Raw genomic sequence first — 111,374 nt, forward strand, 5'->3', positions numbered from 1 at the left:
GGGCTACTGTTCAGGGGCATGACAGAGAGCTCGCGCCTGAGTGCCGTTCGGGCGTCGTACGACGCCGTCGCCGTCGACTACGCCCGGCTGCTGACGGGGGTCCTGGAGGCCGCGCCCCTGGACCGCGCCATGCTGGGCGCCTTCGCCGAGTGCGTACGCGGCGGGGGCGGCGGGGCCGTCGCGGACGTCGGCTGCGGGCCGGGCCGGATCACGGCGTACCTGAACGGTCTCGGCGTACGGGCCTTCGGCGTCGACCTGTCCCCCGCGATGGTGGCGGTGGCCCGGCGCAGCTATCCCGGGCTGCGGTTCGAGGTCGGCCGGATGGCCCCGCTGGACGTCGCGGACGGGGCCCTGGGCGGGGTGGTGGCCTGGCACTCGACCGCGCACACCCCGCCCGGGGAACTCCCCGCCGTCTTCGCGGAGTTCGCCCGGGTCCTGGCTCCGGGCGGGTACGCGCTGCTCGCGTTCGAGGCCGGGGGCGGGCGGCGGCGGCTGGACCACGCCTACGGCCATCCGGTCGACCTCGACGTGTACGCAACCCCGCCCGGCCTGGCCGCCGACCGGCTGGCGGAGGCGGGACTGGCGGAGGTGGCCCGCCTGGTGCGCGAACCGGACCCGGACGAAACCGGCCCCCGCGGCTTCCTCCTGACCCGCAAACCCCCGTCCGCCTGACCCCGCGGGGCACGGCCGGACCCCCGATCCGGCCCACCCGGCACGTCGGCGCCCCGCCCCCGCCGGGCGACCGGACCTACCCCTCCTGCACCTCGGCGCCGACCGCACCGAACCGGCGGCACCCCTCCGGGGCCGGGCCGGAGCGCCGCCGGGTACCTGGCCCAACCTGCCCGGGCCGGGGTTCGGGCCGCCGGGCCGGGGGCCCGGAGCGGAAGTCGGGCACAGGTGGGGGAACCCCGGGGTCCGCTGCCACGGAGCGGGGTCCGTGGGTCCGGGGCGCTGTGGTTCCTCGTCACGCACCCCCGGCAGGGGAGCGGCTCCGGGACGGGCGCTCGAAACGTAATCTGTTCGGCTGACAACACGATTCCGGCGGGCCCGCCTTCGCCCCGATCGGGCCGGGCAGTGGCAGGAAGGAGGAATGAGCCTCCCACGCCGCCGGGTCCTCGCGGGCACCGCCGCCGCCGTCCTCGCCTCCGTGGGCGCGGCCGCCCGGTCCCCGCGGGCCGCCCCCGACTTCGGGGCGCTCGCCCGCGCGCTGGACGGGCGGGTGGTGCTGCCCGGCTCCGCGGACTTCGCCGAGGCCCGGCAGCTGTTCCAGCCCCGCTACGACTCCGTCTCCCCCGCGGCCGTGGCCTACCCGGCGCACGCCGGGGACGTGGCCGTGTGCCTGGACTTCGCCCGCCGCTCGGGTGCCCCGGTCGTGCCGCGCGGCGGCGGCCACAGCTACGCGGGCTGGTCCACGGTGGCCGCCGGTCTGGTGGTCGACGTGGGGGCGATGGCCGGGGTGGCGGTCGAGGGGGACGAGGTACGGGTCGGCGCGGGCGCCCGGCTCGCCGGTCTGCACGCGGCCCTCGCCGCGGACGGCCTCGGCGTCCCGGCCGGACTGTGCCCCTCCGTCGGCATCGCGGGGCTCGCCCTCGGCGGTGGCCTGGGCCTTTCCTCGCGCGCCTACGGGGCCACCTGCGACCGGCTTTCCGGCGCCCGGGTGGTCACCCCGGACGGGGTGGTGCGGGAGGTCGGGCCGGGCCGGGACCCCGATCTGTACTGGGCGCTGCGCGGGGGCGGCGGCGGCAACTTCGGGGTGGTCACCGAGTTCCGGCTGCGCACCCATCCGGTCGCCGACGCCACCTTCGCCGAACTGCACTGGGCGGCCGCCGACTCCCCGGCGGTGCTGCGCGGCTGGCAGCGCTGGCTGGAGGGGCTGCCGGACCCGTTCTGGAGCCAGGTGGAGTTCACGGTGGAGGCGGGCGGCGGGGGCGCCGTGGTGCCCGCCGTCCGCGTCGTGTGCCTCGACGGGCGCGGGGAGCTGGAGCGGCAACTGACGCGGCTCACCGACCTGGTGGGGCCGGAGCCGAGGGACAGCTGGACCGTCGTACGGAGCTACGCGGACACCGTGCGGGCCATGGCGGGCTGCGCGGACCCGGCCCCCGACCGGTGCCGGCTCCCGGGCCGGCTGCCCGGCCGGGACCCGCAGGGGCGGCTGGGCCGGGACTCGTACGCCGCCCGCTCCGACTTCTGGGGGCCGTCAGGGCTCGCGGAGCCGGCGGTCTCGGCGGTGCTGGCGGCCGTCCGGCGGTACGCGGAGCGGGCGCCGCGCGGCGGGCTCGGGGTCGTCCAGTTCGACGGGGTGTGCGGCGGGGCCCTGAACCGGGTCGCCGCCGCCGACACCGCCTTCGTCCACCGCGGCAACGCCTTCCTGGCCCAGTACCTCGTCTACTGGCCGCAGTCCGCGCCGGCCGCCGAGGTGGCCCGCCACCAGGCCTGGCTGGACGGGCTCTGGCAGGACCTGCGCCCGTGGGCGGGCGGGGCCGCGTACCAGAACTACGCCGACCCGAAGCTCGCCGGCTGGCGCGGCGCCTACTACGGCTCCAACCTCCCCCGGCTGGAGGCGGTCCGGCGGGCCTACGACCCGGACCGGCTGTTCCGTTTTCCGCAGGCCGTCTAGCGCGGCGGCGTGCCGGGCGCCGTCACCCGGTGAACCCTTCCGGTCACGGTGCCAGTCCATCCGGGCCGTCCCGGCCCGCACCCCTCAGGAGCGAGACATGCGACGTACGTTGACGCTGGCGGCGGCCACGGCCGCGGCCGCACTGCTGTTGCCCGGCGGGCCACTGCCCGTCGTGGCGACGGGCAGCGCCCGGGCGACCCCGAGCCTCTGGACCGCGCGCGAGGCCGCCGCCTTCTGGACGCCGGAACGGATGGCCGCGGCCCTGCCGGTTCCGGACCCCGTCCCCGTACCCGTTCCCGACGGCGTCCCGGCGCCGGTCCCCGATACCGCGGCGGACGCGCCCACGACGGGCGCCGCCGCGTCCGACGGCGCCGCGACGGGCACCCCCGCCGCGGCCGCTCCCCCGCCGGGCGCCCCCACGGCGAACGGTCCGGCGGCCGACGGCCGGCCGACCCCGGCGGCCCCGACCCCGGCCCCGGCGGCGGTCGGCACCCCGGCCGCCGGTGCCGCCGCCGGCACCGGCCCCGCTCAGGGCGTCGCAGCCCCGCCGGCCCCCTCGGCGGCGCCCGGCTCCCCCGCGGCCCCCGCATCCCCGGCGACTCCGGTGACCCCGGTGGCCTCCCCCACCACCCCCGGCGACGCGGCGGCCGCCCCCGTGGCCCCCAGTGCCCCGGTACCGCCGGCGACGCCGACCGTGACGCCGGCGCCCGCGGGCACGCCCGGCCCCGCCGCCGATCCGCTCCCCTCCCCCACCGCCCCCACCCGGGCACCGGCCGGGCCCGTCGTCGCGCCCGCCACGGCCGGGGTCGGCCAGGACTTCGACGGGGTCCCGGCCGTCGGCCGGATGTACGTCATGAAGGGCGCCGGGGCCTACTTCTGCACCGCCAGCGTGGTCTCGTCCCCGGGCCGCAACCTGGTGCTGAGCGCGGGGCACTGCCTGCTCGGGTCGGACACCCGCCAGGTGGCCTTCGTACCGCACTACACGCGCGCGAAGCCCCGCCCGTACGGCTTGTTCCCGGTCCTGCGCGACTCCGCGGGTCGCTCCAAGGTGTGGATCGACCAGCGCTACAAGACCCAGGGGGCGGAGAAGGCGGCCACCCTGGACGTGGCGTTCGCCGCCGTCGGCCCGAACGCCGCCGGCAGCGAGCTGGAGAACGCCGTCGGCGGCAACCGCCTCCTCACCGGATCCACGTTCACCCACGCGAAGGTGACCCTGATCGGCCATCCCGCGTCGGCGGCCCGCCCCCGCGTGTGCGTCAACCGCACGACCAAGTTCACCAGCACCGACCCGAAGAGCCCGGGTTCGTTCCTGCGGATCGACTGCACCGGCTTCCCCGGCGGGACCAGCGGCGGCCCCTTCATCACCCGCTTCGACGACCGCACCCGGACCGGCGACGTGGTCGGGGTGATCGGCGGCTGGAAGACGGGCGGGCCGACCGCCGACACCTCGTACAGCCCCTACTTCGGCGCCGAGATCAGGAAGCTGTACCAGGCGGCGGTCGCCGGGGCGAAGGGGGCGTGAGCACCCGCACCCAACGGGTGCGGCGCGGGTTGCCGACCGTGCGCGGGACCACCGGGAGCCCCTCGGCACCCAGCAGGTCGGCCGGGGCCAGCGCGAGCTGGCGGCGCAGGTCGGCGAGGGCCGCGTGCACGGGCGCCAGGATGACCTCGGCACGCGGGTGGATGTGCGCGAGGGCGTGCGCGGTGGTCTCGATGGTCTCGGCGGCGTCCTCGGCGGCGGTCCGGCTCCACCCGCCGGGCTCGCCGCCGCTCCAGGGCACGACTGCGTCGTAGAGGTGGCAGGCGGCATCGGCCGCGGCGTCGGCCCGTTCACCGACGCCCGGCGCCGCGATGGTCGGCAACAGCTCCATGCCCGGTCAACGAGCGGAACCCGCCGGGGGAACGAACCCGGCGGCCACCGGATCCGCCGGGGCCGCGGCATGCGCGCCCGCCCTGCGCATAGGCTGTCCGGATCATGAGCCTCAAAGCCCGCATCCCGGCCCGTGTCCGCAACCGCAAGGCGCGCGAGCGCCGGGAGGGGCGGGGGACGGACCCGCTGGACCGGTTCGCGGTCGTGCTGCGGACGCCCGCCCGCCCCGGCGAGGCGCTGTTCGCGCGGGCCCCCAGGCGGTGGCAGCGGATGCTGCCCTTCACGGTCGTCGGCATCTTCGTGATCACGCTGCTGCCGGTGACCATCGCCGTGCTGACCAACGACTACGGGGCGAACGGCGGCTGGGCGGGGGCGCTGGGCGTGGCGCAGACCGTTCCGCTGCTGCTGGCGGTCACCCGGCCGATGTCCGCCTGGGGCATGGTGCTGTGCGCCGACGTCGCCGGGGCCGTCCTGCTGATGGGCGCGGACGGGGTGGGCGGACAGACCTGGCCGTGGCCTCCGATGGTGATCGTCGGCTACCAGGTGCTGATGGTGTGCCTGGGGCTGCGCGAGTCCGTCCGGACGCTGGTCCAGGTGTGGCTGGCCACCGGCGCGGCCGGGGTGGTGCTCGGCTTCTCCGAGCCCTCCGGGGTGACGAACACCGTGGCGCTGCAGTTCGTGCTCAGCGGGGCCGTGCTGGCGCTGACGGGTGCGCTGCGGCAGCTGGGGGACGCCCGGCAGCGGATCGCGGAGCAGGAGAACATCAGCGAGGTGGAGCGGGCCCGGCGCACCCTGCTGGAGGAGCGGGCGCGGATCGCCCGGGAGTTGCACGACGTGGTGGCCCACCACATGTCGGTGATCACCGTGCAGGCCGATTCGGCCCCGTACCGGCTGCCGGGCATGGCGGAGCCGGTGCGGGAGGAGTTCGCGGCGATCGCGGCGGGCGCGCGCGAGTCGCTGGGCGAGATGCGGCGGCTGCTGACGGTGCTGCGCGGCGACGGGACGAACGGCGCGGAGGGCGCGGGCGGCGAGCTCTTCCCGCAGCCGGGGATCGGCCGGATCCAGCAGCTCGTCGAGGCGACGGTACGGGCCGGGCAGCCGGTGGAGCTGTCCCTGGCGTCGGCCGCGGCCGAGGAGGTGCCGCCGGCCGTGGACCTGTCGGCGTACCGGATCGTGCAGGAGGCCCTCGCGAACGTGGTGCGGCACGCCCCGGGGGCGCCGACCCGGGTCTCGGTGACCCGCTCCGCCCCGGGGGGCGACGTGCTCGTGCTGGTGGTCAACGGGCCGGCCCGGGACGCCGTGGTGGAGGTGGAGAGTTCGGGCACCGGGCACGGTCTGGTGGGGATGCGCGAACGCGTACGGTTGACCGGAGGGACCCTGGACACGGGCCCACTGCCCGACGGCGGATTCCGGGTCGCCGCCCGGCTGCCCCTGAACGACGCCGAGAAGGAACCGAGTTGACCATCCGCGTGATCATCGTCGACGACCAGGCCATGGTGCGGGCGGGGTTCGCCGCACTGCTGGCGGCGCAGCCCGACATCGACGTGGTGGGCGAGGCGCCCGACGGCCGCGAGGGGGTGCGGGTGTCGCGCACGGTCCACCCCGACGTGGTGCTGATGGACGTACGGATGCCCGAGCTGGACGGGCTCTCCGCGGCCCGGGAGCTGCTCGATCCGCCGCCGGGGGTGGTGCACCGGCCGAAGGTGCTGATGCTGACCACGTTCGACATCGACGACTACGTGTACGAGGCGCTGCGCGCGGGCGCGTCGGGGTTCCTGCTCAAGGACGCCCCGCCGGCCGATCTGATCGCGGCGGTCCGGGTGGTCGCCTCCGGTGAGGCGCTGCTGGCACCCTCGGTGACCCGTCGGCTGATCGCGGACTTCGTGCGGCAGCGGCCGGCGCCGCGCAAGGATCCCGCGCTGCGGCTGAACGGGCTGACCCCACGGGAGACGGAGGTGCTGGAGCTGATCGCGCGCGGCCTGTCGAACCAGGAGATCGCCGCGCACCTGGTGCTGGCGGAGCAGACGGTCAAGACCCACATCGGCCGGGTCCTGGGCAAGCTGGACCTGCGCGACCGGGCCCAGGCGGTGATCTTCGCGTACGAGGCGGGCCTGGTCCGCCCGGGCGACACGGGCTGATCCCGCGGCCCCACCGTCCCGCGGCCCCACCGTCCGGGGCCGGTCTCCTCCACCCCCTACCGGGGTATGACATGCCGGTTGGCTCCCCGGTCCGACGTGCCGTCGGGTACCTCCTTCCTACCTTCCTCCTCGTCACGGGGCTCGTCACGTGGCTCGTCACGAGGAAGGGAGAAGGGGCATGCGCCGCTTCGGAAGGACGACGGCCGCGGCCGCGCTGGCGGTGGCCGTCGTGGCGGGGACCGCGGGGTGGGCTTCGGCCGACGGCCAGAGCGCGGTCACCGGGCCGCCTCCGGGCACCGCCGCCTGGCGGGCCGAAGCGGTGGGCGGGCGGCCGTTGCCCGATCCGGCGTCCGCGACGCCGCGGGAGGTGGCCCGCTTCTTCGCCGGGCTGGACGAGACCGGACGCCGCGAACTCCTGCGCTCCCACCCGCTGGTGGTGGGCAATCTGGACGGCGCTCCGCTCTCCCTGCGCTACGAGGCCAACCGGCTCGCCGTCCTCGCCACCGGTGAGGCCCGCTACGCCTCGCTGGCCTCTCCGGGCCGCCGGATCCTGGCCTTCGACCCGCGCGGCCGCGGGCAGGTCGCCGAGGTGTTCGGGGACCTGGAGCGCGCCGGGCACGTGGCGGTGGTCGTGCCGGGTTCGGACAACGACGCCACTTCCCACGACGCACCGCGCGCGGCCGCCACCGGCCCGGCCGGGATGGCCCGGGCGCTGCGGACGGCGGCGGGCGGGGACACCGCGGTCATCGCGTGGACGGGCTACACGACGCCGGTCGGGGTCGGACTCGACGCGGCGGAGGGCCGGCTCGCGGAGGCCGGCGCGGTGCGGCTGGCCCGGTTCACGGCCGGGCTCGACGCGGTCGGGGCGCCCGACCCGGCGCTGTTCTGCCACAGTTACGGCTCGGTGGTGTGCGGGCTCGCGGCCCGGCACACGGACGCCGCCGACATCGTGGTGTTCGGATCTCCGGGGATGCGCGCGGACGACGCCGCCGGACTGGGGACGGGTGCCCGCGTCTGGGCGGCCCGGGGGCCGTCGGACTGGATCGCCAACGTGCCCAACGTGGAGTTCGCGGGGCTCGGGCACGGCACCGACCCCACCTCCCCCGCCTTCGGTGCCCGCCGGGTGCCCGCCGGTGACGTGAAGGGCCACACCGGCTACTTCGCCCCGGGAACCCGGTCGCTGGCGGCCTTCGCCGCGATCGCGAAGGGAGAGGTCCGATGAGCGGGACGGGTACGCCGCGCACGCGGGCCCGGCTCTCGGAGGTCGCCGCGCGGATCGACCGCGGGACCCCCGCCCACCGGGACCGGGCGGTCGACGGTCTGCGCGCCCTGGCCCTGCTGGCCGTGCCGACGGGGCACTGGCTGCTCGGCGGGTTCACCCTCGGCCCGGAGGGCGGGCTGCACAACGCCAGTCCGCTGTCCGCCTTCGGCGCCCTGGCCCCGGCGAGCTGGGTGCTGCAGATGCTGGGCATCTTCTTCCTGGTCGGCGGGTACGCCTCGGTCCTGTCCTTCCACCGCCGCACCGGCTCCACGGGGGCCTGGCTGAAGGGGCGGATGGTCCGGCTGGGGCGGCCGGTGCTCGGTGTGACGGCGGTGTGGGCGCTCGCGGCGCCGGCCCTGTACGCGGCCGGAGTGCCGGAGGCCACCCTGCGCACGGGGGCCACGCTGGTGATCCAGCCGCTGTGGTTCGTCGGGGTGTACGCGGGGGTGACCGCGCTGACCCCGTACTGCGTGCGGGCCGCCCGGCGGCTCGGCGGCTGGGCGGCGGCTCCGCTGCTGGCCTCGGTCGCGGTGGTGGACTTCCTGCGGTACGGGCCGCTGTCCGAGGCGGTGCCGTCCTGGCTGTCCGTGCTGAACGTGCTGCCGGGCTGGATGTTCGCGTACCAGCTCGGCGTCTCCTGGGGCGAGCGGCGGATCGGGCGGCGCGGGGCGTGCCTGCTGCTGGTGGGCGGGGGCGTGCTGTTCGCGGCGCTGCTGACGGTGTTCCACTACCCGGCGTCGATGGTCGGCGTACCGGGTGAGGCGCGGACCAACTCGCACCCGCCGTCGCTGCTGGTGCTGGCGCTGGCCTCGGCCCAGTCGGGTGCGGCGATGCTGCTGCGGGACCGGCTGGCGCGGCTGCTGGCCCGGCCGGCGCTGTGGGCCCCGGTGGTGGTGGTCAACCTGTCGGCGATGACCGTCCTGTGCTGGCACCAGAGCGCCATGCTGGCGGCGGCCGTGCCCGCCTCGTTCGCGGGCGGGGCGGGCGGGGTGGCCGGGCTGACGACGGCGCCCGAGACCCTGGGGTGGATCCTGGCGCGGCTGGCGTGGATGCCGGTGTTCGCGGTGCTGCTGGTGGTCATCGCCCGCTACGCGCGCCGGTTCGAGGCTCCGCCGCAGGCGGGCGCGGGGGCGGGCGGCCGGCGGAGCCCGGTGCTGCGGCGGACCGTGGCGGGGCTGCTGGCGGCCGGGTTCGCGGTGTTCGCGCTGGGCCTGGCCTGACGCAGGCCGGGCGGCGGGGAACCGGCCGCGCACCGGGCCCCGCTGACGACAAGAGCGCCGCTCCCGAGGGGGAGCGGCGCTCTCTTCGTGCCGTACGGGCCGTCAGGCGATGGACGCCGCCACGATCGCGGCGACGGCGAGGTTGCAGCAGGCCGTGACCCAGACGGCCGGGTGCGGCTCCGGGTCGACGACGATGGCGCCGAGCTTGCCCGGGGTCACCAGGTCCAGCACCAGGAAGGCCACGGCCATCAGGACCAGGCCCAGCAGCCCGAAGGCCGCGGTGGACAGCAGTCCCTTGCCGAAGTCGTCGTACGTCGTCCAGATCGAGGTGAAGACGATGCCGCCGATGCCCAGGAGCGCGGAGCTGAGCAGGAGGGCGGCGTTGCGGTTGCGCTCCTCCCATATCTGCTTCGGGAGCTTCCCGGGCGTCAGCACGTCCACCAGGACGATGCCGAGGATCAGCAGGACCAGCCCGAGGGCGCCGTACGCGCTCGTGCGGCCGAGTCCGTTGACGATGTCGCTCATGGAGAAGCCTGTCTGGGCGTGGGTGGGATAGGGATGTGCCGAGCACGTGCCGTGGGGAGGCCGAATCTATCGCACGGCCCCGCCCCGGACCATGGGGAGGTCAGGAAATGGCAAAGGTCAGAGCAGCGCGGCGCGGGGAGGCGGCAGCGCTGACCGCACTGGTCATGCGGTCCAAGGCGTACTGGGGCTACGACGCGGGGTTCCTCGCCTCGTGCGCCCCGGAGCTGGCCGTCCGCGAGGGCGAACTCGCCCTCCGGCGCATCGCGGTGGCCGAAAACGGCCCCGGGAGCCTGCTGGGGGTCGCCTCGCTGGAGGTCCTGGAAGGGGAACCGGGAGGAGCTCCGGAAGGGGAGGTGGCGCGGCTCGGGCTGCTGTTCGTGGAGCCGTCGGCCATCGGCCGGGGCGTCGGGCGGCTGCTGTACCGGGACGTCCTCGGCCGGGCCGCCGCGCTGGGAGTGCGCCGCCTGCTGATCGACTCCGATCCGCACGCGGTGGGCTTCTACCGGGCGATGGGCGCGGTGGCCTCGGCCGGGGCGCCGCCGGGGCTGGTGCGCTTCGAGACGGCTCCGGCGGTCCTCGCCGGCTGGGCGCGGGCCTGGACGGGCGGGACCCCCGCGGTGCACCTGGGCAACGTGGCGGAGTTCAACGCCCAGTTCGCCGATGCCTCGGTGGGCGGGGAGCCGCGGGCCGCGCACGACTACGCCTGCCTCGCCGCGTTCTACAGCCCCTGCCCGGCCGCCCTGGTGCTGCCGCGGGCGGTGCCGCCGGGATGGGTCCGGTTGGTCGGACGGCAGTTGGGCTGGGGGCCCGGGGTGGAGGTCCTCGACGGGCTGGCCGAGCGGGACCCGGGCCTGTCGGAGGCCGTCCTGGCCCGGCCGGAGCTGGCCCGGCGGGTGACGGGGCGCGGGCTGCCCCTCGTACCGTGGGGGCGGACGGAGCCGTACGGGCGGCTCGCCGGGCTGCCGTGGCGGCCGCGGGACCTGCGCTACGAGTCGAAGTCGGCGGCGCACGCCCTGTTCGCCCGGATCCTGGCCGGCGGCGGGCACCCGGGGATCGCGCTCCCCGCGCAGTGGCGGGCCGCGCACCGGTGGGCGGCCGTACGGACGGTGCGGGCGCGGGCCCGGGCGGGGCTGGGCACGGTGCTCAAGTCGGAGCACGGCGTCGGGGGTTCGGGCACCAGGGTGGTGACCCCCGCCCGGATCCGGGCGGCGGGCGGGGCGCGGGCGGCGCTGCGCGGGCTGCCGCGCGGGCCGCTGCTGGTGGAGGAGTACGTGCCGGGCCCGTCGCGCGGGCCCCGGGACCTGACGTACGACGGGTTCGTGGACGGGGAGGGCCGCCCGCACGAGGTCGGGGCGGCGGTGATGGAGGTGGTCGACGGGGCGTACCGGGGCGCGACGGTGGGGCCCGGGGTGGTGCCCGCCGCGCTGGAGGGGCCGCTGCTGGCCTTCGGGGCGGCGGTCGGGCGGGAGCTGGCGGCTTCGGGCTACCGGGGCTGGTTCGACGTGGACTTCGTGGTCGACGCGACGGGGCGGCCGGCGCCGACCGAGACCAACCTGCGGCTCACCGGCCCTTCGGTGGCCTTCATGGTGGCGGCCCGGCTCGACGTGCTGCGGGGCGCGGGGCACCTCGTACGGATCGTGGACCGGGTGGAGCTGGGCGCGCGGCTGCCGGAAGGGCAGGTGGAGCTGCTGTGCGCGGACCTCGTGGAGGCCTGCGCCGGATCGGGGGCGGTGTTCGTGCCGGCCATCGTGACCGGGGCCTTCGATCCGGCGCCGTGGATCGGGGTGCTGCTCGCCGCGCGCGACGGCGGGACGCTGGACGCGGCCGAGGCGCTGGTGCGGGCGGGAGCGCTCGCGGTCGGGTCGGGTTTCGAGGGCTTCTCCGGCGCGGTGGACGGCTCCGACGCGGCGGACCGGGCCCGAGCCCGTCCCGGCCGCCGCCCGGCCGGTCAGTCGTCGAAGTCGAAGGGCGAGCGCGGCCTGCGGAGCAGGTAGCAGGCCACGATCAGGCCCGCGATCATCAGCGGGACGTTGAAGGTGTAGACGAGGGCGGCCTGGCGCGGCCAGTCGTGTTTGGCCGCCAGCCGGTAGAGGTTGTCCTGGGGCCACCAGGCGAGCAGCAGGTAGGACGCCGACAGGTGGGCGGCGGTGGTCAGGGCCCGTCCCCGGCCGTGGCGGAGCATCCTCCTGCGGCCGCCGAACAGGAACAGCACGCCGGCCGCGAAGGCGGCGCTCTCGCACACGTAGAGGACGAAGAAGAGGAACGACCACGGGAGCGGCACCCCCGTGAGGTCGGTGGATCCGGGCCACAGCGCCGAGGTGAGCGCCAGGGTCCCCACGGTCAGCGGCAGGGCGAGGCAGCCCGCGGCGCAGCCGGGAGACAAGGACTCCCCGGCGGAGCCCGTCTTGCCGCTGCGCGCGGGGACCAGCGCGGACCCGGCCACCGCCGGGCGGTCCCGGGCGGGCAGCGGCACGGCCGCCCGGTCCTCCTGGCCGGCCCGGGTACGGGGCAGGGCGCGCAGCCGGACCAGCCGGGTCGGGGTTTCGTCGGGGCCGGTCCCCGGCTTCAGGTGCGCGGTCAGGGTCTCCAGGCCGACCCGGTCCCCGTCGCGGAGCCACAGGGGGTCGCCGGGGGGCGGGGCCACGTAGGCGACGAGCCGTTCGCGGGTCCCCGAGGTCACGCGGGCCACGACTGCGGCGCCGAAGGCGGGGTGGGTGCGGATCCGGGACTCGACGGTGTGCGGGTCGAGGTGGGCGCCCCAGTCCAGGGTGATCCGGTCGCGCAGCCGCCCGCCGAACTCCAGGAGCCCGTCGGAGCGCAGGACGGCGAGGTCACCGGTCGCGACGGGGTCGCCGCCGGGCGGGGTGAGGAGGAGCTCCCCGTCGCGCAGGCCGGCGCGGAAGCCCGGGAAGGGCGTGCCGAGGAGGGCGATCCGTTCGGGGGTGTCCAGCGGGCCGGGCAGCTGCGGGAGTTCGAAGGAGGTCCCGGCGCCGGCGGTCTCGGTCGGGCCGTAGACGTTGAGGACGCGGGCGCCGGGGCGCAACCGGTCCTGGAGGGCCGCCTGTTCGTCGAGGTAGAGCCGGTCCCCCGTGATGGTGAGCAGCCGCACGTCGGCGAAGGCGGGGTCGGGTTCGCGGCGGGGCCGGGGGACGGAGAGCGGGGCGGGCCGGTCGTCGCGGACCATGAGCTCCACGGCGGTCGCCGGGTCGGTGTGCAGGACGCTGACGTGCCGGTCCCGGACGGCGTCGAGGAGGTCGTGGGCCCCGCGGCCGGCGCCCTCGGGCAGGACGAGGGCGCCGCCGGAGCACAGGGGGCGGGTCCAGCCGGCGGCGAAGGCGGTGATGTCGGGGCCGCCGCTGAACAGGTGGCGGTCGCGCGGGGTGAGCCGGGCGGCTTCGGTCCAGCCGTCGTGGGCGGCGAGCAGCAGTTCGTGGCCGACGCGGACCGGACGCGGCCGGGCCGCGCCGGTGAACAGGACGGCCGCGTCGCGGTCCTGGGCGGTGCGGTCGGGCGCGGTGGCGGGCCGCCCGGCGATCCGGCCGGCCTCCTCGTCGACGGCGACGGTCCGCTGCCCCTCGGGCAGGCCGAGGCCGGCCGCCCGGCGGCCGCTGTCGGTGAGCAGGAGGAACGGGGGCAGGGCGGCGAGCATGCCGCGGGCGGTGCGCGGGTCGTCCACGGCGACGAGGGTGTAGGTGGCGCCCGCCTTGAGGGTGGCGAGGAGGCAGACGGGGAGTGCGGGCCGGGCGCCCACGGCGATGGCGACGAGGCCGCCCGCGGGCAGGGCCCCGTCCAGCAGGTGGTGGGCCAACCGGTTTGCCCGGGCGTCGAGTTCGCCGTAGGAGAGTTCCTCGGGGCCGTGGAGGACGGCGGGGGCGTCGGGTGCGTCGCGGGCGAGTTCCTCGAAACGCCGCAGGACGGTGTCCGCGGTGGGTCGGTGCGGGCGGGCGGGCGGTGATGCCTGCGTCATCACCCGATGATGCCACCGACGGGCGACCGGGGGCGAGGGTTGTGAACATCCTTGGAAACCAGTTGAGTTGGCGGAGTCGGCACCCGTGCGGGGGGTCCGGACCGGTTCCTTGACCTGAAGTCCGGTTGAGGTCCTAGCGTGGCACCCATGGACATGGAAGTCACCGCCTGGCATTCGCTGCACAGCGCGATCAACGCCCAGCAGGACAAGCGTCCCCTCTCCCGGGCGAGCCTGCGCCGGATCGCCGCCTTCGCCCGCCCGCACCGGCGCGGGCTGGTCTCCTTCCTGCTGCTCAGCGTGGTGGGCGCGCTCCTGGCGGTGGCCACTCCGCTGCTGGCGAGCCGGATCGTGGACGCGATCGTGCGGGGCGGGGACAGTTCGGCCGTCACCCGGCTCGCCCTGCTCATCGCGCTGATCGCGGTCGCCGAGGCGGGGCTCGGCCTGCTGACCCGCAAGCTGTCGGCCACCCTCGGCGAGGGCCTGATCCTGGACCTGCGGACGGCGGTCTTCGACCACGTCCAGCGGATGCCGGTGGCCTTCTTCACCCGGACCCGGACGGGCGCACTGGTCAGCCGCCTCAACAACGATGTGATCGGGGCCCAGCGGGCGTTCAGCAACACCCTGTCCGGGGTGGTCTCCAACACGGTGACGCTGCTGCTGACGCTGGGGGTGATGCTCACCATCTCCTGGCAGATCACCCTGCTGGCCCTGGTGCTGCTCCCGGTGTTCGTGCTGCCGGCCCGGCGGATGGGTGCCCGGATGGCGGCGATGCAGCGCGAGGCCTCGGCGCTGAACGCCGCGATGGGCACGCAGATGACGGAACGCTTCTCCGCCCCGGGCGCCACCCTGGTCAAGCTGTTCGGGCGGCCCGCCGACGAGTCCGCCGAGTTCGCGGCGCGTGCGGCCCGGGTACGGGACATCGGGATCCGTACGGCGATGGCCCAGTCGGCGTTCATCACCGCGCTGACCCTGGTCTCCGCGCTCGCCCTCGCCCTGGTCTACGGCCTCGGCGGGCACTTCGCCCTGCGCGGCACCCTGGAGCCCGGTTCCGTCGTCGCGCTCGCCCTGCTGCTGACCCGGCTGTACGCGCCCCTGACCGCACTGGCGGGGGCCCGGGTGGAGGTGATGAGCGCCATGGTCAGCTTCGAGCGGGTCTTCGAGATCCTCGACCTGAAGCCGCTGATCGACCAGAAGCCCGACGCCCGCCGGGTGCCCGACGGGCCGGTGGCGGTGGAGTTCGAGCGCGTCTCCTTCGCCTACCCCTCCGCCGACAAGGTCTCCCTCGCCTCCCTGGAGGAGGTGGCCGCCCTGGACCGGCGGGGCGGCGGCCGGGTGCTGCACGAGGTGTCCTTCCGCGCCGAGCCCGGCCGGATGATCGCCCTCGTCGGCTCGTCCGGCGCCGGGAAGTCGACGATCGCCCAGCTGCTGCCGCGCCTGTACGACGCCGACGCGGGCACGGTCCGCCTCGGCGGGGTCGACGTACGGGACCTCACGGCCGACTCCATCCGCGAGACGCTCGGCATGGTCACCCAGGACGGGCACCTCTTCCACGAGTCGGTACGGGCCAACCTGCTGCTGGCCCGGCCCACGGCCACCGAGGAGGAGATCTGGGAGGCGCTGCGCCGCTCCCGCCTGGACGGGCTCGTCGCATCCCTCCCCGACGGCCTGGACACCGTCGTCGGGGAGCGCGGCTACCGGCTCTCGGGCGGCGAACGGCAGCGGCTGACCATCGCCCGGCTGCTGCTGGCCCGGCAGCGGGTGGTCATCCTCGACGAGGCCACCGCCCACCTGGACTCCACCTCCGAGGCGGCGGTCCAGGAGGCCCTCGCCGAGGCGCTGGCCGGCCGGACCGCCGTGGTGATCGCGCACCGGCTGTCGACGGTGCAGGCGGCCGATCTGATCCTCGTCGTCGAGGAGGGCCGGATCGTGGAACGCGGGACGCACGAGGAGCTGCTGGCGGCCCGCGGCCGGTACGAGGAGCTGTACCGCACGCAGTTCGCCGCGCGCGACACGCAAACCCGCCGCCCCCTGACGGACGGCACGGCGGCGGCCCCGGGCGCATGATGCCGAAGGGCCCGCGCGCCGCCTCGGCGCGCGGGCCGGTCCGCTACCGAGGGGAGCCCGTCATGGACGTCAAGCTCGAACTGGTCGCCGTCCCGGTCACCGATGTCGACCGGGCCAAGGCCTTCTACGAACGGATCGGCTTCCACGCCGACCACGACGTCACCGTCAGCGAGGAGATCCGCTTCGTCCAGCTGACCCCGCCCGGGTCGGCCTGCTCCATCGCCATCGGCAAGGGGCTCACCCGGATGATCCCGGGGTCGCTGGACAACATGCAGGTGGTCGTCGCCGACATCGAGGAGGCCTACGCGGACCTGCGCGGCCGGGGCGTGGAGGTGACGGAGATCCAGGACATGCCGTGGGGTTCCTTCGTGTACTTCTCCGATCCGGACGGCAACGGGTGGGCCGTCCAGCAGACCACCCCGCGGCCGGGGCCGCCGGAGCCCGCGGCCTGACCGTCGGATCCGCCCTCCGGGTTTGACCTTCGAGTGGGATGAGGGCCGATCATCGCTCCCATGGACGCCACTCCCGAACTGATGGGCATCAGTGCCTTCGGCCGCCGCGTGGGGCTCGCGCCGAGTGCCCTGCGCTTCTACGACGACTGTCGGGTGCTGCTCCCCGCGCACGTCGATCCGGCGACCGGGTACCGGTACTACGCCGAGTCCCAGCGCGCCCGCGCCACACTGCTGCGCGGGCTGCGCGAGGCGGGCCTGCCCCTGCCCGACGTGGCCACCGTGCTCGACGGGCCGCCCGGGCTGGCCCGTCAGGTGCTGGAGCGCCACCGGCGGGCGGTACGGGAGTCCGGGCGGGCCGCCGACGCGGCGGTCCGCGCCGTCCTGGACACCCTCCCGGCGGGGCCCGCCCGCACCGAGGTCACCCTCGGCGGTGCGGAGCTGGCGAGCGCGGTCCGGCAGGTGGCCCCGGCGGCCGGGCGGGATCCCGCGCACCCCGTACTGGGCTGCGTGCTGGTGGAGTTCGACGAGGACGAGGTCCGCTTCGTGGCCACCGACCGCTACCGGCTCTCGCTGCGCGTCCTGCGCCCCGCCGCCGTGACCGGACCGCCCGGGCGGGTCCTGGTCGAGGTCCCGGTCCTGGTCGGGCTGGGCGGATGGGCGGCCCGGGCGGCCGAGGTCACCCTGGTGGCGGGGCCGCCCGGCACTCCCCTGACCCTCCGCCACCCGGGCGGTGCGCGCGAGGTGCCGGTGACCGGCGGGACCTACCCCGCCTACCGGGACATGCTCGGCGCCCTGGAGGCCGTCCCCGTGCCGACCCGCCGGGTCGTCGTGGACCGGACCGCCCTGCTCGCGGCCCTCGCCGCGTGCGGGGAGAGCCCCGTCGCGGTCCTGGAGCTGGGTCCCGACCGGCTGCGGGTGACCGCCACCGGGCCGGACGGCGTGCGCGGGGAGTCCGGTACGGAGCTGCCCGCCCTGTGTGGGGAGGCCGCGCCGGTGCGGGTCGGTTTCGACCCGGCGGTGCTGGCGGGCGCGCTGGAGGCCGGCGTGGGGCCCGACGTCCTGCTGGAGATTCCGGCAGCGCCCCGGCCCGCCCTCGTGCGCTCCGCCGACCAGGGCAGCTTCACCACCCTGGTGATGCCGGTCGCCCTCCCGGACGCGGGGGCATGACCGGCCCGCGGGGGTCCGGTCCGCCGGGGGCCGGTCAGCCGGGGTGGGGGCGGCCGCGCAGGGCCTGTCCGTGGCGGACCCCCTCCGCGAAGGCGGCCTCGTACGCCGCGTCCCCGAGGGCCGCCCGGGCGGTGCGCTCGAACTCTTCCCGTACGGAGCGCAGTTCCGGCGTGCCGCGCTGCGGGTGGCCGACCGCCTGCCAGTAGGCGTGGCCGGCTCCGTAGGCATGCGCGCCGCCCGCCCCGTCGCCGTTCGCGGCCCGGGCCGCGGCCAGCAGGTCGAGGCCGAGGGCGGTGCCGAAGCTGTCGCCCAGTTCCCGCTTGCTCTCCAGCATCGCCCGCGCGTGTTCGGCGGACTCCGCGGGACGGCCCTCGAACAGGCGGATCAGCGCCAGCTGGTAGTCGGCGTAGGCCCGCGTCCAGTACTCCTGCCGCTCCACGCAACCCGCCCGCAGCCGCTCGGCCTCCTCCCGCGCGTCGGCGAAGAGCCCGGTGCCGGTGAGCGCGAACACCCTGACGAGGCTGCAGCGCAGTCGGGGGCCGGAGTCGAAGGGCGTGCCGGGAAAGGCCTCCAGGGCGTTGTCGGCCACGATCCGGGCGGCCAGCGGGCGGCCCGCCAGCAGGTGGCTGACGCCCAGCAGGTAGGCGGCGTCGAGGGCCGGGCCCGGTCCCGCGTCGGGCCGCGCGGCCAGGGCCTCGCAGGCCACCGCGAGCCGGTGCGCCTCCTCGTGCTCGCCCTGGAGGAGCAGGGTCACCCCGAGGGCCCACAGGGCGCGCACCCTGCCGGCGGTGTCCACGTCCTCGGGGCGGGCGGCGGAAAGGGCCCGTTCCAGGTACGAGCGGGCCACGTGGAGGCATCCGCAGCAGGCCCAGAAGAAGCCGACCCGGCCGGCCAGTTCGAGGGCGGCGGCGGGCTCGGTGGCCAGCAGGTGGTCGAGGGCCGCGCAGATGTCCCCGTACGCGGCGGCGACCCCGCGGTAGGCGCCGCGCTGCCCGGGGCCCGGCCAGTCCTCGTCGGCGGTGCGCACCAGTTCCAGGAAGTGGTGCGCGTGCCGGGTGCGCAGCGCGTCCCGTTCGCCGACGCCGTCGCACCACATGGCCCCGTACTCGCGGATCGTGTCGAGCATGCGGTGGCCGGCGCCGTCCGGGCTCCGGCGGACTACGGACTTGGCGACGAGCGAGGCGAGGAGCGGGGCCACGTCCGCGGCGGCGAGCGGGGGTGCGGAGCACACGGCGCGGGCCGCGGCCTCGTCGAAGGTGCCGCCGAAGACGGAGAGCCGCAGCCACAGGAGGCGTTCGGCGGGGGTGCACCACTCGTGGCTCCAGCCGATGGCGGTGCGCAGCGCCCGGTGGCGGGGCGGCCGGGCCGCTGCGCCGCCGGACAGCGGGCCGATCCGCCGGGAGAGCCGGTCGGCGAGCTCCTCCACGGTGTGGTCCGTCAACTGGGCGGCGGCGAGTTCCAGCGCGAGGGGGACCCCTTCGAGGCGGGCGCAGATCGCGCGGGCGGCGGCGAGCCGGGACGGGGTCCAGGCGCCCGCCCGCCCCGGGCGTACCGCGTCCGCCCGCGCGGTGAAGAGGGCGAGGGCCTCTCCGGCCGGCTCCTCGTGCGGCAGGGGCCCGACCTCCAGTACGTGTTCGCCGGCCAGGGCGAGGGGTTCGCGGCTGGTCAGCAGCACGACGAGGTGCGGGGCGGCGTCGAGCAGGTCCCGTCCGAGGAGGCGCAGGGGCCCGATGAGGTGTTCGCAGCAGTCCAGTACGAGGAGCAGCCGGCGCGGGCGGATCCACGCGCGCACCGCTTCGGCGAGGGCGCGCGGGGTGTGGTCGGCGAGGTCGAGCGCGTCCGCGACGGCGTCCAGGAGCAGCCGGTCACCGGGCAGCGGGGCGAGGTCGGCCCAGTGGATCCCGTCGGGGAAGCGCGGTCCGGGCGCACCGGGGCCCGCGGCTCCGGCGGCGTCGGGGTCCAGGGCCTGCCGGGCCAGCCGGGTCTTGCCGACGCCCGCGGGCCCGGTCAGGGTGATCAGTCGCCGTTCCGTCAAGGCCGCCCGCAGTGCGGCGAGTTCGGCGTCCCGCCCCACGAAGGAGGCGGGTCCGTCGTCGTTTACCCGGGCATGTCCGCGCACGCGCCCAGTGTGGCGTACGCGCGGGGCCGTGCGTACCGGTCGGCCGGGGGTCCTCCCGGGCGCACGGGAGCGTGTCACGAAAGTCGTTTGGTGCGCTTGTCGGACATCCCTACCCTCTGGTCATGACCCAGGCGAGGATTCACGAACTGCGCGGCTACGAGGTGGGACCGGTGCGCGCCGAGCTCCGCGCGCTCACGGTACGGGACGACCGGGAGGGCATGCTCGAAGGGACGCCGTACCTGCACCGCCGCATGAGCCTGCTGCGCATCGGGAAGGCGATGGCGGCCGACCCGCACCTGTACGTGCACGGTCTCGACGCGCTGCGGGCCGATGCGGAGAGCCGGCTCGACGAGTGGCTGCCGCGGGAGACGGTTCACGCGCGGCTGACGTCATGGTGGCTGCCCGAGGGCATCACGGAGCCGGGGCACACGGAACTCTCGGTGATGTGGTTCCAGACGGCCACGCAGGACCCTTTCGCCCGGCTGGCCGCGATCGTGCGCCCCCTCGACTGGACTTCACTCGCCGGATTCGCCCCCTTCGAGGACTGACGGTCCACCGGGGGTCGGGCACCTAGGGCGCGAGGACGTCCAGTTCCTCCAGGGCGCCGAGGGCGATCTGCCGCGTCAGGGCCTCGGCCGCGGCGGCGTCCCCTTCCCGTACGGCCTCGGCGACCCGGACGTGGAGGGTGACGGCGGCCGGGTCGGGGTCGGGGAACATCACGGAGTGCTCGGTGCGGCCGGTGAGCACCTCGGCGACGACGTCGCCCAGGCGGGCGAACATCTCGTTGCCGGAGGCGTTCAGCACGATGCGGTGGAAGGCGACGTCGTGGTGGAGGTAGCCCTCCAGCTGGTGGCCGCGCGAGGTGCGGACCATGCCGAGGGCCGCTTCGGTGAGACGGGCGCACTGCTCGGGGGTGGCGCGCAGGGCGGCGAGGCCGGCCGCGACGGGTTCGACCGCCGAACGCAGGACGGTCAGGGAGCGCAGCTGGCGGGGGCGGTCGCTGCCGGCGAGGCGCCAGCGGATGACGCGCGGGTCGTAGACGTTCCACTCCTCGGCGGGGCGGACGGTGACGCCGACGCGGCGGCGGGACTCGACGAGCTGCATCGACTCCAGGACCCGCACCACCTCGCGCACGACGGTGCGGGAGGCGTCGAAGCGCGTGGCGATCTCGTCGGTGCGCAACACGCTGCCGGGCGGGTACTCCCCCGCCGTGATCGCCAGGCCGAGGGTGTCCAGTACCTGGGTGTGGAGTCCTGGGACCGGACTGCCTTCGGTGGTCATGGCGTAAGCGTACGGTGACGCCGGAGCGGACCAAAGGTGTGATGTTTGCCGCCGAACCCTTGAATAAGTACTACTTAATAGGGTTCAGTGGTGCCCTCCCGGGCCTCCCCCCGCCCGGGGCCGATGTCAACGAGGACAGCGAGGTACGGCGTGGGTTCCCAGCGCGTCATTGTGGTGATGGGCGTGACCGGCACGGGCAAGACGACCGTGGGCCGGCTGCTCGCGGAGGCCCTCGGCCTCCCCTACGCGGAGGGCGACGCCTTCCATCCGGCGGCCAACGTGGCGAAGATGTCCGCCGGCATCCCGCTGGACGACGAGGACCGCGGGCCCTGGCTGGACGCCGTCGGCGAGTGGGTCCACGACCGGGCCGGGCACGGCGGCGGCGTGGTGGCCGCCTCCTGCCTCAAGCGGGCCTACCGCGACCGGCTGCGCGCCGCCACCCCCGGGGTCGTGTTCGTCCGCCTCACCGGGGAACGGGCGCTGATCGAGGAACGGATGCGCTCGCGCACGGGCCACTTCATGCCCGCCACGCTGCTCGACTCCCAGTTCGCCACGCTCGAACCGCTCCGGCCGGACGAGCCGGGGGTCGCCGTCGATGTCGACGGCACCCCCGAGGAGATCACCGCACGGGCGCTCACGGCCCTGCGCGGCCTCTGACACTCCCCTCCCACACACACCCCCACCCAGACCTCCACAGAGTGAGGAACCCCACCGTGACCGGTCTCAGCGTCGAGACACTGGCGGCGGCTGCCCCCGAGCCCATAACCTCGGCCGGAAACGGCCAGTTGGGCATCGCGGTCCTGCTGGGCAGCGCCGTCATCGTCCTGCTGATCACCCGCCTCAAGATGCACGCCTTCCTGGCCCTGACGGTCGGTTCGCTGGCTCTCGGCTCCTTCGCGGGCGCTCCGCTGAACAAGACGATCGCCAGCTTCACCGCCGGGCTCGGCGCCACGGTCGCGGGCGTCGGCGTGCTCATCGCGCTCGGCGCGATCCTCGGGAAGCTCCTCGCGGACTCCGGCGGCGCGGACGAGATCGTCGACACGATCCTGGCCCGCGCCAAGGGCCGGTCGATGCCCTGGGCCATGGTGCTGATCGCCTCGGTGATCGGCCTGCCGCTCTTCTTCGAGGTCGGCATCGTGCTGCTGATCCCGGTGGTGCTGCTGGTCGCCAAGCGCGGCAACCACTCCCTGATGCGCATCGGCGTCCCGGCGCTGGCCGGGCTGTCGGTCATGCACGGGCTGATACCGCCGCACCCCGGCCCGCTGGTCGCCGTCGACGCCCTGCACGCGAACCTGGGTGTCACCCTCGCCCTCGGCGTGCTCGTCGCCGTCCCGACGGTGATCATCGCGGGGCCGCTGTTCTCCCGGTACGCCGCCCGCTGGGTGGACATACCGGCGCCGGAGCACATGGTCCCCGCGCGTCCGTCGGAAGGGGCCGCGCACCGGCCCCGCTTCGGGGCCACCGTCTGCACCGTGCTGCTGCCGGTGGTGCTGATGCTGGTCAAGGCGCTGGTCGACATCGTTGTCAACGACCCTGCCAACGCGGTGCAGAAGGTCACCGACGTCGCCGGATCGCCGCTGATCGCCCTCCTGTCGGCCGTGCTCGTGGGGATGTTCACCCTCGGCCGGGCGGCCGGGTTCACCCGGGAACGGATCTCCTCGACGGTGGAGAAGTCCCTCGCGCCGATCGCCGGCATCCTGCTGATCGTGGGCGCCGGCGGCGGGTTCAAGCAGACCCTCATCGACGCCGGCGTGGGTCGGATGATCCTGGACCTGTCGAAGAGCTGGTCCATCCCGGCCCTGTTGCTGGCCTGGCTGATCGCGGTGGCGATCCGGCTGGCCACCGGGTCGGCCACGGTCGCCACCATCTCGGCGGCCGGTCTCGTGGCCCCCCTCGCGGCGGGCACGTCCACGACGGGGACCGCCCTGCTCGTCCTGGCCATCGGCTCCGGCTCGCTGTTCTTCAGCCATGTCAACGACGCCGGGTTCTGGCTGGTCAAGGAGTACTTCGGCATGAGCGTCGGGCAGACCCTCAAGACCTGGTCGGTGATGGAGACCGTCATCTCGGTGGTCGGCCTCGGCTCCGTCCTGCTGCTGTCCCTCGTACTGTGACCCCTCCGTGGGCCCCGCCCTGGACCCCGCCGTGGACCCCGTCGAGCTGGGCGGCGGCGAGCGCGAAGCCGTCCGCGGCCCGGGCGCAGCGGTCCGCGAGGGCGGCGACCTCGGCGCGGAAGGCGTCGGCCTGAGGGCCCCGCCATTCCAGCGCCGCCGCGCCCGTCCGCAGCCGGTGGGCGTGGGAGCGCAGGGCCGCGCAGTGGCCGCGCAGGCCGTCGGCCGGGGCGGGCGGGGGCAGCCGGGGCACGTCGGTCACGGGTTCCTCCGGGAGGTCGTCGTCCGAGGGCGGTCCGCGTCGCCGAGCGGGAGCAGCCTGCTCCCGGTGACCCGGCCGTCGGCGGCGGACCAGGTCCCGCCGACGGCACCCGCCGAGGCCAGCCGGTGGACGCGGGTGCGCGGATCGAGGGGGGTGCGGGCGTCGGCCGGGGAGCCGACGGCGTACAGGTGCGTGATGCGGTAGACGGCGGTGAGGTCGCGGTCCCGGGCCAGGTCCATGGCGGCGACGGCGCCCAGCCGGTGTCCGACCAGGACGAGTTCGGCGCCGGAGGGGATCAGCCCCCGTACGGCGCGGACCACGTCCCGTACCCGCCACGCGTCCCGGTCGGCCAGTTGGAGCACGTGGCGGTGCCGGCCGCCGACGCCGGTCACCCGCTGGACCAGCAGGGTGTCGGTCGCGCCGAGCAGGCCCGTGTTGCCGACGTACCCGGCGAGGGTGCCGGTGGTGTCGAGCGCCTCCAGCAGCCCGGCGCCTGGGCCGGGGCCGGGGGCGTCGTCAGAGCCGTCCCCGCGGGAGAAGAACGCGCGCAGTGCGGCGCCCAGTCCCAGGAGCGGTTCGGCGGTCACGGCCCGGCCGGTGGCCACCTGCCAGCCGGCGTGGTCGTTGAAGGGGTTCTCGTCGGTGAGCGCGTGCCAGGCCAGGACGTCCGCGAAGGTCGGGGCCAGCAGGGTGAAGGCCTCCCCGGCGCCCCGTTCGCGCAGCAGGGTCCGGAAGGCCCGGGCCGCCTCGTCCTGCCGGCCCTGCGCCACCGCCCCCAGGACCGCGGCGCAGTCCGGGTCCGCGAGCAGGTCGGGGCGGCCCACCCCGGCGACGTGGATCCGCGCCTTGAGCCCGCAGACGGCGGTGGTCACGGCCAGGTTCTCCCGGCGGGCCAGGATCCCGGCGAACCACCCGGCCCGCGCCACGCCCCGCCCGCGCGGGGCCCAGCCGAGGCCGGCCGGGTCGGTGAGGGTGCGCAGCAGGGTCCGCCAGGCGCGGCGCGGCCTGCCGCCGCCGCACCCGGCGAGGGCGGCGGCCGGGAGGCGGGCGCCGAGGGCGAGCCCGGAGGCGTACCGGGCGGCCTCGCCCACGGCGTCGGCGGCCTCGGCGAGGTCCCGGCACAAGGCGTCGAGGGCCTCGACGTCCGGGTCGGTGGCCTGCGCGGTCACGGCGTCGGACATGGGCTCCTCGCGGGGGTGCGGCTGGAACGGCGGCTGGGTGCTGCGCCTCCGTCCGCGGGCCTCGGCACGGGCCGGGCAGCCGCGGACGGCGGCTCCGGCATCACCGTACGTCGGCCCCTCCCGGCGCGCGCTCCGACTGCGCTACGGGAGTGGGTCCGGGCCGGCGAGCAGGAACGCGGCGTCCAGCCCGGTGTCGAGGTATGCGGTGAAGAGCCGGTTGTGCAGGGCCCAGGGGGAGCGCCTGCTCCGGATGAGGCCGACCGCTTCCTCGGCCGTGGCCCCCCGGCCGACCAGGCACTGGGCGACCACGATGCCGGAGCGGTTGTACCCGTAGTAGCAGCGCACCAGGGTCCGGCGCCCCGCGTCCAGGGCCCGCCCCGCCGTGTCGGCCAGGCGGCGGACGGTGTCGAGCTGGGCGGCGGTCAGGGGCGCGTCGGGCATCTCCCCGACCAGGTGCTCGGCGGCCGGGCCGGGGCCGTGGCCGGGCCGGGTGTAGAGGCTGATCACGAGGTCGAACTCGTCGGTGACGACGGCGGGGCACAGCTCGCCGTCGGCGTCGGCGTAGACGTGGCCGCCCATCCAGAGGCCGGGGGTGATCTCGTCCCAGGGGGTCGGGGGCCGGGGCGCGTCGGGGTTCTTCCAGTGGGTCTTCGTCATCGTGGCCGGATCGTACAACAGCCCTTCATCCTACGGGAGTTGTAGAAAAAACGGCCTCGCGGAACGCGGTGCGCAGCGCTGGGGCGGGAGGGGCCGCGGGGGCGGGTGCGGGCGCGGCGCCGGGCACCAGGGCGGCCCAGCGGTCGTGCCGCGGGGAGACCCACAGCGCCGGGCCGGTGGCGGCCTGCGGGTGGTGGGCCCACACCCCGGCGGGGGCGGGGTGCCAGAGCAGGCCGCGGGAGGGGGTGAGTTCGCCGGTGCGGATGCGCAGGGATTCCGCCGTCCAGGAGCGGCTGATGGGGTGGTCGGCGGTGGACAGCAGGTGGCGCGGGAAGCGGACGAGGTCGGCGAGCGGCGCGTACAGGGTGCCGTCGGCGAAGCGGGTGCGGTCCATGCCGAGCGGCCGCCAGATGCGGGCCGTGGCGCACTCGGCCAGCGGGGTGCCGGTGAGGTGTTCGGCGAGGCGGGTGAGGGCGGCCAGGGCGGGCGGTCCCTCGCCGTGGGTGAGCAGGTGGTGGGCGGTGGCGGCGCCGGGCAGTCCCGCCGCGGCCGCTTCCCCGTAGGCGGTCAGCGGGGTGTGCAGCGCAAGGTCCCCGGCGGCGACGAGGCTCCCGAGGACGGGCCACAGCGCGAGCACCGCCGCCAGTCCGCCGACGTCGAGGGGGGTGTCACCGTCACCGGGCGAGCCCGCGTGGACGGCGTCCGCCGACCCCGCCGCCCAGACGGCGTCCGGGTCGGCGGAGCGGACGAGGGCCTCGATGGGGCCCGCCTGCAAGCGGTGCGTCATCATGCCGGGCACGCTACGTGCCCCCGCCCGCCCTCCCGCGCAGGTCGCGCCCCTGTCGCCCCCCGCCACCCGAATGCGGGGACGGGAGACGGGGGGCGGCGGGCTGCTAGGCCTTGTCGGGGCGGTCGGTCACCCGGAGGGTGTTGACCAGGGGCTTGCCGTAGCCGTTGTGGGTGACGAAGCGCAGGTTGAGCGCTCCGTCGGTGACCTTGACCGTGTAGGTCCTGGTCAGGGCCGTGTACGAGCCCGCCTCCAGGGCGATGTCCAGGGAGGGCAGGACCTGGGTGCCCTCGGCGAGGACGTCGAAGACGCGCTTGTCGGGTCGGGTGGAGGAGAGTTCGGCGAAGCCGAGTTCCACCGTGTAGGTGCCGTTCGGCACGTTGTCGAAGCGGTATTCGTACATGCCCTCACGGGCGTTGCGGAAGAGCCGCTGGTCCGGGGTCCCGGCGATGGTGCGGCCGGTGGACCGGACGGTGGCGTCGCCCTGGTAGCCGTACGAGCCCGGGGTGTACTTGCGGTCCGGGGACCAGGTGTCGCCGGCCGCGTCGGTGGCCGCGTAGTCGGAGCCCGCGTCCAGGGCGGCCTGGTAGCGCGGGACCACGACCTTGACGGGGACGGTGAGGACGGGGGTCCGGCCGCTGGCCGAGGTGATCTTCAGATCGGTGGTCAGGACGCTGCCGGGGGTGAGTCCGGCCGTGTCCATGGCCAGCGAGAGCGTGGCCTTCCCGCCGGTCGGGAGGGTGCCGTCCGCCGGGGTCGCGGTCAGCCAGGGCGCGTCCTCGGAGACCGTGAAGGCGGTGCCGAGTCCGGGGTTGGTGAGGTCGAGGCCGCGGGTGCGGCTCTGGCCGGCGGGGAGGACCAGCTCCAGGGACGGCCGCTCGGCGCTCACCCTGCCGGTGCGCAGTGACCGGGTCACCGGGGTGACGTCCGCCGCCTTGACCTCGACTGAGCCCTGCGCGGACTCGTACGCCGGGGCGCTCACGGAGAGTTCGCGGGAGCCGGAGGGGCTCTGGACCACGTAGCCGCCGTCCGCCGCGGTGGTGGCCGAGACGGCCGTGTCGCCGCTGCCGACGGTGACCGTGGCGCCGCCGACGCCGTCGCCGTCGTTGGCGTCGAGCACCCGGCCCGTGACGACTCCGCTGCGGGTGGTCCGGAAGCCGATGGACAGCCCGTCGGTGAGGACCGGGGTGTTGAAGGAGTACCTGAACGCGTCGGTGCCGGCCGCGTTCTCCACCCCGATGGTGGCGGAGGAGCCGCCCTTGATGCCGGTGCCGCCGGTCCCCTTGTAGGAGTAGGTGACGTTGCCGTCCTCGCCGATGGCGGCGGAGAAGGAGAAGGTGTCGGCCTGCGCCGACCAGTGGGACACCTTCCGCCACTCGATCACGTAACTGCGGTGCGGCGCGGTGCCGGTGACGGCGGTGAAGACGCCCGAGCCGCTGCCGGCCGGGCCGACGACGAGGTCGTCCCAGAAGGGGTACAGGGCCGCGTTGGGAGTCGCGGTGCTGGGAAGGTCCCCGTTGACGTCGCCGGTGTGGTTGCCGCCGAAGCTGACCGTGCCGTTGGTGCCGATCCAGGCCTGCCCGTACGTCTTGCCGTACAGCGGGAGGGGGAAGGGCAGGTCGACCCGCTCGGTGGTGTTGTCACCGGTCAGCGCGAGCTGCCGGTCCCCGCCCGCGTACGGGCGGTCGCCCGCGGCGGCGCAGGCGTAGCCGTAGCCGTCGGTGCGTTCGGGGAGGGTGACCGTGACGGTGGTGTCCCCGGCGACGGCGACCTTGGCGGTGCCGCCGGTGAGGCAGCGCGAGGAGTGGGTGGCGTTCACGTCGTAGGTGCCGTGGGGCAGGGTGACCTCGAAGCGGCCCTGTGCGTCGGCGGTGGCGGTCACCGGGGTGTCCGCGATGGTGACGGAGGCGCCCGCGGCGGGCCCGGCGGCGGAGGAGACGGTGCCGGTGACCTTGCCGGTGGCCGCCTGGGTGAGGGTGAAGTCACCGGTGGCGGTGGCGTTCTCGGTGACCGTCGCGGCGGCTTCCCGCTGCCCGTAGCCGAACTTCGAGGCGGTGAGCGCGTACGCGCCGACCGAGAGGGCGGGGAAGCGGTAGCTGCCGTCGGCGGCCGTGGTGGCCGTCCGGTCGATCGGGCCGTGGGCGGTGACCCGGGCTCCCGCGACGGGCTCGCCGCCGTCGGTGCGGACCGTGCCGCCGAGGGCGCCGACGGCGCCGCGCGGGGCGGCGCTGACCGCGGCGAGGGCGTCGAGGCGGCCCTCGCCGAAGACGTTGTTGTCGGCGGTGGTGCCGCCGCACTGGGCGGCTTCGGTGTCCTGGGCCGTGCCGTCGAGCAGCGCCTCGGTCTGTGCGACGTCGCCTTCGAGGGCGGGGGCGGCCGACCAGAGCAGGGCCACCGTCGCGGCGGTGTGCGGGGAGGCCATGGAGGTGCCGGAGAAGGCCTCGTAGCCGCCGCCGGGGACGGAGGAGCGGACGTTGACGCCGGGTGCGGCGATGTTCGGCTTGACGATGCCGCCGGGGCCGGCGCCGCGCGAGGAGAAGGAGGCGATGGCGCCGTTCACGTCGAAGGCGCCGGAGCTGTAGGAGTTCGCGTAATCGCCGGGCGATCCGCTGGTGGCGCAGCCGGGGCCGGCGTTCCCGTTGGAGAAGGCGGGGAAGATGCCGGCGGCGCGCCAGGTGTCGACGACCTGCTGGTACCAGTCGTCGTGGGCGGAGCTGCCCCACGAGTTGTTGACCACGTGCGGGGCGAGGTCGGGCCGCGGGTTCTGGCCGTTCAGGTCGGTCGGGGCGACGATCCACTGGCCGGAGGCGAGCAGCGAGGCCTCGGAGCAGGAGTTGGTCTCGCAGCCCTTGGCGGCGATCCACCGGGCACCGGGGGCCACGCCGATCCTGTTCGCGCCGCCGTCGTCGCCGACCATGGTGCCCATGGTGTGGGTGCCGTGGTCGTTGTTGTCGCAGGGCGCCGCGCCCGCGCAGACGCCCGCCGGGTCGAACCAGTTGTAGTTGTGGTCGTAGGTCCCGTCCGCCTTCCTGCCGCGGTACTGGCCGTTCACGGCGGGGTGCGTGTAGTCGACGCCGCTGTCGATGTTGGCGACGACGATGCCCTCGCCGCGCACCCCGAGCCCGTCCCAGACCTGCGGGGCCTTGACCCGGTCGACGTTCCACTCGACGGCGTCGGCGGCGGTCTTCTCGCGGGTGCCCTCCGCGGGCTTGGGGAGGGCGAGCCTGTCGTCGGCGTCGATGCGGGAGACCTCGGGGCGCTGGGCGAGGACCCCGGCCAGCTTCTGGGTGCCGACGACGCGGACCGCGTTGACGATCCAGTACGAGGTGTACTCGGCCTTCGCCCCGTCCAGGGCCCTGAGCACCTCGGCCTGGGTGCGCGCGGCGTGGTCCCGCTTGGTACGCAGAACCGTTTCTGCCTTGGCGGCCCTGGTCGGGGCCTTCCGCGCGGCGCTCAGGTCGGCGGCGCTGTCGAGGTAGACCCAGAAGACGGCCTTTTCGGAACCGTCGAGCCGGTCGCGCAGGGCGGGCTCGATCTTCCGCTCGGCGGCGCCCGGCGCGGGTCCCGGTTCCGGGGCGGCCGCGGCGACCCCCGCGCCGAGGGGGAGGAGCAGGACGGACGTGAGGGCGGCGAGCGCCGCGCGTAAGGATCGTCGTCGGTTGCGTGGGGCCACGTGTGATCTCCTCGTACGCCGGGTGCTGGTTGTGCGGGAGCCGGGTGCTGGTTGTGCGGGAAGGGTGCGCGTGACGTGCGCGGATCATGCTGAGTGTGTTGTCATGCCCTTCACAAGAGGGCCTATCCGGCCGACTTCGCGCCGGTCCGGGCCCGGCGCACGCCCGCCGGGTGGCCCTTCCGGGCGGGGCGCGCCAGCCTGGGGGCATGACCGAACCCGCGCCCGGTGTTCCGCTGAGGTCCGCCCAGGGGCGGTGGATCCTGCTCGCCACCGTGCTCGGGTCGACCATGGCGATGCTGGACTCGACCGTCGTCAACGTGGCGCTCCCGACCATCGGGGCCGATCTCGGCGCCGACCTGGCGGTGCTCCAGTGGACCGTGAACGCCTACCTGCTCACCCTGGCCGGGCTGATCCTGGTGGGCGGGGCGCTCGGCGACCGGTTCGGGCGGCGCCGGATCTTCGTGCTCGGGGTGGTCTGGTTCGCGGCGGGCTCACTGGTGTGCGGGCTCGCGCCAGGCGCCGGGGTGCTGATCGCCGCCCGCGCCTTCCAGGGCGTCGGCGGCGCGCTGCTCACGCCCGGTTCGCTGGCGCTGATCCAGGGTTCGATCCACCCCGACGACCGGGCCCGCGCCGTCGGCCTGTGGTCGGGGTTCGGCGGGGTGGGCGCCGCGGTGGGGCCGTTCCTGGGCGGGTGGCTGGTGGACGGGCCGGGCTGGCGGTGGGTGTTCCTGCTGAACGTGCCCGTCGCCGCGCTGTGCGTGCCGGTGGCGCTGAGACACGTACCGGAATCGCGGGACCCGGCGGCGCACGGACGCTTCGACGTGGCCGGGGCCGTGCTGGGCGCGGGATCCCTGGCCCTGATCACCTACGCCCTGATCGAGGCCACGAGCGGGTCGGCGCCGGTCGTGGCCGCGGGGGTGGGCGGGGTGCTGCTGGGCGCCGCGTTCGTGCACGTGGAGCGGCGGCGGCCGGATCCGATGGTTCCGCCGGACATCTTCGCCTCCCGGCTGTTCACCGCCGTCAACCTGGTCACCCTCTGCGTCTACGCGGCCTTCGGCGGGTTCTTCTTCCTCATCGTGCTCCAGCTCCAGGTGGTGGCCGGGTACTCGGCCCTGGCCTCCGGGGCCGCGCTGCTGCCGACCACCCTGCTGATGCTGCTGCTGTCGGCCCGCTCGGCCGCGCTCGGGGAGCGCATCGGCCCGCGGATCCCGCTCACGGTGGGACCGCTGCTGTGCGCGGCGGGCATGCTGCTGACCCTGCGGGTGGGCCCGGACGCCTCCTACGTGCGGGACGTGCTGCCGGCCATGGTGGTGATGGGATCCGGGATGGTCACCCTGGTGGCTCCGCTGACGGCGACCGTCCTGGCCTCGGTGGACCCGGGCCGGGCGGGCCTGGCCAGCGGCATCAACAACGCCGCCGCACGGGCCGCCGGGCTCCTCGCGGTGGCGGCGCTGCCGTTGCTCGCGGGGATGGGCCCGGACGCCTACCGGTCGGCGGAGGCCTTCGACGCCGCCTTCGACCGGGCCATGCCCTGGTGCGCGGGGGCCCTGCTGGTGGGGGCGGCCGTGGCGTGGACGACCGTACGCTCCCCGGCGGCCGGGGAGCCCCACCCTCACCCGCAGTGCCGTATGCAGTGCCCGGTGGGCGCGCCGCCGCTGGAGCCCCCGGCGGTGGCCGGGGATGCGGGGTCGGGTGCGGGGTCCGGGGGTGTGGGGTCCGGGGGTGTGGGGTGACGGCCGTTCGCCCGGGGCCCGTCCGGGCGTGCGGGTGAACCCGACCGGCGGGAGCCCGCCATGTGCTGGAGCACTGCCGCGGACCTGACGGCGGGCACCGTGGTGGCCGCCGTCGGGGTGGTGTGCGTCGCCCGGGTGCGGCGGGCGCGCGACCTGCCCGTCGCGGCCCTGCCGCTGCTGCTCGGCGCGCATCAGCTGATCGAGGCCGCCGTCCGGGACGCGGGCGGCGACTGCGGTCCGGCCACCACGGCCTGGGCGGTGATCGCCCTGCCCGTGCTGCCCGTGTGGGTGCCGCTCGGGGTGCTGCTCGCCGCCGGGCCCGGGGCCCGGCGGCGGCTGTGGGTACCGGTGGCCGTCGGGACGGCCACCGCCGCGGTGCTGGCGTACTGCCTCGCGACGGGGCCGGTGACCGCCGAGGTCCGGGGCCGCCTGGTCGGGTACGGGGTGGACGTGCCGTACGCGCCGCTGGTCCTGGCGGGCTACCTCGGCGCCACCCTCGGGGCCCTGCTGCTCACCGGGGACCGCCGACTGCGGGTGCTGGGCGCCGTTCTGGCCGCGGGGGCGCTGGTCTGCGCGGCGCTGTGGCGGCTGGAGTTCGCCTCCACCTGGTGCGCCTTCGCCGCGGTGGCCTCACTGCTGGTGCTGGGCTGGGTGCGCCGCCCGGTGGGGCCCGGCGGGAGCCCGGCGGGGCGCGGCTACTGGTTCTGGCCGCCCAGTACGAAGAGGAGGTAGACGAAGAAGGCGAAGAGATGGCCGACGAAGAGGTATGCGATCAGCCGGATGACCAGGCCGCGCGGGAACCTCGACTCGATGCGGCCCAGCAGGCCGGCCGGCTGGGCCGCGGCATCCGTACCGGCGGGCGTCCCGGCAGTGGTCCCGGTCTCCTGGGACGTGGCACCGGCCGCCTCGAACGGGGTGCCGGCCGCCTCGGACGTGGCCTCGGTCTTCTCGGACGTGGTGGGCATGTTCTCCCCCTTGGTCATGGGTACGGCTCCTCGGCTAGCGGTGCTGCGTGGTGGCGGCGGCGCCGAGGCACAGCCCGGCGAGGCTGCTCTGCAGCAGGGTGTGGACGAACAGTAGTTCGGCTCCGCCGTGGCCCGGCGCGGCGATCCGGTGCGGGGTGAGCGAGTCGAAGTGCGCGCTGTCCCCCGGCTCCAGCAGGTACTCGGTCTCCCCCAGGTGCAGCCGCAGCTGTCCGGAGAGCACGTACAGCCACTCCTCCCCCGGGTGCACGCGGACCAGCTCGCCCTGGCTGCGCCCCTGGGGCACGTGCACGCGCAGCGCCTGCATCCCCCGTCCGGAGCCCCCGGCCTGCCAGTACGTCCACCCGTCGGCCTCGCGAGCCCCGGGACCGCCGGCCCGTACGATGGGATCCGCGACGGCCGGGGTCTCGCCGAGCAGCTCCGAGACCGTCGTACCGTAGGTGCGGGCGAGTCCGAGCAGCAGCGGCAGCGAGGGCTGGCGCCGTCCGGTCTCCAGGCGGGAGAGGTGCGCGGGCGAGAGGCGGGCCCTGGCGGCTGCGGCCTCCAGCGTCAGACCCGCGCGTCGGCGCAGCTCACGCAGCTGCGGGGCGACCGCGGGCAGCTCTTCGGCCAGGCCGTCGTCGTGGCGGTCCGGGCCCTCGGCTCGGGGGTTCATACCTCCGATTGAGTCAGATTCTTGCCCTGCTGGCAATTTTCTTGCCTCTGAGGCAAATCCCGCCTTCCGGCCCGCTCACGTGCCGCGGCCGCCTTGTTCCAGGACGGTCTCCACCGTGTCCGCCTGCTCCGCGCTCTTGTCCGGCCGGTGGCGCAGGACCCGGGCGAAGCGCAGGGCGACACCGGCCGGGTAGCGGGGGGAGCGCTGGAGTCCGTCGTAGGCGATCTCCACCACCAGCTCCGGCCGGACCCGGACGGTGAAGCCGTCGTCCTCCTGCGCCAGCTCGCCCAGCCGCCCGGTCTGCCAGCGCAGCATCTCGTCCGTCAGTCCCTTGAAGGTCTTGCCCAGCATCGCGTACGTGCCGTCCGCGGTCCGCGCGCCCAGGTGCAGGTTCGACAGCAGGCCGGTGCGCCGGCCGTGGCCCCACTCGGCGGCGAGCACGACCAGGTCGAGGGTGTGCACGGGTTTGACCTTCAGCCAGCGCTTGCCGCGCCGGCCGGCCGCGTAGACCGAGTCGAGGGCCTTGACGACGACCCCCTCGTGGCCTCGGTCCAGTGCCCCGGACAGGAACGCCTCGGCCTCGGCCGCCCGTGCGGCCGGATCGTCCACCACCAGCCGGCGCACCCGCGAGGCCTCGGGGACCAGGGCCGCGAGGGCCGCGTGGCGGTCGCGGACGGGCAGGTCGAGCAGCACCCGGTCGCCGAGGGCCAGCAGGTCGAAGAAGTACGCGCGCACCGGGAGGGCGCGCCGCGCCGCCGCCACGTCCACCCGGGAGCCCACCCGGGCCGCGATCTCCTGGAAGGGCACCGGGCGTCCGTCGGCGTCCTGACCGATGACCTCGCCGTCGAGGACGAACCTCTCCCCCGGCAGGCTCCGCGCCAGTTCGGCCACCTCCGGCAGCCGGTCGGTGATCTCGTCCAAGGAGCGGGTGTGGATCCGCACCTCGTCGCCCGAGCGGTGGACCTGGACGCGGATCCCGTCGAGCTTCTCCTCCACGGCGCAGGGCCCCAGCGCCACGAGGGCGTCGGCCACCGACCGCGCGGTCCCGGCGAGCATCGGCCGCACGGGCTGCCCGACGCGCAGGGTCACCCCGCGCAGCGCCGCGGCCCCTTCGGCCAGTACCGCCGCGGCCACCCGGGGCAGCGCGCCCTCCAGCATCACGGCCCGGCGCAGGTCCGCGGCCGGTACCCCGGCGGCCTTGGCCACGCCTTCCAGGGCCACCGCCTCCAGGGACCCCTGGCGCACCTCCCCGGACAGCAGGCCGCGCAGGAACGCCTGTTCCTCGGCGGTGGCGGCGCCCAGCAGGCCGTCCACGATCCGCCGGCGCTCCGCCTGCGCGCCGGGGCCCGCGACCGCGGCCAGCTCGGACACGGCCGCGTCCACGGCCCGTACGGTCAGGGAGGGCAGCGGCGCGGGGGCCGTGTCCCGGCCGAGGGTGCGCCACCCGATGCCCGGGCGGCCCTGCGGGAGGCGGCCGGAGAGGTAGGAGACGACCAGGCCCGCCTCCTCGGCGGGGGCGGCCGCGAACACTTCCGCGAGCAGGGCGGTCTTGCGGGAACGGGCGGCGGTCCCGGCGACCTCCCGGGACACGCGCGCCACCTCGGCCAGCAGCATGCGGCCCATCCTCCCGCCGCCCGGGCGGGCGCGCAGGTCGGCGCGCGGCGCCGCGCACGGCCGGGGGTCGGGGGTCGGCGGTCGCCGCTCGGCGGTCGCCGCTCGCCGGTCGCCGGTCGCCGGTCGGGCGGCGCGTACCGCAGGCGCGGTAGGCCGGCCCGGGGCGCGTACTCCTGGAGAAGGGGCGGGGCTCCCCCTGAGGGAGCCCGCGTACGGCGATCTCTGGCTTTAGTGTTCCCGTATGAAGCCACGACTGCCCCGTCGGCGCCGCGACCGCCTGCTCGCCGGCGCCGCCGCCCTCGCGGTCCTGGCCGGCGCCGGTACCTGGACGGCGGCCGCCGCCTCCGGGGACGCGCCGGCCGTGCACCGCCAGGACCAGATGCTGAACGTACCGGGCCTGGAACCGCCGGGCGCCGGGATCGACACCTCCTACTTCACGGCCGGGGCGGGCGGGGAACGGCGCCCCGCGGTGCTCCTCGGGCACGGTTTCGGCGGCAGCAAGGACGACGTACGGGCCCAGGCGGAGCGGCTGGCCCGCGACGGCTACGCCGTCATGACCTGGTCGGCGCGCGGCTTCGGCCGCTCCGGCGGGAAGATCGGGCTGAACGATCCCGAGCACGAGGTCAAGGACGTCTCCGCGCTGATCGACTGGCTGGCCCGCAGGCCCGAGGTGCGCCTGGACGCGGACGGCGATCCCCGCGTGGGCGTGGCCGGGGCCTCCTACGGCGGGGCCGTCGCGCTGCTGGCCGCCGGGTACGACCGGCGGGTGGACGCCATCGCCCCGCAGATCACGTACTGGAACCTCGCGGACGCCCTGTTCCCCCAGGGCGTCTTCAAGAAGCTGTGGGCCGGGATCTTCTTCACCACCGGTGCCGCGGGCGGCCTCCAGCCGGCGGCCGCGAACGCCGGTCCGCCCGGCGCGGCGTCCGCCTCCGGCTGCGGCCGGTTCGAGCCGCAGCTGTGCGCCATGTACGAGCGCGTGGCGGTGGCCGGGAAGCCGGACGCCGAGGCGCGCGAGCTGCTGGAGCGGCGCAGCCCCTCGGCGGTGGGCGCCCGGATCAAGGTGCCCACCCTGATCGTGCAGGGTCAGGACGACTCCCTCTTCCCGCTGGACCAGGCCGACGCCATGGCCCGGGCCATCACGGCGAACGGCGCTCCCGTCTCCGTGGACTGGGCGGCGGGCGGACACGACGGCGGCATGCGCGAATCGGGCCGCGTCGAGGCCCGGGTGAAGGCCTGGTTCGACCGCCACCTCAAGGGGGACCACGCCGCGGACACCGGCCCGGTCTTCCGGGTCTCGCGCTCCGGCGGCGTCGACTCCACGGACGGGCTGGTCAAACTGCGGGGCGCGAGCTCCGACCGCTACCCCGGCCTGACCTCGGCCCCGCGCCCCTTCGCGCTGTCCGGCCGGGAGCAGACCTTCGCGAACCCGGCGGGCGGCGCCCCGCCCGCGCTCTCCTCGCTGCCCGGCATCGGGGGGCAGTTCGCCGCCCTCGGCGCCGGGCTGTCGCTGGACTTCCCGGGGCAGAACGCCCGCTTCGAGTCGGAGCCGCTGACCGAGGAACTCCGGGTCACCGGGACCCCGACCCTCACCCTGAACGTGAGGTCGACGGCTGCGGACGGCGCCGCGGTCCTGTTCGGCAAGGTGTACGACGTCGGGCCCGACGGCCGTCAGCAGGTGCTGCCCGGTCAGCTGGTCGCCCCCGTACGGGTGGAGGACGCCGGTCAGGGCCGGAGCGTCGCGCTGCGGCTCCCGGCGATCGACCACTCCGTCCAGCCCGGGCACCGGCTGCGGGTGGTGGTCGCCGCCACCGACCTCGGGTACGCCTCCCCCGCCGCGCCTGCCGTCTACACGGTCTCGGCGCAGGGGCCGCTGGCGGTCCCCGTCGCCGACGGGGTCCGCACGGCGGCGGCCGGCCTGCCCGCCTGGACCTGGTGGCTGCCGCTCGGCGCGCTGGCGGTGGCCGCGGGGCTGCTCGGGATCCGGCGCACCGGCGGGGGCCGCGCGGCGGTGCGGGCGGGCGCAGCGCAGCCCGAACCCGCGCCGGCCGACGTACCACTGGACATCACCGGGCTGACGAAGCGGTACGCGAAGGCCCAGGACCGGTACGCGGTGCGGGACCTGTCCTTCCGGGTGGAGAAGGGCCAGGTGCTCGGTCTGCTCGGGCCGAACGGGGCCGGGAAGACCACCACCCTGCGCATGCTGATGGGGCTGATCACGCCGGACGCCGGGGAGATCCGGGTGTTCGGGCAGCCGATCCGGCCCGGCGCGCCGGTGCTCTCGCGGGTCGGCGCCTTCGTGGAGGGTGCCGGTTTCCTGCCGCACCTGACGGGCCGGGCCAATCTGGAGCTGTACTGGCAGGCCACCGGCCGGCCGGCCGGGGACGCGCACATGGCGGAGGCTCTGGAGATCGCCGGGCTGGGCGACGCCCTGGAGCGGGCCGTGCGCACCTACTCGCAGGGCATGCGTCAGCGGCTCGCGATCGCGCAGGCCATGCTGGGCATGCCGGACCTGCTGATCCTCGACGAGCCGACCAACGGTCTGGACCCGCCGCAGATCCGCGAGATGCGCGACGTGATGATCCGTTACGCGGCGGCCGGACGGACGGTCATCGTCTCCAGCCACCTGTTGTCGGAGGTGGAGCAGTCCTGCACGCACCTGGTGGTCATGGACCGCGGCCGGCTGGTGCGGGCGGGCGAGGTCGCCGAGATCACCGGCGGCGGGGACACGCTGCTCGTCGCCGTGGAGGGACCGGTGGAGGAGACCGTGGTCGGGAAGGTCGCGGCCCTGGAGGGCGTGGCCTCGGCGGTGGCCGGGGACGGCGGGATCCTCGTACGGCTCGACGGCGCGACGCCCGCAGCCCTGATCGCCGAACTCGTACGGCTGGACGTGCCGGTCTCGGCGGTGGGACCCCACCGCCGGCTGGAGGACGCCTTCCTCACCCTGATCGGAGGTACGGCATGAGTGTCGTCCAGGAGACCGCTCCCGGCTACGATCCGGCGCGGACGCTGCCGCTGCGCGTGGAGGCGCTGCGGCAGTGGCGCAGGCGGCGGACGCTGGTGATGGGCGGGGTGCTGGCCGCGCTGCCCTTCGTCATGATCATCGCCTTCGCGGTGGGCGGCGGGCCGGACGACGGTCCCGGCGGCGGAAACGGCCGGATCAGCCTGATCGACACGGCGACGGCGTCGGGCGCGAACTTCGCGGCGACCTGCCTGTTCGTGTCGGCCGGCTTCCTGCTGGTGGTGCCGGTGGCGCTGTTCTGCGGGGACACGGTGGCCTCGGAGGCCGGCTGGTCCTCGCTGCGCTACCTGCTGGCCTCGCCGGTGCCCCGGGCGCGGCTGCTGTGGAGCAAGCTGGTGGTGGCGCTGGCGTTCAGCCTCGGCGCGATCGTGCTGCTGCCGGTGGTGGCGCTGGCGGCGGGGACGGCCGCGTACGGGTGGGGGCCGCTGAAGCTCCCGACGGGCGGGGCCCTGCCCGCCGCGGACACCCTGCCGCGGCTCGCGCTGGTCGTCGCCTTCGTCTTCGTGTCGCAGTTGGTGACGGCGGGGCTGGCGTTCTGGCTGTCGACCCGGACGGACGCGCCGCTGGGCGCGGTCGGCGGCGCGGTGGGGCTGACCATCGTGGGGAACGTGCTCGACGCGGTGACGGCCCTGGGGTCGTGGCGCGAGTTCCTGCCGGCGCACTGGCAGTTCGCGTGGGCGGACGCGTTGCAGCCGCAGCTGGAATGGGGCGGGATGATCAAGGGGACGGCGGTGTCGGTGTCGTACGCGCTGGTGCTGTTCGCCCTCGCGTTCCGCGGGTTCTCGCGCAAGGACATCGTGTCGTGAAGGGGGCCGGCCCGGTCAGTCCGGGGTCTCGCCCTCATCGGTGAGGAAGTCGCGGAGGTCGGTGATCGCGTAGCCGGCCGCCTGCGCCGCGTCGATGATCCGGGGCAGGGCCCGGGCGTCGAGGACGACCCCGTCGCCAGTGCTGCCGACGTGCATCTGCAGGACGGCGCCGGGGGCGAGGGCGTCCACGGCCCGCCGGACCACCCGGTCCACGGTCATCCCGCCCTCGGGGCCGAGGTATCCGTTGGTGTCGGTGGTGAACTCGACCACCGCGTAGCCGAGGTCGTTGACGTCGGCTACGGACTCGTCCGTGGTCGCGCTGTAGGGGAACCGGAAGAACGGCAGCGGCTCGGCGCCGGACGCCTCCCGAATCGCGGCGTCGGCGCGGCGGACCTCGTCCTGCCGCTCCGAGGTGTCGAGGTCGTCGAAGTACGGATGGCTGTACGAGTGGTTGCCGAGGCCGTGCGCGGCGGCCATGGCCCGCACGGCGGCGGGGTGGGCCCGCGCGAAGGCGCCGGTGGGGAAGAACGTGGCGGGCAGCTTCCGCCGGCGCAGCTCGGCCAGGACGACGTCGATGCCGCTCTCGTCCCAGGCGGCGTTGAAGGTGAGCGCCACGACCTTGCGGGTGGTGGGGATCCGGCGGAGCTCGGCTCCGAACCACGCCGCGGGCGGCCGCGGCCCCGCCCGACGCCGGGCCGGGGGCGCCGCGTCCGGCGCGGCCGCCGCCGTGCTCGCGCCGTGAGCCAGGGCCGGCGCGCCCGCGCCGCGAGCGGGGGCCGCTCCCGTGGCCGCGAGCACCGTCGTCGTCCCCGCCGCACCGAGGACCGCCAGGGCCGCCCGTCGTCCGGTGTCCGTCACCTCGGCCCGGTCCACCTTTCCCCTGTCCACCTTGGCTCCGCTCCGTTCGCTCCGGTTCTGTCCGGCACTGTGCAGGAGGGGGCGGGCGGGAGCCCGCAGCGCGCGCCGGGCACCCGGGTGATCCGGGGCCGGCGCACGGAGCGGCCGTCAGGCCGGGAGGCCCGCGACGGCGTCGATCTCGGCCAGCAGCTCGTCCTCCAGCGGACGGTCGGCCACCGCCGCGTTGGCGCGTACCTGGTCGGCGGAGGTGGCCCCGGCGATGACCGAGGCGCAGCCGGGCTGGGCGGAGAGCCAGCCGATGGCGAGCTCCAGAACGGTGCGCCCGTACTTCTCGGCGATCGCCACCAGGGCCTCCACCGTGTCGAGGCGCTCCTCGGTGATGTAGGAGTCGCGCCCTTCCAGGCGGGAGCCGGCCGGGACGGGGGCGCCCCGGCGGATCTTGCCGGTGAGCAGGCCGTTGGCCAGCGGGAAGTAGGGCAGGACCCCGAGGCCGTAGTGCACGGCCGCCGGGACCAGCTCCCGCTCGGCGGAGCGCTGGAGCAGGGACCACTCGTTCTGCGCCGACACGAAGGGCACCGCGCCGGTCTCGCGGGCCACGTGGGCGGCCTCGGCGAGCTGCCACCCGCTGAGGTTGGAGTGCCCGATGTAGCGGATCTTCCCCTCGGTGACGAGCTCGGTGAGCGCGGCGAGGGTTTCCGCGACGGGGGTGGCCGGGTCGGGGCTGTGCAGCTGGTAGAGGTCGATGTGGTCGGTGTCCAGGCGGCGCAGGGACTCCTCGACGGCGCGCCGGATGTAGCCGCGGCCGCCCCGGGATCCGGCGGCGGGCCCGTAACCCATGTCGACACCGTCGTAGCCGAACTTGGTGGCCAGGACCACCTGGTCCCGGCGGCCCTTGAGGGCCTGCCCGAGGTGGGTCTCGGAGCCGCCGGCGCCCCCGTAGATGTCGGCGGTGTCGAGGAGGGTGATGCCCGCGTCGAGGGCGGCGTCGACGACGGAGCGGGTGGCCTGGGCGTCGAGACGGCCACCGAAGTTGTTGCAGCCGAGGCCGACCGCGGAGACCTTCAGTCCGGAACTGCCCAGGGGGAGATAACGCATGCGGGTTCTTCCTCCACGCTCATCCGATACATGATCAATGAATCGTTTCGCAGTCTAGGCACAAGAGGCCCTGTCGGCACCGGCGTTCGAGCCCGGCGGGCGTGAACACCTCGTGACGGCGGGTCCTTCAGCGCCCGCTCGGCTGCCGTGCCGGTGGCCGGGTGCCGCTACGCGGACATCGTGCGGGGAGCGTTGCCGGCCATACGGCTGACGCCCTGCCGGCCGGGCACGCCGATGGGCCCGGTAGGAGGTGGGAGCGCGGGTGGCGGCCCTGCTGCCGGACCGGCCGACCAGGGGTGAGGGGCCGCGCCGGCACCCGGACCCGCTCCCCCGCCCGAACGTCCGGGCATGACCGCCACGAGGCGACCGTGTCGATCGGATCGCGTGTTCCCTCTTGACCGTGCTGCGGCTCGTGCAAAGGATGGGCTGCGTTCTCCCACCCGTCGCCGCACGCGGTCACCCGTAGGAGCCGCTCCGTGTCGCGCAGCTTCCGCATCCCCGCCCCTCCCACCCGCTCAAGGGCCGCGCCGCACCCGACAGTGCGGCCCGATGGACGACCCGGAGGCCGGCGCGGGTGAACTCCTGCTCCCCACGGACGTGTCGCTCCCCGAGCACTGCCCGGGCTTTGTGACGATCTCCCTGTTCACCCGCCCGGCCATCCGGCACAACCTCCACGACGAGCGGCTCCGTCCCGTGTCGCCGTCGTCCCGCTCGCGCCGGCCTTCCCGGCCACCGGCGCTTCCGGCGCTTCCAGCGCCCGGGTCTCACCGCAGGAGCCGTCACGTGACCCGTCCCGCCCCCTCCTCCCGGCCCACCACGGTGCTCGCCATGAGCCCCGCCACCCGCGAGGCGGTGCTGACCCGCCGGATCCTGCCGGAGCTGCTGCGCGTAGCCGATGTCGACCCCGACCTGCTGGTCAGCGACTTCGCCCGGGACGACGACCCGGGACTCCGCGGCCGGCTGGCCCGCGCCGAGGTGCTGTTCACCGGCTGGGGCTGCCCGCCGCTCGACGAGGAGGCGCTGCGCCGGATGCCGCGGCTGCGAGCCGTCGTCCACTCGGCCGGGAGCGTCAAACACCATGTGACCGCGGCCTGCTGGGAACGGGGACTGCTGGTCTCCAGCGCGGCCGCCGCCAACGCGGTACCGGTCGCGGAGTACACGCTCGCCGCGATCCTGTTCGCCAACAAACGGGTGCTGGAGTCCGCGCACTCCTACCGCTCCCGGCGCGGACCGGTGGATCTGCTGCGCCACTACCCGGAGGCCGGCAACTACCGGCGCACCGTGGGGCTCGTGGGCGCCTCCCTGATCGGGCGGCGGGTGATGGAGCTGCTGCGCCCCTTCGACCTGCGGGTCCTCGTGCACGATCCGTACGCCGACCCCGCCGAGGTCGCCGCTCTCGGCGGGGAGCTCTGTCCGCTGGAAGAACTCCTTCGCCGCAGTGACGTGGTGAGCCTGCACGCCCCGGCGCTCCCGGAGACCCGCCATCTGCTCGACGCGTCCCGGCTGGCCCTGATGCCGGACGGCGCGACCCTCGTCAACACGGCGCGGGGCTCGCTCGTCGACACGGCCGCCCTGACCGAGGAGCTCGTCGCCGGGAGGCTGCACGCCGTGCTCGACCACACCGAACCCGAGGTACTTCCCGCCACCTCCCCGCTCTTCGACCTGCCGAACGTACTGCTCACCCCGCACGTCGCCGGATCGCTCGGCGGTGAGCTGGACCGGCTGGCGACGAGCGCGGTCGAGGAGCTGGAGCGGTATGCGCGCGGCCTCGGCTTCCGCTACCCCGTGGACCCGGGCCGTCTGGCCCGCTCCGCCTGACCGGCCGCGGCCACCAGTCGCACCAGGTGCTCCCGTCCTGCCGCGAGCCCTCCGGCCAGTTCCGCGGCCTCGGGGTACCAGCGCTTCTCGTACTCCCAGCACAGCCATCCCCCGGCCGGCGCCCGGGCCACCGCCTCGGCGAGCGGCAGTACCCCGGCGCCGAGTCCGAGCGGGGTGAGCTCCCGCGCGGACGCCACGTCCTTCACCTGGAGGTAGCCGAGGTGGCCGCCCAGCAACCGGCACGACTCGGCCGGTGCCTCGCCGCCCAGCCAGGTGTGGAGCACGTCCCACAGTGCGCCCGCGCCGGGATGTCCGACGGAGTCGAGCACCCTGGCGGTGGCGGCCGCGGTGCGGTGCGAATCGTGGGTCTCCAGCAGGATCCGCACTCCGTGCCGGGCCGCGAAGGGGGCCGCCGCGCACAGCCGCCGGGCGGCGTGGGCATCCGCTTCGGCCTCGGGCAGGTCGCCTCCGCCGGGAAAGACCCGGACGTACGGGGCTTCGAGATCGGCCGCGAGCCGGACGAGGTCCCGCAGCTCGGCGAGGACGGGAGCGTCCTCCCCGGCCGCCGCCACCCTGGCGTATCCGGCCACGGCGAGGACGCTCACCCCGGCTCCGGTGACGGCCCGCAGCCCGGCCGCCCGGTCCGCGTGAGGACTCCCGGGATGCAGCGGTTCCTCGGAGTGGGCCCGCAGTTCGAGGCCGTCGTAGCCGTGCTCGGCCGCGAGCCGGGCGCTCCGGGCGAGGGAGGTCCCCGGCACGCCCAGTGTGGAGAAGGCGTACCTCACGGTCTCCTCCGTCCGGCCGTCGGCGGGGCGGTGGAGCCCCGCACCATGAGTTCGGTCGGCAGGGTGGTGATGCCCCCCGGCGGAAGGGCCCGGCGGCCGGTCACCAGCTGCGCGGCGAGCAGGCCCGCCTCACGCAGCGGCACCCGGACGGTGGTGAGGGCGGGAGCGGTGTCCACGGCGAACGGCAGGTCGTCGAAGCCGGCGACGGAGACGTCCTCGGGGATCCGCAGGCCCGCTTCGCGCAGGGCGGCGGCGGCGCCGGTGGCGACGGTGTCGTTGGCGGCGGCCACAGCGGTGAAGGGTCTTCCCCGGCGCAGCAGTTCACGGGTGGCGTCATAGCCGGCGGAGCGCTCGAAGCCGGCGTGGACGGTGAGCGCGGCGCAGGCGTCGGACCCGGCCGGATCGTGCCGCGCCAGGGCTGCCCGGTGCCCGGCGAGCCGCTCCCGGGTGGTGCTCAGTCCCGGCGGGCCCGCCAGGTAGGCGATGTGCCGGTGGCCGAGCGTCATCAGGTGCTCGGCGAGGCGGAAGGCACCTCCCCGGTCGTCGAACGTGATGGTGGCGACGGGCAGGGCGGCGGGCAGGGGCAGCGGCGGGCGACCGCACAGGACCACGCGCGTCCCGGCGGCCGCCATCCGGGAGACGCGGACGGCGAGTGCGGCAGTGTGGTCCGGATTCTCGGCGGCCCCGCCCGTGAGGACGACTCCGCCGGCCCGCTGGCCCTCCAGCAACCCGAGGTAGGCGGTCTCGGCGGCCGGATCGCCCGCCGTGTTGCAGACCACGGCCAGTCTCCGCGCCTCCCCCGGCCCGGTGGGATCGAGCGCGCTCTGCAGGGAGCCCGCGAGGATGCCGAAGAAACTGTCGGCGACGTCGTGGACGAGCACGCCGACCAGGTCGGAGGTGGCGGCCGCGAGCGCCCGGGCGGGGGCGTTGGCGATGTAGCCCAGTTCCTCCACGGCCTGCTCCACGCGGGTGCGGGTGCCGCCTGCCACCGGGTATCCGCCGTTGAGCACGCGGGAGACCGTGGCGGACGACACCCCCGCTCGCGCCGCGACCTCGGCAAGAGTCACCGCCATCTCGAACCCCTCCTCCTCGGCCCGGCCGTTCGTCCGGGCCATCGTCTCGTCCGCCGTGTGGACCTCCATTCTGAGCGATCGGGCAAGCGCTTTCCATCACTCGAACGTGTGTTGTGCCAAGGAGGCCGACAGCCCTAGCCTGAAAGGACAGAAAGCGCTTTCTATCGAGAAGGAACGACCGGCACGGAAGGACGCGGACACCATGGAGCGCAGGACGATCAGGATCGCGATGAACGGCGTGACCGGGCGGATGGGGTACCGCCAGCATCTGGTCCGCTCCCTGCTGGCCCTGCGGGAGCAGGGCGGGCTGGACCTCGGGGACGGGACGGTGCTGTGGCCGGAGCCCGTCCTGATGGGACGCAGGGAGGCGGCCCTCCGGGCCATCGCCGACCGGCACGGCCTGGAACACGTCTCCACCGATCTGACGGCCGTACTGGCCGACCCGGAGGTGGAGGTCTACTTCGACGCCCAGGTGACCGCCGCCCGGGAGACGGCGGTCCGTCAGGCCATCGCCGCCGGGAAGCACGTGTACTGCGAGAAACCCACGGCCCTGACCTTCGAGTCCTCGATGGAGCTGGCCAGACTCGCCGCGGCCGCGGGGGTCAAGCACGGAGTGGTGCAGGACAAGCTGTTCCTGCCGGGTCTGCTGAAGCTGAGGCGGCTCATCGAGGGCGGCTTCTTCGGCGAGGTCCTGTCCGTGCGCGGCGAGTTCGGCTACTGGGTCTTCGAAGGAGACTGGCAGCCGGCCCAACGCCCCTCGTGGAACTACCGGGAGCAGGACGGCGGGGGCATCGTCGCCGACATGTTCCCGCACTGGGAGTACCTGCTGCACGAGCTGTTCGGCCGGATCCGCACGGTGCAGGCACTCACCCGCACCCACATCGGCCGCCGCTGGGACGAGGACGGCAAACCGTACGAGGCCACGGCGGACGACGCCGCGTACGGCATCTTCGAGCTGGAGGGCGGGGCCGTCGCCCAGATCAACTCCTCCTGGGCCGTGCGGGTCCACCGCGACGAGCTGGTGGAGTTCCAGGTGGACGGGACGCACGGATCGGCGGTGGCGGGGCTGCGCGGCTGCCGGATCCAGCACCGGGCCTCGACCCCGAAACCGGTGTGGAATCCGGATCTTGCGCACACCGAGCCGTTCAGGGCCCAGTGGCAGGAAGTGCCGGACAACAGCCCGGCCGACAACGCCTTCAAGGCCCAGTGGGAGCTCTTCCTGCGCCACGTCGTACGGGACGAACCGTGGCGGTGGGACCTGCTGGCAGGAGCGCGGGGGGTACAGCTGGCCCGCCTCGGGCTGCGCTCCAGCGCCGAGGGCCGCAGGCTGCCGGTGCCGGAGGTGGTGCTGTGAACGGGATCCTGCTCCCCTCGGCGGACGGCGGGTTGCGTCTGCACCGGCCGTCACGGGTTCCGCTCGGGCCGTTCGCCTGCGGCCCGGCCCGCAGCCGCGTCCTCTACTCCGCCGCGCACGTGGCCGCCTCCCCGGCACCGGACGCCGGTGGCCCGGTGGTCGACTGGGAGGCCACGCTCGCCTTCCGCCACCGGCTGTGGGCCCTGGGCCTCGGGGTCGCCGAGGCGATGGACACCGCCCAGCGGGGCATGGGCCTGGACTGGCCGGCCGCGGCGGAGCTGATCCGCCGTTCGACGGCCGAGGCCCGGAGCGTGGGCGGCCGCATCGTCTGCGGCGCCGGGACCGACCAGCTCCCCGCGGGGCGCCCGCACCCCCTGGCGGCGATCACCGCGGCGTACGAGGAGCAGCTCGCGTACGTGGAGTCCTGTGGTGCGGGGGCCGTACTGATGGCCTCCCGCGCCCTGGCCGCCGCGGCCCGCTGCCCCGAGGACTATCTGGAGGTCTACGGCGGACTCCTGCGGCAGAGCACCCGCCCGGTCGTCCTGCACTGGCTGGGGCCGGTGTTCGACCCCGACCTGAAGGGCTACTGGGGCCACGAGGACCTCGACGGGGCGACGGACGTCGTACTGAAGATCGTTTCCGAGTACCCGGACAAGGTGGAAGGGATCAAGGTCTCGCTGCTGGACGCGGAGCGGGAGGGCGACCTCAGACGGCGGCTCCCGGCGGGCGTGCGCTGCTACACCGGTGACGACCACCACTACCCGCAGCTGATCGCCGGGGACGGGGAGCTGGCCAGCGACGCCCTGCTGGGGATCTTCGACCCGATCGCACCGATCGCCGCCCGCGCGGCCCGGGCCCTCGACCTGGAGGACCCCGCCGGGTTCCGGGCGCTGCTGGACCCGACGGTGGCCCTGGCCCGGCACCTCTTCGCACCGCCGACCCGCCACTACAAAACGGGGATCGTCCTGCTGGCCTGGCTCGCGGGGTACCAGGAGCACTTCACCCTCCTGGGCGGGCACCGGTCGGCCCGTTCCCTCCCGCACCTGGCGGGCGCGTACGAACGGGCGGACCTGCTGGGCCTGTTCCCCGATCCGGAGCTGGCCGCCGACAGGATGCGCGGGCTCCTCGCGGCGCACGGAGCGGGCGCGTGAGCCGGGCCGGGGCACCGGACCGGCTGAGCCTCAACCAGGAGACGGTCCGGCAGTGGTCGCTGCCCGAGCTGGTGGCCGGCTGCGCCGAGGCCGGGGTGGGCACCGTGGGGCTGTGGCGGGACCCCGTCCGCCGTTTCGGCGTGCGGGAGACGGCGAAGCTGGTGGCGGGCTCCGGACTGCGGGTCAGCTCCCTGTGCCGCGGCGGTTTCTTCACGGCCGCCGACCGGGCCGGCCGGGCCGTCGCGCTCGATGACAACCGGCGCGCGGTCGAGGAGGCGGCCGAGCTGGGGGCGGACGCGCTGGTGCTGGTCTCGGGCGGGCTGGCAGAGGGCGAGCGGGATCTGGCGGAAGCGCGGCGCAGGATCACCGGCGTCCTGGACGAGCTGGTGCCCTGGGCAGCGGGGCACGGGGTACGTCTGGGGATCGAGCCGCTGCACCCGATGTTCGCGGCCGACCGTTGCGTGGTCTCCACCCTGGGCCAGGCCCTCGACATCGCCGAACGGTATCCGGCGCGCCAGGTGGGTGTGGTCGCCGACGCCTACCACGTGTGGTGGGACGAGCGGCTGGAGGCGGACCTGCGGCGGGCCGGTGGGGCCGGGCGGATCGTGTCCGTGCAAGTGGCCGACTGGGTGACCCCGCTCCCCGAGGGGGTGCTGCTCGGCCGGGGACAGCTGGGCGACGGCTGCGTGGACCTGCGGGGGTTCCGCGAGACGGCGGACGCGGCCGGCTACCGGGGGCCGGTGGAGGTGGAGATCTTCCATCCGGGGCTGTGGGCCCGGGACGGTGCCGAGGTGCTGCGGGAGGTGATCGACCGCTACCGCGAGCACGTCGAGTGACGGAGCAGGACCGGGCCGACGGGGCCGGCGGCGATCGGAAGAGGAGCATGCGATGACGGATGTGTGGAGTCGGCGGTCCTTCCTCTGCGCGGCGGGCGGGGGCGCCCTGCTGCTGGGGGCACCCGCCGTACGGGCGGGGGCCGCACCCGTGGCGGAGGACTGGGCCGCCCTGCGCGCGGCCTGGCGGCATCTGGTGCTGGGCGGTGGGTTCCCGGCGAGTGCCGAGCCGTTCCGTTCACGGCTGACCGAGCTCGGGGAGACGGCTCGGGGCTGGGCCGCCGCGATGGCCCCGGCAGCCGGTTCGCTCTGGCCCGACCTGGGGTTCACCACGGATCCCGAGAAGATGATGCAGAGCTACTACCGGCTGCGGACGATGGCGGAGGCCTATGTCCGCCCGGGCACCGGGGTCACCGGGGACACGGCGCTGCTGTCGGCCCTGCTCGGTGGCCTCGACCAGATGCACGCGCAGGTGTACCACGCGGGCCGGGCGCGGTACGGCAATTGGTACTGCTGGCAGATCGGGGCGCCGCAGGCACTGCTGGACGTGTGCGTGCTGCTGTACGGGGAGTTGACGGCGGACCGCCTCGCCGCGTTCTGCGCGGCGGTGGACCACTTCGTGCCGGACTCCGCCGTGGCGGCCTACGGCGGGACGAGTACGGGGGCCAACCGGGTCGACCTGTGCCGGGTCCTGGCCGTGCGCGGGGTGGTGGGCGCGGATCCGGCGAAGATCTCCCTGGCCGCCGACGCGCTCGCGCCGGTCTTCCCGTACGTCACCGGCGGGGACGGGCTCTACCGCGACGGGTCGTTCGTCCAGCACACCTGGGTGCCGTACACGGGGACGTACGGCGCGGTGCTCCTGGGCGGTCTGGGGCTGCTGTTCGCGCTGCTCAAGGGCACCCCTTGGGAGGTCACGGATCCGGGTGCGCGGATCGTCTTCGACGCGGTGGAGCGGGCCTGGGCACCCTTCCTGTTCAACGGGCTGGCCATGGACTGCGTGTCCGGTCGGGCGGTCAGCCGGGGGCTCACCGCCCTGGACGCACGGCAGGTGCAGCAGGACGACCACACCCGGGGGCACGCGCTGCTGGCCGGGATCCTGTTGCTTGCCGAAGGGGCGGGTCCGGCCGAGCGCACCCGTTGGCGGGGGCTGGTGAAGGGGTGGACGGCGCGGTCCCATTACAGTCCCCCGGCCGCCGACCGCAGTCTCGGTCTGGCCCCGCTCGCGGCGCTGGCGGAGCTCGAAGCCGATGCCTCGGTGACGGCGCTGCCCGAGCCGGTCGGGCACCGCCTGTTCCCCTCGATGGACCGCGCCACGCACCGGCGGCCCGGCTGGGCGGCCTCGCTCTCCCTGGCCTCCCGGCGCATCGCCCACTACGAGACGGGGAACGGGGAGAACCTCCGCGGCTGGCACACCGGCAGCGGGATGCTCGCCTGGTGGGGTTCCTCGTACGGCAACGGCCAGTACTCGGACGCCTTCTGGCCCACCGTCGACCCGTACCGGCTGCCCGGCATCACGGTGGCGCGCAAGGCACTGGCCGACGGCGCGGGCGGCGACTGGGGTGCCCCGCGGCCCGACGCGGCCTGGGTGGGCGGGAGCACCGACGGGGAGTTCGCGTCGGTGGGTCAGCACCTGCGCGGCCTCGGCAGCACCCTGGAGGCCCGCAAGTCGTGGTTCTTCCTGGCCGACACGGTGGTCTGTCTGGGGGCGGGGATCCGTGCCTCGGACGGGGTCGTGGTCGAGTCCGTCGTCGACAACCGCAACCTGGGGGCGGCCGGCAGCCACGCCCTGACGGTGAACGGGGCCGTTCAGCCTTCGGGGCCGGGCTGGTCGGGGGTGTACCGCGCCCCGGGGTGGGTGCATCTGGCGGGCTTCGGCGGGTACGTTCTGCACGGTCCGGGAACCTTCAGGGCCCTGCGGGAGGCGCGCACCGGCCGCTGGAGCGAGGTGAACCGGGGCGGTTCCGCCACCGCGCTGACCCGGCGCTACCTCACCCTCTGGTACGACCACGGCACGGACCCGGCGGGCGCCGGGTACGCCTACCAGCTGCTCCCCGGGGCCGATGCGGACCGGACCGGGGCGCGGGCCTCCGCGTCGGGGTGGATGGCCGTCCTCGCCAACGACGAGGTGGCCCAGGGGGTGGCGGTGGGCTCGCTCGGCTTCACCGGCGTCAATTTCTGGCGGCCCGGGGTCGCGGGGCCGCTGGAGGCGAGCGCACCGTGCTCGGTCACGGTGCGGGAGAGGGGGGACGGCACGGCTACGGTCTGCGTCGCCGATCCGGGCCGGGTGGTGGAGGCGCTGGACGTGGTGTGGGACCGGCCCGTCGCGGCGGTGCTGTCGGGGCCGCCGAGCCTGCTCTCGGTCGTGACGGGCCCACGGCTGCGGCTCCGGTTCGGGAACCTCACGACGGCCGCCGGAGCGAGCCAGGAGGTGGTGGTACGACTGGGGGGCAGCGCCCTCCGGATGTCGTGAGGGGCGGGTCCCGACCGGAGGAGGATCATGAGTGGCGAAACGCACCCGACGGGGCAGCGGGGAGCAGACGGGGCGGCGCGTCCGCTCGCCCTGGTGACGGGGGCGGGGCGTTCGGCGGGAATCGCCGCGTCCGTGGTCCTGGATCTGGTCCGGGCGGGCTGGGACGCGGCCTTCACCCACTGGACTCCGTATGACGAGCGGATGCCGTGGGGCGTGGATCCGGGGGCTCCCGAGGAGTTGCGGAAACAGGTGGAGTCCCTCGGCGGGAGGGCACGTGCGATCGAGGCGGATCTGAGTGATCCGACGGTGCCGGCTCGGCTCTTCGACAGGGTCGAGCGCGAACTGGGGAACGTCACCGCGCTGGTGCTCTGTCACTGCGAGTCGGTCGACTCGGGCCTGCTGGACACCACCGTGGAGAGCTTCGACCTGCATTTCGCGGTCAATGCGCGGGCCACCTGGCTGCTGATCCGCGAGTACGGGCTGCGGTTCCGCGGCCGGCACGGCAGCGGCCGGATCGTCAGCCTGACCAGCGACCACACCGCCGGCAACCTGCCGTACGGGGCGAGCAAGGGGGCCATGGACCGGGTCACCTTGGCCGCCGCCCGGGAGCTCGCCCACCTGGGGGTGACCTGCAACGCGATCAATCCGGGGCCGACGGACACCGGGTGGATGTCGGAGGAACAGAAGGCGGACACGGCCCGCGTCACGTCCCTGGGACGCGTCGGCATGCCGCAGGACTGCGCGAACCTGGTCACGTTCCTCTGCTCGGCAGAGGGCGGATGGATCAACGGCCAGCTCCTGCGGAGCAACGGCGGGCTCGGATAGGCAAGCGCACCATCGCAGGCGGAAACGGAGGAACCCCGGGTTCGGTACACCAGCGGGACGATGAGCAGACGACGGATTCGACGGGGCCTCCTGCCAGAAGCGGTCCATGCGCGCGACATCCAGCGCGTCGATCACGATCCCCGTCGGCATCCCGTTTCCCCCGTGACGCGGGGCAGGACGGATGGTCTGCGGCTGCGGTTCGAGCGACGTCACGCGGTGACTCCCGACCGGCCCTCGTCCGGGGCCCGTTCCGACTCCTCGCTCCGTCCTGACGGGGTGATCCCCGACGCGGTGCCGGGGAGGCGGTGGGCGTGACATAACGTGCCCGCATGGATCAGGAGCACATAGCCGACGGCGCCGAGGGTGCGGGCCGGCGACGTTTTCTCGCCATGGCGACGGGTGCGGCCACGGTCGCCGGGATCGGCGCGGTGGCCGGCTGCGGGACGGGTGGCGGTGGCGCGCCGGGCGGAGACGCATCGGGCGGTGCCGGGGCGGACGGGGCGCCGAAGCCGGGCGGTTCCGCCTCGGCGCCCGCGCCGGGGGCCGGGTTCGACGTGAAGGCCGAGAACGCCCGGCCCGGCAACGCCGACTGGCACGTGACGAAGGCCGGTCCGGCCCGCGCCATCGAGGGCTTCGCGGACCGGGTGTCCGTCCTGCCCGGCGAGTCCTTCGGACTGCACGTGTCCACCACCGCGCCGCGTTTCACCGTCTCCGCCTACCGGATGGGCTGGTACGGCGGGGCCCGGGCCCGCCTGGTGTGGCGTTCGGAGGCACTGCCGGGGGTCCGCCAGCCGGAGCACACGGTGGAGCCCGGGACCCGCATGGTCCGCACGCGGTGGCCGCGTACCGCTTCGGTCGACACCAAGGGCTGGCCCGAGGGCTGTTATCTGCTGCGGCTCGACGCGCAGGGCGGCGAGGGCCAGCGGTTCGTGCCGGTCACCGTCCGCTCGGCGGCGACGGCCGGCCGGACGGTGATCGTCAACGCGGTGGCGACCTGGCAGGCGTACAACCGGTGGGGCGGATACGGCAGCTACGACGGTCCGAGCGGCGGCTACGCCTCGCGTTCGCTCGCCGTGACCTTCGACCGGCCGTACGAGTACGACGACGGCGCGGGACTGTTCCTCGTCTACGAAGCGCCCCTGGTCGCGCTGGCGGAGCGGCTCGGGATACCCCTCGCGTACGCGACGACCACCGATGTGGCGCGGGAGAAGCGGCTGCTGGAAGGGGCGTCGGCGGTGCTCTCGCTCGGCCACGACGAGTACTGGTCGCCCGAGCAGCGTGCGCACTTCACCGCGGCCCGCGACGCGGGCACCAACATCGCGGTCCTCGGTGCGAACTGCTGCTTCCGCCGGATCCGGCTGGAGGCCTCGGACCTGGGCCCGGACCGTACGGTGGTCTGCTACAAGTCCTCCTACGACCAGGACCCCGGCTTCAAGCGGGGTCATCCGGCCACGGTCGACTTCCGCTCGCCGCCCGCGGCGGACCCCGAGAGCTCCCTGCTCGGCGTGATCTACGACGGGTATCCGGTGGACGCCCCGTACGTGGTCACGAACCCGGGCCACTGGCTGTTCGAGGGGACGGGGGCGAAGGCCGGGGACAGCTTCGCGCACCTGGTCGGGGTGGAGTACGACAAGGTCAACACCGGTTTCCCGACGCCCCGCCCGATCGAGATCCTGGCCCATTCCCCGGTGGTGTGCGAGGGACGGCCCAGCCACCAGGACTCGGCCTACTACACCGTGCCCGGCGGGGCGGGGGTGTTCGCGACCGGCACGATGCGCTGGGTCGAGGCCCTCGACGCGTCGGGCGACGGCCGCAGCGGCGCCGATCACGGCCTGGACGCGCGCGCCGGCGCGCTGACCACGCGGGTGACGGAGAACCTCCTGCGGGCCTTCGCCGCGGGACCGGCCGGGCGGAGCCGCCCCGCACGGGACAGCGTCAAGGAGGTCTACGGCACACCGTGAGGCTGCCACCACGCATGCGGCGATATCGGTGGACTTCGCCCGCACGGGCTGCTTAGGATCACGAACACGGCATCGCGTGTCGGTCACCGACCGGGTGAGGCATGGAGGTGCCGTGACGTGCCTTGCGGAGGCATTCACCCATGTCGGTCCAGCTGAACCACACGATCATCTACTCCCGTGACAACCGGGAGTCCGCCGAATTCCTGGCGCACATCCTCGACCTCGAAGTCGGTCCCGAGTGGGGTCCCTTCGTCCCGGTGTCCACCGCCAACGGGGTCACCCTGGACTTCGCCACCATCCCGGCCGAGTCCATCGCCGTGCAGCACTACGCGTTCCTCATCTCGGAGGCGGAGTTCGACGCGGCGTTCGAGAAGATCCAGGCGGCGGGCATCCCGTACTTCGCCGACCCGCACGGAAAGCACCCGGGCGAGATCAACCACAACGACGGCGGCCGCGGGGTCTACTTCCCGGACCCGAACGGTCACGGCATGGAGATCATCACCCGCCCTTACGGCGGCTAGCGGGAACATCGCAGCACCTGGAGGGGCCCGTGGCGCGGTATGCGCCGCGGGCCCCTCCGCTCGCGCGGGTCTGACGAGGTCCTCGGGGGCACCCATGGACAGGTAGTCTGCGCAGAGATAGTCTGTGGGCAGAACATCAGCTGCCGAGGGAGACCGCACCATGTGGACGTACGAGCACAGCGTCGAGACCACCGCCACCGCCCCCTCCGTCTGGCGCCTCTGGTCCGACGTCGCGCGCTGGGCTGACTGGAACGCCGAGATCGAGAAGATCGAGATCGACGGACCGTTCGCGCCGGGCACCCGCATCACCATGACCCCGCCCGGCGAGGACCCGATCCCGCTGATCGTCGCCGAGGCCGTGGAGAACGAACTCTTCGTCGACGAGGCCCGGTTCGGGGGCCTGCTGCTGCGCACCCTGCACCGCGTCGACACGGCCGGGCCGGGCCGGATCCGGGTCACCTACCGGATGGAGATCACCGGAACGGGCGCGGACGAAGCCGGGCCCGAGATCGGACCGGGCATCACCGCCGACTGGCCGGACACCATGGCCGCGCTGACCCGGCTGGCCGAGGCGGCGGAGGCAGCCGAGGCGAAGCCGGCCGACGGGGCGGCGGCCCGCTGATGGCGCTGCGGCCCGCCGACAGCCCCGGCTTCCTCCTCTGGCACGCGACGCTGCGCTGGCAGCGCGACATGGCCGCGGCACTGGCCCCGATCGGCCTCACCCATGTGCAGTTCGTGCTGCTCGCCTGCGCCTGGTGGCTCAACGGTCGGGGCGAACACCCCAACCAGCTGGCCCTGGCCCGCCAGGCCGGCACGGACGTCAAGATGACCTCCCAGGTGCTGCGGGCCCTGGAGCAGAAGGGGCTCGTGGAGCGGGAGGTCGACCCGGCCGACACCCGGGCCAAACGGCTCCGGGTCACGGAGGCGGGCGCCGCGCTGGCGCCCCGGGCGATCGCCGCCGTCGAGGCCGCCGACGCGGAGTTCTTCCGCGCGGTCCCCCTCGACGAGGCCCTCCCCCTCCTCCGCCGCCTGGCCCTCCCCGAGGAATGACCCCCTCCCCGACCTCCGCGGGCTGGACCCGGCCCCCGGCCGCTCCGCCTCAGGGCGCCGCCGTTCCCCCCGCCGCGTGCCGCAGTCGTGCGGTGGGCGGCTCCGGCGGGAGGTAGACGACGTTGGGGGCGGCCGTGGTCGGGTGGATGCCGATGCGCGTGCGGACGCCGTAGACCTCGGCCAGCAGGTCCTCCGTCAGCACCTCGCCCGGCGGGCCCGCCGCGACCACCCGGCCGGCTGCCAGGACGTACAGCCGGTCGCAGAAGGATGCCGCCAGGTTGAGGTCGTGCAGGACCAGCAGACTCGTCGTGGGCAGGCCGCGCACCAGGTCCAGGACCTCCAGCTGGTAGCGGATGTCGAGGTGGTTGGTCGGCTCGTCCAGGGCGAGGAGGCCCGTCCCCTGGACGAGGGCGCGGGCGACGAGCGCGCGCTGGCGCTCACCGCCGGACAACTCCTCGAAGCGTCGCTCCGCGAAGGCGGTCGCACCGACCGTCTCCAGGGCCCTGTCGACGTGCAGGGCGTCCCCCGGGCCGTCCTGTTCCCAGAACCGCTTGTGCGGGCTGCGCCCCATGGCGACGACCTCCCGGACCGTCAGGCCCGGGACGCCGGAGCCGTCCTGGGGAACGGCGGCCACCTTCCGGGCCCGTTCCTTGACGCTCAGCAGACCCGCGTCCCTCCCGTCGAGCAGCACGCGGCCGGCGGTGGGCCGCAGCGTGCCGTAGACGCAGCGCAGCAGGGTGGTCTTGCCGCTGCCGTTCGGCCCGACCACGGCGACCGTCTCCCCGGGCCGGGCGGTCAGGTCCACCCCGCGCAGCAGTGGCTGCCCGTCGATCTCGTAACGCACGGCCTCGACGGTGAGTTCCACCGGACTCCCCGTCATCCGGTCACCCCCTCACCGCGGCCGGACCTGCGCAGCATCCACAGGAAGAACGGCCCTCCCACCAGTGCGGTGACCACGCCGACGGGTATCTCCTCGGGTGCCGCCGCCGTACGGGCGAGCAGGTCGGCCAGGGTCAGGAACACGGCCCCGCCCAGCGCGGCGACGGGCAGCAGGGCGCGGTGCCCGGCGCCCACGACCATCCGGGCGGCGTGCGGAACCATCAGCCCGACGAAGCCGATCGCCCCGCTGGAGGCCACCAGCACCCCGATGACGAGGGAGGTCAGCACGAACGCGGCGGCCCGGAACCGGCCGGTGTCCAGACCCAGGGTGTGCGCCCCCTCCTCCCCCGCGAGGAGCAGGTCGAGGGGCCGGGCCAGGGTGACGAGGACACCGGTTCCGACGAACAGCGCGGCCGCGGGAAGGGCCAGTTCGCTCCAGCGGGCCCCGCCCAGGCCGCCCAGTGTCCAGAACAGTACGGAGCGCATCTGGTCGGGGCTCGCGGACAGCACGAGCACCAGGCTGGTCAGGGCGGAGAGCACGTACTGCACGGCGACTCCGGCCAGGATCAGCCGGCCGGTGGTCATGGTGGCGCCGCGCCGGGCCAGGGCGTAGACGGTGACGAGCGCGGCCATCGACCCGGCGAAGGCGGCGAGCGGCACCCCGGCCCCGCCCAGCGCGCCGACGGCGCCCGCACCGGCGGCCGTGCCGAAGACGATGACGAGCACGGCACCCGCCGAGGCGCCCGAGGAGGCGCCGAGCAGGAACGGGTCGGCGAGCTGGTTGCGCACGAGGGCCTGGAGCACCGTGCCGGTGACCGCGAGTCCGGCGCCGACGACCGCACCGAGCAGCACGCGCGGCATGCGGACGTCCCACACGATGGAGGCGAAAGCGCCGCCCCGTGCGCCCGGTCCGGCGAGGAGCAGGTCGAGGACCCGGCCGGGGGCGATCCGTACGGGTCCCAGGGCGAGCCCCGCCACCGCCGACGCCGCCAGCGCGGCGGCGAGGAGCAGGAGGACGGTGGCGGTCCGGCCGCGCTTCACGCGGCGTCGGGGTGCAGTTGGCGGCCCAGGGACTCGACGGCGTCGGCGACGCGCACGCCGAGCACGGCGGAGGAGAGCGGCAGTACGACGAACCGCCGGTTCTTGACCGCGGGAACCTCCGCCAGCGCCGGGTCGTTCAACAGGCGCTGCTTCTTGGACTCGACGGTGGTGCCGCCGTAGTCGTAGATGAGGACGACCTCGGGCTTGCGCTCGATGACCTTCTCCCACGACACGTCGCCGAAGGTGTCGTCAAGGTCGGCGAAGACGTTCGTGCCCCCGGCGAGGGAGACGATCTCGTTGCCGATGCCGTTGCCGCCCGAGGTGAAGGCGGAGCCCTCGCCCGAGTCGTAGACGAAGACGGGCGGCTTCGGCCGGTCCTTCAGCCGTGCCGTGACGGTGTCGACGCGGCGCTGCTCGTCCTCGACGAGGGCCGCTCCGCGTTCGGGTACGCCGAAGGTCCGGGCGACCTCGGTGATCTCGGTCTTCAGTTGGGCGAGGCCGACCGGGCCCCGGGTGCAGTACTCCACGCTCAGCCGGGAGCCGATGCCGGACCGGGCGAGCCCTTCACGGTCCCGGCCCTGGCCCTTGTCGAAGGCGCTGGCGTAACCGCCGTACACGAAGTCGGGGTCGGCTCCGAGGAGCACCTCCTTGGAGGGGTATTCCCCGGCCAGCACCTTGATCTTGTCGTAGGCGGGCCGGTAGGCGGGCAGCACGGAGTCGTCCAGGTAGGCCGTGCCGACCATCCGGTCCTGCAGTCCGAGGGCCAGCATGATCTCGGTGGCGTGCTGGTTCATGGTGACGGCCCGCTCGGGCGGGGCCTGGTAGGTGCTGGTGACACCGCAGTTGGTGACGGTGTACGGGAACCCGGGCGCGGGCGGGACCGCACCGGCGGGTCCATCGGCCGGTCCGCCGCAGGCGGCGAGCGGAACCAGGGCCGCGAGGGCGGCGATTGAGCGCAGGGCTGCGCGGGAACGCGACATGGCGAGGCCTCTCCGGGGGATCCTCGTCCCCGGTCGAAGTGAAGAGGCGGCGCGTCAGTGTCTGACTCCCGGGGCCCCGCGGGTCGGCGGAACTCCGGTCACAGTGGCGGGACCGCACCGGATTCGCACCGGTTTCCTGTCCTGCGCCGCCTGGAACAACCCGCACAAGTCTGCCAGATGCCGCCTTTGCCCCGAACGGGGGCCATGGGGAAGCAGCGGCCACGGGGGAGCAGTACCGGCGCCCGCTCCCGCGTTCGGCGGTGGCGGGCGTTCCACTTTTCGGAATCTCCCCCGTCATATGCCTACCGCCGCCCCACCTGCGGGTCTACGGTGCTGCCACCGGACCATCCCGGGCCGGCGCCCCTCCCGGCTCCCCACGGGAGGGGCGCCGCGCGCCCGGGTCCGGGCTCGTTGTCAGTGGTGGCGGATAGCGTGGACGCATCATCCGCGAGCAGTTCCTGACTTGCGGGGACGCTGCGGGCTGCAGCTGCACGGCGCCGCCCCGCCGGGCCCTTCAGGGCACGAGAGACCGGCGGGGCGGAGCACTGTCAGGCCTGGGGCGACCGTAGCCGCTCGCGCAGGCGCCGCCCGTCGGCGCGCGCCTCACTTCGATGCGCCGGGGCCGGACCTCAGGCTGCGGGTACGAGAGTCGCCCGCAGCCACTCACGCAGCAGAGCCTGGTACTCGTCGGAGCCCGCCTGCCCGACCGCGACGAGCGCACGGATCCGCTCGTTCAGTTCAGCCGCACGGTCTTCGGCAGGGGTCGGGATCATGTCGCACAGGATATCGGTCCCCAACCGCCTTCCGATCCGCGCTCCCCCGGGCCGGCCCGCATGATCCGTACAGTCGCGCTCGACGTCGGCGAGACCCTCACCCACGACGACCGCTAATGGGCCGACTGTCCATCGACTCCCTGCTCGACCTTCCCGGTCTCGTCGATCCCGGCGGGCGAGGCGGCAGCCAAGGTTGACCGCCCGCAGTGGCGTGCGACCTGGAACAGGCTCCCGAAACACAGCGAACGCCCAGCAGGGAGAAGGCTCCCGCCCGGGCGTTCGTCGTGTGCGTGCCGGTGGTTCTTGCAGGGGCGGCAGGATTCGAACCTGCGGCCTACGGTTTTGGAGACCGTTGCTCTGACCAGCTGAGCTACACCCCTTCGGTGGGACCAACCATGACACGACAGGTCCCGAAGATCCACTGAATTCGGGTGTCAACCCGGGGAAAGTTCGCGGCGGCCCGGCGGGCGCCCCTCCGGGCTTCGGCGGACCCAACAGGCGCAGCAGGCGGAATCCGCCACAAGTCACCTCGACGCGTGTAGTGACTTAGCAGGCGTTCAACAGTAGAACTTGTTCTCACTCCGTCGAGAGTGAGGAAGGTCGCATGAGTGACAAAAGCCTGCACAGCAAGGTTTCCAAAGGTGTGTCACGCCGCGGATTCATGGCTGGAACCGGTTCCATTCTTGGAGCCCTGGCCCTGGCGGTCAACACCGTTCCGGCCCGGGCGGAAGGCGTCACCGGGGCCGCCGTTGCGAGCGCGCCCATCGACTCCGGGGCCCACGTACCGGCCCTCGTCATCGGGACCGGCTACGGCGGGTCCGTCGCCGCGCTGCGGCTCGCGCAAGCCGGGGTCGACGTGCACATGATCGAGATGGGCATGGCCTGGGACACCCCCGGCAGTGACGGCAAGATCTTCGCCAACACCACGAAGCCCGACTACCGTTCCTACTGGCTGCGCACCAGGACCAAGGCCCCGCTCAGCAACTTCCTCGGCTTCCCCATCGACAAGGACGTCCCCCGGTACACGGGCATCCTCGACGCCGAGGAGATGGGCGGGATCATCGTCTACCAGGGCCGCGGCGTAGGCGGCGGTTCGCTGGTCAACGGCGGGATGGCGGTGACGCCCAAGCGGCAGAACTTCGCCGCGATCCTGCCCTCGGTGGACGCGGAGGAGATGTACTCCACCTACTATCCGCGCGCCAACGCCGGTCTCGGCGTGGGCCTGGTCGACCCCGACTGGTTCGAGACGGTGGACTGCTACCAGTTCGCCCGCGTCGGCCGCAAGCACGCCCAGCGCTCCGGCTTCCCCTTCGTCTTCGTCCCGGACGTCTACGACTGGGACTACATGAAGCAGGAGGTCGCCGGCACCGTCCCCAAGTCGGCGGTCGACGGCGAGATCCTCTACGGCAACAACGCCGGCAAGAAGTCCCTCCAGAAGACCTACATCGCGGCCGCCCGGGCGACCGGCAGGGTCGCCATCTCTCCGCTGCACCGGGTCACCACCGTCTCCCCCTCGGCCGGTGGCGGCTACACGGTCGGCATGGAACAGCTCGACACCACCGGGGCGGTGGTCGCCACCAAGACCGTCACCGCCGACCGGGTGTTCTTCGCGGCGGGCAGCGTCGGCACCAGCAAGCTCCTGGTCAGGCTGAAGGCCACCGGAGCGCTGGCCGACCTGAACGACGAGATCGGCAAGGGCTGGGGCGACAACGGCAACGTCATGTGCGGCCGGGCCAACCACATGTGGGACCCCACCGGCAAGGTGCAGGCCTCCATCCCCTGCGGCGGCATCGACAACTGGGACGCGGGCGGCGCCTTCGCCGAGGTGGCCCCGCTGCCCACGGGGATCGAGACGTACGCCTCGTTCTACCTCTCGATCACCAAGAACCCCAACCGGGCCGAGTTCACCTGGAACGCCGCAGCCGGCAAGGTCGACCTGAACTGGCAGACCGCCTGGAAACAGCCCTCCATCGACATGGCGAAGACCATCTTCGACAAGATCAACGCGAAGGAGGGGACGATCTACCGGACCGACCTCTTCGGCACCAACAAGATCTGGGGCGACCACCTCACGTACCACCCGCTCGGCGGCGCCGTGCTGAACAGGGCCACCGACAACTACGGCCGCCTGCGCGGCTACACCGGCCTGTACGTGATCGACGGAGCGCTGATCCCCGGCAACACCAGCGTCAACCCGTTCGTGACGATCACGGCCCTCGCCGAGCGGAACATAGAGAAGATCATCGCCACGGACCTGTGAGGCCGGCGATCCGGGCCCGGGGCCGTGCGGAACCGCCTCCGCACGGCCCCGGGCCGCTTCAGCCGCCCGGCAGCACACAGACGCTGTCGAGGCCCAGCACGTGGTTGAGCCGGCCGAAGGCGAGCCAGGAGCCGATGCTCATGCTCAGCTCCACGATCTCCACCTGGCTGTAGTGCGCGGTCATCCGCGCCCAGAACTCCTCGTCGAGGTTGTGGTGGTCCAGGGCGTAGCGCTCCGCGTACTCGGCCGCCAGCCGGGTGCGGTCGTCGAAGGCCCCGGTGGTGCGCCACTCGGTCACCGCGTCGGCGAACCCCTCCTCGACCTTCTCCCCGTCCCGGTCGGTGCGCCAGTCGAGGCAGAAGACGCAGCCGTTGATCTGCGCGATCCGCAGCCGGGCGGCCTCGAACTCGCGCAGGCCCAGGGTGGTGTGGGCGTAGACGGACAGGGAGAAGTTGGCCGCGGCCATGCCGATGCCGGGCACCAGGTCGCCCCACACGTACTCGATCGGGTGCTGTCCTTCGGGAACGTCGATCCTCATGGCTGCTTCCTTCCGAGTTTGCCGACTGCGGGTCGCAGCGGGACGTCGAGCGCGTCGTAGAGCCCCGGTTCGGCCTCGACCAGCCAGTCGATGGCACCGACGAGCCGGCCGACGGCGGTGGCGTTGCCCCCGGCGGAGCGGTTGTCGTCCTCGTCGGTGCACTCGACGGTGACCTCGATGCGCGGGCGGCCCTCGATGACGACCCGGTGGGCCCCGCTCCCGTCGGGCGGGGTGGGCCAGTCGGGGGCGCAGGACGGGTGGATACGGGTGACGTGTTCGATGACGATGCGGGGCTCGCCCTCGACGATGCCCTGCACCTCGAAGCGGATGGCGCCCTGGGTGCCGGCCTCGAACTCGCCCATGGTGCGGGTGGTCACGGTGGCGTCGAGGGCGCGCCGCTCCGAGGTCTCGCGGATCTCGTCGAGTTCCACGCCGAGGGCGCGGGCCATCATCCGGACCTGTCCGCCCCACACCGTGGTCGGGACGGAGGGCATGAGCATCATCGGCTCCTGGTCCATGGGCTGCCCCATGCCGACGAGGTGGCGGACCGAGTCCGGCTGGTCGTACGTGGAGTAGTCGAAGATCTCCTGGCAGCGGATCGCGTCCACCGTGCTGCCGAGGCCGCTGAGCAGCAGCGGGAGCACGTCGTTGCCCCAGCCGGGGTCGACGCCGGAGGCGAAGAGGGAGCCGCCGCCCTCCGCGACGGCCGCCAGGACCGGGTCCCGGAACTCGGGCGGGGCGCCGCGGTGGTCGTAGAGGGGGTAGAGGGCGGGGCTGACGACGACCGCTCCGGCCGCGATCGCCCGGGTGATGTCGGTGAGGGCGTCGTCGGGACGGACGTCGCCGGACGCCGCGTAGACGACGGCGGCGGGGCGGGCGGCGAGCACCGCCGTGGCGTCGTCGGTCGCCGCCACCCCCAGCCGCCGGTCGAGTCCGGCGAGTTCGCCCGCGTCGCGGCCGACCTTGCCGGGGTTGTGGACGATCACTGCAGTGAGGACGAGCGCCGGGTGGGCCTCGACGGCGCGGATCGCCGCGCGGCCGACGTTGCCGGTGCCCCAGACCACCGTGGGAATCATGCGCGGAGGGTAGCGAGGGGGCGCGAAGGTGCCCAGGGCCGTGGAGGAGGTTTTTCGGACGGCCGGGCGGTTCCGCGGAACCCGAGGGGGACGCCCCCTTGACCCGGCTGGTCCAGACCAATAGTTTCCGGCTCACGGGCACCACTCACCGCATCCGCAAAGGAAGCCCATGCGCCGCAGCATGCTCGGAAGACTGGCCGTCGCCGCCTGCTCGCTCTCCCTGCTGACCGCCTTCGCCCCCGCCGCCGGCTCCTCCCCGCAGAACGGGGAGGGCCGTCACGACCGGGCGTTGCGCAGGGTCGGGTACTTCACCCAATGGGGCTTCTACGGGCGCGACTTCCAGGTCCGGGACCTGGAGACGAGTGGCGCCGCGGGCAGGCTCACCCACATCGACTACGCCTTCGGCAACGTCGGCGCCGACGGCAGGTGCTTCACCGGGAACGTGCCCGGCGAGGCCGACGCGTGGGCCGACTACGTGCGCCCGCTCGACGCGGCCGACTCCGTCGACGGGGTGGCCGACACGGCGGAGCAGCCCCTGGCCGGCAACTTCAACCAGCTGCGGGAGCTGAAGGCGAAGCATCCCGGGCTCAAGGTGATGATCTCGCTGGGCGGTTGGAGCTGGTCCCCCCACTTCTCGGACGCCGCCCTCACCCCCGCCTCCCGCACGGCCTTCGTCCGGTCCTGCATCGACCTCTACATCAAGGGGAATCTCCCGCAGGACGGGTCACGGGGTGGCGCGGGTGCGGCGGCCGGCCTCTTCGACGGCATCGACCTGGACTGGGAGTGGCCCGGCTCGGCGGGTGACACCGACACGACGTACCGGCCGGAGGACCGGCGCAACTTCGCGGCGCTGGTCGAGGAGTTCCGCCGCCAGCTCGACGCGTACGGCCGCGAGCGGCGCCGGGGTTACGAGCTGTCGGCCTTCGTCCCCACCGCGCCTGCCAAGATCGACGCGGGCTTCGACGTCCGCCGGATCATGCGCGGCCTCGACTTCGTCAACCTCCAGGGCTACGACTTCCACGTGTCCGGCGAGAAGACCACCGCCCAGCAGTCCGCGCTCCGCGCCCGGGACGACTTCAGCGTCGAGGGCACGGTGGAGGCCTGGCGCCGCCGCGGGGCGCCCGCGGGCAAGCTGGTGGTCGGCATGCCGTTCTACGGGCAGGGCTGGACCGGGGTCGGCGGCGGCGGTGACGGCATGGGGCAGCCCGCGACGGGCCCGGCGCCCGCCACCTGGGCGGCCGGGTACGAGGACTACAAGGAGCTGAAGAAGCTGGCCGCCTCCGGCACCTACCGGGTGTACCGCGACCGGCGCGGCGGCCACGCCTGGCTCTTCGACGGCAGCACTCTGTGGACGTACGACGACCCGCAGGTGCTGAACGCGAAGGCCCGCCACGTCCGCGAACAGGGCCTCGGCGGGGCGATGTTCTGGTCCCTGGACGGGGACACCGCCGACGCGGAGCTGACCGCGGCCGTCGACCGGGGGCTGCGGGGCCGCTGACCGGCTCCCCCGGACCGGCCTCCCGGCCGGTCCCCCGACCGGCGCCGCCGGGCCGAGGAAAACCGTTCCGGCCCGGCGGCGCCCCCCACGTACCCTCGCGCCCATGAGGAACTCGACGGTACGCGCGGTCAACCGGCTCACGGAACGCTGGGCGGCCGCCGCCCCGGCCGCGGAGGCGGCCACCGTCTTCACCGCGGCCGGGCTCTGGCCGCTGCTCGCCCTCCTCGCGGACGGCGCCGGCGGCCCGGCCCGGACGGAGCTGGCCGAGGCGCTCGGCATACCCGCCGGGGACGCGGCGCGGGCCGCGCGGGAACTGCTGGCCGGGCTGGGAGCCGTACGGGGGCTGCGGTCGGCGACCGGGCTGTGGACCCGCGAGGACCTGGCCCTGGAACCCGGCTGGTCGGCGGGGCTCCCGCCCGGCACGCGGGGCACGCTGAGCGGGGACCCGGACCGCGACCGTGAGGCGCTGGACGGCTGGACCCGCGAACGCACCGACGGCGAGATCGAGCGGATGCCGGTCGCGCTGCCCGAGGGGCCGGACCGGGTGCGGCTGCTGCTGGCCTCGGCGCTCGCGCTGCGGCTGAGGTGGATCCAGCCGTTCCGCGAGGGGTACGGAGAGCCGCACGAGGGCCCGTGGACCGGACGGCCCCTGCGCGTGCTGCGCCGCGACACGACCCTGCTGGACCGGGTGGGGGTGGCCCGGGGGCCCGGCGGGGCGGTCACCCTGCTGGAGGTGGTGGGGGACGCCGGGGTCGACGTCCACCTCGTGCTGGGCGAGCCGCGGGCCACCCCCGGGGAGGTGCTCACCACCGGCATCGGGGCGGTCACCCACGCCCTCCCCGCCACCGGCGTGAGCCTGCTCCCGAACGGCGCTCCCGGCCCCGGCCTGCGCGTCGGCACGGCGGTCTGCGCGTCCCCCGAGCCCCGGCTCTTCATCGAGACGGCCGCCTTCGAGGTGCGCGCGGAGCACGACCTCCTGGAGCGGGCCGGGGTGTTCGGCCTGGAGACGGCCTCGGACAGCGGCCGCGGCCACTTCCCCGGAATCGGCCCGGAGCCGCTCGCGGTGGGCTCGGCCCGGCAGGCCGCGGTGGCCCGCTTCCACGCGCTCGGGTTCGAGGCCGCCGCGGTGACGGCGATCGCCGCCGCGCCGGGCTCCGCGGCGCCGGGCCGGCGCTACCGGACCCGCGGGGCGAAGGTGGCCTTCGACCGGCCCTTCGGATTCCTGGCCGTCCACCGCACCTCGCGCCTGGTCCTCGCGGCGGGCTGGATCACGGACCCGGTTCCGTACCCGGACGGACCGTAGCCGCCAGCGCGGCCGTGTCCGCGAAGGCCGGTACGCAGCCGGTGCCCCCGCGCCCCGAGACCGAGAGGGAGGCGGCCGCCACCCCGTGGGCAACCGCCCGCGCCAGGGTGTCTCCCAGGACGATCCGGGCCGTGGCCGTGCCGGTGAAACAGTCCCCGGCGCCGGTCGCGTCGATGGGCGCCGGGTTGGGCGGCACCGGGAAGCGGGCCACGCGGGCGCCGTCGTCCAGCAACAGCCGCCCGGAGCCGCAGGTGACGGCCACGGCGCGGGCCCCCAGCGCCCGGTAGCGAGCCGCCGCGGCCCTCGGGTCGGCGGTGTCCACCAGCGCGACCGCGTCGGCCGGGCAGGAGGTCTTGAGCAGCCCGGTCATCGGCGCGATCCGGGCCAGCAGCTCCCGGGCCCCGTCGCGCCCGGTCAGCCGGGGGCGGTGGTTGGGGTCGTACGTGAGGTGCCCGCCGGCCGCGTGCACGGTGCGGGCGGCGTCCAGTACGGCCTCCCGGGCGCTCGGTGAGAGCGCGCCGGTGATCCCGCTGGTGATGAGCGCCCCGGCGCCGGACAGCAGTTCCCGCCAGGCCCCGGTGTGGGCCGGGGAGAGAGTGGAACCGGCGCTGCGGGTGCGCCAGTAGACGAACTCCCGCTCCCCCTCGGTGTCGGCGCCGACCAGGTAGGCGCCGTTGGGGCGGGGGGCGCGGTGGACGTGGGAGACGTCGATCCCGAGTTCGGCGGCGCGGCGCAGCAGCGGGCCGCCGAGTTCGTCGTCGCCGACGACCGCGAGGAGGGCGGTGCGCGCCCCGGCCGCCGCCGCGGCGGCCGCGGCGTTGAGGGCGTCGCCGGAGAAGGAGATGCGGGCGTCGGTTCCGTCGGCGGTCGCGCGCAGGGCGGTGCCGGCCTGGATCTCGACCAGGACCTCGCCCAGCACCAGGACGTCGTACGGGCGGGATGCGGCGGCCATCGTCAGCGCACCCCGCCGCCGGGCCCGCCGGGGTCCTCCCCGCACGCCTCGCAGCACGGTCCCGCCAGTTCTGCGAAGAGTGCCGCCAGCCGGGCCGGTTCGGCGGGCAGGCCGCTGCCGATGCCGACGGCGCCCGCGCCCGCCGCGAGCCAGGTGCGGACCTCGTCGGGCCGGATGCCGCCGGTCGGTATGAGCAGGGCGTCGGGGAGGACCGCCTTGAGGGAGCGAAGGAAGTCCGGGCCGCCCACGTGCGCGGGGAAGACCTTCGCGGCGCCGGCGGACCGGGCGGCGGTGGCGATCTCGCCGGGGGTGAACCCGCCCTCGACGAACACCGCCGCGCGCCGCCGGGCGACCTCGCGGACCGCGGGGGCCGGGTAGGGGGAGACCAGGAATCCGGCGCCGGCGTCGAGCGCCTCCTCGGCCTGCGCGCCGGTGGTGACGGTGCCCACGCCGATCAGCGCGCGCCGCCCGCGGGCGTCGGTGAGCGCGGCGGTGCGGGCGACGGCCGAGGCCCAGCCGGGGGTGGAGGTGGTGAGCTCCACGGCGCGGCAGCCGGCGGCGAGCAGGTCCGTGGCGGCCCGGACGGCCTCGTCCGCGCCGGTGTTGCGCAGTACCGGCAGCAGGCGCTGGGCGGCCATCACCGCGTACGGATGACAGGACAAAGCACCCTCCGATGTGTTCCACGTAGTGGAACGAGGTATCGTGTGGCGGAACTTGGTGGTCCAGACCTTACCCATGCGGGGAGATGACGTGTCAACGGAGCAAGTGCCCGGCCGTGGATCCGAGGACGTGACGGGGGCCGCCGCCGAGGCGCCCGGGCCGGTGCGCGCAGGCCGTACCTCGGCCGCGGGGTCCGCCCTGGAGAAGTCCCTGCGGATCCTGGAGGCCGTGGCCGCGCCGGGCGGCCCGCACCGCCTCACCGACGTCATGACGGCGGCGGCGGTACCGAAGTCGAGCACCTTCCGGATCCTGGCCGCCCTGGCCGAGCAGGGCTTCGTCCGCGCGGAGGGCGACGGGCGCTACGGAACCGGCCCCCGGCTGCACGGGCTGTCGGCCCTGGTCCGCGCCGCGGAGCCGGCCGGCGTCGACGAGGTGCTGCGCGAACTGCGCCGGGAGACCGGCCAGACGGTGCACCTGGCCCTGCACACCGGGGAGACCATCACCTACGTCCGCAAGCTGGAGGCAGACCAGCCCTTCCGGACGGCCTCGCGCGTCGGCACGCGGATGCCCCTGCACACCACGGCGATCGGCAAGAGCGTCCTGGCCCTGCTGCCGCCGGAGGAGGTCCGGGCCCTGGTCGCCTCGGCCGGCCTGCCGCGCCGCACCCCGAGGACGCTGACCACGGCGGCGGAACTGGAGGCGGAACTCGCGGCGGTGCGCGCGCGGGGGTTCGCCGTGGACGACGAGGAGAACGAGCCGTCGATCCGCTGCGCCGGGGTGGCCGTCCCCGGACCGGACGGCCGGCCGCTCGGCGGGGTCTCCGTCACCACCGTCACCTTCCTGGTCTCCCGTCAGGAGGCCGAGGGGTACGCGCCCGCCCTGCGGGCGGCCGCGAAGGCGCTGGCCCCGCTGCTCTGAGCCGTCCGGCCGCGCGCGCGGAGCGGCTCCGGGAACTTTCCCGGAAACTTCTTCCGGATAAGTGTTATCGGGGCCCCACTCGACGGTCTCCCAGTTATTGGGCATCATCGACCGCCGGTACGGACAGGGACTTTTCACATGAGTACACAGCACACGGCAGCGCTGGTGGCAGCGGCCCGCGCGGGCGACCCCCGCGCCCAGGACGAGCTCGTCAGCACCCACCTGCCGCTCGTCTACAACATCGTCGGACGCGCCCTGAACGGGTCGTGCGACGTGGACGACGTCGTACAGGACACGATGCTGCGCGCGCTCGACGGGCTGGGCGACCTGCGTGCGGACGAGAGCTTCCGGTCCTGGTTGGTGGCGATCACGATGAACCGGGTGCGGGCGCACTGGCAGTCCCGCCAGAACGGCCCCGGGCAGAGCGGCCTGGAGGAGGCCGGGGACCTCGCCGACCCCGGCGCCGACTTCGCCGACCTGACCGTCACCCGGCTCCACCTGTCGGGGCAGCGGCGCGAGACCGCCCGCGCCACGCGCTGGCTGGAGCCCGACGACCGGGCGCTGCTGTCGCTGTGGTGGCTGGAGTGCGCCGGGGAGGTCACCCGGGCCGAGATGGCCGCGGCGCTGGAGCTGACCCCGCAGCACGCGGCGGTGCGGGTCCAGCGGATGAAGGCGCAGCTGGAGTCGGCCCGGGTGGTGGAGCGGGCGCTGGAGGCGCAGCCGCCCTGCGAGGGGCTGCGGGCGATGACGGGCACCTGGGACGGGCGGCCCTCCGCCCTGTGGCGCAAGCGGATAGCCCGGCACGCCCGGGAGTGCCTGCGCTGCTCGGGGCTGTGGAACGGTCTGGTCCCGGCGGAGGGGCTGCTGGCCGGTCTGGCGCTGGTCCCGGTGACGGCGGCGCTCCTGGCGGGCGTACGGTCGGCCGTCGCCGGCGCGGCGGCGTTCACCCCGGCGGGCGCGGCCTTCGCGGGGGCGGAGACCCAGCTCGCCCCGGTGGTGTCCGGACCGGGCCGGGCGGCGCGCCGCAAGGGCGGCGACACGGGCGACGCGGGCTCCGGTGCGGACGCCGGCCGCGGGGCGCAGCGCAGGAAGCGGCAGAACCGGCGCCGGGCGATCGGCGGGGCGGTGGTCGCCGCGTGCGTGGCGGGCGGTGGCCTGGTCTACCTCGGCTCGCTGCCCGGCAAGCGGGGCGTGGAGGCGGGCGGCGGCGCGTCCGCGTCCCCGCTGGCCGCGCTGTCGGCCCCCGACGCGAACGCGGGGGCACCCTCCGCGTCGGCCTCGCCCTCGCCCTCCGCTTCGGCGTCTCCCTCGCCTTCGGCGTCCGCTTCCGCTTCGGCCTCGCCCTCGCCTTCCACCAGCTCGTCGAAGGCCCCCGCGCCCACGCAGCCGAAGACCAGTGCCCCGCGCCCGCCCGCCCCGGCTCCGGCGCCCGCCCCCGCGGGGGTGGCGGGGCAGGTCATCGCCCTGGTCAACTCCGAGCGGGCGGCGGCGGGCTGCGGGCCGCTCAAGGAGGACGCGCAGCTGCGTTCCGCGGCGCAGGGGCATTCGGACGACATGGCGCAGCGGAACTACTTCTCGCACACCGACCCCGACGGGGGTGACCCGGGAACGCGGACGACGGCGGCCGGGTACCGCTGGTCGACGTACGGGGAGAACATCGCGATGGGCCAGCAGACGGCGCAGGACGTGATGGACTCCTGGATGAAGAGCCCGGGTCACCGGGCCAACATCCTGAACTGCTCCTTCAAGGACATAGGTGTCGGCATGCGCCCGGGTGCGGGCGGCCCCTGGTGGACGCAGAACTTCGGCGCCCGCATGTGACCGGCCGCCCCGGGTGACCACCCGGTCCGCGTGCCGGGCCCGACCCGTCCGGACCTCCCCCCATCCCCTGTTTGTCTCAGAATCCGGGCAAGATAGGGCCTGGAACAGAACGGGCAGATCACAGGGGGCGGGGTGACGATTCGGATGGCGAAGCCGCAGTTGCGGGCGCATCAGCGCGAGGCGGTCGACGCCGTCGTGCGCGCCCTGGAGCCCCCGGCGGACGGCCGGCTCCCCGGGCGGGGTCTGCGCACCCAGGTGATCATGGCGACCGGGTCGGGCAAGTCCCTGGTCGCCGTGCGCTCCGCCGAGGAGTTGCGGGCGGGGCGGGTGCTCGTCCTGGTGCCCTCGCTCGACCTGCTGGTGCAGACCGTGTCCGCCTGGCGGGCGGGCGGCCGGACCGGCCGCGCCCTGGCGGTGTGCTCGCTGCGCGGCGAGGACGCGGGGCTGCCGACCACCACCGATCCGGGCCGACTGGCACGCTGGGGCGCCGGGCCGGTGGAGCGGATGACCGTGTTCGCCACGTACGCCTCACTGGGCCAGGGCACCGTGGAGCGGGCGCACCTGGCGGGTCTGCCGCCCTGGGACCTGATCGTGGTCGACGAGGCGCACCGCACGTCGGGGCGGATCGGCAAGCCCTGGGCGGTGGTCCACGACAACGCGCGCATCCCCTCGGCCCGTCGGCTGTACATGACGGCCACCCCCCGCGTGTGGCGGGACGGGGAGGAGCCGGAAGCCGAGGGGGCCGAGGGCGAGTACGGGGAGGAGGGGCCGCGCGCCCGGGGGGCCGGCGGGCCCCGCGGCCGGGGCGAGCTGGTGGCCTCGATGGAGGACGATCCGGAGGGGCCGTTCGGCGCCCGCTGCTACACGCTGTCCCTGTCGGAGGCCATCGACCGGGGCATCTGCGCCCCGTACCGGGTGGTGTGCGTGGACGTCAGCGACCCGGGTTTCCGCTCGGCGGTGCTGCTGGGCGCGGACGGCCGTTCGGACCGGGTGCGCGGGATCCGGCTGGCGGCGCTCCAGGCGGCGCTGGTGAAGGCCGCGGCCGACCAGGGGTTCCGGCGGACGCTGGTGTTCCACCATCTGACCAAGGAGGCCGAGGCCTTCGCGGCGGGGCTGCCTGCGGTCGCGGCGCGGATGCGGGCCGCGAGCCGGTCGGCGCTGCCGGCGTACCCGCGCACGGTGTGGGCGGACTGGCTGTGCGGGCAGCACACGGCGGCCCACCGGCGGCGCGTGCTGGAGGCGTTCGCCGCGGACCGGGTCGCGGAGAAGGCCTTCCTGGGCAGCGTCCGGGTGCTGGGCGAGGGTGTCGACACCAAGGAGTGCGACTCCGTGTTCTGGGCCGACGTACGGGGTTCCATGCCGGACCTGGTGCAGGCCGTGGGCCGGGCGCTGCGGATCCGGCCCGGCGAGGGGAAGGTCGCCTCGCTGGTGGTGCCGGTGCTGCTGGCCCCCGGGGAGTCCCCCGAGACGATGCTGACCTCACGGGCCTACGGGGACCTCGCGCGGCTCCTGGAGGCGCTGAGGGCGCACGATTCACGCCTGGTGGAGGCCCTGGCCCAGCCCCAGGCACCGGGCCGCCCCGCGTCGGCGGCCGGTGCGGCCGGGAGCACCGGGGGGCCCGGGCCGGGCGCCGCGGCGCTGCTGAGCTTCTCCACGCCCCGGGATCCGGCGCTGCTGGCGGCCTTCATCCGGCTGCGGGTGCTCAACCCGGAGCACACGCGGTGGCGGCGCGGGGCGGAGGCGGCGCGGATCTACGCGGCGACGGCCGGGGACCTGCGGGTGCCGTTCGCCTACCGGGTGCCGGAGTCCGGCGGACAGTGGCCGCCGGCCCTGGCGGGGTTCCCGCTGGGGCAGTGGGTCGCGGACGCGCGGCGCACCTACCGCCGGGGCGCGCTGGGCCGCGAGCGGATGCGGGAGCTGGACGAACTCGGCATGGTGTGGAGCCATTTCGACGTGGCCTTCGAGGAGGGGCTGGCGGCGGCGCGGGCCTGGGCCGCCGAGCACGGGCACCTGCTGCCGCCGGTGGACGCCACCTGGCACGGGGCGCCCGTCGGGGTGTGGATGAAGAACAACCGGGCCGCCGCGCGCCGGGAGGGGCCGGGGGCGCTGCCGGAGGAGCGCCGTGAGGCCCTGGACCGGATCGACCCCTCGTGGTGTCCCGTCTGGGACATCGGCTGGCAGCGGGCCTTCCACCTGACCCGGACGCACCTGGACGCGGGCGGGCAGGTTCCGCCGGTTCCCGGCCGGGTGCTGGTGCAGGGCGAGGACCTCGGCGCATGGGTGCGCGCCCAGCGGCTGGGGTGGGAGCGGCTGGCGTGGTCGCAGCGCTGGCTGCTGGAGCACGCCCTGGGGCTGGCGCCCGCGCCGGAGGCGGAGCGTCCGCCCCCGCGCCGCAGCCATGCGTCCGCCTGGTCCGGGTACCTGGAGGCGGCCCGGCGGTTCCACGCCCGCGAGGGGCACCTGGTGGTCCCCCGCCCGCACGTGGAGCGGTGGGGGGACCAGGAGCTGAGGCTCGGGGTGTGGATCGCCAACCAGCGCTCCCGGGCGGCGAAGCTGCCGCCGGAGCGGGCCGCCGCGCTGACGGCCCTGGGGATGCGCTGGTCCCGTACCGGTGGGTGACCGGGGGCGGTCAGTGGTGGAAGCCCGACCGGGGTTCGGTGGCGGGGACCGGCTGCGGGTGGGCGGCGAGGTGTTCGACGGCCGCCCGCAGGTCGCTGACGAGCAGGGCGATCTGGTCGCGGGTCACCCCGTGCCGGATCAGGACGCGCTGCATGACGGTGTCCTGACGGTCCGCCGGGAGCGGGTACGTGGGCACCTGCCAGCCGCGCATCCGCAGCCGGTCGGAGAGGTCGTAGAGGGTGAACCCGGCGCCGGCCGGGTCGGCGAGCGTGTACGAGACGGCGGGCAGCCCGCCCTGGCCGTCGTAGAGCAGGGTGAAGGGGCCCATGCCGGCGATCTCGCCGGCCAGGTACTGGGCGGTGTCGGCGCAGGCCTGCTGGACGCGCCGGTAGCCGCCGCGGCCCAGCCGCAGGAAGAGGTAGTACTGGGCGATGACCTCTCCGCCGGGGCGGGAGAAGTTGAGGGCGAAGGTCGGCATGTCGCCGCCGAGGTAGTCCACGTCGAAGACGAGGTCGGCGGGGAGCAGCTCGGCGGTGCGCCAGACGATCCAGCCGACGCCGAGCGGGGCGAGCCCGTACTTGTGCCCGGAGGTGTTGACCGAGGCCACGCGCGGCAGCCGGAAGTCCCACACCACGTCGGGGTGGAGGAAGGGGGCGACGAAGCCGCCGCTCGCGGCGTCCACGTGGACGGGGATGTCCCAGCCGTGCTCCTCCTGGATCCGGTCGAGCTCGGCGGCGATCTCGGCGACGGGTTCGTAGTCGCAGGTGTAGGTGACGCCGAGGATGGCGACGACCCCGATGGTGTTCTCGTCGACGTGGGCGGCGAGCTGGTGGGGGACCAGGCCGGTCGCGCCGGGCTCCAGGGGGACCTGCCGGAGCTCGACGTCGAAGTAGCGGGCGAACTTCTCCCAGCAGATCTGTACCGGGCCGCAGACCAGGTTGGGCCGGTCGGCCGGTTTGCCCTCCGCCCGGCGGCGGGCCCGCCAGCGCCATTTGAGGGCGAGGCCGCCGAGCATGGCGGCCTCGCTGGAGCCGGTGGTGGAGCAGCCGGTGCCGGAGGTGCCCTTCGGGGCGTTCCAGAGGTCGGCCAGGATGTTGACGCAGCGGGCCTCGATCTCGGCCGTCTGCGGGTACTCGTCCTTGTCGATCATGTTCTTGTCGAGGCACTCGTTCATCAGGCGGTGCACGCCGTCGTCCGACCAGGTGGTGCAGAAGGTGGCCAGGTTCTGGGCGGCGTTGCCGTCGAGGAGCAGCTCGTTGTGGAGCAGCGAGTAGACCACCTCGGAGGGCGAGTGGTCCTCGGGCATCCGGTACTTCGGGAGGATCTGGCCGCTGAGGGCGGACGTGAACACGTCCGTATCGGCGTCCCGGGCACGCGCGTCCTTCGTCTCATGAAGAGCCATATCGGGACTATAAGGGGCAGATCTTGACGAAGTCGGCTTCGGCGCTCCTGGGGAGACGCTTGAGGAAAATGCGGCGCGACCCGCAGCTTCCGGCCGACTCCGGAGTGTGATCCCCTCCATAGTCACCCCGCAGGACCGAAAAAATTACCGTCCGGTAGCATTTCTTCCACAGATCTTCCCGTCCCGACCATCGGAGCCGGGCCGGACGGGAAGATCATTTCATTTGTTCTACATACAACTTATCCGCCGATGTCCGGATAGCGGCCAACTGCCCCCCTGGCCCTGGTAGTTCTTCGGCCATGAACAAGATCACCCGTCGGCAGGCCTTGGGCACCACTGCCGGCGCACTCACCGTCCTCGGCATCGCAGGCGCCACCGCGCACGCCGCCGCCACCGACTCCCGTGCGGCCACCACCCCGGCCGGCACCGTCGACGAGGTGTACCAGGGCCGCCGGATCCAGATAGCCCCCGGCACGGGGGGCGGCCACCACGGCGGCCACCACTCCCCCGGTCTGCCGACCGTGAAGATAGACGGCCGCGAACTGCACGTGATGCAGAACGCGGACGGCACCTGGATCAGCGTCGTCAACCACTACGAGACCTTCGCCGACCCCACCTCGCTGGCCCGTGCCGCGGTGCGCGAGCTCCAGGGCTCGCAGCTCGCCCCGATGCAGATGGGGGGCATGGCATGACCGTCCGCAAGAACCAGGCCGCGCTCACGCCCGAGGAGAAGCGCGCCTTCACCAACGCGCTGCTCGAACTGAAGCGAACGGGCCGCTACGACCGGTTCGTCACCACCCACAACGGCTTCATCATGAGCGACACCGACTCGGGCGACCGCGTCGGCCACCGCTCCCCCTCCTTCCTCCCCTGGCACCGCCGCTTTCTCCTGGAGTTCGAGGCGGCTCTTCAGGCGGTGGACGCGAGCGTGTCGATCCCCTACTGGGACTGGACCGCCGACCGCACCACCCGCTCCTCCCTCTGGGCGGCCGACTTCCTCGGCGGCACCGGCCGGGCCCGCGACGGCCAGGTCATGGACGGACCCTTCGCGTACGCGACGGGCAAGTGGGAGGTAGCCGTACGCGTCGACGGGCGCAACTACCTGCGGCGCGCGCTCGGCGAGGGCGTCGCCCAGCTGCCGACCAAGGCCGAGGTGGACGCCGTCCTGGCGATGCCGGTCTACGACATGGCGCCCTGGAACAGCTCCTCCAACGGCTTCCGCAACAACCTGGAGGGCTGGCGCGGCGCCAACCTGCACAACAGGGTGCACGTGTGGGTCGGCGGCCAGATGGCCACCGGGGTCTCGCCCAACGACCCGGTGTTCTGGATGCACCACGCCTTCATCGACAAGCTGTGGGCCGACTGGCAGGCGAAGCACCCGACGTCCACCTACCTGCCGGCCGCAGGCACCGCCAACGTGGTCGACCTGCGCGACACCATGCGGCCGTGGAACGACGTGACCCCGGCCGACATGCTGGACCACCGCAAGTTCTACACGTTCGACACGGAGCCGGCCGCCGCCGCCAGCCAGCGGTAGTGCAGTTCGGGGCGGCCGACCTGACCGTACCGGGGGGTGCGGTCCGCCCGGCCGGTGTCCACCAGGTGCTCCAGGTACCGGCGGGCGGTGATCCGCGAGATCCCGGCCGCCTCGGCCGCCCCCGCGGCGGTCAGCCCGTCGGGCGCCGCCCGCAGCAGCGCCGCGACCCGGTCCAGGGTCGGGGCGCTGAGCCCTTTGGGCAGTTCGGCCGGACCGGGCGCGCGCAGTGCGGCGAGCGCCCGGTCCACGTCGTCCTGCCCGGCGGCCTCGCCCGCCGACGCGCGGAACTCCGCGTAGCGCAGCAGGCGTTCGCGCAGCGTCGGGAAGGCGAAGGGCTTCAGTACGTACTGCACCACGCCCAGGGAGACGCTCTCGCGGACCACCGCCAGGTCCCGGGCCGAGGTCACCGCGATCACGTCGACGGGATGCCCGGCGGCCCGCAGCCCGCGCGCGAAGCGGAGCCCGTGGCCGTCCGGCAGGGTGAGGTCGAGGAGCAGCAGGTCGACCTGGGTGCGCTCCAGCACCCGGGTGGCCTCGGCGAGGGAGTGGACGGCGGCCACGGCCGTGAAGCCGGGCACCCGGCCGACGTAGAGGGCGTGCGCCGCGGCGGCGACGGGGTCGTCCTCGACCACCAGCACCCGCACCTCGGGCGCACTCACGCCGCACCGCCCGCACGCCGCTGCCGGGGAATCCGGGGCCACGCCCCACCACCGCCCCCGTCCCCGTCCCCGTCCTGCCCGGGGCCGGGGCCCGCGTCCGACCCGGGGCCGGGGCCCGCGTCCGACCCGGGGCCGGGCCCGGCGCCCCGCCCGGAATGGGGGCCCTCGGCCTGCCCGGGTCCATGCTCCGCGTCCCGCCCGGAACCGGGGCCCTCGCCCCGGCCGGAACCGGGCCCGGCGCCCCGGCCGGAAACGTGCCCCGTCCCTGGCGCGGCTCCGCATCCCGGCTCCCCCGCGGCTTCCGGCCCCGCCCCGGGTACGGCTCCGGATGCCGACTCCCCGGCCCCCGCCGGTTCCGCGGAGTCGGTGCGGTCGGGGTGCAGCGGCAGGGTGATGGTGAACTCCGCGCCGCCGGACGGGCCGGAGGCCGCGTCGACGGTACCGCCGTGCCGGTGGGCCACCTGGCGGACCAGCGCCAGTCCCAGGCCCCGCCCCTCCCCCTTGCCGGACCAGCCGCGCCGGAACACGTCCACCCCCTCGGGCAGTCCGGGACCGTTGTCGGCGACCCGCAGCAGCAGGCCGTCCGCGTCCTGGCGCACGGTGACGGCGATCCGCGCTCCGGGCACCCCCGCGAGGGCGTCCACGGCGTTGTCGATCAGGTTGCCGAGCAGGGTGACGAGGTCGCGGGCGGGCGGCAGCCCGGGGACCCCGTCCATCCCCTCCACGGCCCGGCTCGCACCGCTGTCCGGGGTGACGACCAGCTCTATGCCCCGCTCGTGGGCCTGTGCCGCCTTGCCGAGCAGCAGCGCGACCAGCACCGGCTCGCCGACGGCGGTGACGACCTCGTCGGTCAGGGCCTGGGCCAGCTCCAGTTCCGCGGTGGCGAACTCCACCGCCTCCTCGCTGCGGCCCAGTTCGATGAGGGAGACCACGGTGTGGAGCCGGTTGGCCGCCTCGTGGGCCTGGGAGCTCAGCGCCTGGGTGAAGCCCCTCTCGTGGTCCAGCTCCCCGGTGAGCGCCTGGAGTTCGGTGTGGTCGCGCAGGGTGACCACGGTGCCGCGACGGCCACCGCCGGCCACCGGTGAGCTGTTGACCACCAGGACCCGGTCGGCGGTGAGGTGGACCTCGTCGACCCGCGGCCGGTCGGCGAGCAGCGCTCCGGTGAGCGGGGCGGGCAGGCCGAGGCCGGCGACGTCGGCGCCGGTGATCTCCCCGCGCAGGCCGAGGAGTTCGCGGCCGGCGTCGTTGACGAGAGTGATCCTGCGGTGGCCGTCGAGCATCAGCAGCCCCTCCCGGACCCCGTGCAGGGCCGCCTGGTGGTAGTCGTACATCCGGCTCAGTTCGGCGGCGTTCATCCCGTGCGTGTGGCGGCGCAGCCGCGCGTTGACCACGTACGTGCCCGCGCCGCCCAGGGCCAGCGCCCCGGCCGCCACACAAGCGAGGGCGAAGAGCTGCCGGGCCAGCCGGTCGCTGACGGCGCGCACGGTGATGCCCGCGCTGACCAGGCCGACGATCCGGCCGTCCTCGTCGGCGAGGGGGGTGACCACCCGGATGGAGGGGCCGAGCGTGCCGGTGTAGGTCTCGCTGAAGGTCTCGCCGCGCAGGGCGGGGGCGGTGTTGCCGAGGAAGCGTTCGCCGATTTGGCGCGGGTCGGGGTGGGTCCAGCGCCGCCCGTCCGGGGCCATGATCGTAACGAAGTCCACGCCCGAGTCGGCGCGCACCCGCTCGGCGTAGGGCTGGAGGGCGGCCGAGGGGCCGCCGTCACCCGCTCCGGCGCGGACGGCCTCGCGCACCGACGGGGAGTCGGCGACGGACCGCGCCACGGCCCCGGCCTGGCGCCGGGCGGCGTCCTCGGCCTGGCCCCGGGCGGTCGCGTACGCGAAGACCGCGCATCCGGCGACGACCACGGCGACCAGCAGCACCTGCATGGCGAAGAGCTGGCCGGCGAGGCTGCGGGGCGGTCGAGGGAAGCGGAGCATGGCGCTCAGTGTGCACCGGGCCATGAACTCAATGAACGCAAGAGTGACCGGGGTCACAGGGTGGGCCATGGTCTCCCGGAACACATTCACCACCAGGAGGCGACGTGGCCGCCAGGCGCGACAAGACCCACTATCTCTACATCGCGGTGATCGCCGCGGTGCTGCTCGGCATCACCGTGGGCTTCGCCGCTCCCGGCGTGGCCGTCGAGCTCAAACCGCTGGGCACGGGCTTCGTCAACCTCATCAAGATGATGATCTCGCCCGTGATCTTCTGCACGATCGTGCTGGGGATCGGCTCGGTCCGCAAGGCCGCCAAGGTGGGGGCGGTCGGCGGACTCGCCCTCGGCTACTTCATGGTCATGTCGACGGTGGCCCTCGCCATCGGGCTGGTCGTGGGGAACCTCCTGGAGCCCGGCAGCGGGCTCCACCTGACCGAGGCGGTCCGGCACGCCGGGGAGGCCCAGGCCAAGGCGGGCGGCGCCGAGAGCACGCCCGAGTTCCTGCTCGGGATCATCCCGACGACGCTGGTGTCCGCCTTCACCGGGGGCGAGGTGCTCCAGACCCTGCTGGTGGCGCTGCTGTGCGGGTTCGCGCTCCAGGCGATGGGCACGGCGGGCGAGCCGGTGCTGCGCGGGATCGGACACGTGCAGAAGCTGGTGTTCCGGGTACTGGCGATGATCATGTGGGCGGCGCCCGTCGGCGCCTTCGGGGCGATCGCGGCGGTGGTCGGGGCGACGGGCGTCGACGCGCTGAAGTCCCTTGCCGTGATCATGATCGGCTTCTACACCACCTGCCTGCTCTTCGTCATCGTCGTGCTCGGCACCCTGCTGCGGGTGTGCACGGGCGTCAGCATCTTCGCCCTCCTGCGGTACCTGGGGCGGGAGTTCCTGCTGATCCTGTCGACCTCCTCCTCGGAGTCGGCGCTGCCGCGACTCATCGCGAAGATGGAACACCTCGGCGTCTCCCGGCCGGTGACCGGCATCACCGTGCCCACCGGTTACTCCTTCAACCTGGACGGGACCGCGATCTACCTGACGATGTCCTCGCTGTTCGTGGCGGAGGCCATGGGCAAGCCGCTGGCGCTCGGCGAGCAGATCTCGCTGCTGCTCTTCATGATCGTGGCCTCGAAGGGCGCCGCGGGGGTCACCGGGGCGGGTCTGGCCACGCTGGCCGGCGGGCTCCAGTCGCACCGGCCCGAACTGGTCGACGGCGTCGGCCTGATCGTGGGCATCGACCGCTTCATGAGCGAGGCCCGGGCCCTGACGAACTTCGCGGGCAACGCGGTCGCCACCGTGCTGATCGGAACGTGGACGAAGGAGTTCGACCGGGAGCGGGCCACCGAGGTCCTCGCGGGCCGGCTGCCCTTCGACGAGACCACGCTGATCGACGACGGACACGGAACCCACCCCGACGGGGCGCCCGCAGCGGTGCCCGCGCCCTCGGCGGACTCCTCCGCAACCCCCTCCGCCGGCCCGTCGGCCGGGGCCGAGGACGGCGTGCCGGTCTGACCGGCGCACCCGCGGGATCCGGCCGGGCAGGGCTCGCCCCCACGGTGCCCAGCCCGGCGGGTCTCCCCTTCGCCGGGAGGCGAGGGTGCGACGAACCCCCACCAAGCATCATTTTCAGCCAACCGGCCGGTAACTCTGCTGCGCTAAAAGGTACTTCCCTCCGGGGCGGCCCGTCTGACATCTTGCGTCCACCACTTGTTTCGGACGGCCCGGTAGGTGCCATCAGCACCGCTGTGCCATCGGAGGACGCATTGATACCCCACATATCCAGCCGACCCCGACGTAGCCTGGTGATGGCGGCCGCCCTCGGCGCCGCCCTCGCCTTCGGAGCCCCCGCCGCGATCGCCGGCACCGCTCCCGTCAACCCGAACGGCTCCGCCCCGGCTTCCGCTCCGGCGGCCGCCCCCAAGGCTGCGGCCCCGGCTTCCCAGAGTGCGACCTGGGCCGCCGGCACCCGTGCCTACCTCGTGATCAGCGCCCCCGGCGACAGCACGGCGATCCGCTCGGCCGTCACGGCCAACGGCGGCACGGTCTTCTCGTCGTTCGACGCGATCGGCGTGATCGTCGCCCACTCCACCTCCGCCACCTTCGCCTCCACCATGCGCGGCGTCAGCGGGGTGCAGCAGGTGGGCGCCACCCGTACCTCGGACGTCCCCGCCGACGCCTACAACCCGGCCCTGCCCGCCAACCCGGCGCAGTCCTCCACCGCGGCCGGCGAGCCCGTCCGCGCGGACATGAGCCAGATCAAGGCCGACCAGGCCTGGGCCGTCACCACCGGCTCCCCGTCGGTCAAGGTCGGCATCCTGGACACCGGTGTCGACGACCAGCACCAGGACCTGGCCCCGAACTTCAACGCGGCCGACTCGGTCTCCTGCGCCTACGGCAAGCCCGACACCCGTACCGGCGCCTGGCGTGACGTGGACACCCACGGCACCCACGTGGCGGGCACCGTGGCCGCTGCCAAGAACGGCAAGGGCGTCGTCGGCGTGGCCCCGGGCGTGAAGATCTCCGCGGTCCGCGTCGCCGAGCCGGGCAACTCGTTCTTCTTCGCCGAGAACACCATCTGCGGGTTCGTCTGGGCCGGTGACCACGGCTTCAAGGTCACCAACAACAGCTACTACACGGACCCGTGGCAGTTCAACTGCCCGGACAACATCGACCAGGCCGCCATCATCGAGGGCGTCAAGCGCGCCCAGGAGTACGCCGAGAGCAAGGGCTCGCTCCAGATCGCGGCGGCGGGCAACGAGGACTACGACCTCGCGCACAAGACGACCGACACCGCGAGCCCGAACGACTCGACCCCGGTCACCCGCACCATCACCAACGCCTGCATGGACATCCCGACCGAACTCCCGGGCGTGGTCACCGTCGCGGCGAACGGCACGGGCGTCACCAAGGCCTCGTTCTCCAACTTCGGCCAGGGCGTCATCGACGTCGCGGCCCCGGGCCAGGACGTCTACTCCACGCTGCCGGGCGGCAAGTACGGCACCAAGAGCGGCACCTCGATGGCCACCCCGCACGTGGTGGGCGTCGCGGCACTGATCGCCAGCGCCAACCCGGGCATCACCCCGGCGCAGATCCGCGACAAGCTGGCCACCCAGGCCAACGACATCGCCTGCCCCGCCGACGGCCGCTGCACCGGTACGACCGCGAACAACTCCTTCTTCGGCGAGGGTCAGGTCGACGCGCTGAAGGCGGTCGGCGCCACCCCGCCCGCGGGCAAGTACTTCGAGAACACCGCGGACTTCGCCATCGGCGACAACACCACCGTGGAGAGCCCGATCACCGTCTCCGGAGTGACCGGCAACGCGCCGGCCACCCTCAAGGTGGGCGTGAACATCGTGCACACCTACATCGGTGACCTGAAGGTCGACCTGGTCGCCCCCGACGGCTCCGTCTACACGGTCCACAACCGTGCGGGCGGCAGCACCGACAACATCAACCAGGTCTTCACCGTCAACGCCTCCTCCGAGGTCGCGAACGGCACCTGGAAGCTGCGGGTGAACGACAACGCCGGCGGCGACACCGGCAGGATCGACTCCTGGAACCTCACCTTCTAGGAGCGGTCCGGGCGGAGCGTCCCGTCCAGCCAGTCGAAGACGACGTCGCAGTGCTGCTGCGGGGCCATCGGGGAACAGTGCAACTGTGCCCCGGTGGCCTCCGTCATCTTCACGTACTCGCGCGGCGAGCGCAGCAGGTCGTACATCTGCCGCGGCTGGCCCGGGTAGAACTGCTCGAAGTCGTAGTCCAGGACGAGCGTCGGCGCCTTGATCCGGGCGACCAGCTTCGTGATGTCGAGGCCGATGGCCACCTGGGCGGGCGTCCACAGGTCCGTCAGCACCTTGCCCGCACGGGCCTGGCGCAGGGCCTGCCGGTCGAAGATCTCGAACCGCTTCTTGACGGTGAACGCGAGCTGCGGGGGCAGCTCGGGGAGCACCTCCTCGTTCCAGACCCGGTTGGTCTGCGCCTTGTCCGGCGTGACGATGTCGCGCAGCTCCTTGTCGAAGCCCAGCCAGGGACTGACGCAGCCCGGCTCGCACACCACGGCGGCCAGGCGGTGCTCGAAGGCGGCGGCGCGGGCGACCAGGTTGCCGCCCATGCTGAGGCCCGTGAGGGCGATCCGGGCGGCGTCCACGTCCCCCCGGGGCACCAGCCAGTCGACGAGCGGTGCGACCACCTCCTCCCAGCGGGTGGTGAAGGGGATCTCCTCGACGAAGAGCAGCTGCCCCTGGCCGGGGCCGTCGTAGACGAGGGCGTTCCAGCCCCGGTCGAGAGCGGCGGACACCCCGTAGGTCCACATGTCCACGTTCTGCCCGTCACTGCCGTTGGTCAGGATCACGGTGGGGCGCCGCCGGGCCGGGCCGTCGGGGCGGAAGAACCAGACCGGCAGGTGCGTCCCCCCGTACGGGACCTTCGCCCGGACGACGGCCGGGGAGCACAGCCGGGTGAAGGCGTCCCAGGCGGCGCGGCCGGCGAGGTAGACCGCCTTCTCGTCGGCGGGTGAGGTGGTGCCCAGGACGTAGAACAGGGCCTGGGCGTAGTACTGCGCGGCGCGCAGCGAGCGGAAGCGGCCGGTCTGCGGGGGGACGTCCCCGCCGTGCCGTCCCCCGGCCGGGGGTGCGGCGAGCCGGTCGCCCCAGGCGCGGAAGGTGTCGGTGTAGCTCTGCTCGGACAGGCCGGCGGCGTTGACCGCGTTGACGGCGGTCAGCACCTCGCCCACCTCGGAGGCGCGCATCCCGGCCGCGCCGAGGGCGAGGAGCCCGGCGAAGTTGAAGCCCGGGTCGGCGAAGAGCTCCATCGCCCCGGGTGCGGGTTCGGCGGCGGTCGCGGACGGGGAGGGCGCGGCGGGTGCGGCGTGGGCCGTGCCCGTGCCCGGGAGGGCGAGGGAGCCGGCGCCCGCGGCCAGGCCGGTGAGCGCGGTGCGGCGGGACACCCCGCCCGGGGGCCGCGATGTGGGGGCGTTCATGCAGCGGACGCTAGGCGAAGCTACGGCGGGCCGCGCGGCCGCGACACCTGCGGCTGCTCCGAACGGCCCCCGGCGCCTGGCGGCTACCTGGTGCGCAGTACGCAGTCCCCGCAGAGCCCGCCGCCGGGCACCCGGTAGTAGAGACAGCAGCTGCGCCGTACGAAGGCCACCCCGAGCCCCTCCTCGTGGACGAAGGTGCCGGTGCCGGCGAGGGGCCCGCCGTCGGCGAGCAGGGCGCCGGCCGGCTCGACGGCCGGTTCCCCCGGGACCCGGTCGAGCAGCACGCGCAGCGCGCCGACGAGTCCGGAGGCGGCGTTGCCGCGCAGCACCTTCGCCGAGACCCCGTAACGCTCGCGCAGCGCGGCGTCCAGCACGGCCAGGTTCCCGAGCACGATCTCGCCGAGGTCCCCGGCCGGGCGGGCCGCCGGCTCGGGGAGCCAGAGTTCGAGCGAGCCGGCCGGGGGCAGGCGCCACCACAGGCGGGCGGGGTCCAGGTCGGGGACGGGGCCGCCGAGCGCGGCGCAGCCCAGGCCCAGCGACCACAGCCGCGAGGCGATCCCGAACTGCGCGGTCGAGGCCGCCACCCGGCCCGGACCGCTGCCGATCCGCCGTCCGACCTCGGCCACGTAGGGCGCGAGGTGCTCCCCGTACAGCTCGCCGAGCGGCCGGAAGCCGGGGCCGGGCGGCCGCTCGCCGTGCGCGACGGTGAAGAAGGGGCCCACGGCGGCCAGTCTCCGCAGTACGTCGTCCATGGACGGATGATCGCAGCCGACGGCCGGGCCCCCCGCGGCCGGGTCGGCGGCCGGGGGGCCGGGAAGGGCCGGGAGGGGCCAGGAGGAGCCGGGAGCCGGGAGCCGGGCGTCCTACGCGGACACGCCCTCGGCCGACGCGCCTTCGGCCCGCGCGGCCGACCGGGCCCGGCGCACGGCGGGACCCATTGCGTACGAGGCGGCCAGCAGCAGGGCCCCGAGCAGCAGCCAGCCGGGGATCCCCCACAGCAGGAGCAGCGAGGTCAGCAGCAGCGGCCCCAGGGTGCGGGCGACCGGGACCCCGGTGCCGAAGAAGCCCTGGTACTGGCCCATGTGCTCGGCGGGGGCCAGTGAGAAGCCGATCTGCCAGGACCCGGCCGACTGCCGCATCTCCCCGTCGGCCTGCAGTGCGGCGCCCGCCACGAGCAGGGCCGCGGCGGCCCATCCGGCCCCCGGCAGCGCGGAGGCGGCGAACACGGCGCACGACAGGGCCATCACCAGCCCGGAGACCCGCAGCGCGCGCGTGGCGCTGTCGAGGTCGGTCACGGGCCGGGCCACCCGCACCTGGAACAGCATCACGGCCACGGTGTTGAGCACGAACAGCGCGGACACCAGCCAGCCGGGGGCCTGGGTGCGCTCCACGATCCACAGCGGGATGGCCAGGCTGAGCAGCGGCATCCGCAGCAGCAGCACGGCGTTGAGCAGGGTGACCAGCGCGTACGGCCGGTCGCGCAGCACCGCCAGCCGGGGCGCCCCCGGGGCGCGGTCCGGGACGGGCGGCACGGCGGGCAGGGTCGCCAGCAGGGCCGCGCAGCCGAGGAAGCTCAGCGCGTCGAGGGCGAGGACGACGAGGTAGGCCCGTTCGGTGCCGGCGCCGAGCGCCAGTCCGCCCAGGGCCGCCCCGAGGGCCAGTCCCGCGTTGAGCGTGGACTGGAGGTGGGCCAGTACGCCCGTGCGCTCCCCCGGGGCGACGAGCCCGGCGAGCAGTGCCTGCCGGGCGGCCGCGAGACCGCACTGGGAGACGGCGTAGAGGACCACGGCGCACAGGAAGGCCCCGAACGACCGGATGAACAGGAAGGAGGCCACCGAGGCGGCGGTGGCCAGGGCCAGGAGCACCGAGGTGCCGCGGGGACCCCGCCGGTCGGCGAGGGCGCCCAGCGGGACCCCGGCGACCGACCCGATCGCCCAGGCCAGGGTCAGTCCCAGGCCGATCTGGGCGGGTGAGAGGCCCACCACCCGGGTGAAGTAGAGGGCCGAGCACACGTAGTAGGCGCCGTCGCCGACCGAGTTGCTGAGCTGGGCGGCGGCCAGGCGGCGCGGGGCGCCGGGGGCGGGCAGGAAGCGTATCGTCACCGGTCCATTTGATCAGCGGAATGGCCCATTCAGCTGGTCCAATGGTGGGTTGGTTCGATGGGCCACCAGGGACCCCCTACCGGCACCTGCCGGCCCCCGGCCGGCCCGCCGGACAGGCGGCGGAGGCCCGTCACAGGGCGGCGAGGAACTCCAGCAGCGCCCGGTTGAACTCCTCGGGCCGCTCGACGCCCGGCAGGTGGCCCGCCCCCTCGATCACGGCGAGCCGGGCGTGCGGGGCGAGGGCGCACATGCCCTCGGCCTCCGCGACCGGGGTGTACACGTCGTCGGCGCCGACCAGCACCAGGCAGGGCACGGTCTCGGGCAGCGCCGCGAGCACGGGCCGGTAGTCGGGCCGCTCGGCCCTTCCGCGCAGGGCCGCGGCCGCCCCCCTGGGGTCGGTGGCGCGCATCATCGCGCTCACCCGGGCGGCGGCCCCGGGCTGCGCGATGAGGTTGTAGGGGGCCAGCATCTTGTCCATGACCTCATCCGCGTACGGGGCCATGCCCTCCTCCAGGAGCCGTTCTGCGAGCTCCCTGCGGAACTTCACCCCCTCCGGCGTCTCCGGCGCCGGGGAGGTGTCGCTGAGCACGAGCGCCCGTACCAGACCCGGGTGGCGCAACCTGACCTCCAGAGCGATCTGCCCGCCCATGGACACTCCGCCGACGACCGCTTGTTCGATTCCCAGATCCGCCAGCAGCACGGCCAGGTCGTCGGCGAAGCGGGCGAGCGGCGTCCTCTCCTCCGAAGCCGGGCTCTCCCCGTATCCTCGCAGGTCAGGGGCGATAACCCGGTACCCTTCAGCCGCCAGGGCAGTCGCCTGGGGCGCCCACATCGAGCGGTTGAACGGGTGTCCGTGGAGCAGGATCACGGGCTCTCCGTCACGCGGACCAAAGTCATCGAAAAACGATGTCGCGCCATTGCCAAATTGGGGGTTCATGAGAGGACATTAAGGGGCTACATTGAGCCACTCGCGTTCACCTGACAGCCCGTTGCCTTTCACCCGCGTTTTGCGCGGGGGGTGACGTCAGGAGCGCAGACTGTGCAACCACCCCACCGCCCAGAAGGACCGAAGGCTCCGTGCCCGTACCCGTACTCCTCGTCGGCCGCTCCGTGCGGCTTGAGCCCCTCGCCCCCCACCACACCGAGGCCCTGGCCGTGGCCGGTGCCGAGGATCGTACGACTTACGCCTTCACTCCCGTGCCGCACGGGTTGCAGGCGTCCCACGAGTACATCGACCGCGCCCTCGCAGATCAGGCAGCGGGTCGATCGCTTGCGTTCGCCGTGGTCAGATCCACTGACGGGCGGGTCGTCGGTTCGACCCGGTTCCTGGAACTCGACTACTGGCAGGGTCCGCTGGTGTGGCCCGCGGTCCCGGGGGTCCCCTTCGGGGATCCGGCGACCGCGATCCCCGACGCCGCCGAGATCGGGAACACCTGGCTGTCGCCGGGTGCCCAGGGCACGGGGATCAACACCGAGGCCAAGCTGCTCATGCTCCGCCACGCCTTCGAGACCTGGGGCGTGCGCCGCATCTCGCTGCGCGCGGACGCCCGCAACGGGCGCTCGCGGGCCGCGATGGAACGTCTCGGCTTCACCTGCGAAGGGGTCCGCCGGGCCCATTCGCGGGGGCTGGACGGCGCGGTGCGCAGTACGGCGTTCTACTCCGTGCTCGACGAGGAGTGGCCCACCGTCCGCGCCCTCATCGAGCTGCGGATGTCCGGTGCCCAGCCCCGCAAGCGCCGGCGCAAGACCCTGATCCCGGCGTAACGGTCCTGCGACCCGCTCCCGGCCCGCCCCCGCGACGGCCTTCCCGTCCCGGCCCTCCTCCGCGCTTCAGCCGAGGAAGGCCGGGGCGAGGGCCGAGGGCATCAGCCGGGCGGGGGCTCCGCTGCCGTCGGCCGGCAGGGAGTAGAGGTCGGCGCCGAAGTCGCCGGGCAGGGAGTAGACGACGGTCCGGTCGTCGCTCCACACCACCTGGTCGTCCACGCTGCGCTCCTCGGCGAGCGGGGTCTCCTTCATCGAGGCCAGGTCGAGCAGGTAGAGCCGCCACGGGGCGTCGGCCGACAGGCCGGGCACCCGCTTCTTGAACACCAGCCGGGTCCCGTCCGGGGACAGCGACGGGCATTCGAGGTTCTCCCGCAGGGTGGTCACCGTGCGCTCGGCGAGGTCTCCCCGGACCAGGTAGGTGTGTCCGCCGGTGGCCAGCGTCGCGTAGAAGGTCTTCTCGTCGGCCGCGAAGGTCACCCCCCAGAAGTTCACGTCGGCGGTGCGGTACGTCTCGCCGTCCTTGCGGATCGTGAAGTCCTCCAGGGAGGCGTCGTACTTCCCGGTGCGCAGGTCCAGCAGCGAGGTGCGGGTGGAGAAGTCGGTGCCGGCGTACGAGTCCCCTCCGACGAACACGGTCCAGGCGACGAGGTGACCGCCGGGCGAGACCCGGGCGCGAGTGGGGATGCCCGCCAGGGGGCGGTCGGCGATCTTTTTGAGGTGCGAGTCGAGCACCACGGCCCGGTAGCTCTCCTGCACGGCGCCCGCTTCCGCCTGGAGGCAGATCCCGGTGCCCCCGGCGGAGTGGAAGCGCAGGCACTTCACCCCGGAGGCGGTGCGCGGGCCGTCGGGCGCGTCCGCCGGGACGGTGGCGAGCTCGTCGCGGAAGGGACCCCAGGCCATGTTGCGGAAGACGAGCCGCCGCCCGCCGCCGTCCGGGGCCAGGGTGACCTCGCCGTGGGAGACGGCCGGGCCGCCCGCCCGTGCGTGGTTCTTCTCGTCGGCCCGCGACGAGGCACGGACGAAGGCGAGCGCCCCCACGACCGCGAGCAGGACGACCGCGCTCACCAGGATCAGCATCCGGCGCCGCGGGGTCAGCGGGGACGGGTCCGCCGGGGAGGGGGCCTCGGGGGGCGTGGTCGTGGGGGGTGTGGCGGTCATCGGGGCCTTTCGGGGACGTGACGGGGCGGGGTCAGGCGTCGGCGGGCCGGAGCCGGACGCAGCAGGCGACGGCCGCGGCGAGGAGCACGGCGGCCACCGCGAGGGCGGGGCGGGCCCCCCACAGGGTCCAGGCCGCGCCGAAGCCGAGGGAGGCGGCGAACCGGGCGAGGGCCTGTCCGGTCTGGACGAGCGCCAGCCCGCCGCCCCGGTGCTCCTCGGGGACGGCTCCGGCGGCCTCGGCCATGAGCACGCCGTCGGTGGCGGCGTAGAAGCCGCCGTGCAGCAGGAGCACCGCGTACGGCAGGGCCGGGTGTCCGCCGCCGGCCAGGAGCAGTCCGTAGACGAGCAGCAGCGCGAGGTGACCGCCGAGGAAGACGCGGCGGCGGCCGACGCGGTCGGCGAGCCGGCCGAGCGGCAGGGCCAGCAGGAAGAAGGCGGCCGCGGTGCCGAGCGGGAGCAGGGCGAACCAGCGGTCGGCGATTCCGGTGGCGCGCTGGAGCAGCAGGAAGACGAAGGCGTCGCTGACGGTGCACAGGCCCAGCAGGAGGGCGCCGAGGCTGATCCGGCGCAGGTCGCGGCGGCGCAGCAGGCCGAGGGAGGCCCGCAGGGAGACGGGCTCGGCACCGGGGGCGGGCACGGCGCGGCGGCCCGGTACGAACAGCACCAGCACCAGGACGCCCAGGGCGGCCACGCAGGCACTGACGGTGAAGACGGCGTCGTAGCCGCCGGCGGCGCCCCGCAGGATGAGGAAGGCGAGGATCGGCCCGATCAGCGCGCCGGCGGTGTCCATGGCCCGGTGCACGCCGAAGGCCCGGCCGCGGTCCTCGGGGGCGGCGGCCAGCGAGATCAGGGCGTCCCGCGGGGCGGTGCGCAGCCCCTTGCCGGTGCGGTCCAGGGCGAGCACGGCGCCGATCGCGGGCAGGGTGTGCGCGAGCAGCAGGAGCGGCTTGCACAGGGCGGAGAGGCCGTAGCCGATCCCGGCGAGTGCCTTGTGGCGGCCGAAGCGGTCGCCGAGGTGGCCTCCGGTGAGCCGGACCAGGGCGCTGACGCCGTTGTAGACGCCGTCGAGCAGGCCGAAGCCGAGCGGGGAGAGCCCGAGCCCGGCGACGAGGTAGAGCGGGAGCACGGCCGTGACCATCTCGGAGGAGACGTCGGTGATCAGGCTGACCGTGCCGAGGGCGAGCACCGTGGGGGCGAGGGCGGCGCGCCGCCCCGGGCGGATGCCCGGGGCGACGGCCTGCGACTCGGGGAGCACGGCGGGCGCGTTGTTCGCGCGCGAGTCCGCGACGTACATGGTCAGGAGGTCCAGATCCCCGTGATGTCGGTGGCGGTGGCGGCGTTCCCGGCGTGGGTGGTCAGCCCGGCCAGGTCCTCCAGCGTCCGCAGCATGTCGTAGTGGTTGTAGGTGGTGCTCGACGTGGAGCCGGGGGCGACGGGCTGGCCGTAGAGCACGGTCGGGATCTTGTTCCCGGCGAGCCGGTTGTCCTCGTCGAAGGTGACGACCAGGAGGCTGTTGTGGGTCTTGGCCCAGTCGGCGTAGGCCTTGAGGTTGTTCTTGAGCCAGGTGTCGCCGGTGCCGACGGAGCAGTCGTGCATGTCGCTGCAGAGGTTCGGGACGACGAAGGACACCTTGGGCAGGGTGGTGTAGTCCGTGGGGAACTGCGTCATCGTCTTCGCCGTGCTGGTGGGCACGTTGGAGAAGGCGAACCAGGGGTTGTGCTTGCGGGCGTAGTTGCCGCTGGAGCAGGTGGTGGAGCCCTGGCTGGGGAGGGTCTCGTTGTAGCTGGCCCAGCTCTTGCCGGCGGCTATCAGCTCGGAGGCCAGGTTGGGCGCGGAGCTGAACCCGGGCGTGTAACAGCTGTCGCCCGTGACGCCCTGGTTCGAGCCCGAGAAGAGCTGGAGGTAGTTGGGCTGGCTGGGGTGGGTGATCCCGAAGGAGTTGGTGAGGTTCGCCCCGCCCGCCTTCAAGGAGTTGATGTACGGGGCACTGGAGCTGCCGATGACCTGGCTGTAGGCGTGGTTCTCGAACACCACCACGACGACGTGGTCGGGGGCGGGCAGGGCCGCGGCGTGGGCGGGCTGTGCGGCTCCGATGCCCGCCCAGAGCGCGGTACCGGCGGCGGTGACGGCGAAGGCGGTGGCCAGGGCGGCCTTGCGACGGGACCATGAAATGGTCATGCCAAACACGGAACGTACCTCCGGGCATGAGGGGGTCTGGGGGTGGCGGCGCGGACGCACCATACCCAGGGGCGTGTGCATGAGCCAGGGACGGTGGGCCAACAGCACGGGAACAGCACGGGCCCACCAGGCGACGGGTAACGGCCTACCCCGGGAAATCTCAAGAGAAGTAAAAATGAGGAACCCGGACGGACTATCGTTCATCATTCGAACGGAAGCAGTCCAACCCCAGACGGGGCAGCAACAGCCGGAGACCACCGCAGATGTCGCACGATTCCGACGGGCAGTACCAGCCGCCGTACCGGCCGGAAGGGCAGTACCCGCAGCAGCCCCCGTACGGTCAGCAACAGGGCCGACAGCAGGGCCAGCCGCAGTACGCGCCCCAGGGCCGTCCCCAGTCCCCCTACGGGCAGCAGCCCCCGCAGGGCCGCCCCGCGCAGGGCCAGCAGCCCTACGGCCGGCCCGGGTACGGGCAGCCGCAGCAGGGCGGGGGCCCCTACGGCCAGAACGGGTACGGGCAGCAGGACCCGGGCTACGAGGCCCCCACGATGCAGCAGCCCCGCTACGAGCAGCCGCCCTACCAGCAGCAGCACCAGCAGGAGCAGCAGTACGACCGGTACGAGCCCCCCTACGAGGAGGAGCCCCCGCGCCGGAAGTCCAAGGCCAAGAAGTGGATCATCGCCGGAGTCTCGGTCCTGGCCCTCGCGGGGATCGCCGCCGGCGCCATGAGCTACTTCGAGATACCGCCGTTCACCGACAAGGGCGAGGCCGTGTCCTTCGGCAAGCCCGCGGGCGACAAGGGCGGGGCGGCCAAGCCGGCGGCCAACTCGAAGATGTCGATGCCCACGAACCCGACGGCCGTGTTCAAGAACGCGTCGACCCTTTCGGACGGCACCCACGTGGCGGTCACCGAGCTGGACGGCAAGAAGTCCGGCTTCAAGGGGAAGGTGTGGGTCTGGGCTCCGAAGGAGTACAACGACCCCAAGTTCGCCAAGAGCGGCTTCCCGGTCATGATCGCCCTGCCCGGCGGCGCCGGCTACCCGGTCAACTACTGGATGGGCACCGACCTCAAGCTCCAGTCGAGCATCAGCCAGTGGTACTCCGAGGGGAAGAGCAAGCCCTTCATCCTGGCGATGCCGGTGCTCAACCCGCAGCCGGACGAGCCCAAGGCCATCTACTGGGACGGTTCCGACATCCCGGGCCAGCCCAAGATGGGGACCTGGCTGACCGACGACGTCCCGGACCTGATGCGGGAGAACTTCCGCACCGTCAAGTCGCGTGACGGCTGGGCCTTCATGGGCTCCTCCACCGGCGGCTTCTCCAGCCTCAAGGCCGTGCTCAAGTACCCGGAGAAGTTCAAGGCCGCGATCTGCTCCGGCCCGGACATCGTCCCGGACTCCCCCCTGTGGGTGGGCCACGACAAGGAGAAGGCCGAGAACAACCCGGAGCTGCTCGCCAAGCAGCTCATCGACAAGAAGGGCCCGGACGTCTACCTGGCCTTCCAGGTCGGCGACAACGAGAGCAACAAGAAAACGCTCCCGGACGTGCAGAAATTCGTCGCCACCTATACCAAGGGCCCCATCCACACCAGCCTGAGAGTGATCCCGGGCGGCCAGCACAACGCCAAGACCTACGTGCCCAACATGGGTCTGGGACCGATCGAGTTCATCAGCAAGGTCATGGAAGGACCAGTGGAGTAACAGCCTCCACGCGCACTGCCTCCGGCTCCGGCCCGCCGAACACCTTCGGCGGGCCGTCGCCGTTCCAGGGCGCCCAGCCGGGGTCCCCGGTGGTGGCGTAGCGGACCCAGGCCCCGTGCATCTCGTCGGCGAGGGCCTGCGGCGCGTCCGGCCCGGCCAGCCAGGCGGACTCCGCCAGAGCGAGGGTGTCGAAGACGAAACCCAGCTCCAGCGCGTGGCAGGCCCCCAGCCCCGGTACGCCGCTGGGCCAGCCGAACTCGTACAGATGGCTCGGGGCCGCCCGCCGGGCCCCGGCGATCCGCCGCAGGGGGTCGCGCAGCAGCCGGTCGGTGACCAGGTGCCCGGCCAGGTCGGCCGGGGAGGCCTGCGGCAGCGCGGCGCGCAGCGCCCGTACGGCGGCCCGGTCCTTGCCGCCGCGCAGCCGGCCGTACGCCACGGCCAGCGGGCCGAGCCGGTCCAGCAGCCGCATCCCGCCCGTGGGTGCCAGCCACAGCCGGTGCTCCTGGGCGGTCCAGCCCATGAGCAGCGGTACCTCCGAGGCCATGGCGGCCTCCAGCGGGTCGGCGGGCAGCGTGTCCGGGTCGGTGACCAGCCCGAAGGCCGGTCCGCCCAGCACCGGGGAGGAGCGGCGCAGCACCGCCGCCTGGGCGGAGAGCAGGGCGGGCAGGCCCACCGCCCCGAAGGCCCGGGCGGTGGCCGGCACCCCGAGCCGGGCGGCCATCCGCCGGACCATCGTGCGGACCCGGTCGCGCGGCAGCACCTCGGGGGCCCCGCTCTGCAGGACGGCCCGCCGGAACAGGCCCTCGGCCCGGGGTGCCGCGAGCAGGGCGCCCACGCTGATCGCCCCGGCCGACTCGCCGAAGACGGTGACGCGGCCGGGGTCGCCGCCGAAGGCCGCGATGTTCTCCCGGACCCATGCGAGGGCGGCGAGCTGGTCGAGGAGGCCGCGGTTGGCGGGGGCGTCGGGGAAGAGCCCGTAACCGAGCACGCCGAGGCGGAAGTTGACCGAGACGAGCACGATCCCGTCACGGGCGAAGGCGGAGCCGTCGTAGACGGGGACGGCGGAGGAGCCCCGGGTGTGGGCGCCGCCGTGCAGCCACACCATGACGGGCAGCCGGGCCGCGGGCGCCGGGTCGGGGGTCCACACGTTGACGGTGAGGCAGTCCTCGCCGGGGATCTCCGGGTCGGACAGCAGCGCGGCGAAGAGCGGCGGGTAGGGCACCTTGGGGGCGGTCGGGCCGAACGCCCCCGCGTCGCGTACGCCGTCCCAGGCCCGCGGGGGTGCGGGCGCCGCGAAGGCGAGGGGGCCGACGGGCGGGGCCGCGTAGGGGACGCCCCGGAAGACGGCGGTCCCGCCCGGGCCCCACCGGCCCTCCACCGTGCCGTGTGCGGTACCGGCCCGGGGCCGTCCGCCGCCGCTCACTGCGCTCATCCGTGCTCTCCGTGCTCTCCTCGGGACCCACCCGCGCTCCGGGCACGGTCGCACAGGCGTGCCGGGGGTGACAAGGCGTGACCCGGGCCGGGGCCCTCCGGGTTGGACCGGCATGCGAACCGTTCGGAACCCCCGCGCCCCGCGCGTCCTGTCCGCCCTGCTGCTGGCCGCGGCCGGCCTCTCGGGGGCCGTCGGCCCCGCCGTGGCCGCCGGGCCCGACTTCCAGTACGTCGGCCAGGACGACCGGGTCCACGGCCTGGCCTCCCCGAAGGGCTGTGTCGAGGCGGAGGGCGGCGGCACCCGGGCGGTCACCAACCGGACCCGGGCCACCGCGACCCTCTACCGCGAACCCCGCTGCGCGGGGCCGGCCGTGGCGGTCCTGCGGCCCGGAACCGTGACCCAGGTGCGGCCCTACTTCGCCTCCGTCCGGTTCTCGTTCACCGGGTAGCCGAACGGACCGTGACCACTCGGCCCCCGCCGCGTTGTATGCCATGTCAAATGCCGCAGCCACTGCGGCGCCCCACATCTCACGAGGAGATCTTGATGTCGCGTATCGCGAAGGCGTTCGTCATCACCGCTGCTGCCGGTAGCGCCCTGGCCGCCGGTGCGGGTCTGGCGGCTGCCGATGCCGGAGCGCACGGTGCGGCGGTCGGCTCCCCCGGTGTCCTGTCGGGCAACCTTCTCCAGGTTCCGGTCCACGTCCCGGTCAACGTCTGCGGCAACACCGTGAACGTGGTCGGCCTGCTGAACCCGGCCTTCGGCAACACCTGCATCAACGCGTCGGGCGGCGAGCACGCCGACCACCACACCCAGGGCGGCTACGGCGGCTGACCACCGGCCTGACCTGACGAGAAGGGCCCCCGCCGGGCGGCGGGGGCCCTTTCCGCGCGCCCTCGGGCCCGGACCGGAGGCCCGGACCGGGGGCGGGGAGCTCACGCGTAGCGGTAGACGCCCTGGTGCCCGTACATCTCGCGCGGCGTGACGTCCCACGGCGGCATCGGTTCGTCGAGGGCGATCACCCGGCCCCGCTGGAGGTCTCCGGGGGCGAGAGGGGCGGCCGGCAGGTAGCCGGAGTCGGGGTGCCGCTGCTGCCAGCGGTCCCACAGCAGGTCCACGAAGGCGTGGTGCAGCCAGAAGGCGGGGTCGTTGGGGGCCGTGCCGCCCGTCATGTGGCCGCCGATCCACTGGTGGACCTTGTTGTGGTTGCGCCAGCGCTCGCTCTTCGGCGCGGCCCAGCCCTCCAGCTTGTTGCGGAAACCGCCGCCCGCGGCGGTGGAGTCCCACGGCGAGCTGTCGTAGAGGGGGTCGTCGAGCGCCCACTGGAGTTCGGCCGGGGTGGGCAGGGAGATCGGGTTGCCGGGACGGCCGAGGTTGCGGGTGAGGAACCGCGCCTCGGTGACCCCCACGGTGATCGCCCAGTTGCCGCGTTCGTAGGCGAACGGGCCGGTCATCACCTGCCGGTCGCCCTCGCGGCCGGTGCCGCCGAGGAAGTCGTCGGCCCAGAGGGAGGAGACGGGGCTGCTGTCGGTCGTCCAGTCCCAGTACGGGAGGGACACCCCCGGGTCGAGGGCCCGCAGCTCCTTCTCGAACTCCAGCAGGTAGCGCCGGTGCCAGGGGAAGAAGGACGGGGACATGTGCCCGACGCGCAGTTTGCGGTCCCGGTCGGGCACGAAGTACCGGTCGTGGGTCCGCACGAAGGCGTCGTACGTGCCATTGCGCTTGAGCTCCAGCACGGCCGCCGTGAACCGCTTCTTCTGCGCGCCGGTCAGGTCCTTCTGGTTCTGTCGCGTGTACAAGGCGGGGCTCCTCCCGGGATGTCCGTCAGCCGTGGTGCGGGGCCGCGAGGGCCAGCTGGTTGGTGCCGAGTTCGTCGACGGCGGCCCGGGCCAGCTCCAGCGGGGTCGCGAAGGACTCGAAGTGGTTGACCCCGCTGAGGTAACTGCCGTCGGCACGCCGCATGACGTGCAGGGGGCGGCCGTCGATGCGCACCGCGGCCCCCGCGAGGTCGACGCTGATGTGGCGGCCGCGGTACGTCTCCTCGGTGAGCGGAGCGGGGGTGAGGGTCTGGCGCGGGCGCCGGGCCCCGAGGACGGGGGCCAGGGCCGCGGCCGCTCCGGCGAGCACGGCCGCGGTGAAGGCCGTACGCAGGACCGCGCGGCGGCTCGGTCGGGCTGCTGCTGCTGCTGCTGCTGCGTACATACGGTCTCCCTCGCTCGGCGTTCCGCGCTACGGGGTCTAACGCGGCGTGGCGGGGGAGGTCACCTCCGGGCGGCGGCCCGCTCGGGGTGCTTGTAGTAGAGGGTCGTGGGGCGCAGCCGCCCGGCCGGGTCGGTGGCGTAGTCGGGGATGGTTCCGGCCTCGGTCCAGCCGGCCGCGCGGTAGACCCGTTCGGCAGGACTGCCGGTCTCGGTGTCGAGGAACAGCAGGACGACCCCGGCGACGGCGGCCTGGTGCTCGGCCTCCGCGAGCAGGGCGCGGGCGGTGCCGCGGCCCCGGGCGGACGGGTGCACCATCAGCTTGCGCAGTTCGGCCCTGTGGCGGCCGTTGGGCTTGGTCTCCCGCTGCCAGCCGACGGTGCCGTCGAGCCGGCCGTCGGGGCCCCGGGAGATCCAGAGGGCGAGGGAGCCTTCCTCGACGGCGGGCAGCAGGGACTCCCACCAGGCGGCGGCCTCCTCGCGGCCGAGGCCGGCGAGGAAACCGAGGGAGGCTCCGTCCGCCACGACGTCGTGGAGGAGGGCGGCGAGTTCGTCGCGGTGGGCGCGCAGTGCGGGCGCGGTGAGGCGGATGGGGGTGACCGTCATGGGCCGAGGATAGGGACCGCTCCCCGGCGCGGCGCGCGCGGGGGCGGTGCGGGCCCGGGGCCGGCTCGGGCCCACGGGGCCTCGGCGGGCCAACAGGGCCGCGGCGGACCGCGGGACGAACCGGGCGCCGGTGTCCGCATCCTCAAGTCACTTGCTGTGTAAGCTGATTCCCGAAGATCATTTCTTGTGCCGCATGAGACTTCCGGGGGAACCACGCATGAATCCGACCGCCCGTAACGCCGCCGTCGTCGCAGCCGCTGTCGCCGCCCTCACCGGAGCGGCCACCGCCGGTTCCGCGAGCCCGGCCGACCCGGCCGACCGGGACGGCATCAGCGTCGTCGCGCACATGGCGATGCTGTCCACTCCCACCCCGGCCGAGGACACCCTGGCGACCGTCCAGCACGGGTACCTGTCGTAGCGGCGGGCCCGACCGTGGTGGAGAGGCTGGTCGAGCTCTCCACCCGGTTGCAGGAGATGTGGGAGTCCACGCCGACGGTGGCGCTCCCGGGCTGGGGGCACCCGTTCCGGTCGCTCGCGGAGCTGCTCCCCGAGCGGGACCTGCTGCTCGCCGACCGGAACCCGCAGATGGTGCCGCTGCTGTGGTACCCGGCCCTGCGCGCGCACGGACCCGCCGGCCCGGTGGTCGAGGTCTTCGACCACCTGCCGGGCGACCGGCCCGCGTCCCCGCTGATGCTGCGCCGCCAGGACCTCGCGGGCCTCTACAGCTGGGCGGTGTGCACCGCCTCCGCGGTGGAGTGGATCGGGGCGGTCACAGCCGGCGCGCCCCTGGTGGAGGTGGGCGCCGGATCCGGCTACTGGGCACGGCAGTTGTCCCTCGCCGGGGTCGGGGTCGTGGCCACCGACCTGCATCCCGTGGAGGGGAACGGCTTCACCCACGGCTTCCGGTACGCCGAGGTCGAAACGTTCGCGGCGGCCGACGCCGTGCGCCGCCACCCCGGGCACACGCTGCTGCTGGTGTGGCCCCCGCCCGCGGACCCGATGGCCGTACGGGCCCTGCGCGCGTACCGCGGGGAGCTGTTCCTGTACGTCGGCGAGGGCCCCGGCGGGATGTGCGCCGACGCCGCCTTCTTCGCGGAGCTGGACCGCCACTGGACCGCCGAGGCCGTCTGTCCGCTGACGGTCCGCTGGCTGGGCCACGCGGACGGGATCACGCTCTACCGCAGGCGCCGTCCGGTGCTGCCCTGACGCCCCGGACGGCCGGGTCATCGAGCCGACCGGGGCTTCAGGCCGGTGCGGGGAGTTCCGCGAAGTCCGCCACGAGGCCCAGGTGGTGGCCCGTGGTGCCCAGGGCGAGGGAGTCGGACTTGGCCCGCTTGAGGTAGAGGTGGGCGGGGTGTTCCCAGGTCATGCCGATGCCCCCGTGCAGCTGGACGCATTCCTCGGCGGCTCGGACCGCGACGCCCGAGCAGTAGGCCTGGGCGACCGCGACCGTGAGCGGGGCGTCGGGCGACGCCGTCGCGAGGGCGTCGGCGGCGGCGCGGGCCGCCGCGCGGGCGGAGGCCACGTCGAGCCAGAGCCGGGCGAGGCGGTGCTTGAGGGCCTGGAAGGAGCCGATGGGGCGGTTGAACTGGTGGCGGCCCCGCACGTGGGCGACGGTCTCGGTGAGGCACCACTCGGCCAGGCCGAGCTGTTCGGAGGCCAGCAGTCCGGCTCCGGACAGCAGTGCTCCGGCGACGGCGGCCCGCGCGGTCGCGGGGTCCGCGAGGCGGGTGCCGGGGGTCCCGTCGAGGGTGACGGTGGCGAGCGGCCGGGTGAGGTCCAGCGGGACGGCCCCGGTCAGCCGGGCGCCGGCCGCGGGGACGGCGTACAGCCCGGTGTCGGCCAGGACCAGCAGGACGTCGGCCGCCGTCGCGTCGGCGACGGAGGTGGCGGTGCCGGTCAGCGCGCCCCCGCCGGTGTCGCGAAGCGGCTGGGGCAGCGGGGCGCCGGGGGCCTGGGTGAGGGGGAGGGCGGGGACGCAGACCTGCTGTCCGGCCGCGAGTGCGCGCAGCAGGTCGGCGGCCTCGGGGGTGTCGCACCCGAGCAGGATCTCGGTGGCCAGGACGCAGCCGGTCAGGTACGGAACGGGGGCGACGGCCCGGCCCAGCTCCTCCAGGACCACGGCGGCCTCGCGGTGGCTCGCCCCCGCTCCCCCGAGCTTCTCGGGGACGAGGAGCCCGGCGGCGCCGATCCCGGAGGCAAGGGTGCGCCACAGGGCGGGGTCGTGCGGGCGACCGCTCTCCGCGCGGGCCAGCACGGTCGCGGGAGCGCAGTGGTCGGCGAGCAACGCCCTGACGGCGAAGCGGAGTTCCTCCTCGGTGTCGGAGTAGAGCAGGTCGAGGGAGGCGCGCGAGGCGGTCATCGGGCGAGGTCCTTCCAGGCGATGTCCTTGTCGTCGCGCGGTTCGGCGGGCAGTCCGAGGACGCGTTCGGCGACGATGTTGAGGAGGATTTCGCTGGTGCCGCCCTCGATGCTGTTGCCCTTGGCGCGCAGGTAGCGGTAGCCGGCGTCGCGGCCGGTGAAGTCGACGGTCTCGGGGCGGCGCAGGGTCCAGTCCCCGTAGAGGAGTCCCTCCTCGCCGAGGAGTTCCACCTCCAGGCCGCTGATCTCCTGGTTGAGGCGGGCGAAGGTGAGCTTCATCCCGCTGCCCTCGGGACCGGGCTGGCCGGCGACGAGCTGCTGGCGCAGCCGCTCCCCGGTGAGACGGGCCACCTCGGCCTCGACCCACAGGCCGAGCAGCCGCTGGTGCAGGGCGTGGGTGCGCAGTTGGGGGCGTTCGCGCCAGACCGCGGCGACGGGGCCGATCATGCCGCCCTCGCGGGGGATGCGCATGCCGCCGATCGAGACGCGTTCGTTCATCAGGGTGGTGCGGGCGACGGCCCAGCCCTGGCCGACGGCTCCCAGGCGGTGCGCGTCGGGGATCCGGACGCCGGTGAGGAAGACCTCGTTGAACTCGGCCTCGCCGGTGATCTGGCGCAGGGGACGGACCTCGACGCCCGGGGCGTGCATGTCGCAGAGGAAGTAGGTGATGCCCCGGTGCTTGGGCAGGGTGGGGTCGGTACGGGCGATGAGGATGGCCCAGCGGGCGGTGTGGGCGCTGGAGGTCCAGACCTTCTGGCCGTCGACGACCCACTCGCCGGTGGTGTCGTCGAGGACGGCACGGGTGCCGAGGGCGGCGAGGTCGGAGCCGGCGCCGGGTTCGCTGAAGAGCTGGCACCAGACCTCCTCCCCCAGCCACAGGGGGCGCAGGAAGCGCCGCTTCTGCTCCTCGGTCCCGTAGGCGAGGATCGTGGGGGCCGCCATGCCGAGGCCGATGCCGATGCGGCGCGGGTCGTTGTCGGGGGCCCCGGCGGCCTCCAGTTCGGCGTCCACGACGGCCTGCAGGGAGCGGGGCGCGCCGAGGCCGCCGAGGCCTTCGGGGTAGTGCACCCAGGCGAGTCCGGCGTCGAAGCGGGCGGCCAGGAAGTCGGGGCGGGAGGTGGTGGCGGGCGGGTGCGCGGCGAGCAGGGCCCGGGTGCGGGCGGCGAGGTCCTCGGCGGTGGGCGTCATCGGCCGGCTCCGTCCGCGGCGGGCGCGGCGGGCGCGGACGGTACGACGACCAGCCGGCCGGTGGTGGTGCCGTCGGCGAGGCGCTGGACGGCGTCGGCCGCGGCGGCGAGCGGGACGCGTTCGCTGACCAGCGGCTTGACGAGGCCCTCGGCGGCGAGCCGGGTGAGTTCGGTGTGGCAGGCGAGGACGGCGGCGGGGTCCTTGGCGGCGTACAGGCCCCAGTGCAGGCCGAGGATGGAGTAGTTCTTCACCAGGGCGTGGTTGAGGGCGGGCGTGGGGACGGTGCCGCCGGCGAAGCCGACGACCACGATCCGGCCCTCGAAGGCCACGCACTTGGCGGAGGCGGTGTAGGCGTCGCCGCCGACCGGGTCGTAGACGACGTCGGCCCCGCGTCCGGCGGTGAACTCCTTGACGCGGGCGACCAGGTCCTCGGCGGTGCGGTCGATGACGAGGTCGCAGCCCAGTTCCTCGGCGGTGCGCGCCTTGGCCTTGCCCCCGACGACCCCGATGACGGTGGCTCCGGCGGCCTTGCCGAGCTGGACGGCGGCGCTGCCGACGCCGCCCGCCGCGGCGTGCACGAGCAGGGTCTCCCCGCGCTGCAGGCGGGCGCGGCGGTGCAGGCCGAACCAGCCTGTCTGGTAGCCGATGTGCAGGGCGGCTGCCTCGGCGTCGTCGAGGGTGCCGGGGGCGGGCAGGAGGGCGCGCGCGGGGGCGGTCACGTACTCGGCGAACCCACCGTGGGGCAGGCTGGGGTTGGCGATGACGCGGCGGCCGTCCTCGGTCTCCCCGCAGATCTCGACGCCCGGGGTGAAGGGCAGGGGCGGCTTGATCTGGTACTGGCCGCGGACGAGGAGGGCGTCGGGGAAGTTGACGTTCGCCGCGAGCACCCTGAGCCGTACCTCGCCCTCGCCGGGTACGGGTTCGGGTACCTCTTCGAGACGCATGGCCTCGCGGGGTTCGCCGGTCGTGTGTACTCGCCATGCCTGCATCCGGGGCCTCCAGCCGCCGTCGAGGAACCACGCTCGGCGGCATACTAAGCGGTCGCTTGCATCCTTGGGAACCCTTGACCGGCCCTTGCCCCCGTCAGGTGCCACCGGTGGCCGGGGCGGCCGGTTCCGAAATCAGACACACGAACGACGGGTTAACACCAGCGTCTGGAGATACCATCAACCCGCCGGTTTCACACGGCATATGACGCAATGGGGGATCACGCGCGGCCGCCGCCGGCACCGCTCCGGCCGGACGGCCGCGCCACCACCGCACACCACAGGGGGAATCCGATGAACCGCACACCCATGAGACGGGGCGCCTCCGCGGCCGCCGCCGCGATCGTCCTCGCCGGAATCGTCACCGCCGCGGGCCCCGCCTCGGCCGCCACCACCTGCACGCCCAGGATCCAGGTACTGGGCTCCATCGGGTCGTCCCTCCACAACCCGGGCAACCGGCAGGCGGAGGGGGTCAACGACCTCGGCAAGGGCAACCTGTCCGTCGGCGTCTCCGGCGGCCTGCCCGTCTACTGGACCGGGACCACCCTGCACAAGGTCCCGCTGCCCGCGGCGGGCCTCGACGGCGAGCTGCTCGCCGTGAACAAGGACGGTCTGATGGTCGGCCGGATCTTCACCGGCGGCGGCTACGTGTTCACCTACCGGGCGGGCGACGCGGCGATCGCCCCGCTGCCCGGGAGCGACGACCCGTACGGCGAGGCCGACGTGAACGACGCCGGGTACGTCGTCTCGCGCAACCGGGCGGGCGTGGGCCTCGTCTGGAAGGACGGCCGGAAGGTCCGCGAGCTCGCGCCGCCGGCGAACTCCGACCCGCACACCCGCGTCGACCTGGTCACGGGCATCAACAACCGGGGCGACATCCTCGGCACGGCCAAGGTGGACTACACCGACGACGGCGACAATCAGCACTGGGACGTCACCCCGGTGCTCTGGCCCGCCGACGGCGGCCCGGCCGTCCCCCTCGCCCCCAGCGGCGGCGGCAAGTACCAGGAGAGCTTCGTCCAGGGCCTCGACGAGAGCGGCCGCGTCGTCGGCTACGACTGGTACGGGCCCGGGTACGCGTATAAGCCGTGGACCTGGACGCCCCCGTACACCGCGCCCGGCACATCCCCCGGCCTGCTGAACCCGTTCCCGTACGGCACCTTCGAGGCGATCAGCCCCACGACGAACGTCAGCGTCGGCACCGCCAAGTTCCACCCCGACGAGCCGACCCAGGCCGACCAGGCGCAGCTCTGGCCGGGCTCGGGTCCGCTGCTGGCGCTGCCGCGGCTCGCCGCGGACAAGGCGAGCATGGCCGAGTCGGTCTCCGACGACGGCCGGGTCGGCGGGGCCGCCGTGAACGCGAAGGGCAAGCTGAAGCCGGTGATCTGGACCTGCGCCACCAAGCAGGCGTACCTGCCGAAGCCGTAGGCCCGGCCCGTCACGGGCATGGTGATCTGAGCGCCCGCGCGCTATCGATGCCCCATGACGGACAACGCTCGGCGCGGCCTGCCCGCGCCCCCGCCGCTCGGCGCCGCCGCCCTGCCCCCCGGGACCTTCGCGGGGCAGGTGGTCCTCGTGACCGGCGGCGGCACCGGTCTGGGCAAGGCCATCGCCGCCGAGTTCGCGCGGCTCGGCGCGGGCCTGGTGATCGCCGGCCGCCGCGCGGAGCCGCTCGGAGCGGCGCGCGCGGAACTGGCGGCCGTCCCCGGCGCGGGCCGGGTGGCGGCCGCCGTCTGCGACATCCGCGACCCCGAACGGGTCGCGGAGGTCTTCGACGCGGCCGAGGCGGCGCTCGGGCCGCCGGACGTCCTGGTCAACAACGCGGCCGCCAACTTCCCCTGCCCGGCGGAGGACCTGTCCCCCAACGCCTGGCGGGCGGTGGTGGACACCACCCTGACCGGAACCTGGTTCACCACCCGGGAGTTCGCCCGCCGCCACCTCGCGGCCGGCACCCCGGGCTCCATCGTGAACATCGGCGCCTCCTACGCCTGGACGGGCGGCCCGGGGTTCGCGCACAGCGCCGCCTCGAAGGCCGGGGTGAAGAACCTGGTGGAGACGCTGGCGGTGGAGTGGGGCCCGTACGGGATCCAGATCAACGGCCTCGTGCCGGGGCTGGTCCCGCACCCCGACATGAGCGCGGACATCCGGGGCGGCCTGGAGCGCGCCGCGCCGGGCGACCGGGACGACCGGCAGCCGGCGCTGCGCGTGGGCGCGCCCCGCGAACTGGGCTGGGCCGCCACCTTCCTGGCCTCGCCCTACGCCCGCTTCGTCACCGGCCACACGCTGGTCGTCGACGGGGCCAACTGGCAGCGGCGCTCCCTGGTGCAGCCCGGGGTGGTCCCGGTGCGCGAGCAGCTGGGGCGCCCGCCGTTCAGCCCGTGACCGGGCCCGTCGGCCGCTGTCAGTGGGGGGTGTCAGGATGCGGTCATGATGCACGCCGACCTGACCTTCGAACGATGGCGTTCGCTCGACCTCGACGCCGCCCGGCGGTTCGCCGGGGAGGCCGCCGCGCGGGTGGACGCCCGCGTCCTGACGGTCGAGACCGTCGAACACCTCGGTGCGCCCCTGCACCGCGTACGGATCGTGCGCGAGGGCATGGAGTTCGCGCTCGTACCGGGCGGCCGGGTGCGGCTCGGCTTCGACCCCGACGCCTGGACGGCGACGCCCGCCCAGGAGGCCGACTTCGCGGAGAGCCTCGCCGAGGGCTACGGCTTCGGTGCGCACGACCTGAAGGGGCACCTCGTCGCGGAGCTGAGCCCGCTGCGGACCGTGGAGCTGCCCACCGTCTGGATGGCGGTGGAGGCCGAGCCCGCGCCGGAGCCCGAGGACGGGCTCGTGGCCCCGCTGGCGGCCCGCGGGCTGCGGCTGCCCGGCGCCGACGAGTGGGAGCACGCCTGCGGGGCGGGCGCCCGCACCCTCTTCCGCTGGGGCGACGAGTGCCCGCTCGACGAGGCCCCGTACGGGGCGGGCGGGATCCGGAACGAGCCGAACGCCTTCGGGCTGCGCATCGCCCACGACAGTTACTCGGCGGAGCTGAGCGAGGACCGCGGGGCCGTCCACGGCGGGGACGGCGGCACGGCGGTCTGCGGGGGCTATGGGAACCTCCTCGGCTGGCTCCCGCTGGCCACGGCCCACCGCAACGCGGACATGGCGGAATTCGTCTACGGCCCGGACGGGGAGTACGCCTGGGAGACCTTCTCGGTCCGGCCGGTGCTCACGCTCCCCTGAAGTGCGGGGGTCTGCGGGCGGCCTTGGCCCGGTACCCCTCGCGGGAGTCCTCGGAGGTGAGGGTGAGCGCGGCGGTCATGGCGACCCGGTCGAGGGCGGCGGGCAGGGCGGCATCGGCGTAGGCGTCGATCCCGCGCTTGATGCCCTGGACGGCGAGCGGGGCGTTGGCCGCGATCTCGGCGGCCAGCTCGCGGGAGGCCTCCTCCAGCAGGCCGGGCGGGACCACCAGCTGGACCAGGTGCAGGCGTTCGGCCGTCGCGGCGTCGATCCGTCGGCCGGTCAGGGCGAGGAACTTCGCCCAGCCCGCGCCCGCCTCCCGCGCGATCCGCAGGTCGCCCCCGGCGTCCACCGCCACGCCGAGCCCGGCCTCGGGCAGGGCGAAGACGGCGTCGTCCGCGGCGATCCGGATGTCCGCCATCAGGGCCAGTTCGAAGCCGAAGCCGAGGCAGTACCCCTGCACGGCGGCGATGACCGGCTGCGGGAGGCGGGCGAGAACCGCGAAGCGCTCGTGGACCCAGCGGATGCCCTCGTAGTAGTTGTGGGTCCGCTCGGCGGGCGAGTCCCCGGTGATCGCCCCACCGGGTGCGGTGACGTCGATGCCGGCGCAGAAGGCCCGGCCCTCCGCGCGCAGCAGGACCGCGCGCACGGAGGGGTCGAAGCGGATCCGGTCGGCGAGCAGGCCCAGCTGGCGGGTGGACTCCCAGCTCCAGCCGTTGAGCTTGTCCGGGCGGCACAGGGTGAGGAGGGCGATGCCGTCCTCGACGTCCAGCCGGACCCGCCGCTCCGCACCCTCGCCGGTCTCCGTGGAGACAGTGTCGATCACCGCGGCCCGCACCCCCGCCCCACCCTATCTGATGGACCGTCAGTTTAGGGCGGGTGCGTCAGCGGGGGAAGACCTCGAACGCCACCGCGGGACGGCCGCCGAAGCGGGCCGCGTTCCGTTCGGCGTTGCCGGTCAGGAAGCTCCGCACGTACTCCTCCGGGTCCTGGTCGGTCAGCACCTCGATGTACGCCTTGTGCTCCATCAAGGACCTGACGGAGCGCTCCAGTCCGGGGGTCGCGTCGGCCGCGTGGGTCGGCGTCGCGGTGCCGGCCACCGCGACCCACCGCACGCCGTTCCAGGGTTCCAGCCCCTGCTCGGAGATCAGCTCCGGGAAGATCCAGCGGTTCCCCGCGTCGGCGGCGGCGTCCAGGGCGGCCCGGCCGACGGCCCGGTGGTCGGGGGTGTTCCAGTAGCCGCCGCCGTCGGGGCCGCCCCAGGTGTCCCGGTGGTTGAGGGTGATCACCAGTTCGGGCCGGTGCCGCCGGATGGCCGCCGCGATGTCCCGGCGCAGGCCGAGGCCGTACTCGACGACCCCGTCGCGGTGGCCGAGGAACTCCACCGTGGACACCCCGACGACGGCCGCGCTCGCACGCTGCTCGGCCTCGCGCAGCGGGGCGCACTCGTCCGGGGTGACGGTGTCGATGCCCGCCTCCCCGCGCGTGGCCAGGACGTAGACGACCTCGCGGCCGCCGTCCGTCCAGTCGGCGATGGCCGCGGCGCAGCCGTACTCCAGGTCGTCGGGGTGGGCGACGACCGCGAGGGCTCGCTGCCAGTCGGTGGGCATCGGCTGCAAGGGGGCCTGCTGATCGGCTCGTTCGGTCATACTCCGCACCCTAGGCCGTCCCGGGCGGGTGGTGGATCCGCCCGGGCTGACCACGGGGCCGGAAATCGCCTTGTGACAGGAGCATGACCGGTTGTTAATGGGGCTCCGCTCCGACCCGGTTCCATCTCAGGGGGATGCATGGAAACGAACGGACCACCGCGACCGGAGCAGCCACCACCGCCACGGCGGCCGTGGCTGCGCCCCGACACCCCGCCGGTCCCGCAGAACCCGCCGGGGCAGCCGCCGGCCTCCTACGCCGGGCTGCCCACCTCGCTGGACCTCAGCGTCACCAGGAGGCTGCTGTGGGTGGGCGGAGCGGCGTACCCGCTGCAGAACGTCGCCCGCGTCTACACCTTCCTCCTCAAGCCGCGGCGCAAGGAATCCGTCGTCGCCTTCGCACAGCGGTCGGCGCTCACCCTGCTCGCGGCGCTCGCCTTCACCGTGTTCGGGACCATCGCCGGCTTCCTCGCCCGCGCCGCCGACACGAACTTCGACGGCAGCATCCGGTTCGTCTGGATCGTCACCGGAGTCGCCCTCCTCTACTACTTCGCGGACATGATGGCCGTGCTGACCGCGGCCGCCCACTTCGTCCTGGCCGTCGAGTCCAACGGGCAGTCGACCGCGCTCGTCACCGGCCCCACCGGCCGGCTGAACCAGCTCGTGCACCAGATCGCGTACGCGATCGAGAACCCGGACACGGAACTCCGGGTGCAGGTGCAGCGCCTGACCATCAGCAATCCCAGCCACTACTACTTCGGCGACACCGTCAACATGTACGGCGGCCGGGGCAACTCGGGGGTGACCCACGGATGAGCGGCGACACCGTGAACATGTACGGCGGCCGGGACAACAAGGGCATCGTCCACCACCACGCGGCGCCCCCGGCCCGCTCCCCGGAGCAGGCCGTGCGCGAGCTCCTCGCGCTGCTGGCGGAACTGCGCGCACAGGTGCCCGCCGAGTCCGCGCGGTACATCGACTCGGCCCTCCCGGCCATCACCGCCGATCCGGCCGTGGCACCCGAGGAGCGGCACCGGGCGCTGCTGGCGGTGGCCGGCATCGCCGCCACCGTCGGGGCGGTCGGAGCACCCGTGGTGGAAGCCGTCCGCGCGCTCCTCGCACTGCTCGGCGCCTGACGGGGTGCAGCACGGCGGGTGAGCGGCCCGCGGGTCCGCCCGCGGGCCGCTCACCTGCGGGAGCTCAGGTCAGAACTGCACCACCGAGCGGAGCACCTCGCCGCGTTCCATGCGGGCGAAGGCGTCCTCGACCCCGTCGAGCGGGATGGTCTCCGAGACGAAGGCGTCGAGGTCGAGCCGGCCCTGGAGGTAGAGGTCGATCAGGAGCGGGAAGTCCCGCTCGGGCAGGCAGTCCCCGTACCAGGAGGACTTCAGCGCGCCGCCGCGCCCGAAGACGTCCAGCAGCGGGAGTTCGAGCTTCATCTCCGGCGTCGGTACGCCGACCAGCACCACCGTGCCCGCCAGGTCGCGGGCGTAGAAGGCCTGCCGGTAGGTCTCGGGGCGGCCCACCGCCTCGATGACGACGTCCGCGCCGTTGCCGTCGGTCAGCCCCTGGATGGCCTTGACCACTTCCTCCGTACGCCCGTTGACGGTGTGGGTGGCGCCGAGGCCGCGCGCCCACTCCAGCTTCCGGTCGTCCAGGTCCACGGCGATGATCTTCGAGGCGCCCGCCAGCCGTGCCCCCGCGACCGCCGCGTTGCCCACTCCCCCGCAGCCGATGACGGCCACCGAGTCGCCGCGCCCGACGTTGCCGGTATTGATGGCGGCGCCGAGGCCCGCCATCACCCCGCAGCCGAGGAGGCCGGCGGCGGCCGGGGAGGCGGCCGGGTCCACCTTGGTGCACTGCCCGGCGGCGACCAGGGTCTTCTCGGCGAAGGCCCCGATGCCCAGCGCCGGGGAGAGCGGGGTGCCGTCCTCCAGGGTCATGGGCTGGGTGGCGTTGTGCGTGGCGAAGCAGTACCAGGGGCGGCCGCGCCGGCAGGCCCGGCAGGTGCCGCACACCGCGCGCCAGTTGAGGACCACGAAGTCCCCGGGGGCGACCGAGGTGACGTCCGGGCCGACGGACTCCACGACGCCGGCCGCCTCGTGACCGAGGAGGAAGGGGAACTCGTCGTTGATCCCGCCCTCCCGGTAGTGCAGGTCGGTGTGACAGACCCCGCAGGCCTGGATCTTCACCAGGGCCTCGCCCGGCCCCGGGTCGGGCACGAGGATCGTGGTCGTCTCCACCGGTGCGCCCTTGCTCCGCGCGATGACACCTCGTACGCGATGCGTCACGTCATACCCCGTTCTGTTCGGATCGGTCTGGATCATCGAACGTACACGGGCGCCGCCCGGTACGGGAGTTGCGTCACGATTCCGCGCGCGCTGCGGCCAGATCCGGTGGGACGGCGGCCCGCAGGGCGGCCGTGAAGGCGGCCACGGCGGGGTGGGCCCCGGCTCCGCTGCGGAAAGCGATCTTGGTCCGGCGCTCCATGTGCAGGCGGACCAGGCTCACCCCGGGCCCGGTCGGCCCGGTGACACCGAGCTGCGGCACCACGGCGACCCCCTGGCCGACGGCGACCAGCGCGAGGACGGTGGCGAACTCGTCCACCTGGTGGCGCACCCGGGGGGTGAACCCGGCGGCGCGGCAGGCCCGGACGGTCATGGCGTGGCAGAGGGTACCGGGGGTGGCGGTGATCCAGGGATCGTCCCGGTGCGCGCGCAGCACCGCGTCCTGCCCGGGGCTGCCGGCCGGCGGGGCGCCGGGGTCCGCGGCGCCGGGGAAGGACCCCGGGTCGGCTGCTGTGGCGGGCGCCGGGCCGGCCAGGTACATCGCCTCCCCGTACAGCTGCCGCGTGGCCAGCCCGGGCTCGGGCGGCTCGGGGACCAGGTCGTACTCGTGCACCAGCGCCACGTCCAGGTCCCCCGCCCGCAGCGCGTGCGCGACCGCCGCCGGATCGGTCTCGGACACCATCGGCTCCAGTCCCGGGTGGCGGCGGGCCAGGTGCACCAGGGCGGCCGGGACGATGGCCCGCGTAGCGGTCGGGAACGCCCCGATCCGCAGGGCGCCGGCCAGACCGCTGCGGGCCTCGGCCAGGTCGGCGTCGGCCCGCTCCAGCCGCTCCAGGACGGCATCGGCGTGCCGGACCAGGTTCTGGGCGGCCGGGGTGAGCCGGACCGTGCGGCCGGTGCGTTCCAGCAGCGGCAGGCCGGCCTCCCGCTCCAGGGCGGAGAGCTGCTGGGAGACGGCGGAGGGGCTGAAGGACAGTGCCTGGGCCACGGCGGCGATGGTGCCGCGGCGGGCGAGCTCCCGCAGGAGCCGGAGGCGGCGTACGTCGAGCATCGGCCCAGCTTACGGTTCGGCTAAGTAATGCGAACTGGATTCGATGCTCGGTCCGGGCGAAGCTCGTCCCATGCGACTGGACACACACGGCACGACGACGGACACGACGGCACTCGACGGGATCCACGTCCCGCTGATCACCCCCTTCGACCGGGCGGGGAACATCGCCGCGGAGGCCCTGGAGGCCCTCGCGCACGAGGCGCTCGACGCGGGTGCGGCCGGGATCGTCGCCCTCGGCACCACCGGGGAGACGGCCACGCTGGAGGAGGCCGAGCGCGATCTGGTCACCGAGGTCTGCGCCCGGGTCTGCCGGGAGCGGGGCGGGCTGCTCACGGTGGGGGCCGGGGCGAGCGGCACCCGGGCGGCCGAGGCCTCGCTGGCCCGGCTGGTGCGGTGGCCGCAGGTGGGGGCGGCGCTGGTGACGGTGCCCTCGTTCGTGCGGCCCGCGGCGGCCGGGGTGCTGGCGCACTTCACGCGGCTGGCCGAGGTGAGCCCCGTACCGCTGGTCGTCTACCACATCCCCTACCGGACGGGGCAGCCGCTGGACGCGGCGGCGCTGCGGGCCCTCGGGGCCCTGCCGGGGGTGGCCGGGCTGAAGTACGCGGGAGGCGGCGTCGACCAGGAGACGGTGGCGCTGCTGGGCGACCTCCCGGACGGGTTCGCCGTCCTGGCCGGGGACGACGCGTACCTGTCACCGATGCTGGCGCTCGGGGCGGCCGGCGGGATCCTGGCCTCGGCGCATCTGGCGACGGAGCGGTTCGTGGAGCTCGCGGCGGCGTGGCGGGCCGGTGACGTGCCGCGGGCCCGGAGCCTGGGCCACGCGCTGGCCCGGCTCTCGGCGGCGGCGTTCGCGGAGCCCAATCCGACGGTGGTCAAGGGGGTGCTGCACGCGCAGGGCCGGATCCCGACCCCGGACGTACGGCTTCCGCTGCTGCCGGCATCACCGGCGGCGGTCGCGGCCACCCTGAAGGAGTTGGCCGAAATTCAGTAGGCGGAGGGCGACCTGCCCCACCGGAGGGCGGCGGTCCGGCAGCTGCCGGACCGCCGCCCTCCGGGGCTCCCAGGTGTCGGAAAAAGTCCACGATGGGCGATTCACCACCATCGCACCCCTCGCCCGAATCGGCAGCATCGGTCGGCTAATTGCCCGTATTGAGCGAAGCGCCACCACGCCCCGCCAAACCGTGATGTCAGTCACGCGTGTCCGTTCAACATCAATTTCCGCGCCACGCCGATTTCCTTTTCCCAGAAAGGAAATCGCTCCTTTCCGGGATCTCCATTCAAGGTCATTCACCGGGCCGCCGACGGGAAGTCGATCTCCCCGGTGAATTCACGCCTTGTTCCGGTCCCGCGCGCTCGCCTACGGTCACCCTCACTCCCGGCGGCCGCACACCGAATCCGGTCGGCGCCAGGGCTCTCCCGTACCCCCACGTGAGGAACAGCGCCATGTCCGCAAAGGGTAAGCACCGTCGGCCGAAGCAGCACCGGATCGCCCGCAGGCTGGCCTTCGCCGGCACGGGAGGCGCGGCACTCGCCCTCCCGCTGATCGGCGCCACCACCGCCGGTGCGGCGGTCACCCAGCCGGCCGTGGCACCCGCGACGAGCACCCTCGCGCGGCCCGCCGTACAGCCCGCGGTGCAGCCCGCGGTGCAGCCCGCGGTGCAGCCCGCGGTGCAGCCCGCCGCCGAGAACGCGGCGCTCCCCCTGACGTATTCCGTGGTCGGCGGCGACACCCTGTCGAAGATCGCGGCCGACCATTCCGTGAGCGGCGGCTGGCAGACGCTCTACGCCGACAACCGCAGCGCCATCGGCGCCGACCCCTCGGTCATCCGCCCCGGCCTCACACTGCGCCTCGGCGCCGCGGCCAAGGCCTCCGCCGCCAAGGCCACCGCGGTCACGGCGGCCGCGGTCAAGCCCGCCGCCACGTACGCGAACAACCTCGACGGCTGGATCCGGGAGTCCCTGGACATCATGGCCCGGCACGGAATTCCCGGCAGCTACAACGGAATCCACCGCAATGTGATGCGGGAGTCCTCCGGCAATCCCCTGGCCATCAACAACTGGGACTCCAACGCCGCGGCCGGCATTCCCTCGAAGGGCCTCCTCCAGGTCATCGACCCGACCTTCCGGGCCTACCACGTCCCCGGCACGGCGATGGATTCCTACGACCCCGTCGCCAACATCACGGCCGCCTGCAACTACGCGGCCGCCCGCTACGGTTCGATCGACAACGTCAACGGCGCCTACTGACCTGAGCCCGCGCGCGCCGCGCCGTCAGAGCCACCCCTGGCGGCGGGCCGCCCGTACGGCCTCCATGCGGTTGCGGGTGCCCGTCTTGCCGATGGCCGCGGAGAGGTAGTTCCGCACCGTCGATTCGGACAGGTGCACCCGGCCCGCGATGTCGGCGACGGTGGCCCCGTCCGCGGCGGCGACCAGGACGTCGATCTCGCGCGGGGTCAGCGGGTTGGGGCCGGCGCTCAGGGCGGCGGCCGCCAGGGACGGGTCGATCACCTTCTCCCCGGCGAGCACCCGGCGCACGGCGACGGCCAGTTCCTCCACCGGGCCGTCCTTCACCAGGAACCCGGCGGCCCCCGCCTCCATCGCGCGGCGCAGGTATCCCGGCCGGCCGAAGGTGGTCAGGATCAGCACCCGGCAGCCGGGCAGCCGGCTGCGCAGCTCGGCGGCGGCGTCCAGGCCGCTGCGGCCGGGCAGTTCGATGTCCAGGAGGGCGACATCGGGCCGGGCGTCGAGCGCGGCCGCCAGGATCTCGTCCCCGGCGCCGACCTGGGCCACCACCTCGATGTCCTCTTCCAGACCGAGCAGCAGCGCCAGCGCGCCCCGCATCATGCCCTGGTCCTCGGCCAGCAGGACCCTGATCATCCGCGCTCCCCGTCCTCTTCCTCACCGGTCGGCTCCACCGGCAGTTCGGCGGTGACCCGGAAGCCGCGGTCCGGGGCCGGTCCGCTGCCGAGGGTGCCCCCCGCCAGGGCGAGCCGTTCACCGAGGCCGGTCAGTCCACTGCCCGGCGGGTTCGAGCCTACGCCGTTCCCGTCGTCGGTGATCACCAGTACGGCCCGCTCCGCGCTGCTGCGCAGCTCGATCTCGCAGGTGGCCGCTCCGCTGTGGCGGATGGCGTTGGTGGCGGCCTCCCGGACCACCCAGCCGAGCAGGGCCGCGGTCTGCGGCGGCAGCGGGGGCCCGGACTGGCGTACGACGGGCTCGATTCCGGCGGCGGTCAGCGCGCCCCGGGCCCGGTCGAGCTCGGCGGCCAGGCTCGCCTCGCGGTAGCCGGTGACGGCCTCCCGGATCTCGGTGAGCGCCTGCCGGCCCACCGACTCGATGTCACGGACCTGCTCCAGGGCCGCGTCCATGTCCCGGGGCGCGATCCGGCGGGCGGCCTCGGACTTCACGACGATCACCGAGAGGGTGTGGCCGAGCAGGTCGTGCAGGTCGCGGGAGAAGCGCAGCCGCTCCTGGTCCACGGCGGCCCTGGCCAGTTCCTGCCGGGTGTCGCGGAGCTTCTTGACCGTTTCCGACAGGGCCAGGATGGCGGCGGTGACCATGCCCGACAACAAGGTGCCGTAGGCGATGCCCAGGGTGTCCATGCCCCCCGACCGTCCCGCGACCACTGCCGCCACGGTGGTCACGGCGAACATCACCGGACCGAGCCGG

The 111,374-nt window shown here is 74.5% G+C and carries 99 protein-coding genes, 1 tRNA gene and 1 riboswitch (1 of these 101 running past the window's edge); of the genes, 51 read left to right on the top strand and 49 right to left on the bottom strand.

Annotated elements, in window-relative coordinates; translation table 11 throughout:
- The first annotated feature begins 18 nt into the window (after nt 1-18).
- The 3 genes from SLAV_RS04125 (at nt 19) to SLAV_RS43055 (ending at nt 4,139) form a co-directional block, all read left to right on the top strand.
- Nucleotides 19-672: a class I SAM-dependent methyltransferase gene (locus SLAV_RS04125; RefSeq protein WP_030228796.1), complete on the top strand. Its 654-nt coding sequence runs from the start codon at nt 19-21 to the stop codon at nt 670-672.
- Between the two features lie 418 nt (nt 673-1,090).
- Nucleotides 1,091-2,617, top strand: coding sequence for an FAD-binding oxidoreductase (locus SLAV_RS04130; RefSeq protein WP_051840662.1), 1,527 nt, complete (start codon nt 1,091-1,093; stop codon nt 2,615-2,617).
- Nucleotides 2,618-2,714: 97 nt separating this feature from the next.
- Nucleotides 2,715-4,139, top strand: a complete 1,425-nt coding sequence (locus SLAV_RS43055; RefSeq protein ID WP_167456774.1) for a hypothetical protein — start codon at nt 2,715-2,717, stop codon at nt 4,137-4,139.
- Here the strand turns inward: SLAV_RS43055 and SLAV_RS04140 are convergent.
- Nucleotides 4,093-4,488 carry a hypothetical protein gene (locus tag SLAV_RS04140; protein WP_051840857.1) on the bottom strand — a complete coding sequence of 132 codons (396 nt, stop codon included), beginning with the start codon at nt 4,486-4,488 and terminating at the stop codon, nt 4,093-4,095. The genes SLAV_RS43055 and SLAV_RS04140 overlap by 47 nt on opposite strands.
- A gap of 104 nt (nt 4,489-4,592) precedes the next feature.
- Here SLAV_RS04140 and SLAV_RS04145 point away from each other — a divergent pair, with 104 nt between their 5' ends.
- The 4 genes from SLAV_RS04145 (at nt 4,593) to SLAV_RS04160 (ending at nt 9,106) form a co-directional block, all read left to right on the top strand.
- Nucleotides 4,593-5,948, top strand: a complete 1,356-nt coding sequence (locus SLAV_RS04145) for a sensor histidine kinase (RefSeq protein WP_078950309.1) — start codon at nt 4,593-4,595, stop codon at nt 5,946-5,948.
- On the top strand, nt 5,945-6,625 hold the full coding sequence (locus SLAV_RS04150; RefSeq protein WP_030229830.1) for a response regulator: 681 nt from the start codon (nt 5,945-5,947) through the stop codon (nt 6,623-6,625). The genes SLAV_RS04145 and SLAV_RS04150 overlap by 4 nt, the downstream gene beginning before the upstream one ends.
- A 178-nt stretch (nt 6,626-6,803) precedes the next feature.
- The gene (locus SLAV_RS04155) at nt 6,804-7,847 is read left to right on the top strand and encodes an alpha/beta hydrolase (RefSeq protein WP_030229829.1); all 1,044 of its coding nucleotides are present in this window, start codon (nt 6,804-6,806) and stop codon (nt 7,845-7,847) included.
- The gene (locus tag SLAV_RS04160; protein ID WP_030229828.1) at nt 7,844-9,106 is read left to right on the top strand and encodes an acyltransferase family protein; all 1,263 of its coding nucleotides are present in this window, start codon (nt 7,844-7,846) and stop codon (nt 9,104-9,106) included. Before SLAV_RS04155 ends, SLAV_RS04160 begins: the two co-directional genes overlap by 4 nt.
- Before the next feature lie 102 nt (nt 9,107-9,208).
- Here SLAV_RS04160 and SLAV_RS04165 read toward each other — a convergent pair whose 3' ends face one another.
- Nucleotides 9,209-9,631 carry a DUF350 domain-containing protein gene (locus SLAV_RS04165; protein WP_030229827.1) on the bottom strand — a complete coding sequence of 141 codons (423 nt, stop codon included), beginning with the start codon at nt 9,629-9,631 and terminating at the stop codon, nt 9,209-9,211.
- 107 nt (nt 9,632-9,738) lie between these two features.
- Between SLAV_RS04165 and SLAV_RS42195 the strand changes: the two genes are divergently transcribed.
- A complete protein-coding gene (locus SLAV_RS42195; RefSeq protein WP_234333575.1) occupies nt 9,739-11,625 on the top strand; it encodes a GNAT family N-acetyltransferase in 1,887 nt (628 codons plus the stop codon).
- Here the strand turns inward: SLAV_RS42195 and SLAV_RS40865 are convergent.
- Nucleotides 11,580-13,598 (bottom strand): AMP-binding protein, encoded by a 2,019-nt coding sequence (locus tag SLAV_RS40865; protein WP_030229825.1) that lies wholly within the window; start codon nt 13,596-13,598, stop codon nt 11,580-11,582. The genes SLAV_RS42195 and SLAV_RS40865 overlap by 46 nt on opposite strands.
- Before the next feature lie 147 nt (nt 13,599-13,745).
- Between SLAV_RS40865 and SLAV_RS04185 the strand changes: the two genes are divergently transcribed.
- The 3 genes from SLAV_RS04185 (at nt 13,746) to SLAV_RS04195 (ending at nt 17,281) form a co-directional block, all read left to right on the top strand.
- Nucleotides 13,746-15,662, top strand: coding sequence for an ABC transporter ATP-binding protein (locus SLAV_RS04185; RefSeq protein WP_030229824.1), 1,917 nt, complete (start codon nt 13,746-13,748; stop codon nt 15,660-15,662).
- Nucleotides 15,663-15,724: 62 nt separating this feature from the next.
- Nucleotides 15,725-16,114 carry a VOC family protein gene (locus SLAV_RS04190; RefSeq protein ID WP_030229823.1) on the top strand — a complete coding sequence of 130 codons (390 nt, stop codon included), beginning with the start codon at nt 15,725-15,727 and terminating at the stop codon, nt 16,112-16,114.
- 60 nt (nt 16,115-16,174) lie between these two features.
- Nucleotides 16,175-17,281: a DNA polymerase III subunit beta family protein gene (locus SLAV_RS04195; RefSeq protein WP_030229822.1), complete on the top strand. Its 1,107-nt coding sequence runs from the start codon at nt 16,175-16,177 to the stop codon at nt 17,279-17,281.
- A 34-nt stretch (nt 17,282-17,315) separates the two neighbouring features.
- On the opposite strand, the gene SLAV_RS04200 is transcribed toward SLAV_RS04195, so the two are convergent.
- The gene (locus SLAV_RS04200) at nt 17,316-19,400 is read right to left on the bottom strand and encodes an ATP-binding protein (RefSeq protein ID WP_051840854.1); all 2,085 of its coding nucleotides are present in this window, start codon (nt 19,398-19,400) and stop codon (nt 17,316-17,318) included.
- Between the two features lie 122 nt (nt 19,401-19,522).
- On the opposite strand from SLAV_RS04200, the gene SLAV_RS04205 reads away from it, so the two are divergent.
- Entirely contained in the window at nt 19,523-19,948 is a 426-nt protein-coding gene (locus SLAV_RS04205) for a hypothetical protein (RefSeq protein ID WP_030229820.1), read from the top strand.
- A gap of 22 nt (nt 19,949-19,970) precedes the next feature.
- On the opposite strand, the gene SLAV_RS04210 is transcribed toward SLAV_RS04205, so the two are convergent.
- Nucleotides 19,971-20,681 carry a FadR/GntR family transcriptional regulator gene (locus tag SLAV_RS04210; RefSeq protein WP_030229819.1) on the bottom strand — a complete coding sequence of 237 codons (711 nt, stop codon included), beginning with the start codon at nt 20,679-20,681 and terminating at the stop codon, nt 19,971-19,973.
- A 123-nt stretch (nt 20,682-20,804) separates the two neighbouring features.
- Here SLAV_RS04210 and SLAV_RS04215 point away from each other — a divergent pair, with 123 nt between their 5' ends.
- Both SLAV_RS04215 and SLAV_RS04220 read left to right on the top strand, forming a co-directional pair.
- Complete coding sequence (locus SLAV_RS04215) at nt 20,805-21,338, top strand: gluconokinase (protein ID WP_037687248.1); 534 nt, start codon at nt 20,805-20,807, stop codon at nt 21,336-21,338.
- Between the two features lie 56 nt (nt 21,339-21,394).
- Nucleotides 21,395-22,792 (top strand): GntT/GntP/DsdX family permease, encoded by a 1,398-nt coding sequence (locus tag SLAV_RS04220; protein ID WP_030229817.1) that lies wholly within the window; start codon nt 21,395-21,397, stop codon nt 22,790-22,792.
- Here SLAV_RS04220 and SLAV_RS40870 read toward each other — a convergent pair.
- From SLAV_RS40870 to SLAV_RS04240, 5 genes are all read right to left on the bottom strand, one after another.
- Nucleotides 22,740-23,051 carry a hypothetical protein gene (locus SLAV_RS40870; protein WP_158740644.1) on the bottom strand — a complete coding sequence of 104 codons (312 nt, stop codon included), beginning with the start codon at nt 23,049-23,051 and terminating at the stop codon, nt 22,740-22,742. The two genes, SLAV_RS04220 and SLAV_RS40870, sit on opposite strands and share 53 nt — an antisense overlap.
- Nucleotides 23,048-24,232: a hypothetical protein gene (locus tag SLAV_RS04225; protein ID WP_051840852.1), complete on the bottom strand. Its 1,185-nt coding sequence runs from the start codon at nt 24,230-24,232 to the stop codon at nt 23,048-23,050. The genes SLAV_RS40870 and SLAV_RS04225 overlap by 4 nt, the downstream gene beginning before the upstream one ends.
- Nucleotides 24,233-24,373: 141 nt before the next feature.
- Complete coding sequence (locus SLAV_RS04230) at nt 24,374-24,889, bottom strand: protein-tyrosine phosphatase family protein (protein WP_030229815.1); 516 nt, start codon at nt 24,887-24,889, stop codon at nt 24,374-24,376.
- A 25-nt stretch (nt 24,890-24,914) separates the two neighbouring features.
- Nucleotides 24,915-25,679, bottom strand: a complete 765-nt coding sequence (locus tag SLAV_RS04235) for a serine hydrolase domain-containing protein (protein ID WP_030229814.1) — start codon at nt 25,677-25,679, stop codon at nt 24,915-24,917.
- Between the two features lie 103 nt (nt 25,680-25,782).
- Nucleotides 25,783-29,349, bottom strand: coding sequence for a S8 family serine peptidase (locus SLAV_RS04240; protein ID WP_030229813.1), 3,567 nt, complete (start codon nt 29,347-29,349; stop codon nt 25,783-25,785).
- 206 nt (nt 29,350-29,555) lie between these two features.
- Here SLAV_RS04240 and SLAV_RS04245 point away from each other — a divergent pair, with 206 nt between their 5' ends.
- Together SLAV_RS04245 and SLAV_RS04250 are read left to right on the top strand one after the other, a co-directional pair.
- Entirely contained in the window at nt 29,556-31,082 is a 1,527-nt protein-coding gene (locus SLAV_RS04245; protein ID WP_051840850.1) for an MFS transporter, read from the top strand.
- Nucleotides 31,083-31,142: 60 nt separating this feature from the next.
- Nucleotides 31,143-31,814 (top strand): DUF6629 family protein, encoded by a 672-nt coding sequence (locus tag SLAV_RS04250; protein ID WP_063760293.1) that lies wholly within the window; start codon nt 31,143-31,145, stop codon nt 31,812-31,814.
- On the opposite strand, the gene SLAV_RS43595 is transcribed toward SLAV_RS04250, so the two are convergent.
- The 3 genes from SLAV_RS43595 to SLAV_RS04265 form a co-directional block, all read right to left on the bottom strand.
- Nucleotides 31,778-32,065 (bottom strand): DUF6126 family protein, encoded by a 288-nt coding sequence (locus SLAV_RS43595; protein ID WP_234333574.1) that lies wholly within the window; start codon nt 32,063-32,065, stop codon nt 31,778-31,780. The genes SLAV_RS04250 and SLAV_RS43595 overlap by 37 nt on opposite strands.
- A gap of 16 nt (nt 32,066-32,081) precedes the next feature.
- Nucleotides 32,082-32,720 carry a helix-turn-helix domain-containing protein gene (locus tag SLAV_RS04260; protein ID WP_030229810.1) on the bottom strand — a complete coding sequence of 213 codons (639 nt, stop codon included), beginning with the start codon at nt 32,718-32,720 and terminating at the stop codon, nt 32,082-32,084.
- 75 nt (nt 32,721-32,795) lie between these two features.
- Entirely contained in the window at nt 32,796-34,334 is a 1,539-nt protein-coding gene (locus tag SLAV_RS04265) for an ATP-dependent DNA ligase (protein ID WP_030229809.1), read from the bottom strand.
- A gap of 241 nt (nt 34,335-34,575) precedes the next feature.
- Between SLAV_RS04265 and SLAV_RS04275 the strand changes: the two genes are divergently transcribed.
- Nucleotides 34,576-37,299 (top strand): alpha/beta fold hydrolase, encoded by a 2,724-nt coding sequence (locus tag SLAV_RS04275; RefSeq protein ID WP_030229808.1) that lies wholly within the window; start codon nt 34,576-34,578, stop codon nt 37,297-37,299.
- The gene (locus SLAV_RS04280) at nt 37,296-38,162 is read left to right on the top strand and encodes an ABC transporter permease (RefSeq protein ID WP_030229807.1); all 867 of its coding nucleotides are present in this window, start codon (nt 37,296-37,298) and stop codon (nt 38,160-38,162) included. The genes SLAV_RS04275 and SLAV_RS04280 overlap by 4 nt, the downstream gene beginning before the upstream one ends.
- A 15-nt stretch (nt 38,163-38,177) precedes the next feature.
- Here the strand turns inward: SLAV_RS04280 and SLAV_RS04285 are convergent, their stop codons facing one another.
- Both SLAV_RS04285 and SLAV_RS04290 read right to left on the bottom strand, forming a co-directional pair.
- Nucleotides 38,178-39,050: a polysaccharide deacetylase family protein gene (locus SLAV_RS04285; protein ID WP_234333573.1), complete on the bottom strand. Its 873-nt coding sequence runs from the start codon at nt 39,048-39,050 to the stop codon at nt 38,178-38,180.
- Nucleotides 39,051-39,167: 117 nt separating this feature from the next.
- Nucleotides 39,168-40,115 (bottom strand): aldo/keto reductase, encoded by a 948-nt coding sequence (locus SLAV_RS04290; protein WP_030229805.1) that lies wholly within the window; start codon nt 40,113-40,115, stop codon nt 39,168-39,170.
- 828 nt (nt 40,116-40,943) lie between these two features.
- Here SLAV_RS04290 and SLAV_RS04295 point away from each other — a divergent pair.
- Nucleotides 40,944-41,933: a hydroxyacid dehydrogenase gene (locus SLAV_RS04295; protein WP_051840866.1), complete on the top strand. Its 990-nt coding sequence runs from the start codon at nt 40,944-40,946 to the stop codon at nt 41,931-41,933.
- Here the strand turns inward: SLAV_RS04295 and SLAV_RS04300 are convergent.
- Nucleotides 41,894-42,718 (bottom strand): sugar phosphate isomerase/epimerase family protein, encoded by an 825-nt coding sequence (locus SLAV_RS04300; RefSeq protein ID WP_051840848.1) that lies wholly within the window; start codon nt 42,716-42,718, stop codon nt 41,894-41,896. The two genes, SLAV_RS04295 and SLAV_RS04300, sit on opposite strands and share 40 nt — an antisense overlap.
- Nucleotides 42,715-43,791, bottom strand: a complete 1,077-nt coding sequence (locus SLAV_RS04305) for a LacI family DNA-binding transcriptional regulator (protein WP_030229802.1) — start codon at nt 43,789-43,791, stop codon at nt 42,715-42,717. Before SLAV_RS04305 ends, SLAV_RS04300 begins: the two co-directional genes overlap by 4 nt.
- Nucleotides 43,792-43,993: 202 nt before the next feature.
- Between SLAV_RS04305 and SLAV_RS04310 the strand changes: the two genes are divergently transcribed.
- The 9 genes from SLAV_RS04310 (at nt 43,994) to SLAV_RS04350 (ending at nt 53,956) form a co-directional block, all read left to right on the top strand.
- Complete coding sequence (locus SLAV_RS04310; RefSeq protein ID WP_030229801.1) at nt 43,994-45,145, top strand: Gfo/Idh/MocA family protein; 1,152 nt, start codon at nt 43,994-43,996, stop codon at nt 45,143-45,145.
- Nucleotides 45,142-46,296, top strand: a complete 1,155-nt coding sequence (locus tag SLAV_RS04315; protein ID WP_234333572.1) for a dihydrodipicolinate synthase family protein — start codon at nt 45,142-45,144, stop codon at nt 46,294-46,296. The genes SLAV_RS04310 and SLAV_RS04315 overlap by 4 nt, the downstream gene beginning before the upstream one ends.
- On the top strand, nt 46,293-47,132 hold the full coding sequence (locus SLAV_RS04320; protein WP_030229799.1) for a sugar phosphate isomerase/epimerase family protein: 840 nt from the start codon (nt 46,293-46,295) through the stop codon (nt 47,130-47,132). The genes SLAV_RS04315 and SLAV_RS04320 overlap by 4 nt, the downstream gene beginning before the upstream one ends.
- Before the next feature lie 52 nt (nt 47,133-47,184).
- Nucleotides 47,185-49,599 carry a polysaccharide lyase 8 family protein gene (locus SLAV_RS04325; protein ID WP_030229798.1) on the top strand — a complete coding sequence of 805 codons (2,415 nt, stop codon included), beginning with the start codon at nt 47,185-47,187 and terminating at the stop codon, nt 49,597-49,599.
- Between the two features lie 27 nt (nt 49,600-49,626).
- The gene (locus tag SLAV_RS04330) at nt 49,627-50,424 is read left to right on the top strand and encodes an SDR family oxidoreductase (RefSeq protein WP_030229797.1); all 798 of its coding nucleotides are present in this window, start codon (nt 49,627-49,629) and stop codon (nt 50,422-50,424) included.
- Between the two features lie 329 nt (nt 50,425-50,753).
- Complete coding sequence (locus SLAV_RS04335; RefSeq protein ID WP_234333571.1) at nt 50,754-52,385, top strand: N,N-dimethylformamidase beta subunit family domain-containing protein; 1,632 nt, start codon at nt 50,754-50,756, stop codon at nt 52,383-52,385.
- Nucleotides 52,386-52,525: 140 nt separating this feature from the next.
- Nucleotides 52,526-52,906, top strand: a complete 381-nt coding sequence (locus SLAV_RS04340; protein WP_030229795.1) for a VOC family protein — start codon at nt 52,526-52,528, stop codon at nt 52,904-52,906.
- A gap of 160 nt (nt 52,907-53,066) precedes the next feature.
- Entirely contained in the window at nt 53,067-53,528 is a 462-nt protein-coding gene (locus tag SLAV_RS04345; RefSeq protein WP_030229794.1) for an SRPBCC family protein, read from the top strand.
- Nucleotides 53,528-53,956 (top strand): MarR family winged helix-turn-helix transcriptional regulator, encoded by a 429-nt coding sequence (locus tag SLAV_RS04350; protein ID WP_030229793.1) that lies wholly within the window; start codon nt 53,528-53,530, stop codon nt 53,954-53,956. The genes SLAV_RS04345 and SLAV_RS04350 overlap by 1 nt, the downstream gene beginning before the upstream one ends.
- Before the next feature lie 49 nt (nt 53,957-54,005).
- Here the strand turns inward: SLAV_RS04350 and SLAV_RS04355 are convergent, their stop codons facing one another.
- The 5 genes from SLAV_RS04355 to SLAV_RS04375 all read right to left on the bottom strand — a co-directional run bounded on the left by SLAV_RS04355 (nt 54,006) and on the right by SLAV_RS04375 (nt 58,009).
- Nucleotides 54,006-54,836 (bottom strand): ABC transporter ATP-binding protein, encoded by an 831-nt coding sequence (locus tag SLAV_RS04355; protein ID WP_051840845.1) that lies wholly within the window; start codon nt 54,834-54,836, stop codon nt 54,006-54,008.
- Nucleotides 54,833-55,876, bottom strand: coding sequence for a FecCD family ABC transporter permease (locus SLAV_RS04360; RefSeq protein ID WP_030229791.1), 1,044 nt, complete (start codon nt 55,874-55,876; stop codon nt 54,833-54,835). The genes SLAV_RS04355 and SLAV_RS04360 overlap by 4 nt, the downstream gene beginning before the upstream one ends.
- Nucleotides 55,873-56,856 (bottom strand): ABC transporter substrate-binding protein, encoded by a 984-nt coding sequence (locus SLAV_RS04365; protein ID WP_030229790.1) that lies wholly within the window; start codon nt 56,854-56,856, stop codon nt 55,873-55,875. Before SLAV_RS04365 ends, SLAV_RS04360 begins: the two co-directional genes overlap by 4 nt.
- A 35-nt stretch (nt 56,857-56,891) precedes the next feature.
- Nucleotides 56,892-57,032: riboswitch (cobalamin riboswitch) on the bottom strand.
- Nucleotides 57,033-57,485: 453 nt separating this feature from the next.
- The gene (locus SLAV_RS40875) at nt 57,486-57,629 is read right to left on the bottom strand and encodes a hypothetical protein (RefSeq protein WP_158740643.1); all 144 of its coding nucleotides are present in this window, start codon (nt 57,627-57,629) and stop codon (nt 57,486-57,488) included.
- 306 nt (nt 57,630-57,935) lie between these two features.
- Nucleotides 57,936-58,009, bottom strand: a tRNA-Trp gene (locus SLAV_RS04375).
- Between the two features lie 224 nt (nt 58,010-58,233).
- On the opposite strand from SLAV_RS04375, the gene SLAV_RS04380 reads away from it, so the two are divergent.
- Nucleotides 58,234-59,889, top strand: coding sequence for a GMC oxidoreductase (locus SLAV_RS04380; RefSeq protein ID WP_030229788.1), 1,656 nt, complete (start codon nt 58,234-58,236; stop codon nt 59,887-59,889).
- A gap of 58 nt (nt 59,890-59,947) precedes the next feature.
- On the opposite strand, the gene SLAV_RS04385 is transcribed toward SLAV_RS04380, so the two are convergent.
- Nucleotides 59,948-60,427, bottom strand: a complete 480-nt coding sequence (locus SLAV_RS04385) for a carboxymuconolactone decarboxylase family protein (RefSeq protein ID WP_030229787.1) — start codon at nt 60,425-60,427, stop codon at nt 59,948-59,950.
- Entirely contained in the window at nt 60,424-61,503 is a 1,080-nt protein-coding gene (locus SLAV_RS04390) for an NAD(P)H-dependent amine dehydrogenase family protein (protein ID WP_030229786.1), read from the bottom strand. The genes SLAV_RS04385 and SLAV_RS04390 overlap by 4 nt, the downstream gene beginning before the upstream one ends.
- Before the next feature lie 169 nt (nt 61,504-61,672).
- On the opposite strand from SLAV_RS04390, the gene SLAV_RS04395 reads away from it, so the two are divergent.
- Together SLAV_RS04395 and SLAV_RS04400 are read left to right on the top strand one after the other, a co-directional pair.
- Entirely contained in the window at nt 61,673-63,001 is a 1,329-nt protein-coding gene (locus SLAV_RS04395; RefSeq protein ID WP_030229785.1) for a glycoside hydrolase family 18 protein, read from the top strand.
- 103 nt (nt 63,002-63,104) lie between these two features.
- Complete coding sequence (locus tag SLAV_RS04400; protein WP_030229784.1) at nt 63,105-64,304, top strand: serpin family protein; 1,200 nt, start codon at nt 63,105-63,107, stop codon at nt 64,302-64,304.
- On the opposite strand, the gene SLAV_RS04405 is transcribed toward SLAV_RS04400, so the two are convergent.
- Together SLAV_RS04405 and SLAV_RS04410 are read right to left on the bottom strand one after the other, a co-directional pair.
- Nucleotides 64,270-65,256, bottom strand: a complete 987-nt coding sequence (locus SLAV_RS04405) for a PfkB family carbohydrate kinase (protein ID WP_037687229.1) — start codon at nt 65,254-65,256, stop codon at nt 64,270-64,272. The genes SLAV_RS04400 and SLAV_RS04405 overlap by 35 nt on opposite strands.
- A gap of 2 nt (nt 65,257-65,258) precedes the next feature.
- Nucleotides 65,259-65,918, bottom strand: a complete 660-nt coding sequence (locus SLAV_RS04410) for a bifunctional 4-hydroxy-2-oxoglutarate aldolase/2-dehydro-3-deoxy-phosphogluconate aldolase (RefSeq protein WP_234333570.1) — start codon at nt 65,916-65,918, stop codon at nt 65,259-65,261.
- A gap of 88 nt (nt 65,919-66,006) precedes the next feature.
- On the opposite strand from SLAV_RS04410, the gene SLAV_RS04415 reads away from it, so the two are divergent.
- From SLAV_RS04415 to SLAV_RS04425, 3 genes are all read left to right on the top strand, one after another.
- Entirely contained in the window at nt 66,007-66,834 is an 828-nt protein-coding gene (locus SLAV_RS04415) for an IclR family transcriptional regulator (protein ID WP_158740641.1), read from the top strand.
- Between the two features lie 138 nt (nt 66,835-66,972).
- Nucleotides 66,973-68,655, top strand: a complete 1,683-nt coding sequence (locus SLAV_RS04420) for a sigma-70 family RNA polymerase sigma factor (protein ID WP_030229780.1) — start codon at nt 66,973-66,975, stop codon at nt 68,653-68,655.
- A 132-nt stretch (nt 68,656-68,787) separates the two neighbouring features.
- The gene (locus SLAV_RS04425; RefSeq protein ID WP_394298617.1) at nt 68,788-71,274 is read left to right on the top strand and encodes a DEAD/DEAH box helicase; all 2,487 of its coding nucleotides are present in this window, start codon (nt 68,788-68,790) and stop codon (nt 71,272-71,274) included.
- Nucleotides 71,275-71,284: 10 nt separating this feature from the next.
- Here the strand turns inward: SLAV_RS04425 and gad are convergent, their stop codons facing one another.
- Nucleotides 71,285-72,676 carry a glutamate decarboxylase gene (gad, locus tag SLAV_RS04430; RefSeq protein ID WP_030229778.1) on the bottom strand — a complete coding sequence of 464 codons (1,392 nt, stop codon included), beginning with the start codon at nt 72,674-72,676 and terminating at the stop codon, nt 71,285-71,287.
- A gap of 299 nt (nt 72,677-72,975) precedes the next feature.
- Between gad and melC1 the strand changes: the two genes are divergently transcribed.
- Together melC1 and melC2 are read left to right on the top strand one after the other, a co-directional pair.
- Nucleotides 72,976-73,368: an apotyrosinase chaperone MelC1 gene (gene melC1, locus SLAV_RS04435; protein WP_030229777.1), complete on the top strand. Its 393-nt coding sequence runs from the start codon at nt 72,976-72,978 to the stop codon at nt 73,366-73,368.
- Nucleotides 73,365-74,213, top strand: coding sequence for a tyrosinase MelC2 (gene melC2, locus SLAV_RS04440; protein WP_030229776.1), 849 nt, complete (start codon nt 73,365-73,367; stop codon nt 74,211-74,213). Before melC1 ends, melC2 begins: the two co-directional genes overlap by 4 nt.
- Here the strand turns inward: melC2 and SLAV_RS04445 are convergent.
- Together SLAV_RS04445 and SLAV_RS04450 are read right to left on the bottom strand one after the other, a co-directional pair.
- Nucleotides 74,168-74,872: a response regulator gene (locus SLAV_RS04445; protein ID WP_037687226.1), complete on the bottom strand. Its 705-nt coding sequence runs from the start codon at nt 74,870-74,872 to the stop codon at nt 74,168-74,170. The two genes, melC2 and SLAV_RS04445, sit on opposite strands and share 46 nt — an antisense overlap.
- On the bottom strand, nt 74,869-76,800 hold the full coding sequence (locus tag SLAV_RS04450) for a sensor histidine kinase (RefSeq protein ID WP_078950312.1): 1,932 nt from the start codon (nt 76,798-76,800) through the stop codon (nt 74,869-74,871). The genes SLAV_RS04445 and SLAV_RS04450 overlap by 4 nt, the downstream gene beginning before the upstream one ends.
- A gap of 155 nt (nt 76,801-76,955) precedes the next feature.
- Here SLAV_RS04450 and SLAV_RS04455 point away from each other — a divergent pair, with 155 nt between their 5' ends.
- Nucleotides 76,956-78,359 carry a cation:dicarboxylate symporter family transporter gene (locus SLAV_RS04455; protein WP_051840839.1) on the top strand — a complete coding sequence of 468 codons (1,404 nt, stop codon included), beginning with the start codon at nt 76,956-76,958 and terminating at the stop codon, nt 78,357-78,359.
- A gap of 290 nt (nt 78,360-78,649) precedes the next feature.
- Complete coding sequence (locus SLAV_RS04460; RefSeq protein ID WP_030229772.1) at nt 78,650-80,419, top strand: S8 family peptidase; 1,770 nt, start codon at nt 78,650-78,652, stop codon at nt 80,417-80,419.
- Here the strand turns inward: SLAV_RS04460 and SLAV_RS04465 are convergent.
- The 4 genes from SLAV_RS04465 to SLAV_RS04480 form a co-directional block, all read right to left on the bottom strand.
- Nucleotides 80,416-81,825, bottom strand: coding sequence for an alpha/beta hydrolase family protein (locus tag SLAV_RS04465; RefSeq protein WP_030229771.1), 1,410 nt, complete (start codon nt 81,823-81,825; stop codon nt 80,416-80,418). The genes SLAV_RS04460 and SLAV_RS04465 overlap by 4 nt on opposite strands.
- Before the next feature lie 83 nt (nt 81,826-81,908).
- Nucleotides 81,909-82,577: a (2Fe-2S)-binding protein gene (locus SLAV_RS04470; protein ID WP_030229770.1), complete on the bottom strand. Its 669-nt coding sequence runs from the start codon at nt 82,575-82,577 to the stop codon at nt 81,909-81,911.
- A 111-nt stretch (nt 82,578-82,688) separates the two neighbouring features.
- Nucleotides 82,689-83,927, bottom strand: a complete 1,239-nt coding sequence (locus SLAV_RS04475) for an MFS transporter (protein WP_030229769.1) — start codon at nt 83,925-83,927, stop codon at nt 82,689-82,691.
- Nucleotides 83,928-84,057: 130 nt separating this feature from the next.
- Nucleotides 84,058-84,864, bottom strand: coding sequence for an alpha/beta fold hydrolase (locus SLAV_RS04480; RefSeq protein WP_030229768.1), 807 nt, complete (start codon nt 84,862-84,864; stop codon nt 84,058-84,060).
- 140 nt (nt 84,865-85,004) lie between these two features.
- On the opposite strand from SLAV_RS04480, the gene SLAV_RS04485 reads away from it, so the two are divergent.
- A complete protein-coding gene (locus SLAV_RS04485) occupies nt 85,005-85,691 on the top strand; it encodes a GNAT family N-acetyltransferase (RefSeq protein WP_030229767.1) in 687 nt (228 codons plus the stop codon).
- Nucleotides 85,692-85,757: 66 nt separating this feature from the next.
- Here SLAV_RS04485 and SLAV_RS04490 read toward each other — a convergent pair whose 3' ends face one another.
- From SLAV_RS04490 to SLAV_RS04500, 3 genes are all read right to left on the bottom strand, one after another.
- A complete protein-coding gene (locus SLAV_RS04490; protein ID WP_030229766.1) occupies nt 85,758-86,786 on the bottom strand; it encodes a TolB family protein in 1,029 nt (342 codons plus the stop codon).
- A gap of 94 nt (nt 86,787-86,880) precedes the next feature.
- Nucleotides 86,881-88,143, bottom strand: coding sequence for an MFS transporter (locus SLAV_RS04495; protein ID WP_030229765.1), 1,263 nt, complete (start codon nt 88,141-88,143; stop codon nt 86,881-86,883).
- Between the two features lie 2 nt (nt 88,144-88,145).
- Complete coding sequence (locus tag SLAV_RS04500) at nt 88,146-89,027, bottom strand: alkaline phosphatase family protein (RefSeq protein ID WP_199922157.1); 882 nt, start codon at nt 89,025-89,027, stop codon at nt 88,146-88,148.
- Nucleotides 89,028-89,290: 263 nt separating this feature from the next.
- On the opposite strand from SLAV_RS04500, the gene SLAV_RS04505 reads away from it, so the two are divergent.
- Nucleotides 89,291-90,727 carry an alpha/beta hydrolase gene (locus tag SLAV_RS04505; protein ID WP_335341796.1) on the top strand — a complete coding sequence of 479 codons (1,437 nt, stop codon included), beginning with the start codon at nt 89,291-89,293 and terminating at the stop codon, nt 90,725-90,727.
- On the opposite strand, the gene SLAV_RS04510 is transcribed toward SLAV_RS04505, so the two are convergent.
- Nucleotides 90,705-92,159 (bottom strand): carboxylesterase/lipase family protein, encoded by a 1,455-nt coding sequence (locus SLAV_RS04510; protein WP_078950305.1) that lies wholly within the window; start codon nt 92,157-92,159, stop codon nt 90,705-90,707. The two genes, SLAV_RS04505 and SLAV_RS04510, sit on opposite strands and share 23 nt — an antisense overlap.
- Nucleotides 92,160-92,271: 112 nt before the next feature.
- Between SLAV_RS04510 and SLAV_RS04515 the strand changes: the two genes are divergently transcribed.
- Together SLAV_RS04515 and SLAV_RS04520 are read left to right on the top strand one after the other, a co-directional pair.
- Nucleotides 92,272-92,607, top strand: coding sequence for a hypothetical protein (locus tag SLAV_RS04515; protein ID WP_030229761.1), 336 nt, complete (start codon nt 92,272-92,274; stop codon nt 92,605-92,607).
- Nucleotides 92,608-92,702: 95 nt separating this feature from the next.
- Nucleotides 92,703-92,990: a chaplin gene (locus SLAV_RS04520; protein WP_030229760.1), complete on the top strand. Its 288-nt coding sequence runs from the start codon at nt 92,703-92,705 to the stop codon at nt 92,988-92,990.
- 101 nt (nt 92,991-93,091) lie between these two features.
- On the opposite strand, the gene SLAV_RS04525 is transcribed toward SLAV_RS04520, so the two are convergent.
- Genes SLAV_RS04525 through SLAV_RS04535 form a run of 3 tightly spaced genes read right to left on the bottom strand, consistent with a single transcriptional unit; the run spans nt 93,092 to nt 94,960 of the window.
- Nucleotides 93,092-93,955, bottom strand: coding sequence for a tyrosinase family protein (locus SLAV_RS04525; RefSeq protein ID WP_030229759.1), 864 nt, complete (start codon nt 93,953-93,955; stop codon nt 93,092-93,094).
- A gap of 25 nt (nt 93,956-93,980) precedes the next feature.
- Entirely contained in the window at nt 93,981-94,358 is a 378-nt protein-coding gene (locus tag SLAV_RS04530; protein ID WP_030229758.1) for a tyrosinase family oxidase copper chaperone, read from the bottom strand.
- A 59-nt stretch (nt 94,359-94,417) separates the two neighbouring features.
- Nucleotides 94,418-94,960, bottom strand: a complete 543-nt coding sequence (locus SLAV_RS04535) for a GNAT family N-acetyltransferase (RefSeq protein ID WP_030229757.1) — start codon at nt 94,958-94,960, stop codon at nt 94,418-94,420.
- 217 nt (nt 94,961-95,177) lie between these two features.
- Here SLAV_RS04535 and SLAV_RS04540 point away from each other — a divergent pair, with 217 nt between their 5' ends.
- Nucleotides 95,178-95,378, top strand: coding sequence for a hypothetical protein (locus tag SLAV_RS04540; RefSeq protein ID WP_030229756.1), 201 nt, complete (start codon nt 95,178-95,180; stop codon nt 95,376-95,378).
- Nucleotides 95,379-95,392: 14 nt separating this feature from the next.
- Nucleotides 95,393-96,166, top strand: a complete 774-nt coding sequence (locus SLAV_RS04545; protein ID WP_030229755.1) for a hypothetical protein — start codon at nt 95,393-95,395, stop codon at nt 96,164-96,166.
- Between the two features lie 37 nt (nt 96,167-96,203).
- Here the strand turns inward: SLAV_RS04545 and SLAV_RS04550 are convergent, their stop codons facing one another.
- From SLAV_RS04550 to SLAV_RS04560, 3 genes are read right to left on the bottom strand one after another with little or no spacing between them, the layout of a single operon-like run.
- Nucleotides 96,204-97,322: an acyl-CoA dehydrogenase family protein gene (locus SLAV_RS04550; RefSeq protein ID WP_030229754.1), complete on the bottom strand. Its 1,119-nt coding sequence runs from the start codon at nt 97,320-97,322 to the stop codon at nt 96,204-96,206.
- Nucleotides 97,319-98,509, bottom strand: a complete 1,191-nt coding sequence (locus tag SLAV_RS04555; RefSeq protein WP_030229753.1) for an acyl-CoA dehydrogenase family protein — start codon at nt 98,507-98,509, stop codon at nt 97,319-97,321. The genes SLAV_RS04550 and SLAV_RS04555 overlap by 4 nt, the downstream gene beginning before the upstream one ends.
- Nucleotides 98,506-99,498: an NADPH:quinone oxidoreductase family protein gene (locus SLAV_RS04560; protein WP_030229752.1), complete on the bottom strand. Its 993-nt coding sequence runs from the start codon at nt 99,496-99,498 to the stop codon at nt 98,506-98,508. The genes SLAV_RS04555 and SLAV_RS04560 overlap by 4 nt, the downstream gene beginning before the upstream one ends.
- 291 nt (nt 99,499-99,789) lie before the next feature.
- Between SLAV_RS04560 and SLAV_RS04565 the strand changes: the two genes are divergently transcribed.
- From SLAV_RS04565 to SLAV_RS04575, 3 genes are read left to right on the top strand one after another with little or no spacing between them, the layout of a single operon-like run.
- Nucleotides 99,790-100,923 carry a hypothetical protein gene (locus SLAV_RS04565; RefSeq protein WP_158740639.1) on the top strand — a complete coding sequence of 378 codons (1,134 nt, stop codon included), beginning with the start codon at nt 99,790-99,792 and terminating at the stop codon, nt 100,921-100,923.
- Nucleotides 100,924-100,977: 54 nt separating this feature from the next.
- Complete coding sequence (locus SLAV_RS04570) at nt 100,978-101,877, top strand: SDR family oxidoreductase (RefSeq protein WP_030229750.1); 900 nt, start codon at nt 100,978-100,980, stop codon at nt 101,875-101,877.
- A gap of 45 nt (nt 101,878-101,922) precedes the next feature.
- Nucleotides 101,923-102,723 carry a hypothetical protein gene (locus tag SLAV_RS04575; RefSeq protein WP_030229749.1) on the top strand — a complete coding sequence of 267 codons (801 nt, stop codon included), beginning with the start codon at nt 101,923-101,925 and terminating at the stop codon, nt 102,721-102,723.
- Here SLAV_RS04575 and SLAV_RS04580 read toward each other — a convergent pair.
- Both SLAV_RS04580 and SLAV_RS04585 read right to left on the bottom strand, forming a co-directional pair.
- Nucleotides 102,710-103,546 carry an enoyl-CoA hydratase/isomerase family protein gene (locus tag SLAV_RS04580; RefSeq protein ID WP_030229748.1) on the bottom strand — a complete coding sequence of 279 codons (837 nt, stop codon included), beginning with the start codon at nt 103,544-103,546 and terminating at the stop codon, nt 102,710-102,712. The genes SLAV_RS04575 and SLAV_RS04580 overlap by 14 nt on opposite strands.
- A gap of 58 nt (nt 103,547-103,604) precedes the next feature.
- Nucleotides 103,605-104,369 (bottom strand): PIG-L deacetylase family protein, encoded by a 765-nt coding sequence (locus SLAV_RS04585; protein WP_030229747.1) that lies wholly within the window; start codon nt 104,367-104,369, stop codon nt 103,605-103,607.
- A 138-nt stretch (nt 104,370-104,507) separates the two neighbouring features.
- On the opposite strand from SLAV_RS04585, the gene SLAV_RS04590 reads away from it, so the two are divergent.
- Together SLAV_RS04590 and SLAV_RS04595 are read left to right on the top strand one after the other, a co-directional pair.
- Complete coding sequence (locus SLAV_RS04590; protein ID WP_234333568.1) at nt 104,508-105,182, top strand: DUF6232 family protein; 675 nt, start codon at nt 104,508-104,510, stop codon at nt 105,180-105,182.
- A complete protein-coding gene (locus tag SLAV_RS04595) occupies nt 105,179-105,502 on the top strand; it encodes a hypothetical protein (RefSeq protein WP_030229745.1) in 324 nt (107 codons plus the stop codon). Before SLAV_RS04590 ends, SLAV_RS04595 begins: the two co-directional genes overlap by 4 nt.
- A gap of 69 nt (nt 105,503-105,571) precedes the next feature.
- Here SLAV_RS04595 and SLAV_RS04600 read toward each other — a convergent pair whose 3' ends face one another.
- Both SLAV_RS04600 and SLAV_RS04605 read right to left on the bottom strand, forming a co-directional pair.
- Nucleotides 105,572-106,657: an S-(hydroxymethyl)mycothiol dehydrogenase gene (locus tag SLAV_RS04600; RefSeq protein WP_030229744.1), complete on the bottom strand. Its 1,086-nt coding sequence runs from the start codon at nt 106,655-106,657 to the stop codon at nt 105,572-105,574.
- 73 nt (nt 106,658-106,730) lie between these two features.
- Complete coding sequence (locus SLAV_RS04605) at nt 106,731-107,705, bottom strand: LysR substrate-binding domain-containing protein (RefSeq protein WP_030229743.1); 975 nt, start codon at nt 107,703-107,705, stop codon at nt 106,731-106,733.
- Nucleotides 107,706-107,775: 70 nt separating this feature from the next.
- Between SLAV_RS04605 and SLAV_RS04610 the strand changes: the two genes are divergently transcribed.
- Entirely contained in the window at nt 107,776-108,696 is a 921-nt protein-coding gene (locus SLAV_RS04610) for a dihydrodipicolinate synthase family protein (RefSeq protein WP_051840833.1), read from the top strand.
- Between the two features lie 452 nt (nt 108,697-109,148).
- Nucleotides 109,149-109,952: a transglycosylase SLT domain-containing protein gene (locus tag SLAV_RS04615; protein WP_030229741.1), complete on the top strand. Its 804-nt coding sequence runs from the start codon at nt 109,149-109,151 to the stop codon at nt 109,950-109,952.
- 24 nt (nt 109,953-109,976) lie between these two features.
- Here SLAV_RS04615 and SLAV_RS04620 read toward each other — a convergent pair whose 3' ends face one another.
- Both SLAV_RS04620 and SLAV_RS04625 read right to left on the bottom strand, forming a co-directional pair.
- Nucleotides 109,977-110,582: a response regulator transcription factor gene (locus tag SLAV_RS04620; protein WP_030229740.1), complete on the bottom strand. Its 606-nt coding sequence runs from the start codon at nt 110,580-110,582 to the stop codon at nt 109,977-109,979.
- Nucleotides 110,579-111,374: the 3' portion of a sensor histidine kinase gene (locus SLAV_RS04625; RefSeq protein WP_100661246.1), read on the bottom strand. The gene runs 437 nt beyond the window's last position; the window shows 796 of its 1,233 coding nt (coding positions 438-1,233); its start codon lies beyond the right edge, outside the window; its stop codon occupies nt 110,579-110,581. Before SLAV_RS04625 ends, SLAV_RS04620 begins: the two co-directional genes overlap by 4 nt.

Source organism: Streptomyces lavendulae subsp. lavendulae (assembly GCF_002803845.1).
GTDB classification, from domain to species: domain Bacteria; phylum Actinomycetota; class Actinomycetes; order Streptomycetales; family Streptomycetaceae; genus Streptomyces; species Streptomyces lavendulae.

Bases quoted from the DNA above. Each gene is read 5' to 3' on its own strand.
- gad (WP_030229778.1), bottom strand. From the start codon at position 72,676: ATGGCTCTTCATGAGACGAAGGACGCGCGTGCCCGGGACGCCGATACG.
- SLAV_RS04575 (WP_030229749.1), top strand. From the start codon at position 101,923: ATGATGCACGCCGACCTGACCTTCGAACGATGGCGTTCGCTCGACCTC.
- SLAV_RS40875 (WP_158740643.1), bottom strand. From the start codon at position 57,629: ATGATCCCGACCCCTGCCGAAGACCGTGCGGCTGAACTGAACGAGCGG.
- SLAV_RS04610 (WP_051840833.1), top strand. From the start codon at position 107,776: ATGCGACTGGACACACACGGCACGACGACGGACACGACGGCACTCGAC.
- SLAV_RS04495 (WP_030229765.1), bottom strand. From the start codon at position 88,143: ATGTACGTCGCGGACTCGCGCGCGAACAACGCGCCCGCCGTGCTCCCC.
- melC2 (WP_030229776.1), top strand. From the start codon at position 73,365: ATGACCGTCCGCAAGAACCAGGCCGCGCTCACGCCCGAGGAGAAGCGC.
- SLAV_RS04340 (WP_030229795.1), top strand. From the start codon at position 52,526: ATGTCGGTCCAGCTGAACCACACGATCATCTACTCCCGTGACAACCGG.
- SLAV_RS04145 (WP_078950309.1), top strand. From the start codon at position 4,593: ATGAGCCTCAAAGCCCGCATCCCGGCCCGTGTCCGCAACCGCAAGGCG.
- SLAV_RS04515 (WP_030229761.1), top strand. From the start codon at position 92,272: ATGCGAACCGTTCGGAACCCCCGCGCCCCGCGCGTCCTGTCCGCCCTG.
- SLAV_RS04395 (WP_030229785.1), top strand. From the start codon at position 61,673: ATGCGCCGCAGCATGCTCGGAAGACTGGCCGTCGCCGCCTGCTCGCTC.
- SLAV_RS04620 (WP_030229740.1), bottom strand. From the start codon at position 110,582: ATGATCAGGGTCCTGCTGGCCGAGGACCAGGGCATGATGCGGGGCGCG.
- SLAV_RS04305 (WP_030229802.1), bottom strand. From the start codon at position 43,791: ATGGCGGTGACTCTTGCCGAGGTCGCGGCGCGAGCGGGGGTGTCGTCC.
- SLAV_RS04275 (WP_030229808.1), top strand. From the start codon at position 34,576: ATGAAGCCACGACTGCCCCGTCGGCGCCGCGACCGCCTGCTCGCCGGC.
- SLAV_RS04245 (WP_051840850.1), top strand. From the start codon at position 29,556: ATGACCGAACCCGCGCCCGGTGTTCCGCTGAGGTCCGCCCAGGGGCGG.
- SLAV_RS04280 (WP_030229807.1), top strand. From the start codon at position 37,296: ATGAGTGTCGTCCAGGAGACCGCTCCCGGCTACGATCCGGCGCGGACG.
- SLAV_RS04470 (WP_030229770.1), bottom strand. From the start codon at position 82,577: ATGGACGACGTACTGCGGAGACTGGCCGCCGTGGGCCCCTTCTTCACC.
- SLAV_RS04125 (WP_030228796.1), top strand. From the start codon at position 19: ATGACAGAGAGCTCGCGCCTGAGTGCCGTTCGGGCGTCGTACGACGCC.
- SLAV_RS04380 (WP_030229788.1), top strand. From the start codon at position 58,234: ATGAGTGACAAAAGCCTGCACAGCAAGGTTTCCAAAGGTGTGTCACGC.
- SLAV_RS04260 (WP_030229810.1), bottom strand. From the start codon at position 32,720: ATGAACCCCCGAGCCGAGGGCCCGGACCGCCACGACGACGGCCTGGCC.
- SLAV_RS04530 (WP_030229758.1), bottom strand. From the start codon at position 94,358: ATGTACGCAGCAGCAGCAGCAGCAGCAGCCCGACCGAGCCGCCGCGCG.
- SLAV_RS04185 (WP_030229824.1), top strand. From the start codon at position 13,746: ATGGACATGGAAGTCACCGCCTGGCATTCGCTGCACAGCGCGATCAAC.
- SLAV_RS04130 (WP_051840662.1), top strand. From the start codon at position 1,091: ATGAGCCTCCCACGCCGCCGGGTCCTCGCGGGCACCGCCGCCGCCGTC.
- SLAV_RS43595 (WP_234333574.1), bottom strand. From the start codon at position 32,065: ATGACCAAGGGGGAGAACATGCCCACCACGTCCGAGAAGACCGAGGCC.
- SLAV_RS04480 (WP_030229768.1), bottom strand. From the start codon at position 84,864: ATGAACCCCCAATTTGGCAATGGCGCGACATCGTTTTTCGATGACTTT.
- SLAV_RS04165 (WP_030229827.1), bottom strand. From the start codon at position 9,631: ATGAGCGACATCGTCAACGGACTCGGCCGCACGAGCGCGTACGGCGCC.
- SLAV_RS04295 (WP_051840866.1), top strand. From the start codon at position 40,944: ATGAGCCCCGCCACCCGCGAGGCGGTGCTGACCCGCCGGATCCTGCCG.
- SLAV_RS04160 (WP_030229828.1), top strand. From the start codon at position 7,844: ATGAGCGGGACGGGTACGCCGCGCACGCGGGCCCGGCTCTCGGAGGTC.
- SLAV_RS04215 (WP_037687248.1), top strand. From the start codon at position 20,805: ATGTCAACGAGGACAGCGAGGTACGGCGTGGGTTCCCAGCGCGTCATT.
- SLAV_RS04345 (WP_030229794.1), top strand. From the start codon at position 53,067: ATGTGGACGTACGAGCACAGCGTCGAGACCACCGCCACCGCCCCCTCC.
- SLAV_RS04225 (WP_051840852.1), bottom strand. From the start codon at position 24,232: ATGTCCGACGCCGTGACCGCGCAGGCCACCGACCCGGACGTCGAGGCC.
- SLAV_RS04595 (WP_030229745.1), top strand. From the start codon at position 105,179: ATGAGCGGCGACACCGTGAACATGTACGGCGGCCGGGACAACAAGGGC.
- SLAV_RS04250 (WP_063760293.1), top strand. From the start codon at position 31,143: ATGTGCTGGAGCACTGCCGCGGACCTGACGGCGGGCACCGTGGTGGCC.
- SLAV_RS04420 (WP_030229780.1), top strand. From the start codon at position 66,973: ATGAGTACACAGCACACGGCAGCGCTGGTGGCAGCGGCCCGCGCGGGC.
- SLAV_RS04500 (WP_199922157.1), bottom strand. From the start codon at position 89,027: ATGACCATTTCATGGTCCCGTCGCAAGGCCGCCCTGGCCACCGCCTTC.
- SLAV_RS04450 (WP_078950312.1), bottom strand. From the start codon at position 76,800: ATGCAGGTGCTGCTGGTCGCCGTGGTCGTCGCCGGATGCGCGGTCTTC.
- SLAV_RS43055 (WP_167456774.1), top strand. From the start codon at position 2,715: ATGCGACGTACGTTGACGCTGGCGGCGGCCACGGCCGCGGCCGCACTG.
- SLAV_RS04230 (WP_030229815.1), bottom strand. From the start codon at position 24,889: ATGACGAAGACCCACTGGAAGAACCCCGACGCGCCCCGGCCCCCGACC.
- SLAV_RS42195 (WP_234333575.1), top strand. From the start codon at position 9,739: ATGGCAAAGGTCAGAGCAGCGCGGCGCGGGGAGGCGGCAGCGCTGACC.
- SLAV_RS04190 (WP_030229823.1), top strand. From the start codon at position 15,725: ATGGACGTCAAGCTCGAACTGGTCGCCGTCCCGGTCACCGATGTCGAC.
- SLAV_RS04510 (WP_078950305.1), bottom strand. From the start codon at position 92,159: ATGAGCGCAGTGAGCGGCGGCGGACGGCCCCGGGCCGGTACCGCACAC.
- SLAV_RS04310 (WP_030229801.1), top strand. From the start codon at position 43,994: ATGGAGCGCAGGACGATCAGGATCGCGATGAACGGCGTGACCGGGCGG.
- SLAV_RS04565 (WP_158740639.1), top strand. From the start codon at position 99,790: ATGAACCGCACACCCATGAGACGGGGCGCCTCCGCGGCCGCCGCCGCG.
- SLAV_RS04290 (WP_030229805.1), bottom strand. From the start codon at position 40,115: ATGCGTTATCTCCCCCTGGGCAGTTCCGGACTGAAGGTCTCCGCGGTC.
- SLAV_RS04355 (WP_051840845.1), bottom strand. From the start codon at position 54,836: ATGACGGGGAGTCCGGTGGAACTCACCGTCGAGGCCGTGCGTTACGAG.
- SLAV_RS04615 (WP_030229741.1), top strand. From the start codon at position 109,149: ATGTCCGCAAAGGGTAAGCACCGTCGGCCGAAGCAGCACCGGATCGCC.
- SLAV_RS04405 (WP_037687229.1), bottom strand. From the start codon at position 65,256: ATGGCCGCCGCATCCCGCCCGTACGACGTCCTGGTGCTGGGCGAGGTC.
- SLAV_RS04560 (WP_030229752.1), bottom strand. From the start codon at position 99,498: ATGCAGGCATGGCGAGTACACACGACCGGCGAACCCCGCGAGGCCATG.
- SLAV_RS04570 (WP_030229750.1), top strand. From the start codon at position 100,978: ATGACGGACAACGCTCGGCGCGGCCTGCCCGCGCCCCCGCCGCTCGGC.
- SLAV_RS04505 (WP_335341796.1), top strand. From the start codon at position 89,291: ATGTCGCACGATTCCGACGGGCAGTACCAGCCGCCGTACCGGCCGGAA.
- SLAV_RS04605 (WP_030229743.1), bottom strand. From the start codon at position 107,705: ATGCTCGACGTACGCCGCCTCCGGCTCCTGCGGGAGCTCGCCCGCCGC.
- SLAV_RS04385 (WP_030229787.1), bottom strand. From the start codon at position 60,427: ATGAGGATCGACGTTCCCGAAGGACAGCACCCGATCGAGTACGTGTGG.
- SLAV_RS04155 (WP_030229829.1), top strand. From the start codon at position 6,804: ATGCGCCGCTTCGGAAGGACGACGGCCGCGGCCGCGCTGGCGGTGGCC.
- SLAV_RS04365 (WP_030229790.1), bottom strand. From the start codon at position 56,856: ATGTCGCGTTCCCGCGCAGCCCTGCGCTCAATCGCCGCCCTCGCGGCC.
- SLAV_RS04400 (WP_030229784.1), top strand. From the start codon at position 63,105: ATGAGGAACTCGACGGTACGCGCGGTCAACCGGCTCACGGAACGCTGG.
- SLAV_RS04350 (WP_030229793.1), top strand. From the start codon at position 53,528: ATGGCGCTGCGGCCCGCCGACAGCCCCGGCTTCCTCCTCTGGCACGCG.
- SLAV_RS04535 (WP_030229757.1), bottom strand. From the start codon at position 94,960: ATGACGGTCACCCCCATCCGCCTCACCGCGCCCGCACTGCGCGCCCAC.
- SLAV_RS04265 (WP_030229809.1), bottom strand. From the start codon at position 34,334: ATGCTGCTGGCCGAGGTGGCGCGCGTGTCCCGGGAGGTCGCCGGGACC.
- SLAV_RS40865 (WP_030229825.1), bottom strand. From the start codon at position 13,598: ATGACGCAGGCATCACCGCCCGCCCGCCCGCACCGACCCACCGCGGAC.
- SLAV_RS04590 (WP_234333568.1), top strand. From the start codon at position 104,508: ATGGAAACGAACGGACCACCGCGACCGGAGCAGCCACCACCGCCACGG.
- SLAV_RS04550 (WP_030229754.1), bottom strand. From the start codon at position 97,322: ATGACCGCCTCGCGCGCCTCCCTCGACCTGCTCTACTCCGACACCGAG.
- SLAV_RS04585 (WP_030229747.1), bottom strand. From the start codon at position 104,369: ATGACCGAACGAGCCGATCAGCAGGCCCCCTTGCAGCCGATGCCCACC.
- SLAV_RS04205 (WP_030229820.1), top strand. From the start codon at position 19,523: ATGACCCAGGCGAGGATTCACGAACTGCGCGGCTACGAGGTGGGACCG.
- SLAV_RS04195 (WP_030229822.1), top strand. From the start codon at position 16,175: ATGGACGCCACTCCCGAACTGATGGGCATCAGTGCCTTCGGCCGCCGC.
- SLAV_RS04390 (WP_030229786.1), bottom strand. From the start codon at position 61,503: ATGATTCCCACGGTGGTCTGGGGCACCGGCAACGTCGGCCGCGCGGCG.
- SLAV_RS04540 (WP_030229756.1), top strand. From the start codon at position 95,178: ATGAATCCGACCGCCCGTAACGCCGCCGTCGTCGCAGCCGCTGTCGCC.
- SLAV_RS04465 (WP_030229771.1), bottom strand. From the start codon at position 81,825: ATGAACGCCCCCACATCGCGGCCCCCGGGCGGGGTGTCCCGCCGCACC.
- SLAV_RS04330 (WP_030229797.1), top strand. From the start codon at position 49,627: ATGAGTGGCGAAACGCACCCGACGGGGCAGCGGGGAGCAGACGGGGCG.
- SLAV_RS04325 (WP_030229798.1), top strand. From the start codon at position 47,185: ATGACGGATGTGTGGAGTCGGCGGTCCTTCCTCTGCGCGGCGGGCGGG.
- SLAV_RS04210 (WP_030229819.1), bottom strand. From the start codon at position 20,681: ATGACCACCGAAGGCAGTCCGGTCCCAGGACTCCACACCCAGGTACTG.
- melC1 (WP_030229777.1), top strand. From the start codon at position 72,976: ATGAACAAGATCACCCGTCGGCAGGCCTTGGGCACCACTGCCGGCGCA.
- SLAV_RS04235 (WP_030229814.1), bottom strand. From the start codon at position 25,679: ATGATGACGCACCGCTTGCAGGCGGGCCCCATCGAGGCCCTCGTCCGC.
- SLAV_RS04555 (WP_030229753.1), bottom strand. From the start codon at position 98,509: ATGACGCCCACCGCCGAGGACCTCGCCGCCCGCACCCGGGCCCTGCTC.
- SLAV_RS04520 (WP_030229760.1), top strand. From the start codon at position 92,703: ATGTCGCGTATCGCGAAGGCGTTCGTCATCACCGCTGCTGCCGGTAGC.
- SLAV_RS04140 (WP_051840857.1), bottom strand. From the start codon at position 4,488: ATGGAGCTGTTGCCGACCATCGCGGCGCCGGGCGTCGGTGAACGGGCC.
- SLAV_RS04335 (WP_234333571.1), top strand. From the start codon at position 50,754: ATGGATCAGGAGCACATAGCCGACGGCGCCGAGGGTGCGGGCCGGCGA.